95 protein-coding genes and 1 pseudogene are annotated in these 110,110 nt (G+C 55.1%); 43 read left to right on the top strand and 53 right to left on the bottom strand.

Annotated elements, in window-relative coordinates:
- On the top strand, nt 1–528 hold a 528-nt coding region (locus BSF79_RS19565), incomplete at its 5' end, for a hypothetical protein (RefSeq protein ID WP_217650086.1).
- 235 nt (nt 529–763) lie between these two features.
- Here BSF79_RS19565 and BSF79_RS19560 read toward each other — a convergent pair.
- Complete coding sequence (locus BSF79_RS19560) at nt 764–1,336, bottom strand: hypothetical protein (RefSeq protein ID WP_139246464.1); 573 nt, start codon at nt 1,334–1,336, stop codon at nt 764–766.
- Nucleotides 1,333–2,151 (bottom strand): HNH endonuclease, encoded by an 819-nt coding sequence (locus BSF79_RS15520; RefSeq protein WP_090270736.1) that lies wholly within the window; start codon nt 2,149–2,151, stop codon nt 1,333–1,335. Before BSF79_RS15520 ends, BSF79_RS19560 begins: the two co-directional genes overlap by 4 nt.
- Nucleotides 2,152–2,234: 83 nt before the next feature.
- On the opposite strand from BSF79_RS15520, the gene BSF79_RS19555 reads away from it, so the two are divergent.
- On the top strand, nt 2,235–3,047 hold the full coding sequence (locus BSF79_RS19555) for a hypothetical protein (RefSeq protein WP_139246463.1): 813 nt from the start codon (nt 2,235–2,237) through the stop codon (nt 3,045–3,047).
- A gap of 161 nt (nt 3,048–3,208) precedes the next feature.
- Here the strand turns inward: BSF79_RS19555 and BSF79_RS15510 are convergent, their stop codons facing one another.
- On the bottom strand, nt 3,209–3,739 hold the full coding sequence (locus tag BSF79_RS15510) for a hypothetical protein (RefSeq protein ID WP_090270734.1): 531 nt from the start codon (nt 3,737–3,739) through the stop codon (nt 3,209–3,211).
- Between the two features lie 120 nt (nt 3,740–3,859).
- On the opposite strand from BSF79_RS15510, the gene BSF79_RS15505 reads away from it, so the two are divergent.
- From BSF79_RS15505 to BSF79_RS15500, 3 genes are all read left to right on the top strand, one after another.
- Complete coding sequence (locus BSF79_RS15505; RefSeq protein ID WP_090270733.1) at nt 3,860–5,137, top strand: DUF4238 domain-containing protein; 1,278 nt, start codon at nt 3,860–3,862, stop codon at nt 5,135–5,137.
- Nucleotides 5,138–5,588: 451 nt separating this feature from the next.
- Nucleotides 5,589–6,131, top strand: a complete 543-nt coding sequence (locus tag BSF79_RS19550) for a hypothetical protein (protein WP_139246462.1) — start codon at nt 5,589–5,591, stop codon at nt 6,129–6,131.
- Between the two features lie 129 nt (nt 6,132–6,260).
- A complete protein-coding gene (locus tag BSF79_RS15500; protein WP_090270732.1) occupies nt 6,261–7,262 on the top strand; it encodes an IS30 family transposase in 1,002 nt (333 codons plus the stop codon).
- Nucleotides 7,263–7,385: 123 nt separating this feature from the next.
- Here BSF79_RS15500 and BSF79_RS15495 read toward each other — a convergent pair whose 3' ends face one another.
- The 3 genes from BSF79_RS15495 to BSF79_RS15485 are packed head-to-tail and all read right to left on the bottom strand — an operon-like array spanning nt 7,386 to nt 10,157.
- Nucleotides 7,386–8,588, bottom strand: coding sequence for an NAD(P)/FAD-dependent oxidoreductase (locus BSF79_RS15495; protein ID WP_090270731.1), 1,203 nt, complete (start codon nt 8,586–8,588; stop codon nt 7,386–7,388).
- A gap of 2 nt (nt 8,589–8,590) precedes the next feature.
- A complete protein-coding gene (locus BSF79_RS15490; RefSeq protein ID WP_090270730.1) occupies nt 8,591–8,914 on the bottom strand; it encodes a 2Fe-2S iron-sulfur cluster-binding protein in 324 nt (107 codons plus the stop codon).
- Nucleotides 8,915–8,939: 25 nt separating this feature from the next.
- Nucleotides 8,940–10,157 carry a cytochrome P450 gene (locus tag BSF79_RS15485; RefSeq protein WP_342741886.1) on the bottom strand — a complete coding sequence of 406 codons (1,218 nt, stop codon included), beginning with the start codon at nt 10,155–10,157 and terminating at the stop codon, nt 8,940–8,942.
- Between the two features lie 37 nt (nt 10,158–10,194).
- On the opposite strand from BSF79_RS15485, the gene BSF79_RS20330 reads away from it, so the two are divergent.
- Entirely contained in the window at nt 10,195–10,374 is a 180-nt protein-coding gene (locus BSF79_RS20330; protein WP_139246461.1) for a helix-turn-helix domain-containing protein, read from the top strand.
- A gap of 46 nt (nt 10,375–10,420) precedes the next feature.
- Here BSF79_RS20330 and BSF79_RS15480 read toward each other — a convergent pair whose 3' ends face one another.
- A complete protein-coding gene (locus BSF79_RS15480) occupies nt 10,421–13,309 on the bottom strand; it encodes a Tn3 family transposase (RefSeq protein ID WP_090270728.1) in 2,889 nt (962 codons plus the stop codon).
- 120 nt (nt 13,310–13,429) lie between these two features.
- On the opposite strand from BSF79_RS15480, the gene BSF79_RS15475 reads away from it, so the two are divergent.
- Both BSF79_RS15475 and BSF79_RS15470 read left to right on the top strand, forming a co-directional pair.
- A complete protein-coding gene (locus BSF79_RS15475; RefSeq protein ID WP_047998005.1) occupies nt 13,430–14,041 on the top strand; it encodes a recombinase family protein in 612 nt (203 codons plus the stop codon).
- Nucleotides 14,042–14,221: 180 nt separating this feature from the next.
- Nucleotides 14,222–14,845, top strand: coding sequence for a LysR substrate-binding domain-containing protein (locus BSF79_RS15470; protein WP_139246460.1), 624 nt, complete (start codon nt 14,222–14,224; stop codon nt 14,843–14,845).
- A 63-nt stretch (nt 14,846–14,908) separates the two neighbouring features.
- Here BSF79_RS15470 and BSF79_RS15465 read toward each other — a convergent pair whose 3' ends face one another.
- From BSF79_RS15465 to BSF79_RS15455, 3 genes are read right to left on the bottom strand one after another with little or no spacing between them, the layout of a single operon-like run.
- Complete coding sequence (locus BSF79_RS15465) at nt 14,909–15,685, bottom strand: coniferyl-alcohol dehydrogenase (RefSeq protein WP_090270726.1); 777 nt, start codon at nt 15,683–15,685, stop codon at nt 14,909–14,911.
- 13 nt (nt 15,686–15,698) lie between these two features.
- A complete protein-coding gene (locus BSF79_RS15460; RefSeq protein WP_139246459.1) occupies nt 15,699–16,904 on the bottom strand; it encodes an FAD-dependent monooxygenase in 1,206 nt (401 codons plus the stop codon).
- 28 nt (nt 16,905–16,932) lie between these two features.
- Nucleotides 16,933–18,378 carry an aldehyde dehydrogenase family protein gene (locus BSF79_RS15455; RefSeq protein WP_090270724.1) on the bottom strand — a complete coding sequence of 482 codons (1,446 nt, stop codon included), beginning with the start codon at nt 18,376–18,378 and terminating at the stop codon, nt 16,933–16,935.
- 163 nt (nt 18,379–18,541) lie between these two features.
- On the opposite strand from BSF79_RS15455, the gene BSF79_RS15450 reads away from it, so the two are divergent.
- Nucleotides 18,542–19,468, top strand: coding sequence for a LysR family transcriptional regulator (locus BSF79_RS15450; RefSeq protein ID WP_090270723.1), 927 nt, complete (start codon nt 18,542–18,544; stop codon nt 19,466–19,468).
- Between the two features lie 112 nt (nt 19,469–19,580).
- Here BSF79_RS15450 and BSF79_RS15445 read toward each other — a convergent pair whose 3' ends face one another.
- The 7 genes from BSF79_RS15445 to BSF79_RS15415 form a co-directional block, all read right to left on the bottom strand.
- Nucleotides 19,581–19,931 (bottom strand): VOC family protein, encoded by a 351-nt coding sequence (locus BSF79_RS15445; protein ID WP_139246458.1) that lies wholly within the window; start codon nt 19,929–19,931, stop codon nt 19,581–19,583.
- A 77-nt stretch (nt 19,932–20,008) separates the two neighbouring features.
- On the bottom strand, nt 20,009–21,046 hold the full coding sequence (gene dmpG / locus BSF79_RS15440; protein ID WP_090270721.1) for a 4-hydroxy-2-oxovalerate aldolase: 1,038 nt from the start codon (nt 21,044–21,046) through the stop codon (nt 20,009–20,011).
- The gene (locus tag BSF79_RS15435; protein ID WP_090270720.1) at nt 21,043–21,987 is read right to left on the bottom strand and encodes an acetaldehyde dehydrogenase (acetylating); all 945 of its coding nucleotides are present in this window, start codon (nt 21,985–21,987) and stop codon (nt 21,043–21,045) included. The genes dmpG and BSF79_RS15435 overlap by 4 nt, the downstream gene beginning before the upstream one ends.
- Entirely contained in the window at nt 21,984–22,772 is a 789-nt protein-coding gene (locus BSF79_RS15430; RefSeq protein ID WP_090270719.1) for a 2-keto-4-pentenoate hydratase, read from the bottom strand. Before BSF79_RS15430 ends, BSF79_RS15435 begins: the two co-directional genes overlap by 4 nt.
- A 133-nt stretch (nt 22,773–22,905) precedes the next feature.
- Nucleotides 22,906–24,672 carry an FAD-dependent oxidoreductase gene (locus tag BSF79_RS15425; protein WP_090270718.1) on the bottom strand — a complete coding sequence of 589 codons (1,767 nt, stop codon included), beginning with the start codon at nt 24,670–24,672 and terminating at the stop codon, nt 22,906–22,908.
- A 92-nt stretch (nt 24,673–24,764) separates the two neighbouring features.
- Nucleotides 24,765–25,622 (bottom strand): 2-hydroxy-6-oxo-6-phenylhexa-2,4-dienoate hydrolase, encoded by an 858-nt coding sequence (gene bphD / locus BSF79_RS15420; RefSeq protein ID WP_090270742.1) that lies wholly within the window; start codon nt 25,620–25,622, stop codon nt 24,765–24,767.
- A 111-nt stretch (nt 25,623–25,733) separates the two neighbouring features.
- Nucleotides 25,734–26,714 (bottom strand): VOC family protein, encoded by a 981-nt coding sequence (locus tag BSF79_RS15415; RefSeq protein WP_090270717.1) that lies wholly within the window; start codon nt 26,712–26,714, stop codon nt 25,734–25,736.
- Nucleotides 26,715–27,331: 617 nt separating this feature from the next.
- Between BSF79_RS15415 and BSF79_RS15410 the strand changes: the two genes are divergently transcribed.
- On the top strand, nt 27,332–28,075 hold the full coding sequence (locus BSF79_RS15410; RefSeq protein ID WP_090270716.1) for a GntR family transcriptional regulator: 744 nt from the start codon (nt 27,332–27,334) through the stop codon (nt 28,073–28,075).
- 27 nt (nt 28,076–28,102) lie between these two features.
- Here BSF79_RS15410 and BSF79_RS15405 read toward each other — a convergent pair whose 3' ends face one another.
- Together BSF79_RS15405 and BSF79_RS15400 are read right to left on the bottom strand one after the other, a co-directional pair.
- Nucleotides 28,103–28,891, bottom strand: a complete 789-nt coding sequence (locus BSF79_RS15405; RefSeq protein WP_090270715.1) for an IclR family transcriptional regulator — start codon at nt 28,889–28,891, stop codon at nt 28,103–28,105.
- The gene (locus tag BSF79_RS15400; RefSeq protein ID WP_175545349.1) at nt 28,884–29,291 is read right to left on the bottom strand and encodes an acyl-CoA thioesterase; all 408 of its coding nucleotides are present in this window, start codon (nt 29,289–29,291) and stop codon (nt 28,884–28,886) included. The genes BSF79_RS15405 and BSF79_RS15400 overlap by 8 nt, the downstream gene beginning before the upstream one ends.
- An 86-nt stretch (nt 29,292–29,377) precedes the next feature.
- On the opposite strand from BSF79_RS15400, the gene BSF79_RS20010 reads away from it, so the two are divergent.
- The 8 genes from BSF79_RS20010 (at nt 29,378) to BSF79_RS15365 (ending at nt 38,426) form a co-directional block, all read left to right on the top strand.
- Entirely contained in the window at nt 29,378–30,514 is a 1,137-nt protein-coding gene (locus BSF79_RS20010) for an FAD-dependent monooxygenase (protein WP_245776428.1), read from the top strand.
- A 93-nt stretch (nt 30,515–30,607) separates the two neighbouring features.
- Nucleotides 30,608–32,251, top strand: coding sequence for a benzoate-CoA ligase family protein (locus BSF79_RS20005; protein WP_217650084.1), 1,644 nt, complete (start codon nt 30,608–30,610; stop codon nt 32,249–32,251).
- A gap of 239 nt (nt 32,252–32,490) precedes the next feature.
- The gene (locus BSF79_RS15390) at nt 32,491–33,435 is read left to right on the top strand and encodes a TAXI family TRAP transporter solute-binding subunit (RefSeq protein WP_090270713.1); all 945 of its coding nucleotides are present in this window, start codon (nt 32,491–32,493) and stop codon (nt 33,433–33,435) included.
- A gap of 1 nt (nt 33,436) precedes the next feature.
- Nucleotides 33,437–35,356, top strand: coding sequence for a TRAP transporter permease (locus BSF79_RS15385; RefSeq protein WP_090270712.1), 1,920 nt, complete (start codon nt 33,437–33,439; stop codon nt 35,354–35,356).
- 8 nt (nt 35,357–35,364) lie between these two features.
- On the top strand, nt 35,365–36,063 hold the full coding sequence (locus BSF79_RS15380) for a fumarylacetoacetate hydrolase family protein (protein WP_090270741.1): 699 nt from the start codon (nt 35,365–35,367) through the stop codon (nt 36,061–36,063).
- 14 nt (nt 36,064–36,077) lie between these two features.
- A complete protein-coding gene (maiA, locus tag BSF79_RS15375) occupies nt 36,078–36,725 on the top strand; it encodes a maleylacetoacetate isomerase (protein ID WP_090270711.1) in 648 nt (215 codons plus the stop codon).
- Between the two features lie 34 nt (nt 36,726–36,759).
- Entirely contained in the window at nt 36,760–37,857 is a 1,098-nt protein-coding gene (locus tag BSF79_RS15370; RefSeq protein WP_090270710.1) for a cupin domain-containing protein, read from the top strand.
- A 5-nt stretch (nt 37,858–37,862) separates the two neighbouring features.
- Entirely contained in the window at nt 37,863–38,426 is a 564-nt protein-coding gene (locus BSF79_RS15365) for a maleylpyruvate isomerase N-terminal domain-containing protein (RefSeq protein WP_090270709.1), read from the top strand.
- A 396-nt stretch (nt 38,427–38,822) separates the two neighbouring features.
- Here the strand turns inward: BSF79_RS15365 and istB are convergent, their stop codons facing one another.
- Entirely contained in the window at nt 38,823–39,587 is a 765-nt protein-coding gene (gene istB, locus BSF79_RS15360) for an IS21-like element helper ATPase IstB (RefSeq protein ID WP_058317429.1), read from the bottom strand.
- Nucleotides 39,584–41,083, bottom strand: coding sequence for an IS21 family transposase (gene istA / locus BSF79_RS15355; RefSeq protein WP_139246466.1), 1,500 nt, complete (start codon nt 41,081–41,083; stop codon nt 39,584–39,586). The genes istB and istA overlap by 4 nt, the downstream gene beginning before the upstream one ends.
- Nucleotides 41,084–41,191: 108 nt before the next feature.
- Between istA and BSF79_RS15350 the strand changes: the two are divergent.
- The 11 genes and pseudogenes from BSF79_RS15350 to rpsU form a co-directional block, all read left to right on the top strand.
- A pseudogene (locus BSF79_RS15350) lies at nt 41,192–41,707 on the top strand (type IV secretion system protein); the annotation flags it as partial.
- Between the two features lie 10 nt (nt 41,708–41,717).
- Nucleotides 41,718–42,371: a VirB8 family type IV secretion system protein gene (locus BSF79_RS15345; RefSeq protein WP_090270707.1), complete on the top strand. Its 654-nt coding sequence runs from the start codon at nt 41,718–41,720 to the stop codon at nt 42,369–42,371.
- 28 nt (nt 42,372–42,399) lie between these two features.
- Nucleotides 42,400–43,068: a TrbG/VirB9 family P-type conjugative transfer protein gene (locus BSF79_RS15340; RefSeq protein WP_090270706.1), complete on the top strand. Its 669-nt coding sequence runs from the start codon at nt 42,400–42,402 to the stop codon at nt 43,066–43,068.
- Entirely contained in the window at nt 43,065–44,459 is a 1,395-nt protein-coding gene (locus tag BSF79_RS15335; RefSeq protein WP_090270705.1) for a TraB/TrbI/VirB10 family type IV secretion system protein, read from the top strand. The genes BSF79_RS15340 and BSF79_RS15335 overlap by 4 nt, the downstream gene beginning before the upstream one ends.
- Before the next feature lie 4 nt (nt 44,460–44,463).
- Complete coding sequence (locus BSF79_RS15330) at nt 44,464–45,450, top strand: ATPase, T2SS/T4P/T4SS family (protein WP_090270704.1); 987 nt, start codon at nt 44,464–44,466, stop codon at nt 45,448–45,450.
- Nucleotides 45,447–45,650: a hypothetical protein gene (locus tag BSF79_RS15325; RefSeq protein WP_090270703.1), complete on the top strand. Its 204-nt coding sequence runs from the start codon at nt 45,447–45,449 to the stop codon at nt 45,648–45,650. Before BSF79_RS15330 ends, BSF79_RS15325 begins: the two co-directional genes overlap by 4 nt.
- On the top strand, nt 45,647–46,060 hold the full coding sequence (locus BSF79_RS15320) for a hypothetical protein (protein ID WP_090270702.1): 414 nt from the start codon (nt 45,647–45,649) through the stop codon (nt 46,058–46,060). The genes BSF79_RS15325 and BSF79_RS15320 overlap by 4 nt, the downstream gene beginning before the upstream one ends.
- 12 nt (nt 46,061–46,072) lie before the next feature.
- Nucleotides 46,073–47,149, top strand: coding sequence for a TrbL/VirB6 family protein (locus BSF79_RS15315; protein WP_090270701.1), 1,077 nt, complete (start codon nt 46,073–46,075; stop codon nt 47,147–47,149).
- Nucleotides 47,150–47,151: 2 nt separating this feature from the next.
- Nucleotides 47,152–47,319 carry a hypothetical protein gene (locus BSF79_RS19820; protein WP_175545348.1) on the top strand — a complete coding sequence of 56 codons (168 nt, stop codon included), beginning with the start codon at nt 47,152–47,154 and terminating at the stop codon, nt 47,317–47,319.
- Between the two features lie 682 nt (nt 47,320–48,001).
- Nucleotides 48,002–49,255: an MFS transporter gene (locus BSF79_RS15310; RefSeq protein ID WP_090270700.1), complete on the top strand. Its 1,254-nt coding sequence runs from the start codon at nt 48,002–48,004 to the stop codon at nt 49,253–49,255.
- A 195-nt stretch (nt 49,256–49,450) separates the two neighbouring features.
- On the top strand, nt 49,451–49,651 hold the full coding sequence (rpsU, locus tag BSF79_RS15305; protein ID WP_090270699.1) for a 30S ribosomal protein S21: 201 nt from the start codon (nt 49,451–49,453) through the stop codon (nt 49,649–49,651).
- Between the two features lie 16 nt (nt 49,652–49,667).
- Here rpsU and BSF79_RS15300 read toward each other — a convergent pair whose 3' ends face one another.
- The gene (locus tag BSF79_RS15300; protein ID WP_090270698.1) at nt 49,668–50,216 is read right to left on the bottom strand and encodes a 2OG-Fe(II) oxygenase; all 549 of its coding nucleotides are present in this window, start codon (nt 50,214–50,216) and stop codon (nt 49,668–49,670) included.
- A gap of 352 nt (nt 50,217–50,568) precedes the next feature.
- On the opposite strand from BSF79_RS15300, the gene BSF79_RS15295 reads away from it, so the two are divergent.
- On the top strand, nt 50,569–50,856 hold the full coding sequence (locus BSF79_RS15295) for a co-chaperone GroES (protein ID WP_090270697.1): 288 nt from the start codon (nt 50,569–50,571) through the stop codon (nt 50,854–50,856).
- Nucleotides 50,857–50,900: 44 nt separating this feature from the next.
- A complete protein-coding gene (groL, locus tag BSF79_RS15290) occupies nt 50,901–52,544 on the top strand; it encodes a chaperonin GroEL (RefSeq protein ID WP_090270696.1) in 1,644 nt (547 codons plus the stop codon).
- Between the two features lie 73 nt (nt 52,545–52,617).
- Here the strand turns inward: groL and BSF79_RS15285 are convergent, their stop codons facing one another.
- The 5 genes from BSF79_RS15285 to BSF79_RS15270 form a co-directional block, all read right to left on the bottom strand.
- Entirely contained in the window at nt 52,618–52,893 is a 276-nt protein-coding gene (locus tag BSF79_RS15285; RefSeq protein WP_245776427.1) for a hypothetical protein, read from the bottom strand.
- Nucleotides 52,894–53,012: 119 nt separating this feature from the next.
- Nucleotides 53,013–53,150: a hypothetical protein gene (locus BSF79_RS19815; protein ID WP_175545347.1), complete on the bottom strand. Its 138-nt coding sequence runs from the start codon at nt 53,148–53,150 to the stop codon at nt 53,013–53,015.
- A gap of 100 nt (nt 53,151–53,250) precedes the next feature.
- Complete coding sequence (locus BSF79_RS15280) at nt 53,251–54,078, bottom strand: phosphocholine cytidylyltransferase family protein (RefSeq protein WP_090270694.1); 828 nt, start codon at nt 54,076–54,078, stop codon at nt 53,251–53,253.
- A gap of 36 nt (nt 54,079–54,114) precedes the next feature.
- A complete protein-coding gene (locus BSF79_RS15275; RefSeq protein ID WP_090270693.1) occupies nt 54,115–54,882 on the bottom strand; it encodes a CDP-alcohol phosphatidyltransferase family protein in 768 nt (255 codons plus the stop codon).
- Nucleotides 54,879–56,027, bottom strand: coding sequence for a pyridoxal-phosphate-dependent aminotransferase family protein (locus tag BSF79_RS15270; protein ID WP_245776426.1), 1,149 nt, complete (start codon nt 56,025–56,027; stop codon nt 54,879–54,881). The genes BSF79_RS15275 and BSF79_RS15270 overlap by 4 nt, the downstream gene beginning before the upstream one ends.
- Before the next feature lie 474 nt (nt 56,028–56,501).
- Here BSF79_RS15270 and BSF79_RS15265 point away from each other — a divergent pair, with 474 nt between their 5' ends.
- Together BSF79_RS15265 and BSF79_RS15255 are read left to right on the top strand one after the other, a co-directional pair.
- On the top strand, nt 56,502–57,368 hold the full coding sequence (locus BSF79_RS15265; RefSeq protein ID WP_090270692.1) for a TIGR01459 family HAD-type hydrolase: 867 nt from the start codon (nt 56,502–56,504) through the stop codon (nt 57,366–57,368).
- Nucleotides 57,369–57,741: 373 nt separating this feature from the next.
- Nucleotides 57,742–59,187 (top strand): IS1182 family transposase, encoded by a 1,446-nt coding sequence (locus BSF79_RS15255; protein WP_090270690.1) that lies wholly within the window; start codon nt 57,742–57,744, stop codon nt 59,185–59,187.
- Nucleotides 59,188–59,448: 261 nt separating this feature from the next.
- Here the strand turns inward: BSF79_RS15255 and BSF79_RS20325 are convergent, their stop codons facing one another.
- The 7 genes from BSF79_RS20325 to BSF79_RS15225 form a co-directional block, all read right to left on the bottom strand.
- Nucleotides 59,449–59,589 carry a hypothetical protein gene (locus BSF79_RS20325; RefSeq protein WP_245776425.1) on the bottom strand — a complete coding sequence of 47 codons (141 nt, stop codon included), beginning with the start codon at nt 59,587–59,589 and terminating at the stop codon, nt 59,449–59,451.
- Entirely contained in the window at nt 59,580–61,430 is a 1,851-nt protein-coding gene (locus BSF79_RS15250; protein WP_245776424.1) for a type IV secretory system conjugative DNA transfer family protein, read from the bottom strand. The genes BSF79_RS20325 and BSF79_RS15250 overlap by 10 nt, the downstream gene beginning before the upstream one ends.
- A gap of 8 nt (nt 61,431–61,438) precedes the next feature.
- Nucleotides 61,439–63,682 carry a relaxase/mobilization nuclease domain-containing protein gene (locus BSF79_RS15245; RefSeq protein WP_037941662.1) on the bottom strand — a complete coding sequence of 748 codons (2,244 nt, stop codon included), beginning with the start codon at nt 63,680–63,682 and terminating at the stop codon, nt 61,439–61,441.
- Nucleotides 63,669–64,250: a helix-turn-helix domain-containing protein gene (locus BSF79_RS15240; protein ID WP_037941661.1), complete on the bottom strand. Its 582-nt coding sequence runs from the start codon at nt 64,248–64,250 to the stop codon at nt 63,669–63,671. Before BSF79_RS15240 ends, BSF79_RS15245 begins: the two co-directional genes overlap by 14 nt.
- Before the next feature lie 574 nt (nt 64,251–64,824).
- Nucleotides 64,825–65,031, bottom strand: coding sequence for a hypothetical protein (locus BSF79_RS15235; protein ID WP_089423413.1), 207 nt, complete (start codon nt 65,029–65,031; stop codon nt 64,825–64,827).
- Nucleotides 65,032–65,391: 360 nt separating this feature from the next.
- Nucleotides 65,392–66,117: an SH3 domain-containing protein gene (locus BSF79_RS20320; protein ID WP_425443245.1), complete on the bottom strand. Its 726-nt coding sequence runs from the start codon at nt 66,115–66,117 to the stop codon at nt 65,392–65,394.
- Nucleotides 66,118–66,702: 585 nt separating this feature from the next.
- The gene (locus BSF79_RS15225) at nt 66,703–67,632 is read right to left on the bottom strand and encodes a DUF2493 domain-containing protein (RefSeq protein ID WP_090270688.1); all 930 of its coding nucleotides are present in this window, start codon (nt 67,630–67,632) and stop codon (nt 66,703–66,705) included.
- A 1,400-nt stretch (nt 67,633–69,032) separates the two neighbouring features.
- Between BSF79_RS15225 and BSF79_RS15220 the strand changes: the two genes are divergently transcribed.
- Complete coding sequence (locus BSF79_RS15220; RefSeq protein ID WP_090270687.1) at nt 69,033–70,952, top strand: toll/interleukin-1 receptor domain-containing protein; 1,920 nt, start codon at nt 69,033–69,035, stop codon at nt 70,950–70,952.
- A complete protein-coding gene (locus BSF79_RS15215; RefSeq protein WP_090270686.1) occupies nt 70,949–72,505 on the top strand; it encodes an argonaute/piwi family protein in 1,557 nt (518 codons plus the stop codon). Before BSF79_RS15220 ends, BSF79_RS15215 begins: the two co-directional genes overlap by 4 nt.
- Nucleotides 72,506–72,689: 184 nt before the next feature.
- Here the strand turns inward: BSF79_RS15215 and BSF79_RS19810 are convergent, their stop codons facing one another.
- From BSF79_RS19810 to repA, 14 genes are all read right to left on the bottom strand, one after another.
- Nucleotides 72,690–72,830: a hypothetical protein gene (locus BSF79_RS19810; RefSeq protein WP_175545345.1), complete on the bottom strand. Its 141-nt coding sequence runs from the start codon at nt 72,828–72,830 to the stop codon at nt 72,690–72,692.
- 471 nt (nt 72,831–73,301) lie between these two features.
- Complete coding sequence (locus tag BSF79_RS15210; protein WP_245776423.1) at nt 73,302–73,823, bottom strand: hypothetical protein; 522 nt, start codon at nt 73,821–73,823, stop codon at nt 73,302–73,304.
- A gap of 225 nt (nt 73,824–74,048) precedes the next feature.
- Complete coding sequence (locus BSF79_RS15205) at nt 74,049–74,777, bottom strand: DUF736 family protein (protein ID WP_090270685.1); 729 nt, start codon at nt 74,775–74,777, stop codon at nt 74,049–74,051.
- A gap of 210 nt (nt 74,778–74,987) precedes the next feature.
- Nucleotides 74,988–75,203 (bottom strand): hypothetical protein, encoded by a 216-nt coding sequence (locus tag BSF79_RS15200; protein ID WP_090270684.1) that lies wholly within the window; start codon nt 75,201–75,203, stop codon nt 74,988–74,990.
- A gap of 107 nt (nt 75,204–75,310) precedes the next feature.
- Nucleotides 75,311–79,567 (bottom strand): strawberry notch family protein, encoded by a 4,257-nt coding sequence (locus BSF79_RS15195; RefSeq protein ID WP_090270683.1) that lies wholly within the window; start codon nt 79,565–79,567, stop codon nt 75,311–75,313.
- A gap of 119 nt (nt 79,568–79,686) precedes the next feature.
- Nucleotides 79,687–80,343: a DUF6927 domain-containing protein gene (locus tag BSF79_RS15190; RefSeq protein WP_090270682.1), complete on the bottom strand. Its 657-nt coding sequence runs from the start codon at nt 80,341–80,343 to the stop codon at nt 79,687–79,689.
- Nucleotides 80,343–80,936 carry a regulator gene (locus tag BSF79_RS15185; protein ID WP_090270681.1) on the bottom strand — a complete coding sequence of 198 codons (594 nt, stop codon included), beginning with the start codon at nt 80,934–80,936 and terminating at the stop codon, nt 80,343–80,345. The genes BSF79_RS15190 and BSF79_RS15185 overlap by 1 nt, the downstream gene beginning before the upstream one ends.
- A gap of 82 nt (nt 80,937–81,018) precedes the next feature.
- Nucleotides 81,019–83,001 (bottom strand): ParB/RepB/Spo0J family partition protein, encoded by a 1,983-nt coding sequence (locus BSF79_RS15180; protein ID WP_090270680.1) that lies wholly within the window; start codon nt 82,999–83,001, stop codon nt 81,019–81,021.
- A 148-nt stretch (nt 83,002–83,149) separates the two neighbouring features.
- Nucleotides 83,150–83,539 carry a DUF3768 domain-containing protein gene (locus BSF79_RS15175; RefSeq protein ID WP_090270679.1) on the bottom strand — a complete coding sequence of 130 codons (390 nt, stop codon included), beginning with the start codon at nt 83,537–83,539 and terminating at the stop codon, nt 83,150–83,152.
- Nucleotides 83,540–83,629: 90 nt separating this feature from the next.
- Nucleotides 83,630–84,562: an ArdC family protein gene (locus BSF79_RS15170; RefSeq protein WP_090270678.1), complete on the bottom strand. Its 933-nt coding sequence runs from the start codon at nt 84,560–84,562 to the stop codon at nt 83,630–83,632.
- A gap of 41 nt (nt 84,563–84,603) precedes the next feature.
- The gene (locus BSF79_RS15165) at nt 84,604–85,074 is read right to left on the bottom strand and encodes a hypothetical protein (protein WP_090270677.1); all 471 of its coding nucleotides are present in this window, start codon (nt 85,072–85,074) and stop codon (nt 84,604–84,606) included.
- 148 nt (nt 85,075–85,222) lie between these two features.
- On the bottom strand, nt 85,223–86,284 hold the full coding sequence (locus BSF79_RS15160; RefSeq protein WP_245776422.1) for a helix-turn-helix domain-containing protein: 1,062 nt from the start codon (nt 86,282–86,284) through the stop codon (nt 85,223–85,225).
- Between the two features lie 142 nt (nt 86,285–86,426).
- A complete protein-coding gene (gene repB / locus BSF79_RS15155; protein ID WP_090270676.1) occupies nt 86,427–87,422 on the bottom strand; it encodes a plasmid partitioning protein RepB in 996 nt (331 codons plus the stop codon).
- Entirely contained in the window at nt 87,422–88,606 is a 1,185-nt protein-coding gene (gene repA / locus BSF79_RS15150; protein WP_090270675.1) for a plasmid partitioning protein RepA, read from the bottom strand. The genes repB and repA overlap by 1 nt, the downstream gene beginning before the upstream one ends.
- A 1,244-nt stretch (nt 88,607–89,850) precedes the next feature.
- Between repA and BSF79_RS15145 the strand changes: the two genes are divergently transcribed.
- From BSF79_RS15145 to BSF79_RS15130, 4 genes are all read left to right on the top strand, one after another.
- A complete protein-coding gene (locus BSF79_RS15145; RefSeq protein WP_217650083.1) occupies nt 89,851–91,686 on the top strand; it encodes a type II toxin-antitoxin system HipA family toxin in 1,836 nt (611 codons plus the stop codon).
- 134 nt (nt 91,687–91,820) lie between these two features.
- Nucleotides 91,821–94,352 carry a tellurite resistance TerB family protein gene (locus BSF79_RS15140; protein WP_090270673.1) on the top strand — a complete coding sequence of 844 codons (2,532 nt, stop codon included), beginning with the start codon at nt 91,821–91,823 and terminating at the stop codon, nt 94,350–94,352.
- Entirely contained in the window at nt 94,345–95,652 is a 1,308-nt protein-coding gene (locus tag BSF79_RS15135) for an ATP-binding protein (protein WP_090270672.1), read from the top strand. Before BSF79_RS15140 ends, BSF79_RS15135 begins: the two co-directional genes overlap by 8 nt.
- A 9-nt stretch (nt 95,653–95,661) precedes the next feature.
- The gene (locus BSF79_RS15130; protein ID WP_090270671.1) at nt 95,662–97,836 is read left to right on the top strand and encodes a DEAD/DEAH box helicase; all 2,175 of its coding nucleotides are present in this window, start codon (nt 95,662–95,664) and stop codon (nt 97,834–97,836) included.
- A gap of 438 nt (nt 97,837–98,274) precedes the next feature.
- On the opposite strand, the gene BSF79_RS15125 is transcribed toward BSF79_RS15130, so the two are convergent.
- Both BSF79_RS15125 and BSF79_RS15120 read right to left on the bottom strand, forming a co-directional pair.
- On the bottom strand, nt 98,275–101,355 hold the full coding sequence (locus tag BSF79_RS15125; RefSeq protein WP_090270670.1) for an AAA family ATPase: 3,081 nt from the start codon (nt 101,353–101,355) through the stop codon (nt 98,275–98,277).
- Nucleotides 101,352–102,488 carry an exonuclease SbcCD subunit D gene (locus BSF79_RS15120; RefSeq protein ID WP_090270669.1) on the bottom strand — a complete coding sequence of 379 codons (1,137 nt, stop codon included), beginning with the start codon at nt 102,486–102,488 and terminating at the stop codon, nt 101,352–101,354. Before BSF79_RS15120 ends, BSF79_RS15125 begins: the two co-directional genes overlap by 4 nt.
- A gap of 71 nt (nt 102,489–102,559) precedes the next feature.
- Between BSF79_RS15120 and BSF79_RS15115 the strand changes: the two genes are divergently transcribed.
- From BSF79_RS15115 to BSF79_RS15105, 3 genes are read left to right on the top strand one after another with little or no spacing between them, the layout of a single operon-like run.
- Nucleotides 102,560–103,378 (top strand): BrxR family helix-turn-helix transcriptional regulator, encoded by an 819-nt coding sequence (locus tag BSF79_RS15115; protein ID WP_090270668.1) that lies wholly within the window; start codon nt 102,560–102,562, stop codon nt 103,376–103,378.
- Nucleotides 103,368–103,613, top strand: a complete 246-nt coding sequence (locus BSF79_RS15110; protein WP_090270667.1) for a WGR domain-containing protein — start codon at nt 103,368–103,370, stop codon at nt 103,611–103,613. Before BSF79_RS15115 ends, BSF79_RS15110 begins: the two co-directional genes overlap by 11 nt.
- 9 nt (nt 103,614–103,622) lie before the next feature.
- Nucleotides 103,623–104,102 (top strand): hypothetical protein, encoded by a 480-nt coding sequence (locus BSF79_RS15105; protein ID WP_139246457.1) that lies wholly within the window; start codon nt 103,623–103,625, stop codon nt 104,100–104,102.
- A gap of 80 nt (nt 104,103–104,182) precedes the next feature.
- Here the strand turns inward: BSF79_RS15105 and BSF79_RS15100 are convergent, their stop codons facing one another.
- From BSF79_RS15100 to BSF79_RS15090, 3 genes are read right to left on the bottom strand one after another with little or no spacing between them, the layout of a single operon-like run.
- On the bottom strand, nt 104,183–106,171 hold the full coding sequence (locus BSF79_RS15100; protein ID WP_175545344.1) for a UvrD-helicase domain-containing protein: 1,989 nt from the start codon (nt 106,169–106,171) through the stop codon (nt 104,183–104,185).
- 23 nt (nt 106,172–106,194) lie between these two features.
- Nucleotides 106,195–108,243 (bottom strand): ATP-dependent nuclease, encoded by a 2,049-nt coding sequence (locus BSF79_RS15095; protein ID WP_090270664.1) that lies wholly within the window; start codon nt 108,241–108,243, stop codon nt 106,195–106,197.
- 8 nt (nt 108,244–108,251) lie between these two features.
- Nucleotides 108,252–109,757 carry a Fic family protein gene (locus tag BSF79_RS15090; protein WP_175545343.1) on the bottom strand — a complete coding sequence of 502 codons (1,506 nt, stop codon included), beginning with the start codon at nt 109,755–109,757 and terminating at the stop codon, nt 108,252–108,254.
- A 162-nt stretch (nt 109,758–109,919) separates the two neighbouring features.
- On the opposite strand from BSF79_RS15090, the gene BSF79_RS20000 reads away from it, so the two are divergent.
- Nucleotides 109,920–110,110 (top strand): hypothetical protein (locus BSF79_RS20000; protein ID WP_217650081.1); only part of this gene is annotated, 191 nt, incomplete at its 3' end.

Here is a 110,110-nt window from a genome sequence, read left to right as displayed (position 1 = left end):
GACCGGCTAGGCAGCCTCGTCAAATCTGATGTGGAGAGCGATCTAGCAGGGCCTCGATCCCGTGGCCGTTACTCACTTACATCTGTACCCAAAACCCCAGAACAGGCGTCGGGCTGTCACGCAGAGTACTTGTCAGGCACTGCATCTTGGGAGCAATGGAACCTTGAGCAACAAGTTAGGAATTCGCGCGAATTCAAAGAATTGGGAGTAGATAATTTTCGCACTAAAGCCGCACGCGCGTTGCGGGACGATGCTTTTGGTAGAAAGAGCATATGCTTCCTGCATGAAGCCTCCAGATATCGGGGCAAAGCAAACTATCGTGACGCAATCTACCTCGCTTATGGCAAGGCAGTTCCGAAACTTGCCGATGGTTTCATCGATGACCTAATTACCGTCTTAACTGGCTTTTCGGCTATGGCAGCAGGGTACTGCTCTGTCAGAATGGGACGCGAGCGGTGGCAGGCGTTCACGGAAGATCTGGAAGACGGAAAGGCTATTTCATTCTCACCATTAGCAGTGTGGTCATAGCAGGCCATTTGTAGTCACATCATCAAAGATTGCCTCATCAAGAATTACTGATTAGAAAGATGGATAGGATAAGAGAGCCTGCCTCCTCACCATTCTGAAGTTGCGATAAATTCTGGTTATCTGAGCGATACTGGTTCTTTGCCGGCTATGTTCACTTCTGGGGCTGATCGGACGAAGGTCCTGTATTCTTGAGCGACAAGCAAAAAGTGTCCAGGCTCCATCCTAAAGCCAGGCGCTACATTTTTTCGCTAAAGTAGTTCTTAGCTTCAGACTCAAGCCTGTGAAGTTCTCCAAGAATTGCGAGTTCCGGGGATTGATTGCCATATGGTCGTTGTCGGGTTGTCAGCATTTCAATGGTCTTAATACGTGATTGGAGATGTGTAGGGCTTACAGCGGCCCGCAATCTTGATAGCGATGCTTTGCTTCGATCCCCGCTGAATTCTTTCAAAGCTTCGAGAATGTCCTCTCCCCGGCTGCGGGGTCGGTCGCTGAAATCCGTTCCGCTTTCGCGTTCGAGCTGTGGATCGGCTTTAGCTTCGACCAGGCCTGACTTAAGTGCGCTTGTAACTTCCGAGATCAGCTCACGCCGATAGTCCTGTGAGCGATCAAAGTGGGCACTTCCCACGAAGAGATTGGGAAGTTGAAAATGGCGGGCCACCGCTTGGGGCAACATGTCTCGACAACTGATCACACCTGACAGAAACTGACCCGTACTTTCAGCGTCGCTATCTTCCCGCCAGGTACTAAAACCTTCTAGGTTTCTAAGAACGTGATCGACAACCCGATCACCTGTGTTCCAATCCATCATGTCTTCTGTGCTCCACATAGCCGGATACTGGACCGATCCGCTGACTCAGGCGGTAGGACCGTCCAATTGGTGATCTTACGTGTCTGAAGTTGGTGTATCATTTCTGCCAAACCCTTTTGGGCAGGATCGAGGTCTGCGGCGAGTGAAACACCAAAAATGGACATCTCTAAAATTGGATACTGATGGCCTGCTAAAGTAATTGGTGGGCAAAATGAATGACTTTGTTGATCGGCATTCCCCATGATCAAAAGCCTATGTTTTCCAATGCCCGCCTGAACAAAAGCACGCACACCGTCGTATTTGCTTGCTCTTGCTTCCTGCGGCCCGTCAAAAAATGCGAGTGTGTTGAACGCGACTTTGTAGACAGCCCGCACAAATTTTGGATCACGACCAAATTCTTGCTCGAATGATACCTTACTTTGCTCTCCGGGTATCCGAGGCTTCATTGATATATTGCTAATGCCGTTTTTGTTTGATCCTGCGGGTAGTTTTACTCCGAATGCCTCAGCGACCTTCGATCCTCCATTAAGATGAATTTCTGGGCCGCTGTCAGTGTAGCGTCCCTTTATGGGTGCCCAGTTATTTATCGACGGTTTTTTGCCGCGTTTGCGCCTGACGCCCTTCATAAATGCAATGATTTCAAATTGACCTAGCAATGCGTTGTCTATGTGTCCAAACCCATTGTTGCAGGCCATACATACGCAATCTTTGAGCACAAAGTCCGGCGGGCAACCAAGAGCGTCTGGCAAAATGTGCTCGATGTTCGCTCTACTTACAGGTTGGGCGCACCAAATGCAGCTTGAGGGGCTCGTCATCTTGAAGATTTCCTCACTAGTCGGGTATTCAAAAACCGAAGTAAATGGTAAGTGCTTGCCGATGACAAATACAGGATGAGGCCTTGATCTACTACGATAAATTCCAGACCTGGGACGTTTCTTTTAATGATCTCGTAGAGCCTTTGATTGGCCTGCAAAACTTAACTAAACTGACCACTTCTGGCTTCGAATTTATTGAGGATGCTGGCAGCTTTGTTTCGAGTTTGGCTGGCATCGAGCTAATTTCGTCAGAAATTCTTAGTTGGCTAACAAAAAATGAATTTTGTGTTTTCCATGGAACTAGACTGCTGCCCAAGGAGGTAGCATCCATAAGGGAATTGGGTCTACAACCTTTGACAGCCCTCAGTCGACAAGAGCGCCTGAGTGAAGTTTTTGGAAATCACGACGATTGGGAGGTCGTGAAGGAAAACCTCACTGAAGTCTTGGACGACGTTGGGCCGAAGGAGAAGCAAGGAAGAAGAGAAGGTCAAGTTCATTTTAGCCTCTCCAGATCGGGTCTTGTGAACGGGTTCGATCATTATCTGACCCATGGTTCCGAGTTTGATCAACACGTGGCTTCAAGGCTATTCCCCGATAATTCCGGCTTGCGGCTTCTGCAATCCAAGACTGTGCCCTATCTTGTTCATGTGAAAATGAGTGGCGAAGACCTCGTTAAAGGTGCTCATCCACACTTTAGCTACCAAGATGTCATTGAAATGGGAGAAGTTCCAGGATTAGGAGCGACGTTTCTAAATGCTTGGGCATTCAAGAAATCAAATCCCGACTTTGATATTAGGAAGCTGCACTCTGATTGTTGCGTGATGCAGAAAAAACCTACTTCGCGAGAGAAAATTATGGAAATCGAAGAGCTTAACGCACCGAATCCAATGTTATAGTTTTATTTGCCGGCAAGGACTTAGACGCAGCCAAAGTGAATGCTCAATTAGTCCGTTTGGCCGACCTTAGATCAGCTGTTTAACCTTTCATATGGCACACAGCTGACGTCCCGAAAACAAGGGTGTAGGTCAACGCTGGAGCACATAGTTCTTTGAAATTGCTATTTCGTCTGCTTCGCTGCATCACGTACGACCTTTGCAAACCACTGGTGCAAACCGATATCCAACGCAAGTTTGTAAAACTCTTCATCTTCACCCTGCAGTCCAAATTTGCGAACGATGCCGCGCGTACCTTTAGCAATTTCGTCAATATCTCCTGATGACACCCATTGCGAATCTCCAACGGTTTCCTCAAACGCGACAATTACATTTTCTGACAGGCTTGCACCAAATAGGAAATAACGCAGATACTTCAGGAAGTGGGGATGGATGATTATATCATCGCCTCTTGTGCCGTTTCGCTCAAAGAGCCCTTGATGCGACGTTTTCAGCCGCCCGAGTTGATAATCTGGGTCAGACCAGTACCGCAGTCTTACCTCTGGTATCGCCCCGCGATCCATCAATTTTTTAGTAAGCTGCTGGACCAGAGGAGATTGTCGCCTGTACTGCTCATGGTCCATTTTCAGCGCATCCAGCTCTATTCCAGCTAGAAGGTCTACTTCGTCTTCGTCAAGTTCAATTGCATATTTCATTTTGTATCCGAATGTTCAGTATTTGTTCTGCTGCAAGAGATTGCGTAAGAACCTCTGTATGAAGGATCTCGAGACAGCGGCGTAAGGGAGAGTGAGTAGTGTGGGGATTATTTTTGGTTCATGTCTAATGATGAGTATAAACATAACCATTATGTTCCGGAGTGGTATCAAAAGCGGTTTTTGCCTGAGGGGCAAAGCAAGCAATTCTATCTGGACCTTCGCCCAGAAACCATGACGCAGGGCGGTCACACCTATACCCGGCGCGATCTTTTGCATTGGGGTCCAAGGCAGTGTTTTGCCCAGGATGACCTCTACACCACAAAGTGGGGTGAATCTGAAAACCGGGATATCGAAAAATTCTTCTTTGGGCGTTTTGATACGGAGGGACCTTCCGCGGTTCAATTTTGGTCAGATTTTGAGTTCAACGGCACAGCTGATGACGCCTTTAGTACGCTTGTACCATATATGAGTGTGCAAAAACTCAGGACACCGAAGGGTTTGGGTTGGCTGCACACGTTGCAGGGAGGCTCCGACAAGAATGCAACCCTGCACCGCCTCCAAAAATTGCAGAACATTTTCTGCAACATTTGGGGGGAGGCCGTTTGGCAGATTGCGGACGCAAGAAATTCTCCAACAAAGTTCATCATTTCCGATCATCCCGTTGTTGCGTATAATCGGGAATGCTTCCCAGTTTCGAAATGGTGCAGAGGGTTCAACGACCCGGACATTCGTTTCGCCGCAACCCACACCTATTTCCCGCTCTCACCAGATAAAATTCTGATCCTAACGAATTTGTCGTGGGCACGCGACCCGTTCCAGAATCCGTTAAAGTTAAGGCCAAATCCTCAGTATTTTCGGCAAGCTGCAATGTTTAGCATGTTGGACATACAACATCACCGCTACCTCACCGAAGAGGAGGTGCTGGAGATCAATTATGTCACTAAGAAGAGTGCGTTCCGCTACATCGCTGCCCCTCGAAAAGAATGGCTTTATCCTGAAAGGCACCTGCGCTCGACCCACTGGCGAAAGTTGGGCGATGGCTACTTGCTAATGCCCGAGCCGCGGCACCTCTATGGCGGCGGTACAATGTATGCAGGATTCACGGGTGGCGGCAGTGAAAGCTGGAGTGAATACGGTCACAAGCCTTGGGACGAAGGCTACGAGGACAAGGAACGTGATGATCGGGAATGGGATGCAATGGACAGGTTCAAGGCCGAATGGTCGGCAACGTATGGGCCTGAATACCGAGGGGTTCTTATTGATCACGGGTTCCCGAAGCAAAAGATACGCTGGGGCACGGGAGATGAATATTATCAAAGTGACTGTGTGCGAGATCGCGAAACATTAAGGCGACCAGGAGAGAAAGCGCGGCGCAGGCGGCTGCAGAGGCGGCGTTGATCCGTTGCATTCATTTTGATGCCAGCCGCATGAGGCTTCGCTGAGTGTTAAGCCCTTTGTGACAGCCTTGATTCGTGTACGGCAGTTACGCGATACCGACAACAACGCTTTGGATTTAGTCAAGGGGTAGGCTGTCACGGTTACTGCCCGTTGCACATCCATACAAGAATTGCGGTTCACGTATCGCTCACACCAACACGGTTCTATTGAAGCGTCGAAGCCTAGTTCCGAGGCGGTAACGATACTTCCTAGTTATCGTTACTAAGCTGGGAGGGACGGCTGTCCAGATGTGCATTTTTGCAAAACTTGGTCGCTGTTCTGATGAAATCGATTTGAAAGGTGCGGCGAGTTTGCAGTATGTGACATGTAAAATTTTGAGTGGATAGTTTATTAGGAGAGCGGCATTTTGGGGAGGAGACAGGACAGCTATGCTTCGATCAACGCCAATGAGATGCGTGAATTTCAGGATAAAGTTGTGGCGCCTTCATTAGGTAGGCTCCAACCTATTCCCCGTGAGCTAATTGGCGGACAAAATAGTTACTTGGCCCAGATCGCGCGCGACAACAGTCACAATTCTCTTTGCTACGAAATTCGCCTGAGCTTTGCGTTGACCATCGGAGCGGCCTTCGAACGAAATCTACGGTTGTGGTTAGTATTGAGATCAGAGGTAGCCGCTGACAGAATAGAACGAGCTAACCGTCAAACCTTGTTTCAGTATGTGAGGGATCTAAGGGGCTCTCGAGCAGCAGTAATGCATGATGCAAGTCTTTTAGAACTATGGGAACTTGTCAGTGTTGCTCGGCATGGAGATGGAACAGCAGCAAAACGGCTCATGGCGCTGAACTCAGACTTATGGGCTCATCAAGATACTGAAATGCAGGCCGTATCTGAAAAAGTTGGGCTAAGAGCGTATAGCATGCGCGTTCAAGACGCCGATTTGGAAAGGTATTTTGCTTCTGTAGTGACTTTTTGGGAGACCGTCAGTAGCGAGTGATGTTAATCTAGGCAAGTCAAAATATTACATAATAAATATTATGCGTAAAATTCTTGTGTAGCGGCGCGCGCTACCCTCAACTGCGACTCTTGTTAGAAAACAGTAGTTTATCTGATGAGAGGAATCGGTATGGGAGCCGTTTACAAGCAACTGAGTATCACAGAACGACGCAAGATAGAACGCTGGAGACACGCAAAGGTCCCTGTCGATGAGATGGCGCGCGTTCTGAAGCGCTGCAGATCAACGATATTCCGCGAACTGAAGCGCAATCATTTCGCGGATGAAAGTATGCCTGGATGCGACGGCTATTACGGTGCCGCCGCCCACCTGATGCAAGCGGAACGTCGTGCTCGGGAGCGCAAACTGATCAAACATCATGAGCTTCGCAAGCGCGTGATCGAGCGCGTCAAGAATGGTTGGACACCAGAGCAGATCAGTAACCGCATGATCCATGAGCGTGCTCCACTCAGGGTCTGCCAGGAAACCATCTATCGCTACATCTATTCCAAGGAAGGTCAGCGCGAGGACCTGTGGTGGTATCTACCGACCCACCGTGTCGCCCGCCGTCCTCGGCGCACCAGAAGACGTCGAGAGCCGAAATTCCACCGCGATGTCAGTATCCTGTTCCGCCCTGATGATGTGGCTCATCGCCGCCAGTTTGGCCACTGGGAAGCTGATTTGATGCTGTTCAAACAAAAGCTTGGCCAGACCAATGTCACCTCACTGGTTGAGCGCGTGAGCCGCTTCACCGTGATCCTGAAGAACCCAAACAAACGCACCAAGCCGGTCATGGCCAAGATCATGAGTGCCATTAAAGATCTCCCCCTCGTCGCCCGTCGGTCCATCACCTTTGACCGCGGAACCGAGTTTGTCAGTTGGCCGCACCTCCAGGCCAAGATCGGAACCCAGACGTGGTTTTGCGACCCTTCCAGCCCTTGGCAGAAAGGCACAGTCGAGAACACAAACCGACGCCTTCGAAGGTGGCTGCCCCGCAAACGCGACATCCGGCAATGCACAGATCACGATATGAAGGTGATCTGTGATCGCCTCAACAACACGCCGCGCAAGTGTCTTGGATGGAAGACCCCAGCCGAGGTCTTCCGCGAAAAGATATTGGAGGAAATGCGATGACGCCCCTACCCTGAGTTCAACACGAGTCGCGGTTCAGGTATCGCTCACACTCACAGTTTATCTAATGGGAAAATCGGGAAAAAAATCGCCACAACGACCCTCACGTTACCGGAAAAGCGCCTGTTATAGAAGATCCCTCATAGCATATTGTACAGAACTAAGGGCTGATTTGGTCGTTCCCCTTGGTTTCGAAAGTAGCTTTCTGGCCGCCATGTGGTCACCTGGCGAGTTGATCGTTTCCACCGCGATAAGATTGTCACCGGCAAAACAAAAAATCGTTGTTCCACCAGTGTCTCGTTCAAGTACTTCGACGCTATCAGCTCCTGTGAACAGGCCTGCTATTTGAAGCTTCTGATCACCTTGATCGCTCCAGAACCACGGCAGTGCCTGATAAGGTTCAGGACGCCCGCAAAGTCGGCGCGCAATCGCCCGCGCCTGATCAGTTGCAGCTTGCACGGACTCCAGTCGAGTCCGTGAATTGCTAGTCGGTTCTGGAAAACAGCAGCAATCACCAAGCGCAGAAATGCTGGCATCTGAAGTGAGGAATTGCTCATCCACTTCGATCCCATTGGAGACATGTAGGCCCGCGTCCAAGGCGAGTTCGGAGTTGGGTTTCACACCTGCTGCCACGAGCACGAGGTCGCCGGCAATAACAGTACCGTCAGACAACGCGACGCCGCTCACACGGTCTTCGCCAAGAATTGCCGAGGCATAGCGGTCCGTCAGGATGCGCACACCGTTTTGTTGATGGGTTTGCGCAACGCGTTCTGAGGTTTCCTGCGTTACTGCGCGGGCCATGATCCGCGACATCGCTTCGACAATTGTCACACGGATACCCCTTTTCCGGGCCATCCCTGCAAATTCCAACCCGATGAAACCGCCGCCGATGACGATCGCGTTCTGAACGTGGTCGAGACGTTCGCGGATCTTAATTGCATCCTGAAGGGTTCTCAGGAACACAACCCCGTCCAGATCCAAGTTCTCTACCGGTGGTGCGGCATTACGTGATCCAGTTGCCAATACCAGATGATCGTATGGGAACTGTCGTCCATCCAGTGCCACTACGATTTGTTCGGTACGGTCAATGGACACGACTTTGGTATTCCGCAAGAATTCTATGTTGGATTTTGCGTAGAACCCTTCGGGCTTAAGAGAAATCTTGGCGGCGTTACCATCGGCGATGAAACCTTTAGACAACGGTGGACGCATATAAGGCAGGTCAAGTTCTTCGCCCAACAAGGCAATTGAGTCTTCAAATCCTTCTTGTCGCAGGGATTGCGCAACCTGCACCCCGGCCTGCCCCGCACCAATGATGACAACGCCCATTGCTAAACTTGGCTTTCAGGAAGGTGGACCACCATTCCGTCGAGTTCGGATGAGACCTTTACCTGACAGGACAACCGGCTGTTGTCGCGGACCTCACAGCTGGCGAATCCAAGCAAGTCTAATTCTTCTTCGGGTGCAGCGCCAACTTTGGCGAACCAGGCATCGTCGATATATACGTGACAGGTTGAACACATCATCGCGCCACCACATTCCGCGGTGATCTCTTCAATGCCGTGTTCCAGAGCAACCTGCATTAACGAGTCACCATCCTGAGCGGGCACTTCGGTCTTCGAACCGCCCGCTGTAACAAATGCTATTTTTGTCATTTTCTTTCTCTCAATTTCAAGTTCATTACTGCAAACGGACAGGCATGCTCAGTGGGCCGCGGAATCCAAAACCGGTCCACTTAACTGTATCGGGGTCGACCAATTGCATGTTTGGGAACCGTTCGAAAATCAGTGGCAGCATTGTTTTCCCAACGGTCATCCGGGCGAGGTGGGTGCCAAAGCAGTGATGCGGACCACTGCCAAAAGATTGGTGAGGATTTGGCCGGCGAAACGCATTGAATTTCTCAGGTTCGTCGAACAGTTCTTCATCGTGATTGGACGAGGCCTGAACCGTCATCACAACCTCGTCTTTTGGTATATCAATACCGCCAATCTCAGTATCTTCGGTGACGCGCCTTGAACTGACCTGAATGGGCGCAACCCAACGCACCGCTTCTTCAAACGCACCGCCCCAGCCATTTGTTCGTTTGACTTCTTCCAATTGGTCCGGGTTGGTCAGCAGGCCAAAAATGGTCGTCAGCATGGAATCGCGAGACTCGTTGACACCCCCTGAGATGGCCAGCTTGAGGTTGGCCTGAATTTGACTAAGCGGTATGGGGTTTTCAGCGTTGATCATCGTGGCCAGGGCGGACTGATCGTCCGCGCCCTGTAGCCGAACAATGCTCTGAGCAACCGCGGCGTCAACTTCGTCGTTCACTTTGTCCGCTTTGTCGAACAGGTCTTGAAACCACCCAAAATTTCCAGCGGCATCAATCAATGTCTGGCACCAGCGCTGCATGTCGTCATCTGAGACCTGCGTGAGGCCGCAAAAATCTGCTACCTTTCGCCCCGAAATTGGACCCGCCAACAGCGAGAACAGATCAACGACCTCGCCTCGCGGCAGCGCATCAAGGTATTTCTCGGTAAGGACCTCATAGCCCGGCACCCAGATCTGCTTTAGATTCTTGGGCGAAAGCGCGGGGGCCATGGCCATACGTTCACACATATGCTCCTCACCGTCCTTACGCATCATAGTGCGTGTGCGAAACGCCAATGTTTGTGGGGTGCCGGGATCATCTGAGCTAAACAACCCCGGATTATCCTTCACCGCACGGGTATGTGCCGCTTTGGTCAACATGGTTCGCCCAACCGCCTTGACATGCACAACTGGTGTTTCCTGCCGGAACCGGCGGTAAATCGGGTAGGGATCGTCGATTAGTTGATGAATGGTAACCGTATCGTTGATGGGTGCTTGAGGCATCTTGTTGGCCCTCCCCTGCCTTTGAATCAAGAATTCACGCAAGGCTACCCTTCCAAAACGACTCGAACAATCTGATGGAATGGATATAGTGCATCAAGAAATTAGATGCGTTTTTGCGACGGAAAGAAACTGGATGAAACCTGCAACCATGCTTAACGTTGACTTCAATTCTCTTAGGGTCTTGCGGTATGTGTATGAAAATCAATCATTTTCCATAGCAGCAGAGAAACTTGGCGTCAGCCAATCGGTGGTCAGTTAGGGGTCTGATACCGGAGAGTGCAGGATCGTACGTTAAGCCCCTTGGTTTACTGTTTTGGCCACCTGTATTCGCCTGTGAGGAGGATATGTGCCCATCCGAGGGGTGAGGTATGTGCCAGTAGCATTGGTGAGCAATCCAACCCGTCGCGTTTTCGTGCGGCGACAGCTTGACCAAGGTGTTTGCTGTTCCAGTGGATGACGATGGCGGCGAGGAGGTTGAGGCCTGCCATGCGGAAGTGCTGACCTTCGGCGGTGCGGTCGCGGATTTCACCTTGGCGACCGATGCGGAGGGCGTTTTTCAGGGCGTGGTGTGCTTCGCCTTTGTTTAGCCCGATCTGAGCGCGGCGCTGCATGTCGGCGTCAAGTAGCCAGTCGATGATGAACAGCGTCCGTTCAACGCGTCCGATTTCTTTGAGGGCTTCGGCCAGCTCATGCTGGCGGGGATAGGCTGAAAACTTTCGCAGCAGTTGACTGGGCGGCATGACGCCCGCGACCATGGTAGCGGCACTGCGCAGGATGTCGGGCCAGTTGGTGGTGATGATGCTTTGCCTGACCTTGCCACCAATCAGGCCTTTCAGTTCCTTCGGGACAGCACTTGGATCGAAGACATAGAGCCGCTTGGAGGGCAGATCACGGATGCGCGGAATGAACTGGAAGCCCAGAAGGGCTGTGACGGCGAAGACATGATCGGTGAAGCCGCCGGTGTCAGCATATTGTTCGCGGATATTTCTGCCGGTCTCATTCATCAGCAGGCCATCGAGGATGTAAGGGGCCTCGCTCACGGTCGCCGGGATGGTTTGAGTGGCAAAGGGGCCGAACTGATCGGAAACATGGGTATAGGCTTTCAGCCCCGGTTCATTGCCATATTTGGCGTTGATCAGGTTCATTGCCTCACCTTGACGTGTGGTTGGAAAGAACTGCCCGTCGCTGGAGGCGGTGGTGCCGCCACCCCAGAAACGGGCCATGGGCAGGGTGGATTGCGCCGCGATCACCATGGCCAAGGCGCGGTTCAGCGCGTCGCCTTCAACATGCCACCGTGAGATGCGCGAGAGCTGGGAATAATCATGGGTGCTGGTGGCTTCGGCCATCTTGCTGAGGCCGAGGTTCAGGCCTTCCGCCAGCAGCACGGTCAGCAGTCCGATCCTGTCAGTGCAAGGTGCTCCGGTGCGTATATGGGTGAAGGCTTCCGTGAAGCCTGTGGCATTGTCCACCTCCAGAAGCAGATCGGTGATCCGCACATCGGGCAACCTTTTGTATAAATCCAGAACAAGTTCATGGGCCTCGGCGGGCACTGCGGCGGTGAGCCTGTCGATCTTCAGCATTCCGTCCTCAATAGAGCCACCCGGAATTGCCCCGGCACGGGCAGCGCGTGCCAAGCGTTTCAGTCCCTCAATCATACGGGTTTTGCGATCTCCCAGCCAATCCGCCGGGTCGAAGGGCACTGCCAATCTGGGTGTGGCCCGCGCCTCTGCTATTGGCACCAGCGCCTGCTTCAGGTCGGCATAGCGCCGGGACTGCACCAACCAGATATCGCCGGAGCGAAAGGCATCGCGCAGATGGAACAACACGGCGACTTCCCAAAGCCGATGGTCATCGGGGGGCTGCGCATGAAGGTGCTGGTGCCATTTGGAACTGCGGCGCAGAAAGGTTGTTGGCCGAACGGTCTCTTGTCCGCCCTTTGCGACAAGCCGAGTAGCTTCGACCAAAGGTTCGGCGACCGATGCTGCCTGAATATCGAGCGCCCTCAACATGCGCGGCGCGTAGCGCCGGAACCGATGATAGCCTTGGGCGACATGGGCCAAGGGATTGGCAGCCATTGTACTGGTCAACTGCATCGCCGTGGCGACAAGTCCTTCCAGATCACGCCAACCGCAGGCGGTCGTAACCGCGCTCTCAAGGGGTGCGCCATCGCCATGCGCTTCCAGGAGAGCGGCCCCCAAGCCTGAGAAAGAACGAAGTGTGTCCTGCAATGCTGCTTTGGCGCCGGTAATCTGCACATCACATAACCTCTTGGCATCGCGCCAGGTTTTACCCACGATCCGATCATGGGTCTCAATCACTGCATCAGCTATCGCAGCCTGCCATTCCACAGCACAGACGGTCATGATCGCCCACCGCCGATCGCTGGAAATGTCGCGCAAATCATCCGAGAAATATCGTTCGCCTTGGCGACGAAGTCGGGTGATCCGGTGGGGTGGAACGCCATCAAGGGCAGCGGTCGCAAGCCCGAGACCTTGCAGAAACTCCAACCGGTCCAGCAGGCGGTTCGCGTCTGCCGAGTTCTTGCCAACCTCAAATTGGCGCAACCAGACAAAACGGCTGACCCGGTCATCGACGTCTTCCGAAAGCAGGGCATCCAGCCTGCCTCTCATGGGCGCGTCGAGACGGTCGGCGATGCGCGTTTCCATCCGACGTTCGGCGGCGACAAGCGCATCAGCGCAGAGCCGTTCGATCACCGACACCCCGGGCAGAATGGTCTGGCTCCGGCGGCATTCTGTCACGAACCGACGCGCCAGCTCCTCATTAGAGCGCGCAACCTCAGCCTCAGTTTCAAGCCAAACCTTCAGGTCGCGGGCACCACGTCCGGTAAACATCTTGTAGCCATAGATCGCTCTAAGCTCGATCAGATGATCCCGCCGAGTCTCTTCGCGGACGGCGTAGCCCTCCAACTCAACCGCTTGCATTCCCAGCTGAGCCGCGATGAACCTGATCGCTTTTTCTGGGATGACCTCTCCAGCCGTCAGGAGGCGGCCGGGGTGTCGAAACGCGCAAAGCTGAAGGGCAAACCCAAGCCGGTTTTGTGATCGTCTTCGCAGACGAACATGTTCGATGTCATCATCGGCCAACGTGTAATGGTGAAGTAGTGCCGCTTCACTGGTTGGCAGATCAAATAGTGTCGCGCGCTGGCGCTCGGTCAGAATGGTGCGATGCGCCATGCTTCTTTTGCTTTCATGGGAGGTATTGAGTATATTTATTTATGATATGAGATAAGGAATAAATCCGTTGCCCGAAAGCGACCGCCGAACCCAAGCATCACAAACCAACGTTTGTGACACATGCTGATTGGCTATGCGCGCGTCTCTAAAGCCGATGGCAGGCAGTCTCTTGACCTGCAACGGGATGCCTTGATCGCGGCGAGCGTTGGAGAGGAGCAGATTTACTCGGATCTGGCATCTGGCAAAAAGGATGACCGGCCAGGGTTGGAGGCCTGCCTCAAGGCATTGCGTGACGGCGATGTTCTGGTTGTGTGGAAGCTCGATCGTTTGGGGCGTAGCCTGCATCATCTGGTCAAGACCGTCAGTATGCTGTCTGAGCGCGGGGTTGGCCTTAAAGTGCTCACCGGGCAAGGTGCGCAGATCGACACAACAACTGCGGCAGGACGGCTTTCATTCGGCATCTTTGCCGCTCTCGCCGAATTTGAAAGCGAGTTGATCCGTGAACGCACAGTGGCCGGTCTTCAGGCAGCCCGGGCGCGGGGGAGGAAAGGCGGACGAAAATTCGCGCTGTCAAAATCACAGGTGCGCATGGCACAGGCCGCAATGGCAAACCGCGACACGTCTGTTTCAGAACTTTGCAAAGAATTAGGCGTGAGGCCCGTTACTCTCTATCGCTACGTCGACCCGAACGGCAATCTGCGAGACTACGGCAAGCGCGTCCTCGGAGCCTAACGTACTATTCTGCACCCAGCCGGAATCTACCCCAGTTACACTATCGACAAGTTGCGAACAGCCTTCTCGGACCCCTTGTTCGTTCGACAAGGGCGTCGAATTGTTCCAACCGACCGCTGCGTTATCGTGGTGGAAGCTGCTCGGCGCATCCGGGACGAGATCGAATTCCTTGCGGGTCCCATGGAATTTGACCCTGCAAAAGTCGAACACACGATCAAGATCGCATGTGCTTTTTACGAAAAGCGCATCGTGATCCCACCTCTGCTCAAGGAAATACGGAAGCAGGCCCCGAGGCTTTCGGTAGAAGTTATCAATTCAAACTTAAGCGGAGAGGAACTCCTCAAGCGTGCCGAGGCCGAGCTATATATCGGTTCCAAACGGCCCAAAGATGAGAGTTTTTTCTGCCGCCGTGTTTTTGAGGACAAATATGTCTGCATTATGGACCCGCGCAATCCACTCGCACAGAGCGCGCTGAATAAAGAATCTTACATCGAAGCAGTGCATGCCTCTGTGTTCCACAATCAGAGTTCTCAACCCGACTATCTGCGCCAATTGAACGACGACGGTATTGTACTGAACAGCGCAGCAAAGGTCAGTAGCTTTGCCGGTATCGAAGACCTTGTTTTGGGAACAGACCTGATTGCGACAGTACCCTACAGACTTGTCCAAGATTTCGCGGATTCCGTGTATGTAACGGCCCTACCCTTTTCATCTTCCATAGGGGTAGATCTGATCTGGGCCACGAGAACCCATCGCTCATTGCTACATATCTGGTTGCGCGACCTGATCGCCAAACTCGCGTAAGACAACGCAAAGAGTTGAGTGATGAGGGCCCGAGCCCGGCCTTATCCGATCGCCAGAAGTCATTCAGAAGCCGTGCTGCGCCGAAAGGAAATGCGCCGACATCCCCCCATCAACCGCAAGATTGGTTCCCCGGATCCATTTGGACTGATCTGAAAGCAGAAAACCGACGGCAGGCGCAATATCCTCGGCGGTGCCAGCGCGCTCCAGTTTTTGCATATTCTCCTCAAACCGTTTGCCCAAGGTAGCCGCGAAGTCGCCCAAGATAGGCGTATCAACTGGGCCCGGGCTGACCGCGTTTATGCGGATGCCTCTATCCCGCCATGTCCAGCGGTTCTGGAATGTCCAAACGAGCAAGGCTTCCTTACCCAAAAAATATGACCGTCCAGAACTGTCTAGGTCCTCGACCTCACAAAATTCCGAAATGTCGCTGTCAAAGTCGAGCGCCAACGCACGTTTTACCTGTGGCAGGCCTGTCTGCCATCCGTTCCCGGCCAATGAGGCCAAATTCACGATCGAAGCGCCGTCAGCGAGCTTATCGACAAGCCCCTCAGTCAAAGCACGCAGGCCAACCAAATTGACACGCAACACAACGTCCGCAGGTGCCGTTGGTGGCACACCGGCGATGTTCGCCAATCCATCCGTATCATTGGGTAAATCAGCAACCAGCTTCACAACCGCATCTTTGTCGGACAAGTCGACAAGATACATCTCGTCCACGTCCTCGGCCTCATGGCGGTCAATGCCAATGACCCGTGCGCCATCTGCACGAAGAACGCGGCATGTTTCGGCCCCGATACCCGAGGCCGCACCGGTGACGATATAGGTTTTTCCGTTATGCATTTGTTTTCGGCCTTTATCCGTCGGTTTGAACCGGTTTAGGGCGCAAAGGCACCGTCAACGGATCGTAGTTATACAGCCACTTTGCACGGTCAGCGGCGGGCTGCTTATCTGCAAAAGCATCACGGAATGCCTTATGGGTATCATGGTGATACAACTGCGCATGGGCCGTGCTTTCGTTCACGATGCGGGCCGTGCGGTCGATGCGGGCTTGCTCATAAAGCGTCAGCGCCTCAGCAAGATCACGGCCTTCGTCCAGCGCCCGCACCAGTACAGCACCGTCCTCGATTGCCATTACGGCGCCTTGCGCCATGTATGGGATCGTTGGATGGCATGAATCTCCAAGCAAAGTGACCCGCTCCGTACTCCAGAATGGCAGGCGCGGGCGGATATTCAACGCCCAGCAATAGCAGGAATCCCGATCCATCGCGTCAAGCATTGTCTGCACATCGGGATGGAAACCCTCGTAATCGGCTTTTAGGTCTTCCCACGGCGCCTTGATCGTCCAGCCAACTTCTGTCCAATCTGGCTTTTCCGTGCAGCCGACAAAGTTCAGGTAGTTGCCCTTGTTCACCCAATAGACAACCATATGACGCCGTGGCCCCATCCAGTTGATGAATACCGGCGGCATGAAGTCATCGGGAAGCTTTTCAGCGGGTATCATCCCGCGCCATGCGACCTGTCCGGTGAATTCCGCTTCCTGTGCGCCATGCATCTGTTCCCGGATCGCAGATTTGATCCCGTCTGCGCCAATCAGCAAGTCACCTGCGACAGTTTCGCCGCCCTTGAGGGTCATGACAACGCGGTCTGCTTGCTCTTCATACCCTTCCACAGTGGCATTCAGGCGAATGCAGCCTGGCTTGAGCGCCTCGACTCTTTCTCGCAGCATCCGCAAGATATCGGGACGGTAAACGTGGTAATATGGCGCGCCAAATTTTGCTTCGTGGTCGGGCCCCAGCGGGATTTCACTGATAACTTCGCCAGTGTCATGCAAGCGAAATTCAGTACGTTGTGGAAGCACAGAAACATCGTCCAGCGCTTTCTTTAATCCCAAATTGTATAACACGCGCGTTGCATTCGCGCTGACTTGGATACCTGCACCAACTTCAGTCAGTTCTGGGGCCTGTTCGAATACTTCCACATCATGCCCGGCCTGCAACAATCCCGCAGCGGCGGCCAAGCCGCCGATGCCTCCACCGGCAATCAGAATTTTCTTTCCCATATTGGTCTCCACATTCCAGTAATTGTGATCAGCCTTCGGCTTCAAAATAGATATGTTTGGTTTCGAGAAAATCGTTCAGGGCCTCAACACCGTGCATGCGACCCACCCCACTTTCGCGATATCCGCCGGTCTCGGCCTCGGCGAATAGCCGGTTGTGACAATTCAGCCAAACAGTGCCAAAGCGAATATTGCGCCCCATGCGCATCGCCCGGTTCAAGTCATTGGTATAGACGCTGGACGCGAGGCCAAAGCGTGTCGCATTAGCCCGCTGAATAGCATCTGCCTCATCAGTAAAGGTTTCGACCGACACGATCGGTCCAAAGTGTTCGTCCTGAATCAGATCGTGGCTGACATCTTGAAGCGAAAACAGCGTTGGCGTCACAAAGTAGCCATTGCGCAATTCCTCACCGCCATCGGTGCCCCGCAAAATCATGGTGGCCTCATTCCCGGCCCTCTCGATTACTGCCAGCAATCGTTGCTGTGTTGGCTTGTCGATTACCGGGCCAAGAAAGCTCGCGGGGTCTAGCCCCGGCCCTACTTTCGCCGCCTCAAATGCAGTCTTCAGGCGCTCGGTTGCTTCTTCGGCGATGCTTTCATGAAGCAGCACCCGGCTGATGGCCGTACACATTTGCCCGGACAGCACCAACGCTGAGCGGCTGATCTCAGCGATTGCCTTATCTAGGTCCGCATCATCAAATAGGATCGCCGGAGCCTTGCCGCCCAGTTCAAGCGACAGGTGTTTCATAGTCTCAGAGGCGCTGGCCATCACCAGTTTGCCGGTATTGGTCGCCCCGGTAAACGAGACCACATCAATATCGGGATGCTGCGACAGAACTTGCCCTACCTCAATCCCGTTTTCATTTACGGAATTCACTACGCCAATTGGCAGATCAGGGAGGTTTTCAAAACACGCAACGATACGGGCATTGATGAGCGGGGTCTGTGGCGCCGGCTTAATGACAATTGTGCAGCCCGCCGCCAGTGCCGGTGCAACCGAGCGCACAAGAAGCGTGACAGGCGCATTCCACGGCACGATGACAGCAGCGACGCCGGATGGCTCTTGCGTCAGCAATGACATCTTGCCTGGGCCGGTCTCAGTAGTTCTGCCGAAAATGTTACGCGCAAGGCCAGCGTAGTAGCGTGCCTCGTCGATGCCAAACGTGATTTCCATCTGCGCTTGCGCCAACACTTTGCCATTCTCAAGTGTCAATAGATGGGCAAGCGCGTCTTTGTTCGCTTCCATTTGGTCGGCCCAGTCGTTCAAAACTTTGGCACGCAATCGAGGATTGTTGCTCCAACCGGACGCGTCGAAGGCTTGGCGCGCGGCTCCAATCGCCTGTTCAGCGATGGCCCGGCTTCCAAGCGCGGCAGTGCCAACAACATCGCCGGTTGCCGGGTCAGTGACCTCAATGCTTTCCCCGTTCACCCCCGGAACCCACTGACCAGCGATATAGTGATTGGCAATTCTGCTCATAGTCGTTCCTTAGTCTGACTGCACTCTCAAACAAGAAGTAGCCTAATACAGCAGTGTAACTCCAAGATAATGCACTTCAGTCTGGATACGGAAAAACCTATCGCAACTTGCCTAGAGTGCATATTTATGCACAATGTCAATACGTTTCTCGTGGGAGTAGAATGTGGACCTTCGCCAACTGAGATATTTTTTGAAAGTTTCCGAGTTGTCTAGCTTTCGCGCAGCGGCGGAAGCATTGAACATCTCTCAACCGGCTCTCGGCGCGCAAGTGAAAAACCTGGAAGCGGAACTCGACGTTCTTCTATTCACCCGCCATTCCAGAGGCGCAGAAATTACAAATGCTGGGAAGCTGCTTACAGAGCATGCCCGTGTTATTTTGGAACGCACGGAACTGGCAAAACGAGATGTCCGCCGCTTTTCAGGTGCTCCCGGTGGTATCGTCAAAATCGGTGTGACCCCCTCCATCGGTCGGGTGCTTGCGCCAGAACTGTTGGAAGTCTGCGCGGACCGCCACCCGGATATCGAAGTCAATTTGATGCAAGCTTTTAGTCACGAACTTGATCGGGCGCTGATAGGCTCTCGTTTGGACATGGCGTTCTCGACCAGTGATCTTGATGACGAAAAATTCGAGTCCCTCCCCCTCTTGCTCCAAAAAACCTATGTGGTCGGGACCGCAGATGCGCTGAAGGGACTACAATCGCCAGTATCCATCAATGAATTGGAAAATCTGCCTTTGGCTATGGACGCTCGCAATGAGGAACGCGCGCACTATCTACAAGACATGGCGGCACGAAAGGGGATTAAGCTGCGAAATGTTCGTTCGCCGATTCACTCCATGAGCATTAGACGTGAAATAGTTCTTTCAGGAAACTGCAGCACTATCGTTCCTTACGCTCTTTTCGCACAGGAGATTTCGCAAGGGCTCTTTGAAGCGTTGGAAATTGACGAAGCAGATCTTAACAGAGTTCTGAACCTGAATACTCGTACCGTCGAAACCATGATGCCAGCTGAACACGTTATTAGACAGCTTGTTGTCGAGTTGATAGACAAGCATATCTCGCAAGGTGACTATGGATGGACATTTCCTTAGTCATCTCTAGTGCCGCTTTTATGATGTTTGCCTCGTGCCCTGAGAGAGCAGCGTAGGTTCTTCAAGTGTTGGTGCCTTGTAACCTCACTACTGCTTGACCCCTGCTTCTGAATTAGCTCAGCATCAGTTCACGAAAGATGATTTGATTTCCAGCGGGATCCGCAATCCTAAACGACCGTTCCTCAAAACTGCAAGAATCTGGTATGACGTAGCCTGCCTCGCCTAACTCCTTCAGAGCGGCTTCAAAGTTTGTCACATGGAACTCAATTCCAGTTCGCGACTTTTTCAGGTCACGATCAACAGCATACAATTGGAGGCCCGGCGTATTTGGAGAGGGTCCTGAGAATACTGCCTCATCTGGTGTGTTTGTAGTCAACTCGAACCCAAGCTCATCGCGATAGAATGCTATGACAGCATCCATGCAACTCCGAGGTGAAAAAAGTTTAAAACTTTGATCGGTCAACTTGCTCTCCTATCACGAACTGCGGTGTCTGGAGGCCCAACATATGCGCCACCAAAGAATGCAGGATAGCCCGGCTGCTAGGCACTTTGGTTTCGTGCCTTGGCCAGATCGAGTGCAACATCCACGATCATATCTTCCTGACCACCGACCATACGCCGCTTGCCCAATTCCATTAGGATAGCCCGTGTATCCAGACCGTGCTCGCCCGCTGCTTTTTCGGCATGGCGCAGGAAACTGGAATAGACACCGGCGTAGCCAAGACTCAACGTCTCGCGGTCAACACGCACGGGGCGATCTTGCAGCGGACGGACAAGATCTTCGGCTGCGTCCATGAGTTTGAACAAGTCTGTCCCGTGATCCCAACCATAGGTGTCTGCTACTGCGATAAAGACCTCAAGCGGGGCATTGCCAGCACCAGCACCCATTCCTGCCAGAGACGCATCAACGCGGATTGCGCCATTCTGAACCGCAGCGACAGAATTCGCGACGCCCAGACTGAGATTGTGGTGGGCATGAATGCCGCGCTGCGTTTCAGGCTGCAATACTTGGTCATAGGCCTGCAAGCGCGCGGTCACATCATCCATAACCATCGCGCCACCAGAGTCGGTCACATAGACACAATGTGCGCCATAGCTTTCCATCAGCTTGGCTTGTTCGGCCAGACCTTCAGGCGTGTTCATGTGGCTCATCATAAGGAAGCCGGACACATCCATGCCCAGTTCACGTGCGTAGGCGATATGTTGTTTCGAAACGTCGGCCTCAGTGCAATGGGTTGCCACGCGGACCGAGTGTACGCCAATTTCATAGGCGCGTTTCAGATCGTCGATTGTCCCGATCCCGGGCAGCAAAAGAGTTGTCAGTTTGGCGTGACTGACCACATCTGCAACCGCCTCGATCCACTGCCAATCGGTCGTCGCACCGAATCCATAGTTAAAGCTGGACCCAGCCAGCCCGTCACCATGCGCAACCTCGATCGCGTCAACCTTGGCGTCATCCAGCGCCTTGGCAATCGCACGCACCTGATCAAGGCTATAGCGATGGCGCACCGCATGCATGCCGTCGCGTAGCGTGACATCCTGAATATAGAGTTTGTCTTTCGACTGAAGAATACTCATATCGTCGCCTCCAGTTTGCGTGATTCCACAATGCGCTCCGCCGTCTTCAGTGCGGCGGATGTCATGATGTCCAGATTGCCAGCGTAGGCGGGCAGATAGTGCGCCGCACCTTCGACTTCCAGGAAGGTTGTAACTTTCAAACCGGTGTAGTTTTGATCCAAGTCTGGGATAAACAGTGGGTCGTTGTCGCCGATGGCCTCGAACTGCACCTCTTGTTTCAGCCGATAGCCGGGTACGTAGCTTTGCACCTCAGCGACCATGTCCTTGATCGAAGCGCGGATAGCATCCTTGTCTGCCGCGTCGCATAGGCAATAGACGGTATCGCGCATGATCATCGGTGGTTCTGCAGGGTTCAGGACAATGATCGCCTTGCCCTTCTCGGCCCCGCCGACAACCTCAATCGCGCGCGAAGTGGTTTCGGTGAATTCGTCGATATTCGCACGCGTGCCTGGGCCTGCAGATTTTGAAGCGATCGATGCCACGATCTCGGCATAGCGCACCGGGCTGACGCGATTGACCGCCGCCACAATCGGGATTGTCGCCTGCCCACCGCAGGTTACCATGTTGACATTTCCCGCCTCCAGATTCGCCTCCAGATTCACCGGCGGGATCGTGTACGGTCCGATCGCCGCAGGGGTAAGGTCGATAACAGTCTTGCCAAACGCACGCAGTTTTTCGTCATGCACTTTGTGTGCGCCCGCTGACGTTGCATCGAATACGATCTCGATCTCATCGAAATTTGGCAGTGCGATCAAACCGTCGATGCCGTCTGCCGTGATCTGCACGCCCATCCTCGTGGCGCGCTTAAGTCCATCTGATTCAGGGTCGATTCCTACAAATGCTCCCATTTCGAGCACCTTCGATTTTCTCGCAATCTTAATCATCAGATCCGAGCCGATATTACCCGACCCTATAATCGCGACCTTGGTTTTGCTCGTCATGCGTTTTCTCCATCGAATGTGAAATTGACCGTTCCGAGGCCTTCAACTGATGCTGTGACATCCGCGCCTGGTGTCAGCGCGACCATTGGACCAAGCGCGCCGGTCAGAATGAGATCACCAGCCCGGAGCGGCTCACCGCGAGCGGCAAGGGTCCGCGCCAACCAGGCCGCCGCGTTCAACGGATGACCAAGACAGGCAGCCCCGGTGCCGCTTGAGGCAAGTTCGCCATTTACCGTGAGCTGCATTTTGCAGTTCAGAAGATCCAACCCATCCAGCGGGTGCTCTTCTTTCCCCAGTACGAAGAAAGCAGAAGAGCCGTTGTCCGCCACCGTATCGGCAAAGGTGATCTTCCAGTCTTGGATACGACTGTCGACAATTTCGATTGCAACAAAGGCGCCTCGCGTAGCGGCGGCCACGTCTTCTGGCGTGGCCTCGATCTTATCCAGGTCCCCCGCAAGAAGCAGCGCCACTTCAGCCTCAGCCTTGGGCTGAATCACACGGTCACGCGCTAACAAACCCCCATCTGAAAGCTGCATGTCTTCAAACAGGACGCCAAAATCAGGACGGTCGACGCCGAGCTGTTTCTGAACGGCTGTTGATGTCAGGCCAACCTTACGGCCGACGATTCTCCGCCCACTTTCCTGCCAAAATCGCGTGTTGATCTCCTGAATCGCATAAGCGGCCTCAACATCCGTCGGCTGCAAAGTCTCGCGCAACGGGAGAATAGTGTCATTCGCGTAGGCCTCCCGCAGGCGGCGCGCCGCAGTATCAAACAAATCAGGCATCTGGAAGGCTCCGTGAAAAGGTAGAAATTTGTATTGCCCAAAACGTCTGCATTGATTGTGGACGTCGTTTGGACGAATTGGCGTGGGCGACGCAATGAATTTATGCGCCGCCCACGGTTCAGTTGCACCGCAGTTAGCCGTCGCGGCCCAAAATGGTTTTCAGGGCAGGGAGGAAGCCATCCAGTTGGGTCTGTGCGGCGTCATTTGAGCGCCATGCAACGAACATGTCTGGCCGAACCAGTATCGCGCCGTCCTCTTCGACCTCGCGCGCCTCCGCCCAGTCACCATAGGTGTCGACATAGGTTTGGCCGGGCCCGATGACCTGAACCTCGAGGTCGATGCCCAGTTTTTGTGCAGCGTCCTGTGCCACCTTAACCCAAGGTTCGCCAGCGATGCCGGTAAGAAGCGTGAATTTTCCCTTGCCGCACAGATCCAGAGTCGAGACGCGTCGCTGATTGCGCGTCAGCCAAACGTGCGGAACATGAGCGCCAGGCCGTGACGTGGCTTGATGGTGATAAACGCGGTCGCGGTCAAACCCAGGGTCTGCCGTACCGTCCGGGTAAACCGCCTGCGATTCATAGCGTTGGTTCAATTCCAGACCATGCGCGCCGCCAAACCCGGCCAGCGTCCCGTTCATCGCCGCGCGCATCTGTGCTCGGGCGGCCTCGCCTTCGGGTGTAGCGCTTTTGTAGCGCGCCATTGCGCTTTGTGCCATTTCGTCCGAATGCGCCGGTGGTAGGCCCATCGCCATAAACATCGGTGGCAGTTTGGACAGGCACATGTAAGCGTGGTTGACCACTTCTTCGCCGACCGGTGTCCGCTCCACGTCATAGGTTGCCAGCAGGCTCGGGCCCGCTTGCTCTTTGACGACCATGGCGAGCTTCCAGCACAGGTTGTAAGCGTCCTGTACCGAGGTGTTCAGGCCAAGTCCGCCCATGGGCGTATGACGATGCACAGCATCACCCATACAAAAAACCCGGCCATTCGTGTTGTTTTGTGCAAATTGCTGGTTAAATTCCCAGGTAGAAGTCGCATCGATTTGGATTGGGAACTGGTCACTCCCTATCACTTTTTGGACCACAGCGCGCGCTTCATCGTTACTTATGTTCAGTTCGCCTTTGGACAAATCATAGCCTGCGGTACAAACCCATTTGTTCCAAGGACGCACCATCCGCAAAACGCTGATACCCGTGCCGTTCAATCCAATGCCACCCGGTTGGATCATCCAGAACATGTCACCGCGGCGGTGGTCAGTCAAAGACGACAAATCAGCCGTAAATTCGATATTCAGCGCCGCTGCAGCGCCTTTTCCCAACTCTCCTTCAAACGGCAGACCCGCGTCTTCCGCCACTTGCGAACGCGCGCCATCCGCACCGATCAGATATTTTGCTCGCACGGTGAACTCAACACCTGTGACACGATCCAATAATTGAGCGCTTACACCATCTGCATCTTGGGTGTGCGAAAGGTATTCAGTCCGAAAACGCACATCACTCCCACGTATGCCTGCGGCATTGGTTACAAGTGGTTCGAAATAGAGCTGCGGTAAGTCGCAATACGAACAAGGGCTCGCCAGATCATGTTCAGCCTGTCGAACAATATCAGTGGACCAAGTGCGAATTCGCCCGAATTCTTCTCCCACAAGGCTGGTCGAAAAGGCGTGTTCGCCCATGTGGCTTTGCGGTGTCGCGAGATCTTTTGCGGCTTCTTCCAAGCCTAGATCGCGCAGAATTTCCATCGCGCGTTGGTTGGTAATATGGGCGCGAGGGCCAGGCGATGTCGACCGGTATTTGCTGATGGCAATATTCTTGATGCCCATGTCAGAAAGCAAAGTCGCGGCAACTATGCCAGCTGGACCCGCCCCAATGATTAGAACGTCGGTTTCTACTACTTCTGCCATTCAATTTCCTCCCCGGAATTTGTTCTAGATTTGAAGTTGGCTTGGCGCAGGTCCTCTCCAAACCTGCACCAAATTCAAGGTTACCGAAGACTTCAGCCTTCGAGGAATCCCAAGACCAGACGATTGAAGTCGTCGGCATGTTCCCATTGCGCCCAATGACCGCACTGCGAAAAGACATGCAGCTGAGCGTCGGGCATGCTGTTGATCAGCTTGAGCCCGTTATCCAACGGCACAAATCGGTCATCTCGCCCCCAAACTGCGAGAGTCTTATGAGGTATATCCTTGATCCGCGCCGAAACATCCCAGGTGTCAAATGAGACAAGTTTCGTGCTGGCAAGGAAGTTTTCTAGATGCGCCCGGCTGCGATCAATGTTGTCCCAACGCCCTTTGCGCAGCTCTTCAGAGATCAGCGTAGGATCATAGACAAACACGCCGAGCAATTCCAGAAGATGCTCGTAGCTGGGAGCGGCATAAAGCTGGACCATTTTCTTGATGCCTTCCTGCGGGTTTGGCTGCATCATGCTATGACCCATGCCTGCCGGCCCCATCAGGATCAGTCGATCGAGCTGATCTGGATACTCAAGTGCAAAGTTAAGCGCTGACACCCCGCCCAACGAATTGCCCACCAAATGCACCTTGTCGATACCCAAAGCGTCAATCAGCCCTTTGATCGCATGAGCATTCACTAGGCCCCGCGGGATATCAGGAATGATCTCACCGGATTTGTTAAAGCCTGGGCAGTCGACAAGGATAACGCGATAGCCGCGCTCGATAAAGAAATCGAAGTTTCTGTAATAGTTGCTCCAACCCGATGCGCCTGGCCCACCGCCGTGAAGCATTATGATGGTTTCACCGGTGCCTGCGTCATTGAAATGGATGTCGAAGTCATCCAATCCAGGCGCATTTATCTTCGCGAATTTGCTTGTCTCGGATTCCGTGTATTGGGTCACGTTTTTCACCTTCCGTTTCACTTAAAGTCCGGCATCGCCGTCACTAAATCTGTTGGTCGTGGCCATCGCCGCGCGCCCATTGCGGGCGGGCGGACGGCGATGGCCGGACTATCAGGCTTCCGTCGTAATATTCATGACGTGCTCATCGGTGTGCGGGATATAGTCGCTTGGCCCCCACATTGTCAGCGCCATCATGACATCCTTCATGGTCCACTCGACTGGCTCCCAATCTGGATCAAAGATCAGGTAGCCATTGCTAAAGATTTCCACGCGATGACCAGAGCCCGGATCGCGGACATAGAGGAACATCGCTTGGCTCACGCCATGTTTCCCTGGTCCCTGATCCGGCTTGATGCCAGCTTCGACCAGTATATCCGCCGCCCTCAAAACGTCCTGCGCATTATCCAACCAAAACGCGAGATGGTGCAGCCGGGCGGGTGTCGGATCTTCTGGGCCCGCATTCATGATTGCTACGTCGTGCACAAGTGGGGTCACACTCATCCAAGCGCCGATGAGGCCTGCCGGCGACATGGCATATTCGCGAACCTTGAAGTCAAGGTTATCTGATAGCCAGTCTCGGGTTACAGCAGGATCGCGCGTCGTGTGCAGGTTGACGTGGTCGATGCGCCGCACGCCGATCCCATGATGCCATGACCGATACGGCTGATTGAGAAGTACCGAACGGTCCTCCTCAGCCACGTCCGGCTTTTCGACGTCATAGTATAAACGAAAGTTGTGTCCGGACGGCGCCTGGAACCGAAGTGATTCACCAATACCGTCTTCTGCGTCGGGTGCCTGAACCGTGACATCTGTGCCATTGGCTGTCAGGATCTCGTTGAAGCCCTCAATATCTTCGGGTCTCCTAACACGCCATGACACGTGATCAAGGCGCGCACGGTCACCAGCCTCTAGAACCAGGCTATGATGCTCACGCTCCATCGCGGCACGTAGATACACCTTCGTGTCTGTCCGTGCAGTAATGTGCATGCCAAGAATGTCGTGGAAAAACCAAACCGACTTTTCTAGGTCCGGGGTGAAGAGATGCGCAGCGCCGAGCTTTGCGATCTCTGGGTGATAACGAAAATCTGTCATTTTTCCTCCTCCTCGTAAAAAAATTAGTGTCCTGTCAATGGACGATACTTTGCCATTCCGTCAGCGCTTGTTGGGCAGCATGGGGCACGACACGCAGTCGAGCGCGCTGACCGCAAGCAAAAGCCGAATTTTCAAAGCATCCTCCCTAAGATGGCGATCCCATCGTTGCCTCCGTCAGATCAGTATATCTCCCAATTACTTAACGTTTGTAGGACAATCTCACTTTCTCACAAGATATGCCAATAAGATACTGCCCCCTTACCTCACTAAGTCGCATAATAGCCTGATTCAAAAACGTTATTTCTCATACGACAGTGTTATAAATTGATGGATAATTCACGAACGTTGGTTGCAATTTGGATTTTTTTTGCTAGATATTATGCATTGTCCTGCAATTTTTCATAAGGCTGATCCCGGACTTTAGGTCATTAAGCGCGTACTACTTTCAACGCGTCTGGTGTTCCGGCCTTGCTTGGGAAACCAAGTAAACTTAAAAGAGTTGGCAACTGCGCAAGTCCCACAAACCGGGATTGAGGGTCGCCTCGAGCGGTACGTGAGGGCTTCAGGCTCCGTTCGATAGCTAAACGAACCAAAGAGAAACAAGTGGTGGAAAAAAGATGAGCAACGGTGCAACGACAGTTGAGCGCATTCGCCTCGAAATCGAAGCAGCCATCCAGAATGGCGAATTCGTTGCGGGTGAGCGACTTACCGAAACCGCCCTTACACACAAACTAAAGGTGAGCCGCGGACCATTGCGAGAAGCGCTGCTTCTTTTGGAAAACGATGGCATCGTTGAGCGCCAGAACAACAAGGGCGCAGTCGTTCGCAAACTTTCGCGCCAGCAGCTCTCTGAGTTTTTTCAAATGCGGGAAATGTTTGAACGTTTCGCCGCTGCCAGCTGCGCAAAGCGCATAAATGAGGCCGGGGTTAGGGATAGCTTTGTCGCGCTTTACCAAGAAGCCGAACACCTTCAAAATGGGCAGCAAGCGCGTCCATTCTCTGAGCATGACGAAGAGCTACACACAACTATTCTCAGCCTTGCCAATAATGACACGCTTGTACGATATTGGCGACGCTTGCGCATGCCGCTTATGCGGCTTCGATTCATCACGAACACCACAGTTTTTGATGTGGCCCGCTCCGCCACAGAACACATGAATATCCTTGGAGGAATCCTCGACGGTGACGAGCGCGGCGCAGCGGATGCAATCGGGGCTCATGTCGGCCGTATCAACGGGATCGTTCAGCGGATGGATCAGGGAGAGTTCGAGCGCGTTTTCTGGTTTGCAAAAGACATCACGGATTTACCCCAATCCATCGAAAAAGCCGCGCCCCAAATGCTTCAAGGCAAATTGCACTAAGGCCAACCAAAGGCGGGCGGGGCGCCGTCACGTCGACACCCCGCCCACAGACCTTTTGCTGCAATAGTCCAACAATTTCTGCACCTGCGAAGTGGTCGGGCCAATCGTATCTGGGTCTGTGCCGACAAGCGTAATTGCAGCTTGAACCTCACCTTGCCAGTCCAAAACCGGTGCCGCAGCCGCTACGAGGCCAGGAATAAACCGCCCTTCGACCGAAGCGAATTGTCGTTGGCGGGTCAGGCTGATTAGCTCAGAAACTCCTGACTGCGAGGGCTCGAAATCGAGCACTGGCCGGGGCTGTCTCGCTAAACGTTTCAACTGAGCATCACGCACCGGCGAGATAGCACGCTGTGGCCCCCACACCAGAAAAACGCGGCCGGTCGCTGATGTCAAAAGCGGCAATGTAGTACCAAGACCCATGGAGGTATCGGTGGGTGAGCTGCCGCGCTCCCATCGAACAACCGTCGCACCCTGGTTTGCCCAGACCGATAACAATACAGTCATTTCTGTTTCAGCCGAGAGATCCGCAAGGCCACGAGCAGCGTTGTTGACAAAATCGTGCTGGGCCAGGGCGGCAAGACCAAGTTCCAGCGCGGCGGGGCCAAGATTGTATTTGCGTGATGATCCACGTTGTTGAACCATCCCGGCAGCAACGAAAGACGCCAGATAGCGGTGCGCCTTGCTGGCAGACATTTCACACGCGCCCGCGATCTCGGACAGGGGTTGGGCACCGCCTTGGCGCGCCATATATGCAAGCACGCGTAATGCCGTGTCGAGCGAGGTCAATCCGCTGCTGGTTCCGCCGTCGTCAGTCATGTTGTTCTTTCACGAGTGCGCGCAGTGGCGCAGTTTCTCCAGCCACGATATCGTTATCTGCGCGAATGAAAAGACATCGCACCTCACGTCCGGCAAAAACGCGTTTCCCCTCCACCTCCCCTTGATATTCGAGCGTGAAAGATCGGCGTGACCATTCGGTCAGGCGAACGACGAGTTCGAGTTGATCGCCGTCGCGCATGGGATGATGGAATTTCGCCGAGGTGTCGACCACGCCCATCCCAACCGCGCCGAGCTGCCGGCAAAGCGCTGCGTGCCCGCCCGATTGTCGCAGCAGAGCGTGAAAACCCGCATCCATCCAACGAAAAGCGTTTGGATAGAACACGATACCTGCAGGATCACAATCACCAAAGCTGATGTTGATCGGAAAAATAATCTGCATGAGTATTTCCTTATATGGAATGCATTGCATATTTAAGAATCTTAGCCTAAGCCTGTCACCACGTCGAGAGCTATTAGGAGGATCCGATGACAAAACTATCCAGCATCGATATTTTGGGCGCCGGTCCGGCCGGCCTCTACACGGCCATTCTCATCCGCCGGTTGATGCCCGACGTGAAAGTTCAGATTACCGAGCAAAATCCAGAGGGAGCTACATTCGGGTTTGGCGTTGTTTTTTCCGATCAGGCGCTTGAGTTTCTGAAGGCTGACGACCCCGAGACACATGACCTTGTGACACCTCACATGGAGCGGTGGCAGAACATGGCGCTGAATCTGCCCGGTGGCTCGGTGACGCTCGATGGTGTTGGCTTCACCGCGATCGGCCGCCTTCAATTGATCGAAATTCTGACGGAACGTGCCCGCGCGCTCGATATATCCATCCGCTTCGGCACTCCAGTCACCGATATTGAAACGCTGACTGCCGATCTGGTGATTGGCGCTGACGGGCTAAACTCTCTGGTGCGGAACGCGTTCGCGGACCGTTTCAAGCCGAACGTCGAGTATTTCGATAATCATTTTGCCTGGTTCGGGGCGACGCTCCCTTTCGATGCGCTGACCCAGACCTTCATCGAAACTGAGCACGGGCCGATGAACGCGCATCACTACCGGTTCTCGCCGGACAGCAGCACATTTATCGTAGAATGCGACGGCGAAACATTCCGCAAGGCGGGTTTTGGGGAAATGACCGAGGCGGAAAGCGCGACATTCTGCAGCCGCCTGTTTTCCGATGCACTTAAGGGCACGCAACTTGTGACAAACAAATCCAATTGGCGTCAGTTCCCACGACTCTGGTGTGAGCACTGGTTCGCAGGGCGCTATGCACTGCTGGGTGATGCCGTGCACACCGCACATTTTTCAATTGGGTCGGGAACGCGGCTGGCAATGGAAGATGCCATCGCCCTGACACAAGCCCTCGCGCGCCACGAACACATCGAAGATGCACTTGCGGACTACCAACAAAAACGCCCGCCGATTGCTCGTAAAATAGTGGACGCCGCCAACACGTCGGCAACCTGGTACGAGACCTTTGGCGACAAGATGCGTCTAGATCCGATGGACTTCGCCCATGACTATCTGATGCGCTCCGGTCGCATGACAGAAGATCGCTTGCGAAAGCTAGCTCCAAGATTCGCAAGCGACTACCAAGCGTTCAAAGCCAAATAAGCGCTCACCCCCGTCATCATTTTACGTAACCGTTTTCAGGCGGACCATGCTTCGCATTGCAAAGGTCGCCCAAGACGAACTCAAGGAGACATCATGAAAAGCTCTATTGCGCCCTCGGCCGAAGCCAAATTCTCTGACCCAGTCGACGACAATTCAAGCGGCGCGCGGGAAATCGGCTTTTCAAAAGCGGCCCATCGGAATTGTTCGGACATCCTTTGGCAAAACCTCGAGAGGAACCCGGATAAGACCGCGCTCATCAGCCCGATGGGAAAGCTGACCTACCGCGCCCTGATTGCCGAGGCCGGGCGTTGGGGGAATGCCTTCATGCGGGCCGGGCTTGTCCAAGGCGACCGCATCGCCTTTTTCCTTGATGATACCCCCGTTTTCGCGGCCGCATTCTACGGCGCCGTCCGAGCGGGCTTCGTGCCGGTACTGCTGAACACCCAAACGAAAACTGACCTTTTGCGGTTTTTTATGAAAGATAGCGGCGCGCGTGTTGCCATGGTCGACGCTAGTTTTTCTGGCTCTTTCGGAGAGGAAACCACCAAAGGGACAGATCTTGAAAAATTGGTGGTCGTGAATGGTAAAAGCGACTTGCCCGGAATGTCAGCCGCAAGCGCTTTCCTTGCTGACAGCCCTAGCCAATTGGATGTTGCGGCCACCGAACCCGACGACATGGCATTTTGGATGTATTCATCCGGGACCACCGGGCGGCCCAAGGGCATCGTGCATCTGCACCACGATATTGCCTATATTCAGCAAAGCTATGGCGCCCACATCCTGAAACTACAGCCCAGCGATATTTGTTATTCAGTGCCGAAATCCTTCTTCGCCTACGGGTTCGGAAATTCTCTGGTTTTTCCTTTTGCGACCGGGGCGACGACTCTGCTGATGCCAGGGCAGCCCCGGCCTGACGTGGTGCTTGACGCCATCGAAACATTCCGCCCGAGCGTGTTTTTCGGCCTTCCCACACTCTACACTGCGCTTTCACGCACAAAAGACGTTGAAACCCGCGATCTGTCCTCACTGAGGCAATCCATGTCTGCGGCAGAAATTCTATCTGAAGATGTCTATTCCAGCTGGAAAACGCTGGTCGGCCATGGTCCTACCGAAGGTCTCGGCTCGACCGAGATGCTCCATATCTATCTTAGTAACCAACTGGATGATCACCGGTTAGGCGCTGCTGGCGCAAGGGTGCCGGGATACGAGGTACGTTTGGAAACAGCTGACGCGAAACCGGCGCCTCCGGGTGAAGAGGGTGTAATGCTGGTGCGGGGCCATTCATCCGCGCCGTGTTATTGGAAGCGACCGGACAAGACAGCAGACACTATGCGCCGAGGTTGGATCTACACCGGAGACCGCTTTGTTGAACGCGGTGGTTATTACTACTTTCAAGGTAGGGCAGACGATCTAGTGAAAGTGTCCGGCCAATGGGTTTGGCCTTTGGAGGTCGAACGATGCCTGAACGAGCACCCCGATGTGCATGAATGCGCGGTGTTGGCTGAAAAGCGCGACGACCAGCGGGTCGCCCTTCGTGCTGTTGTCAGCCTTGTTGGTGGTTCCGTCGGCAACGAACAATGGACCGAACGGTTACGCGACTACGTCAAGTCAAAGCTAACGCCTTATAAAGCGCCGAGAATTTTCGACTATGTGACAGAACTCCCCAAGACTGGAACAGGCAAGGTCGATAGGCAGGCGCTAATACGGAACCCTTCGCTTTCCGACAAAACTAGTTAGTCGCCTTTTGGAGAGCTGCCAAAAATATCCAACACATCAATAAACAGGAACTCACAAGGGCAAAACGCAAAGGCTATCGGTTGTGCTTAGCGACATTGAATAGAAGCAAGGCGTCAGCCGTAGCCGCTCACGGCCGCACAGCTCTCGCGATAGATTTTTCCTTATTCTCACTTAGTGAGATCAAGTTGGAGTTATCGCAGGATGTTCAGCTAAGTTCGTCAAAATGGGAGGAATAAACTATGAAAATTTTTGGACATATAACAGCTGTTGTTCTTACACTTGGATTGGCTGGGTCGGCTCAGGCGGACACAGTTGGACTTGGAACCATGCCGCAAGGTACCCTTGGATACTCGACCGGCTCAGCAATCGCTCGAGTGATGAACGAGCAGATGGATATCGGCGCGATCGTTCAGCCAAACTCTGGCGAAACGACGCTTATCCCTCTCGTAAACTCTGGCGAACTCGATTTTGGCGTCGTAAACGTGTTAGAGGCCGCCCAAGCCTATGGCGGTGAAGGGGTCTTTGAAGGGAATCCTCAAGAGAACCTGCGCGTCGCATCCGTCTTGTATCCATTGCGCGTTGGCTACTTTGTTCGTGCCGACAGTGATATTCATACGATGGCTGATCTGCGCGGCAAACGCGTAACCTACGGATATTCGGCGACGGGATCCACCTATGTCGTTCTGGATGCGCTACTCGCCAACGGTGGACTAAGCGCGGATGACATTCGCCCTGTACTTGTTCCCAACGTGGTAGCGGGCGCTGACCAGTTCCTAAATGGACGCGCCGATGCGTTCTTCTTCGCAATTGGCGCGGCTAAAACGGCGGAAGTCAACGCCTCGGTGCCGCTCCGTCTTATCCCACTTGATGATAGCTCCGAAGGCGAGGCCAATTCGCGGAACGTTTTCCCCGATGGCTACCTTATCACAGTGCCCGCGCTACCAAACTTTGCGGGTGTCGCCGAACCGATGCCTGCGTTGGCCTATGACAACTTGCTAATAACCAACGATGGCGTAGATGCCGAGTTGATCGCTAACGTTCTGACGGGACTTGCCGAGAACAAAGATGATTTGGCGGCAAGCTTCCCGCTGTTTCGCTCTCTAGACCCTGAGCTTCTCTACAAAGAAGGCTTGGCCGCGCCATTCCATCCGGCGACGGTAAACTGGGCAAGCGGAGGAAACTGAGTTGTCTTCAGTCAGCGTAAACATAGCGTCCAAAGTGCAACTCGTTCTTCGAGTTGCACTTATTTTGGTGATTTTCGGATGGATTCTGGATATCCCCGGATACTTTGGGAAATACTACTATACCGAACAACTCTTGGCACTTGTTGCTGGGCTCGCGGCAACAATCACCCTGACGGATCCGCGATGGGGCAGAACCCCAGCACGTGCGACAATCAGCCTTGTGCTTGGTTTGACGGTATTTATCGCATTCGGATATGTGAGTGTCCGCTATCCTTCGCTGCAACTGGAACTTGCCTCAGCCCCACCCGGTGCCGTCGCGCTTGGCTTATTGATGGTCCTTGGTATTCTTGAGGCCGCACGGCGCCAAACTGGGATATTTTTACCCCTTCTATTGTTGGCGCTGGTGCTGTTTTCCATGTTCATTGGCCCGAAACTACCCGATGGGTTCCAAACTCGCGAACTCAGCTTTTCACGGCTGTCTGTGTATCTGGCGCTCGATACGAATGCCCTTTTCAGCAAAATTCTTGATATTGCGGCGATCACTGTGGCCCCGTTTATCGTTTTCGGTTTTCTGCTGAATGCGTTTGGTGGCAGTGCGGTATTTTCTGATTTGGCCGCCAAGCTGGTTGGCAAATATACTGGTGGACCAGCTAAAGTATCCGTTGTGGGTTCCGCCGCCTTCGGCATGGTATCGGGCAGTGCTGTTGCCAACGTCGTGGCCGTTGGCTCAGTTTCCATTCCTATGATGGCTCGGGCGGGGTATGCGCGCCATGTTGCGGCCGCTATCGAAGCCGTCGCCAGCACCGGCGGACAGCTTGTGCCGCCGATCATGGGGGCCTCCGCGTTTCTGATGGCCGAACTCTTGGAAATGCCCTACCGCGATGTTGCCTTGGCGGCGATTTTGCCATCTCTGCTTTTCTATGCCGCGCTAATGCTGGCTGTGGATTTCGAAGCCAGAAGACTCAAAATTGGCGGTACATCTGATCGACTTGAACTTCCCGCCCAAAATTCAGACGCCCCCGATAAGCATAGATGGCGTTACCTTATTCCAGTTGGCATCTTGATTTATTTGCTGTTCTTTGCCAATCGCACCGCTGGCAGCGCAGGTCTGTGGTCTGCTATCAGCATCATCGCCGTCCATTTAATCGGACCGCCAGCCCAAATCTGGCACCGCCTACAGGACGTTTGGAAAGGTCTTCTCCAGTCCGCTGCGGCCATTAGCGACATAATCATACTGGCATCCGCCGCCGGATTGATCATCGGTGTGTTGAATCTCACCGGAATAGCGTTCCAAATTACACTACAGATGCTCGCTATCAGTGGCGGAGACGTCGGGATCATGCTTTTGCTGACTGCAGGCCTCAGCATTCTGCTGGGCTTGGGAATGCCGACGGTCGGGGTTTATGTCTTGCTGGCAACGCTGGCGGCACCTGCTTTGATCGAACTGGGTATTCAGCCGATCGCGGCGCATATGTATGTGCTCTATTTTGGCATGGTATCCATGATCACCCCGCCAATCGCGATTGCAAGTTTCGCCGCAGCAACCGTCGCAGCTGTTAGCCCTTGGCGCACTTCATTTGCATCGCTGAAAGTCGGCGCTGGTGTCTATCTCGTTCCGGTCGCCTTCGTCACTCAGCCCGAGCTTCTGCTGGACGGAACTCTTTTGGAGACTGCGACGGCTTTGACGCGCACGCTAATGGGCATTGGTTTGCTAACGCTTGCGGCGATCGGCCATATGTCCCGCCCTATACCGCTACCGGTGCGCATTATTGCCGGGCTTTTGGCGGTTGCAAACGTCCTGCCGGTTTCGGCTCTGCCCCAACTCGGCATGGCCGCGGTCGCGGCCTGTTCTCTTGCTATTCTGGCTTGGGCTGCTGTCCCGGCCCGAACCACCCCTTCTTTGAAACATGAAAACACTTAGGAATGACCATGAACTACGTTTTTCCCCCTGCCCCACAGGCTTCTGTCGCCGTCCACGGATCAGATGACCGGCTGCCCGTTCGACGCATATTTTGCGTCGGGCGCAACTATGCCGCACACGCCCGCGAAATGGGCAAGGACCCGGATCGGGATCCCCCGTTCTTCTTCACCAAACCAGCCGATGCGGTTGTTGAGAGCGGCGAGGCCGTTGCCTATCCGCCCGAGACCGAGAACTTCCACTACGAGGCCGAATTGATCGCTGTTATCGGAACTGGTGGGAAAAACATCTCCGAGGCTGATAGCCTAAGCCATGTCTGGGGCTATGCCATCGGCAACGACCTGACCCGCCGCGATTTGCAACTCAAAGCACGCGAACAAGGTCGCCCGTGGGACTTCGGCAAGGCTTTCGACCGTTCTGCCGTTATCGGACCGGTTTTCCCTATCTCTGAAATAGGCCACCCCGAAAAAGGATCGATCACGCTGACAGTGAACGATGACGTAAAGCAGGCCGCAGATCTTGCGGATCTTATTTGGTCAGTGCCTGAGATCATTTCCATCCTCTCCCATTCAATCACCTTGGCACCGGGCGATCTGATCATGACAGGCACTCCAGCCGGTGTTGGCCAGCTACAGGTTGGCGATGTCTGTATCGTGTCTATCGACGGGCTCGGCTCTATCGAGACCAAGATCACCCCGCGTGAATCCTAAACAAGGGAAAGTACATGAGCCTAAAGCTTCATAATTTCTTTCGGTCCTCAACTTCGACCCGATTGCGCACAGCACTGAATCTCAAAGGGCTAGACTATGAGTACGTGCCTTATGTCCTTCGTGACGGAGAAACCCGCACGGTACAATATCTTGCCAAGAACCCGCAAGGGTTAGTGCCTACGCTGGAAACCAGCGACGGCGCGTTTCTTACACAGTCTTTGGCAATCATCGAATGGCTCGACGAAAAACATCCTGAACCGGCACTTTTACCGGCCGACCCAGACGAACGGGCACGCGTCCGGGCACTGTCTTATATGATCGCCAGCGAAATTCACCCGCTCAACAACCTGCGCGTCTTGTTCCAACTGCGCGACCAGTTTGGCGCGGATGAAGCGGCTCAAAAAGAGTGGTTCACCCATTGGGTGGCCACGACCTTTGACCCGTTTGAAACAGCGCTGAACACAAGCGATCAAACAGGCAAATATTGCCACGGCGACACACCGACAATGGCTGATATCTGTCTGCATGCCCAGGTGTGGAACAACAAGCGGTTCGACATTCCGACCGAACAATGGCCGACGATTGCCCGCATTCAGAGCGAACTAGACCAAGTGCCTGCATTCGCAAAGGCAGTGCCTTCAAAACAACCTGATGCGGCATGACCCCATATCGATATCGCAAGAGGAGACGACCACAATGAGCGATCAACTAGACCATGGAAATGTCGATCATGCGATGCAGCCCGAAGACACGCCGGAACTGCGCGCACTCTATAAGGGTTTTGAGGACGAGAGCCTGATCCCTCTCTGGACCCAGCTCGGCGATCTGATGCCGATCCATCCAAAATCCAAAGCCGTGCCGCATCTCTGGAAATGGTCGAAGCTATTGCCCCTGGCGGAACAGTCAGGCAAGCTGGTTCCCGTTGGCCGTGGCGGCGAGCGCCGCGCCATTGGATTGGCCAATCCGGGCCTTGCGCCAAACGCCTACATCTCTCCCACCTTGTGGGCCGCTATCCAATATCTCGGCCCGCGGGAGACTGCGCCCGAACACCGCCATTCACAAAACGCATTCCGCTTTGTCGTTGAAGGCGAGGGCGTTTGGACCGTGGTCAATGGCGACCCCGTGCGCATGTCCCGTGGCGATCTTTTGCTGACGCCTGGCTGGAACTTTCACGGCCACCACAATGACACCGATAGCCCAATGGCTTGGATTGATGGGCTCGACATTCCCTTCAGCCAACAGATGGATGTCGGCTTTTTCGAATTTGGTTCTGATCGGGTCACAGATTACGCCACGCCGAATTTCTCTCGAGGCGAGCGGCTTTGGTGCCACCCAGGGGTCCGACCGCTTTCCCAACTAGAAAACACAGTGGCCTCGCCGATTGGGGCATATCGTTGGGAATTCACTGATCGCGCATTATCCGAGCAACTGCTGCTGGAGGACGAAGGCCAGCCTGCTACTGTCGCGCAAGGACACGCCGCTATCCGTTACATTAATCCCACGACAGGCGGCGATGTGATGCCTACAATTCGATGTGAATTCCACCGACTACGCGCAGGTGTTGAAACGGCCGTGCGCCAAGATGTTGGGTCAACTGTTTTCCAGGTATTCGAGGGGTCTGGTGCAGTTGTTCTGGACGGTGTGACGTACAAACTTGAAAAAGGCGACATGTTCGTCGCTCCGAGCTGGATCAAATGGTCCCTTCAAGCAGAAACCCAGTTCGATCTGTTCCGCTTTTCAGATGCGCCTATCATGGAGCGTCTGCACTTCATGCGCACGATGGTTGAGGGGTAAGTCAAATGCCGCCCGGTGCATCGAAACAAGCCGCGCTTGATTTACTGAAAGAGCGCCAGGGGAAGGGCGCGCGCTATGACGCACCAGATGCACCAGGCGCGGATCTTTTGCTCGCAAGGCGCGGCACTGCATTTTTTGCCCGCAAACTCAACGAGCTTTCGGATTCCGATTTGGATAAACCTAGCTTATGTGACGGCTGGTCGCGACGCCACGTCATCGCTGATATATGCTTTTCGGCACGTGCTCAGGCGATCGCTCTAAAAAAACTGCGCGAGCCACTTACTCTTGAGGAGGAAACCTGGACGCCTGATCTGGCGCTCGGAATTACGCTGCCTCCACATGCATTGCGCCATCTATTCGACCATACGGCTATTCATTTGAATGTCGAATACCGCGATCTGACAAACGATGATTGGCAACGGTCGTTAGCACTTGGGCCCGACTCAGCGCTACCCGTCCGAGAACTCCCAATCCGGAGAGCTCAGGAAATTTGGCTTGCAGCTTATCACCTTGCGGTTGACGTAAGACTGTTGGATCTTCCCGATTTTCAAAAGCGAACAAATTCTTAACCAGAACTCATGCTCTACCTCCTCCCTGTGGACGAAGCACTGGCGGCGTCGACCCAGCCGATGCCGCCTCTTTATGACCCGAGAAACAACCAGCGTATTTGCCGCGCAAAACAACAACTGACCGCGTCGGTCACAGAGAGGCCCGGGCAGCGGGTTTGGAGAACAGGAACCAGTGAACAGAAGTAAGAAGGAAGCGGCGCCGATTGCACGGCTGCTGGACGGCGAAGGCACGATGGTTGGTTGGGTCTACCGATGGAATGTCAACGGCGGAGTAAAATTCGGCCATTGTGGCGGAGCAAAAGTCGGCCAGTTTGGGGCGAGCGCCTTGGAGCGTGCGGCCCTCATATAGCAAGCCCGGTCCAAGGCGCATTGGCCGTCAGGCCAATTCTGTGAGGTTCATTTGTTAGCGGCGGCGAGGCGGGCGCGGCTTTGATTGAGGCGGTAGCTTTCGCCGTTCATCTCTAGGATGTTGACGTGGTGTGTCAGCCGGTCCAGCAGCGCGCCGGTCAGGCGTTCGGTGCCGAAGGTTTCGGTCCACTCCTCGAAGGGCAGGTTGCTTGTGATCAGGGTCGACCCTCGCTCGTAGCGCTGTGAGATCAGCTCGAACAGAAGCTCGGCGCCGGTTTTGCTCAAGGGGACGAATCCCAGCTCGTCGATGATCAGCAGTTTGACCTTGGCGAGTTTGCGCTGGAGTTGCAGGAGGCGTTTTTCGTCGCGGGCCTCCATCATCTCGTGCACGAGGGCTGCGGCGGTCACGAAGGCGACAGGCAATCCTTTCTGGCAGGCAGCCAGTCCCAGCCCGAGGGCGACATGGGTCTTGCCGGTGCCGGAGGGACCGAGCGCGATCACATTCTCCTTGCGTTCGATCCATTCGCAGCGCGCCAGCTCCAGGACCATCATCTTGTTGAGCGACGGGATCGCCTTGAAGTCGAAGCTGTCCAGGCTTTTGATGGTCGGGAACTTTGCGGCCTTGATCCGGCGTTCCACCATGCGCCGTTCCCGGTCGATCAGTTCCAGCTCGGTCAGCCGGGCCAGGTAACGCACGTGATCTACGCCTTCAGCGGCGCAGATACGGGCCTGCTTGTCATGTTCACGCAAGAACGTGGGCAGCCGAAGCGTTTTGAGATGGTGGGCCAGCAGCAGTTCGGGTGCATCCGTCATGCCCCACCTCCTGCCAGCAGGCTCATGTAGGATGCGGCGGAGGTGGTGGTGATGTTGGTTCTGGGCAGGAAGGGATAGACATCCAGATCCAGCCTCGGAGGCCTTTGCTCGACCCTGCACAAGATCAGGTGCTTGATTGCATCGAAGCTGACCGCTCCCATTCGCAGGGCATCTTTGACGGCAAGATGCAGCACGTCAATCTCGAAGCGCTCCAGAAGGCGCAGGACCTGCACATACTCGCGCTTGCCGGCCTTTCCCTGCCGGGCTTCCAGCAGTCGGCGCAGGGTTTTGAACGCTTCGGGCAACTCCCAGCCCTGCAGAGGCGCGGCCTGATCGAAGGACATGATCTTGCGTTCGATCAGCGCCAGGTAATGCAGTGGATCAAACACCATGTCGCCGGTGTCATAGGAGCGCGAATGCTCAGCGATCACCTCGGCGCCGCAGCCGATAACAACCCGGGTCACGAAGCCCTTGATCCAGACCGCACGGTGGCCGTAGGCAACCGGCACCGAGTAATCATTGCCGCGATAACGCACCACCGATGTCGATGTGACCTGGCCACTTTGCAACTCACAGGCCTCAAAGGGGGTGCCGGGCAAATCCCGCATCGCCGCGAGATCGGCCTTCAGCCGTTCCCCGATGCTGACCTTGTGGCCACGCAGAACATCACCCTGGCGCTTGCGGCACTGCTCTTCCAGGTGAGCGTTGAACGCGTGCCAGTCCGGAAAGGACGGGATCGGCACCATGAAGTTGCGACGTCCGTAGCCGACCAGCCCCTCCACGGCCCCTTTGTCATTGCCCTTGCCGGGACGGCCATAGCGGTCCCGGATCACGTAATGCGACAACATCGCGCTGAACCGCTGGGTTCTTTGCCGGGAGCCATCCGGCAGAATCCGGGCTACCAGGCAGCGGTCATTGTCATAAAGAACCGACTGGGGAACCGCGCCGAAGAACGCAAAGGCATGGACATGGCCGTCAAGCCACGCCTCGGTATTGGCCGCAGGATAGGCCCGGATGTAGCATGCGTCGCTGTGCGGCAGATCGAGGGCAAAGAAGTGTGCCTTCTGCTCGACGCCGCCGATCACGACAAGCGCTTCACCAAAATCGGCCTGTGCATGACCGGGCGGATGGCTCAGCGGCACGAACATCTCCTTGCCGGTCCGCTTACGGTCTCGAACGTAATCCTTGACGATGGTGTAGCTGCCATCAAAACCGCACTCGTCCCGCAACCGCTCGAAAATACGCTTGGCGGTGTGACGCTGCTTGCGAGGGCGGCTCCTGTCTTCAGCAAGCCATTGGTCCATCTGGCTGGTGAACGCATCCAGCTTCGGGCGCCTGATCGGCGCTGTCCGCCGATATCCCGGCGGTTCCGAATAGGCCAACATCTTCGCAACACTGTCCCGGCTGATCCCAAAATCCCGGGCAATCTGACGCCCGCTCAATCCATCTTGGAAATGAGCGTGACGCACCTTCAAATACAAGTCCACGGTGTATATCCCCAAGCCCTCCCGAAATCCGAAAGGGCAAAAGTGGACGACTTTTACGCCGCCCGCGACAACACTATGCCGTCGCTACCGTGGCCGAGTATTGCTCCGCCGTTCACAGAAGAAGAGTTGAACGGCCTTTTGGATCAGGAATTCGGAGACATCCTCGCGACCATCGAGGCGATCAAGACGGGGGATTTCTCCGGCCTCTCCGGCTCCGGCGCGGGCGAGATCGAAACTCAGATGGACCGTGTTCTGGCCGATCTCGGCTTTGATGACGATACGCTCTCGGAAATGGCCGCGAGCGGCAATCCAGGTGCCAATCGCATCGCGACCCAAGCCACGACTGGCGCGCTTGTCTCAGCCGCAGCGCAAAACAGCTATGGCGATGCGGGACAATCTCTCGAACGCGTGGACCGGCTCGTTGGCCTTATCGATGACATGGATGAGTTGAAGGAAAGCGTCGATCTCAACACGCGCGTGACGGCGGAACTTGCGATTGCACTAGTCGCCATGTGGCAGCTTGAAGCCATTCAAACCGTAGGTGACGGCACCGGTGGCGTGATCGATGCCGCGACCATCGCCGAAGAGCAGCGGTTCATGGATTTCACCTTGCCTGACCTCAATGCAGATTGAGGTGTGATGCGTGGCGAGTGAACAAGAAATCATTGAAGAAGAGCTGGTGTACGGCGCGCTGCGCCGCGAACGGCTCTGGCAGCGGCTTGGCTTGATTGGCCTCATCTTTGGTATTCTGGGGTGTCTGAGTGCTGCGGCTGTCTCGATCCTCGATATTGATCCGCCGCCCGTCGTTGTCCCTTACGATCCATCGACTGGCTTTGCACTGCCAGAAGCCTCAGTCGGAGCAACGACCGTCACAGAGAACCAAGCCATCATTGAGGCGGAAGTGTTCCGCTACATCAGTGATCGCGAGGTCTACAACCAACTCGACAACGATGTCCGGGTCCGTAGTGTGCTGCGTCGCTCGGACGGCGCAGCGGAAGCTTCACTGCGCCAAATCTGGAACAGTGCCAATGCGGACTATCCGCCCACGCTTTATGGCACGAGCGGCCGGTTGGATGTCGAAGTTCTCAGCATCAACCGGATCGGCATCAATCGCGCCACGGTCCGTCTGCGCAAGCGCCTCAACTCCATCAATGGCGTCCAGACCGGCCTGTTCACCGCCACGCTGCTCTTTGAGTTCCGCCCCGAGGCCAGCCGCTCCATCGATCAGGTTTGGTCCAACCCCTTTGGCTTCACCGTGTTGGAATATTCCATCCGCTCCGACAGATTGGAGAATTAGTTTGCTTACAAAGTTGCTCAGTATTCTCATGCTTGCCGTGGTGCCGAGTTTGGCCATTGCTGAAGCCATTCCGCGTGGCGGACCCAATGACAGTCGCGTTCGATTGGCCACATATCAAGAGGCACAGATCTATCGCCTCAACGTGTCCCTCACCCATGTGACCACTGTAGAATTTGGAGAAGGTGAAAGCATCCGCTCGATCATTGCAGGCGACACTGAGGGCTTTGAGATCGACGGTGTGCCGGGCGGGCAGGCCTTTGCGATAAAACCCGTCGCGCGCGGCGTTCATACCAATGTGACCGTCTATACCAACCGTCGCAGCTATTACTTCAACGTCCAAGAAACGCAGAGCCCCACCTTTTATGTGGTCCAGTTCCGCTATCCTGATGACGACGCGAGACCAACCCGTGCAATTGCGAGCCAAGCCCCCAACTATAATTACGGGGCCAGCACGCGGGTCCAGTTCACCCCGACGCGCGTATGGGATGACGGGACGTTCACGTATTTCGCGTTTGCCCGAAATGCGCCAGTGCCAGGCATCTTCAGATATTCCAGTGGCCGCGAGCGCACGGTCAACACGCAGGCGATCGAGGACGGTGTGATCCGCGTCTCAGGCGTAAACACGCGGTGGGTGCTGCGTCTCGGAGATGAGGTGGTTTGCATTCAAGCGACCCCACCAGCGGGCGCGTCATCATGAGCAATGCAGGGGACACAGAGCTCGAAAAACGCCTCGCCGCACTAGAACAGGGCGGACATCGCGGGGATTCACCTAAAGCCAGACGCTCGCCCCTTCTGGCCGTCATCGTCGTCGCACTCGTTGGTGCAGGTGGCGCCGTCCTCTACATGATCTCCGGATCAGACGAAGAAACGGCGTTGCCAACAGCCACACCTGATGTGTTTCAAAATGAGGGTGATGGTTTTGGGGCGATAGAAGCCATACCACCGCCCCCTGCCCCGGAAACGCAAATTGTCCTAGCCCCAACTGCGCCAAGTGAGCCCAACGCGGAGCTTCTCGCGCAACTGGCTGCCCTTCAAGCCCAGATCGAGGAATTGCGCAACGCTCCGGAACCGGTGGTAGAAGAAGACACGGCGGCTGCGGACGCCATTGATGGGCTAACCGCTCAAATCGCGGCCTTGCAAACTGCGTCCCAAGCCGCCCAACAGCTGTTTCAGGACGAACTGGCGGCGCGTGATCGCGAGTTGGAACAAATCCGTATGGACTTGGAGCTGGCCCAACTGGAGGCCAATCGGCCAGTGCCCGCGCCAGTTCCTATCGGACCATCCGAGGAAGACCTCCTTGCGCGAGAGGCAGAACGGTTGCGCCGCGAAGAGGAAGCCCGCCGCATGGCTGATCTTGAACGCCGTGCTGCAGAGGAGCGCGCATTTCAGGATCGCCGGGTTACCTCCCCAACAATTGCATTTGGCGGCACATCAGGCGCGAATGAAACCCCGCTTGCTGAGCGCACATTCGGCGAAGTCACAGACTTTGTCCTGAACGGCGCGTTGCCGACCTCCGTCACCCAAGCCGAAGTCATCGCCAACCCTTCCAACACCATCATTCAAGGCACGATGATACAGGCAGTCATGGAAACCGCACTCGACAGCTCCCTGCCCGGTCAGACCCGCGCCGTTGTCTCCGAAGATGTCTTCAGCTTTGACGGGTCGCGCCTTCTTGTCCCGCGTGGGTCACGCCTGATCGGGCGCTATCGCTCGGGGATCGATATTGCACAGCAGCGCGTCACCATCGCCTGGGACCGCATCATCCTGCCCGATAACCAGACCATCCAGATCAGTTCCTTTGGCGGCGATGAGTTGGGGCGTTCCGGCGTGACAGGGTTTGTCGACACCCGCTTCGCTGAACGCTTTGGCTCTGCAGCTCTGATTTCGCTCATCTCGGCGGCCCCAAGTGCGGCGGCAGCCTCTGTAGAAGACGAAGCCACAGCAGGTGTTCTTGAGGATGTTGGCGATGATCTGGCCGATGCGACTGACAGCGTGATCAGCGACTACCTCTCCATCGGTCCCGTTATCTATGTCGACCAAGGTGCGCGCGTCACCGTCATGGTTGACCGCGATCTGGAGATCTTTTGATCCCATGTCGCTCAGCTATCTTCAAACCTCACTTGATAAGCTGGACGCCGCGTCCCGCTACGATGTCATAGAGATTTGTATCAATCCGGACGGCACCTGCTGGGGTGAATTCCAGGGCGATCACTTCATGCGTCTTCTGGATCAATCGCTAACGGAAACTGAAGTTAAGGACTTGGGCAATCAGATTGCCTCCAGCGCAAACACCACCATGAGCAAGGACAGGCCCATTGTATCGGTCTCGATTGCCTACAAAGATCGCCCGATCCGCGCACAGGTCATCACGCCGCCTGCCGTCATGTCGGCTATGTCGATCAGTTTGCGGTTCTTCTCAAGCCTTTCCCTCGAAAACATCGAACTGTCGTTTCTATTCGGCAAAGAACGCAAGCTCGAAGAGGTGCGGCAGGAAAAGACTCAAGAGTTACGCACAGTCGTGGAAGCCGGCGTAATCGACGATGCGCTGGCCTTTTGCGTTGAGAATAGGCTCAACATGATCGTCTCGGGTGGTACGTCGACTGGCAAGACCGTGGCAGCCCGCAAGATTCTCTCCCATGTCGGCGCTGAGGAGCGGATCATCACGATTGAGGAGGCCGCCGAGCTTCTGCCCGCGCAACCAAACGTGGTGACTCTTATCGCCAACCGCGATGCAGCGTTGCAAACCGCAGACGTTCTTCTCACCGCGACGCTGCGCATGCGGCCGGATCGAATCATCCTCGGCGAGGTGCGCGGCAAAGAGGCCATGACCTTCCTGGAAGCCATCAATACGGGTCATGGTGGATCAATGACCACGCTACATGCCGAAACCCCGCAACTGGCGGTGCAGCGATTGGCGATCGCCGCCCTCAAGACGGAGGTTCCGATGACCTATGCGGACATGGTTCGATACATCGAGAATTCCATCGACGTGATTATCCAAACCGGGCGCCACAACGGCGCCCGCGGCATTACTGAATTCTACCTCCCCGGCATGGAACAGATTGGAGCACCCGCATGAAAACCTATGAATACGAGATCCTGTCGTTCCCGATGGATCGCAAAAACAGTCTGATTGAAATGCAGGCCGCGTTGAATGCAAAGGGCCAAATCGGGTGGGAGGTTGTCTCAATCAGCTCGTCAGAATTTGCCAATATTGGCCACACGGCTTTCCTGAAACGTGAAACCTCCAAAGCCGCAGATGTTGGAGGCCAAGGGTGAAGCATCGTATTGTCCGTCTCACTTGGCTGACGGTTGTTCTGGGCCTGATTGCACCACCCTTGCTGGCGGAACGCAATCTGATCCCCAGTCTTGAGGGCATTCCGGATGTCTGCTCTGAGCGCCCAAACGAGCCAGATTGGATGCAAAATATCGCGCTGCGAGACGCCTACCAGCGTGTCTTGGTCCAGGATATTTATAGAGCACAGAGCATCGAGCGGGTCGTTGAGACAGGGTCCTGCGACTGCGCCACGCGCTTCCCAACTTGGGATTCAGCCGAAGTCACCTTCCGAGAAAACCATGCCGATGCGGACCGTTCAGGAATGTTGCACGCTTCGGACACTTACAACCGCCGTGCGAATGAATTCCGATCTCAAGCCCAAGCAATCTGCGAAGCCGCAGGTAATTGGTAAGGACATCTTGAAATGAGCGTTGTCACCTACTTCGTTGAAACCTCCCAAGGCTATCTCGACACCGCCGCCGAAACTCAGTTCGGGTCTGTTGCTGCAACGGTGGGGACGTTGCTCGTCCTTGGAACTACGGTCGTCGTGATCTTCGTCTTTCTGAACATGATATATCAGTACAAAGCGATGGACGGGCAAACGGCGTTCTGGCTTGCGGTCAAGATCGGGCTCATCGGGATATTTGCAACCAATTGGGTTCAGTTCAACGCGCTATCATCCGCGATCCTCGCGGGGATCGACAGTATTGCCGGCGCGCTTGTCGCGTCTGTGGGCGGCGGCGTGCCCGGCCCGTCTGGCACATTCGCCGAAGAATTTGACCGGCTCATTGCCGAGCTTGGCGAGTATCTCAATGCTGCAGGGTCGGAGCTCAACTGGATGGCGGGCGCAATGCTCGACATCCTTGGTGTGCTAATGCTGTCGATCCTTGGTGGGTTGGCTGCCTTCATTCTGGTCGCGTCGCGCCTGATGATCGCTCTTCTTATTGGAATTGCGCCGGTGATGATTTTTCTGACGCTGTTTGATGTAACAAAAGACTACTTTGCGCGATGGCTATCGGCGCTGATCTCGTTCGCGATATATCCGATTGTGGTGGCTGGTGTGTTTGCCACAATCACTGGCGTGTCTTCCGCACTTATAGGTGAGCTTGGCGATCCAGAGGGTGCCACCAATATCGGCGCCCTAATTCCGTTCTTTATGATGGTGTTGATGGCCAAGGGGTTCATCGTCGCGACTCCGTTCATTGTACGGGCGATTTCCGGAAACATCATGATGCCAGCCTTGTCTGGCGGCTTGGGCGGAAGCTATGGATTTGCGCGTGCCGCCATGGGTAATCAGCAAGCCTACAATCGCTATCTCGTTGGGGGGGCAAGTGGAGCAGAATACGCCGCACTCAAAGCACGTCAGATATTTGGGGTGCAACAAATGCCTCAACGGCCGGGGATGGCAAATGTGACACCCACAGGTGGCAATCCATCGACGGGGACTGGATCGCAAATGCTGGCTCAGTTGGCGAGGCTTGGCAGATTGGGGAGAAGATGAGCATGTCCGACCCAGACGCGGAACTTCTTCTCAAAGAGCAGGCTGATCTTTGGGCCATGTCGTATGGATTTATTGATGCAGACGAAATGAAGCAGTGGGGCGAGCAAATGGAACGTGAGCGCCTTGCAAAATCAGAGTCCAAAAAGGTGACAGACAATGAACAATCGTAGAGTAATAGATCGTCTTGGTGGCTTTGTCATCGGAGTTCCAACAGTGGCAATACCAATATGGATTGCCGGGTGGTCTCAGTGGTTGGGCGTAGTTACGACGATCCTGTTTTTGGTGATAGCCGTGTCTTACGTTTGCGGCGTTACGCCTAAATGGTTTCAACATGGCACTGCGAAGTAAGCGCAGCTAGACAACACCTTCCGATGACGCGTTTAACTCAATGTGTTGCTTACATGGGGTTCGCTGGTAGGGGCACGACCATACATTAATGAAACCAGCCGTTCGTGCATAATGCAACGAAAGAGGAGAACGAGCCCGACTCGGCCATTGTGATTTTGTGCTGCGAGCGCGCGCAACATGGAAATTTCTGCAACAGCGTAAATGACTACGCTACCGTGCGGCGTAAAACCCAGCCGTTCGTAAAATTTGGGGTGAAGCAAAGTCTGCCAACAATCAAGCTGCGACCAACCCAACCTTCACTGAGGTCGCCTCAATGACCCCCTGCGGATACCTGTTTCGCGATTGAAGCTGCTTTTCAACGGCGTCAATTCCGATGGCTGAGACGACGATGAAATGTTCGTCAAACTCAAAAATGGGTCGTGAACCATCATAGTTGTCGCCTTTCGAACAGACACGCTAAGAGTGCTGCGCATGTTCGGGGCAATACTTTTAGGCCCATGAAAGATGTTTGAGCGTCGAATCCCCGAATGGCTACGACATGCACCCGCACCATCAGTGCGGGGTTTTGCGACCCTTGCCGCATTTGAGGCAGTTGCACGTGGCATCCTGATTTCCGTCTTTCCGGTTGCGATGTACGACGCGCTCCAGGACGCGGCCCTGATCAGTTCGATATATTTCGCGATCGGCATCATCTCATTGTTGATCGGGCTTCTCGTTCCATTTCTCAATCGCTGGATAGCGAGGCGATGGATGTATGGCATCGGGGCGATGGGGTTCGTCATTGGATCGGGCCTTGCAACATTGGGCTCACCAGAGATGATCGTTTTGGGGCTTGTCCTGAACTCGCTGGCCACGGTCGTGACCTTTGTCTGTTTCAACGCCTATGTGTTGGATTACATCGCGCGGATCGAATTGGGGAAATGCGAAACGCTGCGCATGTTCTACTCGGCCCTGGGATGGACCGTCGGTCCGATGCTGGGCGTCCTGTTGTGGGAATGGTGGAGGCCCGCCCCGTTCGTGATTTCGGGCGTGGCGGCGGCAGCCATGCTGGGAGCGTTTATCTTTCTGCGGCTGGGGAACGGCAAACAGATCACTCGGGCGCAGCGTGCACCTGTCAATCCGTTGGCATTTCTAGGGCGTTTCTTGCGCCAACCCCGCCTGATAGCTGGTTGGCTCTTTGCGGTTATCCGATCATGCGGGTGGTGGGCCTATGTTGTCTACCTACCCATTTTTGCTGTCGAAAATGGGCTTGGAGATACGCTGGGCGGGACGCTTTTGTCGGTCACGAATGCAGCGCTGTTTGGGTCGCCGTTGATGCTGAGATGGATGCAGAAACATTCTGTGCGCAGTTCGGTTCAAACCGGGTTCATGGCTTGCGCATGTCTATTCTGTACCGCCAGTTTGGTTTCATCAGCCCCGACTGCAACAGTCGGCTTGCTTTTTATCGGCAGTTTCTTTCTGATCCTATTGGATATCTGTGCCGGACTGCCGTTCCTGATGGCCGTCAAACCGTCGGAACGCACCGAAATGTCGGCCGTTTACTCGTCCTACCGGGACGTCTCCGGCATCCTGACACCAGGCGCGGCATGGCTGATCCTATTGTCCGCCCCGATATCAGGCATTTTTGCTACTGCAGGTGTGGCAAGCTTGCTAGCTTGGGGGATTGCCGGGCGGCTGCATCCGCGCCTGGGCGAAAACCGTATGAAGCCAGTGAAACCATTGCAAAAAGAGCAGCGGATCCTTTTTCATGAGACTTGAGGCCGGTCGCCGATTGTGCCCTTTTCCTGTTGCTAGCGGAATCGCTCCCTTCGACTTCCCTTGTCGCAGGCTCAAAAACGGCGAGGCTCGCGGAACGCCGATGCTGAAACGTGTGATAACGCCGAAATTATCTTGACAAGATGCGGGTTCTAGCAACTGTCATTCTGGTAAGTCCTCAAAAGAAGAGAAAACCAAATGCAGGTCAGTGTTCGCGACAACAACGTCGATCAAGCACTCAGGGTTTTGAAAAAGAAGCTTCAGAGCGAAGGTGTTTTCCAGCAAATGAAGCTGAAGCAACACTTCGAAAAACCTTCTGAAAAAAAGGCACGGGAGAAAGCTGAAGCAATCCGCCGTGCCCGCAAACTGGCGCGGAAAAAACTGGAACGCGAAACGTAACTCTACGTCCTTCTATCTACCGAAACTTGGGGCCGTGCGCCCAGACGGTTAAAGAATGTCGGGTCCCTCGTGACACAGGCGTCACTTGATGCAGATGAAAACTTGGGAAAATAGTGATGGAGCCCTGCGTCCGGTTTGCGGCGATGATATGCGCGCCCGGCATAACTTCCAGATCACCGCCATCATAGCTTCCGGGCTTGGAAAGCTGCGCGACCAACGTCAGTTTTCGTTTTTGTGCCATTGGGCCATCACCGATGTCGGAATGCCATGTAAAATGACCGCCATCCGTGGCATCGTAGCTGGCAACCTGTGGGCTCTCGGCAAATTCTCTGAGATCAAAGTCGAACCAGTTTCGGTTTGAGGCTCTCACAACGTCGATAAGTCGCTCCATGACCCACGCCATGCCGTCTATCTCATCCAGCCAAACGAGCTTAGCGCGGCGCAGATTATGATCCCGGTTCTGGCCGACTAGCAAAGCTTCTCTCGCTGGAGCTGATGCCACGGCGGTGATGATTGCGCTACATTCGGCATGCGTAAATCCATCGTCAATAGAATGTACGTTCAACTGCTAAGTCCCTTGTCCTGAATTGTACTCGACAATGCAGGTCATCTTGCACGCCATGCTTATCCATTTTCGACCAAAGCGCGGGAATACGACCTAAATCCAAAGCACCCTGCTCTTTGAGTGGGAAGAGATTGCTGGCGGCGGAAGAGGTGACGCCGGTTTGGAGCGGCTGCAGAGATCGATGGTCGGGCGCGCCCAATTATGTGCTAGGCCCTAAAATATTTACGATTAGTCTATTGTAGCCAACCTCAACGATAGCCATCTCAGTCGTATTGGCACTCTGGTGTGGCGAGTGCCAATGTGTTTCTAAGCACGCCATCCACCCCCGTAAATCTTGAAAGGCAGCATACCTATGTTGTTTACTCCGCTCCACGACCGCGTTCTGGTTCGTCGCATTGAAAGTGACGAAAAGACATCAGGCGGTCTGATTATTCCCGATACCGCCAAGGAAAAACCACAAGAAGGCGAAGTGGTATCTGTTGGCGCAGGTGCAAAGGACGATGCTGGCGCACGGATGGCCATGGACGTCAAAGCTGGCGACAAGATTTTGTTCGGCAAGTGGTCCGGTACAGAAATCAAAATCGACGGTGAAGAACTGATGATCATGAAGGAGAGCGACATTCTCGGCATTATGGCCTGAACGACGCTGCAACTTTCACATAATCTTCAATTAGGAATACCGATATGTCTGCAAAAGATGTAAAATTTGGCACGGACTCCCGTGACCGCATGCTCCGGGGCGTCAACACGCTCGCCAACGCTGTAAAAGTCACTCTTGGCCCCAAAGGGCGCAATGTAGTGATCGACAAATCCTTTGGTGCACCACGTATCACCAAAGACGGCGTCACAGTCGCTAAGGAAATCCAACTGTCCGACCCGTTTGAGAACATGGGCGCACAATTGGTCAAAGATGTTGCTTCCCGCACCAATGACGAAGCCGGTGACGGCACAACGACTGCAACCGTTCTTGCGCAGGCCATTGTCAAAGAAGGCATGAAGTCAGTAGCTGCGGGTATGAACCCGATGGACCTGAAGCGCGGCATCGACAAAGCGGTTACAGCCGTTGTTGCCGAAGTCAAAACCATGTCCCGCCCTGTCGGCGACACCGCCGAGATCGCCAAAGTCGGCACCATTTCCGCCAATGGCGAAGCGGCCATCGGTCAACAGATCGCGGACGCGATGGCAAAGGTCGGTAACGAAGGCGTCATTACCGTCGAAGAGAACAAGGGTCTCGACACTGAGACCGAAGTGGTCGAGGGCATGCAGTTTGATCGTGGCTACCTCAGCCCGTACTTCGTTACGGACCCAACCAAGATGACCGCAAACCTGGAAGATTGCGTCATTCTGCTTCATGAGAAAAAGCTGACATCATTGGCACCTATGGTGCCTTTGCTTGAGGCTGTTATGCAGGCAGATAAGCAGCTTTTGGTTATCGCTGAAGACATTGATGGCGAAGCACTCGCGACGCTTGTGGTGAACAAACTCCGGGGTGGCCTCAAAGTAGCCGGTGTCAAAGCGCCTGGGTTTGGGGATCGTCGCAAAGCAATGTTGGAAGATCTTGCAATCTTGACAGGTGGCCAAGTGATTTCTGAGGAATTGGGGATCAAGCTGGAGAGTGTCACGATGGACATGCTTGGCGACGCGAAGAAGATCACAATTACCAAAGACACAACAACTGTGATCGACGGGGCGGGTGACAAGGACGCAATTGCTGCGCGGGTTAATCAGATCCGTGCATTGATCGAAGATACGACCTCAGACTACGACAAAGAAAAACTGCAAGAACGGCTCGCAAAACTTGCCGGTGGCGTTGCTGTGATCAAAGTCGGTGGCGCAACTGAGATCGAAGTTAAGGAGCGTAAAGACCGTGTCGATGACGCTCTGAACGCAACACGTGCTGCTGTCGAAGAAGGTGTTGTACCGGGCGGCGGTGTCGCACTGGTGCATGCTGGTAAAGTCCTAGAAGGTCTCAAGGGAGACAACGCGGATCAGGCGGCTGGTATCGCGATCATTCGCAAGGCACTTCTAGCGCCTCTACGCCAGATTGCCGAGAATGCTGGTGTCGATGGATCGGTCGTTGCTGGCAAGATCGTCGAGAATTCCAGCAAGACGTTTGGCTACGACGCACAGTCAGAGCAATACGGCGACATGTTGAAGGCCGGTGTCATCGATCCGACTAAAGTCGTTCGGATAGCACTTGAGTATGCTGCATCTGTGGCAGGCTTGCTGATCACGACCGAAGCGATGGTTGCGGATAAACCTACCGCAGCAAACAGCAGTGGCATGCCTGATATGGGCGGTATGGGTGGTATGGGCGGCATGATGTAAATCACGACCTACCGGCCCGCAGGTAAACGCTTGCGGGCCAACCTATGTTTTCAAAGCACTGGCGATTTTGAAGTCAATCCTGCTCAGAGACAGACCCAAGTCTTACTAAAAATGTCGGGTCTCCGACTTCGCCGGAATCGCTATCTTCTATCACCATATAAGCGTCAGCACCGACGCAATTTTCCGCGCGAAATTCACGTTCTGCCCGCTCTTGAGCTTCATGGGGCGTAGAATATTGTAGTTGCTTGTCGATTTGAAGGTTGCCTTGCTGCCCGCGCGCAGCCGCCTTGGCAATGTATGTCTGGCAGACATAGTGAGCCTTTGTACCGGACTCTTCTACTTCACTCATAAGGTCTTCCAAATCTAAATCAAAGGCGTTTCGGGACATGTCTCGGACACCGCCCGCGCGAGGGTGCGCAACTCAGCTAAGCTGAATACCTCGGGCGGACGAAATCCGATACATTTTGGTTACTTCACTTTCTTGCCACCAATTTCCAGAGGAGGTTTTCCGGCCAGAGAATTGGATGTCGCAGACACTTTCGGCTTCTCTTGCTTGGGTTTTTTGGCTTCTTTGTTGCCACGCTTGCTGTTGTTGCCTTTGGCCATGAAAGGTCCTTTCAAATGCAGCGATCCTGTGCCGGGATGGCAAGGGCATCACTGCGCCGTACACCGCGCGCCGGATCTCTGGCGCAGGGCTGTAGATGTATCAGACGTGCGTATGTATGGCGGCTTCATCCGCAGCCTCGTCCAGCACCTTTTGCTGGCCACGTGATATGGTAGTAACAGGGCTGCTAAACATCGCATTTGCGGCAGCAAAATCTTTGGCTGTGTCGATCTCAGTCCAGTCAAGACCACTGATATCAAGAGCATGGAACTGCGTACCTTTATCGACCAATTGCGCGTAAGCTGCCTCGTAATACGCCTGGAGGTTTCCACGGCTCTCCATCATTTCTGAAAGCTCTACGAACAGCAGTGCGCCCGTTCCGGAGCTAATCTTTTCAACGCCGATAGATTCACCCAACGCGCGCTTCGGATCGACGGACTTGCCAACCTCAAGGACCTGCATTTGATCGTTTGCGATGACCTTAACTTCTTCGTCCTCAAGCGCAATATTGCGGTCAATGCACAAGACGTTTGCGTGGTCGCTGTCCAAAAGTTGGCGCAGAATTTTGACATCAAACACCACGTCTGCATCGAATTTAACAAATTCGGCTGTGCCAATCGCGTCGGAGGCCAGCATCAGGGAGTAACCTGTGTTCGTCTCGCGGTATCGTTCGTTGATCACATAGGTGACACGGATGCCGCGAAACGTCTTGTCTACAAACTTCTTTATCTCGTCTGCTCGGTGCCCCAGCACGAGAATAAATTGCGACATCCCGCAGCTCAGGCAATTGCGGATCATACGTTCGAGAATGACAGACCCGCCCACCGACAGAAGGCTTTTCGGGCAATTGTCGGTCAGGGGGCTGAGGCGCGATCCAATGCCCGCGGCCAGAATGACGGCAACCGGTGCACGGTGTTTTTCGTTTTTCATGATACTTGAATCCTAAATGAGCCATATTGAAGCAGGCTATTTTTGCGTTGGAACCTTCAGATTTTCGTCGATGTTTTTTCCGCGCAGCCACGATTTGTAGAGGCCCCAGAACACTTGGCTTGACGCAAATACCCAAAGCATAGGTATGAGTTGGTCAAAGATCAGTGCCGCAGAGAGCATGAAGATGAAGACGCCTTCATCAAAGGCGAGCACCTTGCTTTGTTCACGCCCAAACCACGCTAGATTTGCCTTCAGACCAAATCCTAGACCTGCGGTGGTCTGTACCTGTTTCATTTGCGCGATCTGAGCAGGGTAATCTGGGTTGCGTCCCGTTTCGATCTCTAACGCCACGTATTTCGCATAGCCGCGCAATCCATAGAACGCGATACCGAGTAGCGACAGAAAGACCGGCGTGACGCTGTTGGTCTGCGCAAATGCAGCGAAGCCTGCCGCCCCGAACCACAACGTGACCTGCACTTGATCGGTGATACGATCGTAATAGCTGCCAACGGGGGACGATACCTTTCTATAGCGCGCCATCTGACCGTCCATGCAATCCAGGACATGGCTGATATGGATCAGGATGGCCGCCGCGATGAAACACGCAGTGCCCCCGACCAGAATTGCAAACGTTGCCACGATAGCCACAAGGAACGAAGCCGCTGTGATCCGGTTAGGTGTAATCCAAGGGATGTCGACAGCGCCATAATTGGCAACGATAGCCAGCGGTGCCGTGACAAAGGACGACCACCACTCGTCATCGCTGGTCTTGGTCGCCCAGAGTCGTTTCAGCTTATCGTTCATGACACCACCCGCACATGTGCGGGCACAGGCACAGGCAACACGGCGGGGGGCGTTTGATTTGGCCTAACCGGAATAACAAGGTCTGCCGTATCTGCCTGAAGCGTCAGCAGCACGTCCTTGAGGGTGGACAGGAAATACCGGATGTCGTCATCCGAGAGCTCCCCGATATTACCAACCTGAAAAACCTTACCTGCAAAGCATCCCTTTCCTTCATAGATGATGATGGATTTTTCACGTAGACGCGCACGCAGATCATGCACTGATACAGAGGCCGGCACCCGGACCGTGGTCAGTACCGAACACATGTCGGCTTCATCAATTTCAAAGTCGAGGTTGAGCCTGCGCATGCCGTTCCGCAGCAGATCAGCCCGCGCCTTGATGCGCGCATAGCGCATCAGAACGCCCTCGTGCAGAATGTCCGTTAGCGCCTGATCCAGCGCGAAAAACAATGGAACAGCAGGCGTGTTGGGTGTCTGGCTGTGGGTCTTGAGGAAGGCATAGAATGTTGCGAGGTTCAAATAGGTGGTTTTAGCCGCGTGACGCTTGAGCCGCTTGAATTGTTTCTTGCGGCCCACGACAAACGACAAGCCCGGATATGATCCTAGTGCTTTGGAGCTGGAACTCGACACAAACGCGATGTTGCATGCCTCCATGTCGATCACTTCAGCTCCAACCGAACTTACACCATCAACCACGAAGAGCGCGCCACAGGCCTTGGCCAGGGCCCCAATCTGCGCCAGCGGGTTCAGCATGCCTGAACAAGTCTCATGGTGGACCATGGCCACCACATCAATCTTGTTTGCCAGCAGATAGGCCGCGATCTGCGCAACATCAAAGGGCACGCCCCACGGCATTTCGATCAGGTGGGTCTGTTTGTTGTGGATCAACGATGTTTTGTGCAACCGTCCGCCAAATTCACCATTGGACAGGATCAGAATGGCACCATTGCCCACGACGGATGACAAGATCGCCTCGTTGGCCGCCGTGCCGGAACCTGTGATCACTACTGCGCGATAGCGTTCCCGATTTCTGATCTGAAAAAGTGAGAGCAATTTGTGCTCGATGCCTGCAAGAAGGTCGTCAAAATCAGTTTCCCGATGGCAGATATCCTCTTTGCAAATCGCGGTACGCAGGGTCTCGGCCACATTCACAGGGCCGGGAGTGAAAAGTAGATGTTTGTCCAAATTCAGGTCATGCTCCAACGACGCAGCGACCTGATGTCACAACGCCGGTACGCCCATGATGCGTCCCTGAGCGCGAACCGCGCAGAGATATCGAGAGGGCACAAATCGAGTTCGAAAACACAGCCTGAGAAGATGCCGTGGGATTTGGCGTCCGGAAATTGAACGCGGGCAGAACTGAAAATGACTTTATTCCACACGTGTCGTGGATTGGGCCACCATTGCGCGCTTAAAACTAGCGCCCGATTGGTCCCCGAAAAAACGTTTTCGAATGTCGTGGTAGGCAGGCAAGGTACGCCGAAGCAGGTAACCTTGTCGCGCATTGATTGCGATCCTATCTGATCGCGAAGTTGTATCCCTACAGAGCTAAAGCGCAAATAGCAAGTGATCTATGCTGTGCTTGACTGGACGCGCCCCGGAACGTAGGCCACAGCTCTAATGGCCAAACTCATGCCACTCAGTGATCTTGCACCGCATTATGATGGTTTGCTATGCGACATCTGGGGTGTCCTGCACAACGGCATTACCGCCTTTCCAAACGCAGTAGATGCCCTTTGCAAATACCGGGCACGGGGCGGGATTGTTATTCTAATCACCAACGCTCCGCGATCAAACCAACTTATCTATCCGCAATTGGCTCAGCTGGGCGTCCCGCGCGAGGCATTTGATGCCGTGGTGACATCAGGTGATGTCGCCAAGTCGCTGTTAAAAGAGCGAAACAACACTCCCTTGTATCATTTCGGCCCGGAGCGGGACCAGTCGATCTTGGAAAGTCTAACGCACCCATTGGTTGGCAGTCAGGACGCGAAACTGTGCCTGCTGACTGGCCCCTTGGATGATGGGATTGAAAGCGCTAAAATCTATGAACCTCTGTTGCTGAAAATGCGGTGCCAAGCGGTCGAAATGATCTGCGCTAACCCTGACTTGGTCGTGAAAAGTGGTAACCGCATGGTGATCTGTGCCGGATCAATCGCGCAGCTGTACGAAAAACTTGGCGGCAAAGTCACCTATGCGGGCAAGCCAGAGGCACCAATCTATCAAGCGGCCATAACGCAGATGACCATCGCTGCGGGGCGGACGCTCTCAAAAAGTCGAATACTTGTTGTGGGTGATGGCTTACCGACAGATATCAAAGGTGCGGCCCAAAACGGCTTTGCCGCCTACTTTGTTGCGGGTGGCATTCATGCCATCGACATGGGCGATATGAACATCCCCGCAACATTAGCGCGTGCTTATGGCCTGATCAGACATCAGTTTACCGACCTCAAACTTGCCGGTATCTGCGACCATTTGCGCTGGGACTGAGCGAAGAAGATTGATGAGCGCCGGTTTTGCCAGCCGTCGTCGCTGGAGGTTTCCACTTGCTTACTTCGGTCGCAATGTGACGAAACCCAACATTGGTGCAACTGCGGCGAATTAACACGTCGCCCGCGACCCGTTTGTTGGATCAGCGCCTAGCGAAAGGTTGACGTAGATCTGGGACTTGATCTCGGATTTCAACGGCTGCTTCGGTGGCGTGTGCTGCATCGCGGGAAGAAATTTGCTGCGACTGCGAACAAATGCTGCGTCAGCAATAGCCGCGTGTGCACAAGTCCGGTTTGTCCGGAGGCTGTGTGAAAACTCCCCCATTTTGATCCAGATGATGCTATAATTTCTGTATTCGGTATGGAGGTTGTTCATGACGCATTTCATCGAAGGTTTGGATCGCCATCAGACGATGTTGTTGCCTGAACATCTCGACGATTATGTTGATGAGAATAGCCCTGTTCGTGTCATTGATGCCTTTGCCGACATTCTTGATCTCGCTGCGCTTGGTTTCGATACGGAGCCTGCCGCCACGGGTCGCCCTGGTTATCATCCGGCGCTGATGCTGCGGATTTATCTCTACGGCTATCTGAATCAAGTCCAATCATCGCGACGGTTGGAACGTGAGTGCGGCCGCAATCTGGAGCTCATATGGTTGACGGGTCGGTTGAAGCCAGACTTCAAAACGATTGCTGATTTCCGCAAAGATAACGGCCCTGCAATCCGCAAAGTGTGCCAGCAGTTTGTTGCCCTGTGCCGCAATATGGATCTGCTTGATGGTGACGTGGTCGCTATCGATGGCAGCCGGTTTAAAGCTCTGAACGCCAAGGCCAAGAATTACACCCGCGGTAAGCTGCGTCAGAAACTGGGTGAGATCGACAAAGCAATTGAGCGCTATTTGGGTGAGCTGGATCGCGCAGATGAAGTGTTCGAGCAGACCGGCACAGTGCTGCCAGAAGCGCGTATGGAGCGCACCTTGCGAAAGCTGGAGCACTTGCAAAAAGAGGCAGTGCGTTACCGATCAATTGAACAACGCATGGATGAGACCGGCGAAACGCAGGTCTCATTAACTGATCCTGATGCCAGATCCATGGCCACAACAGCACGGATGCCACGTATTGTCGGTTACAATGTGCAAACAGCTGTCGAAGCTGACAACCACCTGATCGTTGCGCACGAAGTCACTATGCTTGGGTTTGACCGCGATGCGCTGTCGATGATGGCTGCGGCCGCGAACGAGGTCATGACGACAGATCAGCTCACAGCAATCGCGGACAAAGGCTATTACAAAGGCGAGGAAATTGTTGCGAGCGAAGAGGCAGGCATCTCGGTTGTTGTCCCCAAACCCATGACATCAAACGCGGCTGCGCGCGGTCAGTTTGATAAGGCTGACTTCGCCTACGACGGTGACAAGGATGTGTACGTCTGCCCGGCAGGCGAGAACCTGACTTACAGATTTACCGGCCCACAAGACGGCAAAGCAATCAGAACATATTGGTCGGGGGCCTGCGCCGATTGCGCCATCAAAGACAAATGCACGACCAGCAAAGAACGGCGTGTGCGTCGTTGGGAGAAAGAAGATGTCCTCGATCAGGTGCAAGAACGCTTGGACAAAGATCCAGCCCAATTGGCGGTCCGCAGCATGACCGTCGAGCATCCCTACGGAACGATCAAATCATGGATGGGTGCGACACACTTCAAGATGAGACGGCTGAAAAACGTCGGAACCGAGATGGCGCTGCATGTGCTTGCCTACAATATGACTCGCGTCATGAACCTAATGGGTATTCCGGCAATGATCGCGGCCATGAAGGCGTAATTGGCCTCGTTTGCCCCGAAATAGGGGCCTGGAACGCTGGATCTGTCACAAATGGCTATCCTTGGCCCGACGGACCCTCGAAACAGCCAAAATGAAAATCCCACGCCAAAATGAACACAAACGGCAAAAGCTACAGCCGGACCCAGTATCAGCAGAGTTTCCACACAGCCTCTCCGCCTTGCCGTCCTTCAAATCTGGTGCGGCGAACGACTGGTTCAGTGATCTACGCGCGTTCAATGGTTGCGTTACGCCTTACCTATCTCAGCCAGACACCCCCTCCCCCTGCTTCAACCGGCGTTCCAGCCCGTCCAAATCATCCACCACTGTATCGAGTCGATCTCTATCGCCACCATCGATTTCCTCAATTTGCATCTCAACCTGGTCGGCAAAGCTCATTTCCATTTGCCGCTGCTCCTCTTCAACAACGGCTTGAACAGCTTTTGAGCGGGCACGACAGATTTTCCTGAGCTGATCTCCTGCGGGCCGCCCAGACGCTCATCATGCACCTGGGGCTCCGCACTCGTTCCAGCTTGGCTCGGGCCCCGCTTTGACCCGCAAGAATCTGGCCCGTGCGCCTTACCGCCACCTCCGCCCATCACTGGAAACGGCAATTCCCCCCTCTGCGCGCCATGGATCGCCGCAAACAGCCGATCATCAAAATACTGGATCCGTTTCGCCCGCACTGGCATCTGCGCATCCACTACCATGATAATTTCATCAAGCGGCAACCGGCGCGCTTCATCCTCAGGTAAAAGAGATGTTTCCTCCGTCCGCGTGGACTGACTGCGGCCCTCGAACGGGTTCTTTCCTATGGACCGCGACCGCGTGATGACCGTCTTCGTGGTCTTCCCCACCGCCTTGCTTAGCTCCTCAATGGTTTTTTCATCCGAGGGGGTGAGGTAGAGCTTTACGCCTGCGTTGCCTTGAAGCGCGCGGCGGGTGTTTTCACCATAGATTTCATCGAGGGCGGGGATGGTTTGGGTCACCACCGCCAGATGACCGCGATAGGTGCGCAGGGTTTCGATGCTCTCGATCACGATGGGCATTTTGCCAAGGCGGTTGAACTCATCGAGCATGATCATCACGGGCCAAGGCTCATCTTTGCCCGGTTCCTTCTCTTGCATCGCCGAGAGAAGGTCAGAGAAAAACAACCGGATCAGTGGCGCAAGCGGCTTTACCATCAAGGGCTGGACAACGAGATAGACCGTGAAGGGCTTCTTGCGGATCGTGCGGAAATCAAAGTCGGAAACCTGCGTCGCCTCGTCAATCGCAGGGTTCTGCCATTGATCCAGACCTGAGGTCATCAAGAGCGAGACATAGGAGGTCAGTGTGTCGTTGTTGGTGGACGCCAGTCGCGTAAAGATCAGCTTCGCGGCCTTGTTGTCGATCTCATGGCCCCTCGCCACATATTCTTTCTGCTTGTTGCCACCCGAGGCCGCAATCCGGTAGATCTCGCCTAGGTTCGGCTTCTTGCGCTGGAAGGCCAACAAGCCTGCAGCCACAAACAAATCAATGCCGCCCTTCAGAAGACCCTGCACGCGATCGTTGTCACTTTGCAGAAACAACGTTGCCAATAGCTGCAATTCCATCTGCTGACGCGCAGGGTCTTTCAATTCATAGATGCGCAAGAGCGGATTGTAGCGATGCGTCCGCTTGCCTTCCCAGTCCGTAGGGGCAAAGCGGTAGACCTTGTCGCCCTGAGCCGCACGGTGACGCGCTGTCGCCTCAAAACACTCGCCCTTTACATCCAACGTGACGGCAGACCCCTGCCATGTGAGCAGGTTCGGGATCACAAAGCCGCTGGTTTTACCGCGCCCCGTTGGTGCCACGATCAGCGCATGGGGAAAAACCTTAGAGGTGATGTAGCGGGCCCGCGACTTTGGGCTGCCCAATTTGCCCAGAATAAACCCGGTCCCTGGCTTGCCAAAGAACCCGTTGGTTTTCATCTCACCGCGCTTTTGCCAATGGGTCTGCCCGAAGCGCGTGAGGGCCGAGCCGGAAAGGGCAAGGCTCATCATTAGCCCCGCGACGGCGGCACCGCCAATGATCAGGTTGATCAGTTGGAAATCATCAGGCCGTCTATCTCTGATCCAGAGGTAATTTTGCGCGATATATCCAAAATCGATATCAGCGCTGAACCCAAGCGCCTTAAAGGTCAGCACAGCCGAGGCAATGGTGTAGCCCATCGCCCCTGCCACCAAGGTGACCAGAACCACCCCTATGGCAATCCAAGCCTTTCCCATGGATCCACTCAATGGACCTGGCCCCGCTCAATCTCGCCGTCCACGTCCGCCGCGCGGTGTCTCTCGACTTCTACGTCTGCCAACTCATCGACAACCTGTCGCAACGCCTCCGAGTTTGCCGTTGCCGCATCCGATTGTAGATAGACCTTTGCGACATAGAGCCGATCAAGGCGATCTTCGATCACATTTTCCAAAGCGTCACTGTCACCCTCCTTCAGGCGATCGAGCTGCGCCGCGTCCAAAACCCGCGCCACATCGCTGCGGAAGGCCTCACGTTCTTGGTTAGTCTCAAAGGGCGAAGACAACTCCCCTGCCCGTTCATGGGCGAGAACACGGGACAGTTCGGGCGTCTCATTCTGGACTGTCTCGCGCTCCGTCAGGTTTTCCTCCCGTTCAGCGCCGCGCGCTTCATAGACACGCGCGTAAGTGTCGCCGAGACCCTCCGCCAGCTGCTCGGGCATATCAGGATATCGCGTCTGTAGATCGCGCGCGACGGAAACGGAGATTGGCGTGCTGCTGTGCGCCCCCAAACGCGCCGCTTCGACCTCATTGATAACCCAGTCTGCTGCGGCCTGATCTACGATCACCGCCCTGCCCTCCTCATCCGTGCGGATCACATCGGTCGGGCGCGCAATCAGATCTGGATGGTCGCGCAGATAGTCCCGCTGTTCGTCCTCCAAACGCTCTACGGCAAGGCTTTCGATCACGGCCTCATCAAGGTCCTCACTCTGAGCTTCAATCTGAGTCTCGACGCGAACGGCATTGGCAGCGGTTTCGATCTGAGCTTGCGTGACATGCGCCTGCACCTCGCGGGCGTCTTCAATGACCCCGTCACGGCGCAGCACACCTTCCCGTTCCAGCATGGTCCCCAGTTGCACATGTACATCATTGAGGATATCCCGCGCCTGTTCCAAATCCGCGCGGCGCTCAAGGTTCAAATCCTTCGCCTCGGCCACCTTGGACAAATCATCCGCAATCCATTGATGTTCCAGAGCCGCGTTTTGCGCCCCCGTCTCCATCCGGGCCACAACCTCGGATGTGCTGATCCCCGTGCCGCGCAGTGCTGCATCGACGCGGGCGCGCACCCGTGGCTCAGACAGACGCTCCAACTGGCTTTGCTGAATATTGGCTTCAGAATAAACCCCGCCTTCTGATGGGACCTCCGAGAGGGAATTGGACCGTAGCCCAAGGGGCTGCATATGCTGCACCCGCGCTTGAATTGCGTTGAGAGACTTCTCCAGCGCGGGTCGCTCTGCATCCGGCTTTGCCGCGATCAAATCTGTGATGTTTGCGACCTTCTCCGCGTAGCGGCTGCGCAGATCCTCGAACGTTTCGTCTTCGGCCATGTAAATGCCTCCTGCGGTTTCAACGTGACCACCCTTCGCCAGAACCTCGCCCGCACGGAACAGAACCTCAGCAATGTCTTCGCGGTTCTCGGAGGACGCCTCGGCAGCCAGCGAGTGGAATATGATTTTGGTGTTTGCGATCTCGGCAAGCGTGCGGGTCAGGTCTTTACCCACCCGTTCGCGCTCCACTGGCGTCCTGCCCTCTTCTTTGGCGGCATAGACCTCGCGGGTCTTGGCCGGGTAATGCACCTCGCCGCGATCTATCCGCCGCGTTGCCTCCAACCGCACGCCGTAGGTCTCGGCCTCTTCGACCATCGCCAACCGGAAGTCGTCATAGTTGAACCGATGATTGCGCGCCAAATAGAAAAACTCGCCCTCTTGAGAGCGGCGATTCAATACGAGATGCGCATGCGGATGCTCGCGGTCCTCATGTACAGCAATGATATAATCAAAGTGGCCTTCATCTTTCTGGAAGAACCGCTCGGCCACGTCAGTCGCGATGTCGCGCACGTCCTCTCCGCGCGTTCCAATCGGGAAGGACATCAGCAGATGTGTGGTTTGCCCAAGTTTGGGTTTGAACCCCGCGTCCCACCGCTTGGCAAAGCGCTCGGTCAGGTCTTTGATCTCGCCGCGCTCAAGCTTGGATTTGCCATCCAGGAACCCGCTGCTGTCGACGATATGGGTGGACTTTGTCGTGAGGTATTCGAGCTGGTTGGACAGCTGGGATTTATTATGCGTGCCCCCGCCCCGGATCGCTTTGAACACAGCGGCCCGATGTCCCGCAGCGGCGCGCACCATCTGCTTTTGCTTGGAGGCATACAGACCCTGCATCGAGCCACGGATCCGGCTCCACCCATCCTCAAATATCTCTCCGGTGACGGCACCAACCGCATCATTCAGCCGCATGGGCGAACTCCTTCAAGGCAGCCGTTGCTTTCAGCTGCATCGCGTCACGCCGGCGGCGCACAAGCAGGTCAATCTCATCTGCACTATCGAGGATGAATCGCGCCAACCCGCGCATCTGTGCAAGCCGCAATTCTGAGAACTCAGCACCAGTTCCCTGTCCCTCCCTGTTGGCCTTCTGCATCTGCTTGGCAATCTGGGCGACACCGTTTCCAACATCATTTAATGAGGCGCGATAGCGCGCCATCTCTGCCGCCAACGATGTGTCCGCCACAAAGGTGCCACCTGCCGCTTGCATCAAGCGGCGCAGCCCTTCCGAGCGGGTCTCGATCCCCGCCGACGCCAGCACCGCATCGAATGCCGCCATCTCGTCAGGGGTCACTTTCACACTCACCGCCAAGACCGGCACGGCCGTATCGCGCTGGCGCTGATCGTCACTCTTCAAGGTGTATTGCACCGCCCGCGGTGTCACCCCGAACCGCTTCGCAAGCACGGACGTCGAGACTCCGTCCGCGGCTTCGCGCACGATCTCCATACGTTGCGCATCCGTGAGACGTTTCGAGCGAGACATGCGAAGAAAGACCCCCTATTTCCTGCCACCTTCATACAAGGCTGCACCTACCATACGAGACTATACTATTCTGTCAATAATATACTTACGGTGAATGAGGCCGCAGGCAGCCTTGTATTCCGTTTCACGGCCCAAGCACCGCAGGTGCGAGGTCGCGCCCGAGAGGGCGCCAACCAACACCTGCCGCATGCTCCAACATCGGCCGATCTCAACAGGGTCCGCGCCTGAGGTCTGTCAGAACATGCAATGTTCGGACAGAAGCGATGGGGCGGGACACACCTCAACCGACAGGGCCGACAGACAGGGTCAAGGGAGGCCAGAATTGCTTGCCAATTCTCTGCCGCAAAAACCGTGAAGGCTCTTGCCGAAAGGTTTTTGGGGATGGCCCCCTTGAGGCTGGCTGGCGGCTCAGTCACCGGGCTGGTTTAACCACACCAGGAACCCTCAGGACTGCTCTGCAGTCCTGTCATCCGGAACCGTGACCGCTGCCAAAGGCAGGGGTCTCAACGGGACCCGCAGCGATCACTGGGACAGAGATAGGGCCGCCTTACGGCGGCCCATCCTCGGGGAGGATTTACTCTTGGGGTTCCTTTGAGCTTGGTGGGAACATCACCAGCTCTTGGACACCGACGGGGAAGTCGAGCTTGAGGCTGAAAAACTCCGAGCCATCCCCGTTGCGGGTGTTGCGGAACATGGCCCCGACGCGTTGGAAGCGGGTGCGCTCCTGGCCTTCGCCATCGGTGTATTTGACGGGAACTGTTGCGACGTAGTGGTTGGTCATTTGGGTTTCTCCTTTTTGCGATGAGGATCAAAAGGCATGGGGGCATCAGGACAGGTCGCAAGCGCAAATGCGGAGGGTCCGCGCCAAAGGCGTGGAAGCCGTATTTGTGCTTGCCGGAGCGCAGCGCAGGGCACGGCCGGGCCGACCCCGTGCGATCCACATCAATGAGCAAAAAGAAGAGACCCAAATGTGTGCCCCCACATCGCAGTCGCCACGGGTCTCGTTGATCTCGATGCAGGTGAAGGTCAAGTTCGCTCTGAGGCGACGTGTTGGGGTTTGGTCTGTCGCGCAGAACGAAAAACAGGGAGGGTTTTCAGCTCGGGCGAAGATCAGTTTGCCGGTGTTGAGCTGGCTGCGACGTTATCGACACCAAGCTTGAGGCCGCGGAGGGCAGCTTGTCCGACCGCACCGGTATGGCACGGCCAATCCCTCTCCAATCAGTGTGCGTCCAACATCCTGACCGCCTACGAACAGCGAGCCACAAAGCCGGCCAAAATTACATTGATCTGTACCTTCGGTACCAGGCCTGCACGAACATGCCACGCGTTCAAATTCTATCGATGCCGCATTCCGCACCAGCTGGCTCAAACGCGCCGTTGCACGTTCCCCAACCTGACGCTCTGCGGTGCAAGACGGCCGCCAGGTCTCGGGAGCATTGAAACCGACAAGGCGAACGTTGGGAGTAATCCCACGCACGTTTATCGTATCACCATCAATGATCCTGACATCGCTGGCACGAAGGCCCCGATCCTGTGTTGTGGGTTGCGCCGTGATCGGCCTATTGAGAGATAGGAAGCTAGAGGACATCCAGCCGGTTCCCAAGTCAGACCTAATCTGCGCCCATTGTCCCTGGTCACGAAGCAGCTGGACACGGGTGCCTTCAACCAAAACGCCCATGACCCGATCAGACGTAGAAGGCCCGTCCCGTTGATTGACTCGTGTCCCCGTCACATAGACGTAAGCGGTGCTCGTTGTTTGTGGTGCGGACGTCGCTGGCGAGCCGTAAGATGTGGATTGCGATGATGTTGAATCGAAGAACGATCCAATCAACGCAACGAACGCGACGACAATAACAAGCGGCACCATGATCTGTCGCTGAGCCCTACGGACCGCCCGCCGAGGTGCAGTGATTGCACGGGTCACAGACATCGGTCGGGACTTTGGTTGGTAATACTCGGTGCGGCGCTTCCGAGTCGGACGCAGTGCGCTATCGTTAGCCTGTAATTTGGGCTGTGATGATGGCTCACGTTCCAGCTTCAGGACTTTGTGCAAGCTGGCATACTGGGCCTTACTCAGACGTGTGTCACCTCCATACTTCTGAAACCGCGCGGCCATGTTCGTGAGAAACGAAACCTCCCAATCGTTCGCCTGACCAGATTGCAAACGCGCATCAATACGCGATTGAATCTCTTTGGTGCGGTCTGGAGAAAAGGGCATCGACTGAAAAACCTGCGCGCGTGATATGCTGCCCAACAAAAGTCATTTGTGGCACGGACACAATAGACAGGGATTACATTGAGATAAGGTCAACCTAATCGCAAAGCGGGAAAATCGGACATCCACCGTCATGACTTAAATGAACCTTTACTGCAGATCAGCACCGCGCATCTGAATGTCTACCCACGATCTTGAGAACGAAGAAAGGGCCACCCGAAGGTGACCCTCTCTGACTTATGCCTCGCCTGCTGTCTTGGCCGGATCCGCGACCCGCATCACCGTCAGTCCTTTCGCTTCGGCTTTCTGGCCGAGGTTCAGCGCCACCCCGTTGCCGCCGAAGAGGATAACTCCTATCGCTGCGAACTTATCGTCCAGCATCTCATCGTTGCACTTGAACGGTGCTGCTCGTCCGTGTGCGGACCAACGCGGATCAAAGCGCGCTTGATTGATGCCCCGCGCACGCGCCCACCGCGCTGCGATCATTTCTGCCCCATGCTTGCCGCCTTTGTGGCAGAGGAAGATATCCTGATTGCGATTTTGCTTGATGCGATCCCGCACCTTGTCGAGGGTCCGGAAGATGACATCGATGTCGGACCAGTCGGTTGACCCCGACACGATCAGCGGTACGCCTTCGACTTTTGACTTGGCGGCGGTCTCACGATCATGCTGCTCCAGAAGCTGCTTGGCCTCGAAGACGGCTCCCGTCTCTTGCGCCCGAACGCTGGCGCGCGATCCCGCTGCCGGGATGAAGGCATTGCCGGTCTCGACCTCGTAGCATTCCGCTGCCGCCTCCCCCATCGTCTCGATGGCGTCCACGATCTCGCGCAACTGCACGAAGCGCGCCTGTGCCTCTTCCAATGCGGTCTCTGCGATTTCTGATCCATCGTGGCATTTGGCCAATGCGCCGATCTTATCGGCTGTGCGGTCAACTTCCTTACCGAGAGCAACCTTGCGGCGCTGCAGGATTGTTGCCAATCCGTGGGCGAGAGGCTCGATCTCTCCTTCAAGTCCGGTATTCCGCAATTGCCCGAGCAGGGTCTCGAAGGCTTCGCGGATGATGCTGTCCTTCAGGATATCGTCCTGCGGGATTGGCAGGTGTGCACCTTTTTCCGTCAGGCCGAAGAGTTCGATTGTCTCGTATGTTGTCGCTTGATCGTAGGCCATGTGTTCATCTCCAAATGTTTGAGTTTGAGGGCCACCACGTGATTGTGGGGGCATGGCCGATTTCTGGTTCACCGAATCTGTCCGGGTCAGGGACGGCGTAGCCGCCAGCTTGCTGGGCGTAAAAGTTTTCCAAGCGCCGTGCTCACGACACACACAACCTTACGCGCGCGATTGACCTCTCCACTCGCGCCACCTTCGCCGAAAAGTTTTGCGATCCTTGAGGCGGGCTGATTTGGGGGCCATCCGGAGGATATGCTTCCATACTCATGTGTGTGTGTTTTGACGCCAGGTTTGTCCGACGCGAGCAGGCAAGCGGTGGGGCCGGACACGCAGGCGGACGCAGCGCCGGGATCGTTTTGCCTCGGCAAAACAGACCAGAGCGAAGACCGCAGGCGTGGCCGAGACCCGCCGCGCTCGCGAGACGGGCAAACCGGGACCCATGAGCCGACACCGCGGTAAGGCCGCATGGCCGCATGCGCGACGGACCGCAGGGCCGTTCTCTCCTGCGACACGCGAAGCCGAGCAGGAGAGGCCGTTAGGTATTTCGTCAGAGGCTCAATTGGTTGGCAAACACGGCAGAGGGAACTTGTTGCCTTTCGCTGCAAGCGCGAGAACATCTTTTGGAAAACACGAAAGCGGACCTTAGCGCCAGCAGTTGCAGAATATGTGCATATAGGGGCTTACGCGCCTTTAGCATGGCTTATCCTTTCGGTGGGTAACTGCAGGATTTCCAGAGGGCTGGTATGATGCTCCAATTTAGAAGTGAACCCAAAAGTTCTTTTTCTACCATATCTTGAATGATGCCTTTTTTATCATAAATATAAGAGATCAGGGGCGGTGCAAACGCACCACATAAAAGACCCGCCTACGCTGTAGGAGCCGAACCCTCGAATAAAACTGGGGCCGCTGACTTCCAAACCATATGCTCCGGTATGTGGCGGGGGTCATGTGGCTGCGGCTTACACAAGATCTCAAACCTTCAAAGCCGCATCTCAAAGGAAACGAGATGTCAAAAATTGATCATGTTGCGCGGGCAAGGGCTGCCTGGAAACCCCTCTATAAGCTTGCTCGAAAAGGTGGGTGGATCTCATATGGAGATCTAACCAAACCTCTCGGACTTCACCACCGATCTGCACGCTGGTTTTTGGGGGTCATTCAAGAGGAGTGTCGACGTCAAAACTTACCACCGCTGCAGGCCATCGTCGTCAATAAGCAGACGGGTGCCCCCGGTGCGAGTTATGTCGCAACCGGTAGACAGGGTAAGACTTACCGCAAAGCTGTTCAGCGGGTTCACAAATACAGATGGCCGAAAAAGGCTCCCTTTTAATACCATGTTTTGTATTGCTACCCAAAAAAAACACAACTTGTAGGAATAGGAACATGTTGGCACTATCAGACTCATGTCTTTTAGTTTCCCTTCATTGTCCCCCTCTCAATTTGAAGCTATCTCGGCCGATCTGATCGGCCGAGATATCAGCGTGCGATTTGAGCAGTTTGGTGCCGGGCCCGATGGCGGCATGGATGGCCGACACGCAAAAGGGCCAGATCTGACGATTTTGCAAGCGAAGAACTACGAGGGCTCAGGCTTCTCGCAATTGACGCGCGTGCTCCGAAAGGAACGGGCGACCATCGATAAGCTCGTCCCAAACCGCTACATTCTGTCCACATCTGTATCAATGACTCCGACCAAAAAGACGCAGCTGATGGAGATCATCGGACCGTCCTTGTTGGAGCCAGGCGATATCTACGGAAAAGAAGATATCGAAGCCCTTCTTCGCAATCATCCCGATGTGTTAGAAGCTCATCCTGAGTTATGGCAAGCCAGCGCCACCGTGCTCGAGACTGTCTTGAACAGAACACTGGATAAACGCAGTAAAAGGGCGCAACCACCCACAATTCTGTCATCTCTCCTGCCCCGTGCCGGCTCGGATCCGGGCTCGACAAAAGAAGCAGCTCGAGACGTTCTTTTCATTCTTGGGACCCGGCCTGCAGATGATCAGTTTATTCTTTGGTTAGGTCCGAAACTGGAGGCGCTTGGATATCGAGTTTTCTCGGAGCTCATGACGCTCGAGCCCGGCGACCGGTGGCGGAAAGAGGTATACCGCGCGCTTGAGCATCGGGCAGTAAAAGTCCTCGTGCCCACCAGCCCCGCGACGCGACAGGACGATGGCCTGATGGATGTGATCGACAAAGCTGGTGAGGTCGCCAAGGTGCTTGAGGACCCGAGGTTCGTCATCCCTCTGCGAATGGAAGAAGGAAGCAGGATTGAAGGATTGAGGGACGCCGTCCCAGTCGATTTCTCGCGCGGCTGGGGCCGAGGGTTGGAACGGCTTGTTAGCGCGCTCCATCGCCAAAAGATTCCTTGTAAGATCGAGGATATCGTCGTTGCCTCGCAGTGGGATGAGTTCCGCACACAGCGAGCCATCCCCCTCGTGCGGGAACCAGAGCAGCTTACTTCAAACTGGCTTTCGATCGTTGAGATGCCGGATGAGATTCACTACTACGATGCGGTAGGATCTCTCCGCGAGGATGCGCTTAAGCGCCGTATTTCCCGCCTGTCTTATCCCGCCGTGCAACATGGCAGGAGCTTGATCGCCTTCGCAGACCCGAAGGATATTGAGGACAGCTTCGAGGGTGTCGCTAGTTTGCGGCTACGGGCATCTGTTTCGGTAACAAAATTCGTCGAGGAAGGTTTTCCGGACGTAGATCTACGAGCACGTGATGCGTCGAATATGATGACCCACCTGATCCGGGATTCCTGGGAGCGCCTTTGCCGGGACAGAGGAATGATCTCTTACGCATATTCTGGGGCGGAAGGGTTTCATATTTCCTCAGAACAGGCTGCCAACGGCCACAGGGTGCCATGGGGGAGGCAGGGTGGAGGACGACGGTCATCTATGCTGCGTAATGTCGCGCGCAAACATGTCTGGAAATACGGTGTCACCGCGCTTCCGAGGCTTTGGCCATTCTGGCATGTCCGATTGAAAGCCCGCGTGCTCTTTGCAGAGGATAATGGCACGCCTGAGGGTAAGAGTGTCGACGATCCGAAAAAGATGCACCGCCTCCGCCGATCCGGTTGTAAAGGCTGGCGCAACAAGCAGTGGCATGGTCGTTTGCTGGCCTTCCTGGAAATTATGTCGATGGATTCTGCTTACATTCGTGTCCCGCTTGCACCCGGTCAAAATATGCTTCTCTCCTCCGAACCGGTGCTTTTCACGTCACCAGTCAGCACCAGCATGCCAGACGTGTTGGACGCGGATGGGGAGGAGGATGACGAGAGCACGCTTGGGCGCCCCGAAGTAGAGGAGGAAGAAGCATGAGGTTTCGTGAACCCGGCCTCGCCGTTGAGCATCTTAATGAGCCCGAGCTTGAATTCAGGTTTGGACAACGGAGCCATCACCCGAAGGACGGCCTGTTTCTTTATGGACCTCATGCGGCTGGACGGAAAATTTCGGAGGTCCGAATTGGTGTCGTGGCCACGCAGAGCGGCATCAAACATTTCCGAGGTTGGAGTAAAAGGCTTCTACAGGGAATTTCTGTGCCACCTCCCGGCCCGACGGAGAAAAAGGACAGGCTGCACTTGGCTGATTTCGCGGGTCTGGAGGAGACTTTCGGCATCACGTTCGACCCTGACGGGTGCAGCGAGCTCATAGTTGATCTGAAGGATATCGACCGGGCGACTAAGATTGAAAATAAGCACGAGGCTGTAGATACTGTTGCTCGCATCTACACCGACCGGGTCAGGCGATATCTTCGCAACGAAGAGCGCGCGATCGATGTGTGGATCTTTGTCGTTCCGGAGATTGTCTATGATCGCTGTCGTCCTGAATCGAAGCGGACAGGCATCGAACTTACGTCAGGACGTGCGTCGAAGAAGCAAAAAGCACGTGCCAGCATGCCCCTGTTCGAAACTCTGGCTGACTTCGATACGAGTTCAGAAGATATCTTCGACGATGTTCCTGATTTCCGTCGACGGATAAAGGCCGAATTTCTGGCTATCGCACCCACGCAGGTTCTACGGGAAACGACCTTGGACCCAGACGCTTTTCTAAACAGTGCAGGTTATCCAACTCGGAAGACACAGGACGCGGCGACGGTAGCTTGGAACCTAGCGACGGGGCTCTACTACAAATCCCAACCGAAACCACCTTGGCGGTTGTCTGACATACGACCGGGGGTTTGCTACATTGGGATGGTTTATAAAAACCTTCCAAACAATCGCGACAACCATGTCTGCTGCGCCGCACAGATGTTTCTCAACGAAGGCGACGGGGTCGTATTCCGTGGTGCGAACGGGCCGTGGAAAACCGATGAATACGAATATCACCTGAGCCCTGCGGCTGCCGAAGATCTCCTTGCGACCGTCATCGATACTTACACTGAAATGCATGGTTCCCCACCAAAGGAACTTTTTATCCATGGCCAGGCATCGTTTAATGATGTGGAATGGAAAGCCTTTTGCCGTGCAGCGCCTCCGGGAACGAACGTCGTTGGAGTCCGGATTAAATCGACCGGTGGGGATGCGAAGCTTTTCCGTAACGGAGACTACCCGGTCATCCGGGGAACGGCGCTGCTCTTAGATGATCGAAACGCATATCTTTGGACAAGCGGATACGTCCCTCAACTGGATACATACATCGGACCGGAAACACCCAACCCCCTTTTCATCACAGTGCTACGGTCAAAATATTCTCGTCCTGATATTCAGTCCGTCCTAACTGACATTATGGGGCTGACGAAGATCAACTATAACTCATGCAATTTCAACGATGGCCTGCCGGTGACCGTCCGGTTCGCTAAGATGGTAGGGGATATTCTGGTGATGGGATCAGCGAAGGAGGGCGGGCCGCAGCCTTTCAAATATTACCTGTGAAACATCCAGATAAAAAATAGATTTCAGAGCACGTTTTCAACCGCCCGCATGCCGCTGCGTCCAGTCGCAGCTGAATGGCGGCGGGTAGCCGGAACAATCCGACCTTTCTGTCCCAAGACCAGTCATTCAACGTAGAAGTAATTGGTCTGCAGGGCTAAAAGAGCAAATTAGCGATAGCCCTCTTTCATTTCTTTTTTGGGGGCTTGCTAGATTTGCTAGGTTTCAGGGAAGGTGTATTCCCTGGCGTGGTTTTGTTATCACGACGGCGCTGATCTGGTTTCCCTGTTGATTTTGCTATCGGCTTTGGTCCTGGTTTAAGTGCCATGAATACTCTCCTTTTTTCGGTTTGAAATTAAGCCTGCGCGTTCTTTCTGACTGGGTGATACGGCACAGCGACACTGTGTAAAAGTCCACACGAGTTCTGGCTGAAGTCAAGGCCAAATGGATATTCATACACTTCCAACACCCCACGAAAATCGGAAGGCGGAGCCAGAAGCTCTTTGCCTCTCTGCACCTATGAACGGCAGTGCGGGCGATCCGGTTTTTACGTCTGGACGAAGATTCTGATCGCCTGCTGTCAGCCTGGATTGGCGTCAGCTTCGGGCCGATCGCAGCAAGCTGAATTTTCTGCTCAAGCTAAATGCTGCGGGACGGCATTTGGGAAAGAGGACTCTTTCGAGACTTTTGCTGCCCAAGCCGTCTATTTCTGGCTTGGGCCGCACCTAAATATCCCACCCAACAGCGGTGCCAGAGTGTCAGTGCCTGATAAGATCGGACAAAACACGGCGCCGCTTGCCTAGACAATATAGCCTCGCCGCAATGGAACGCGCTCACGCTCCGGACGCTTCAATGCTTCCGCATACTTTCTGGCATTGCCGTCGATCCCATCATGCCAAAGCTTCGATACAAATTCGCGGGCATCCTGCACCGTCATATCTTTGAGTATGGGAGAGAGGGCCATAAAGAGCTCGTCCTCGGTGAGGGATGCCGCGCGACACATCGCGTCCTGATAATACGATGGATCGTTCAGGACATATTCGCTTATTGGCATCAACGCGACATCCTCGTCCGGAATCGCCAAGAAAATCGTATCCTGTATGGTCGTTAGAAAGTCCCGGCGGGATGTGGAGACAGGCTTGCCCGAGATCTTCGCATCGGCGTAAGCCTCTTTCGTTTTACGCAACCGAGACGCCGCGTACGAAAATGCCAGATCGCGTTTTTGGTCCGGAAGCGTGAACTTGGTACATGTCTCGATACGGGTGATCAGCGCGGTGATTTCGGCTTCGAGGTCAAAGTTCTCGAACCAAACTCGGTCCATTTTCGGTTTTCTAGCCATCCGCCCTCTCAAGAACCGCACTACGTTAGTATATCATTGTAGCATAATGGGATGGTTCGACAAGGCCGCACATGCCAAGCGATGGTGTTGCAAGTGCCAATCAAAGCACCGGGCCAAGCACGGGTGTCTTTCAAGCACACTCACACAAAAAAGGGGAACCGCGTTGCCGCGGCTCCCCTGCTCTGTCAGTCGATGGTCTTGTTGCGATTAAGCAACCAGTGACAACCCACCGCTTGCGTCGGGCTGCTGATCATCGCTCTGCACAAACGGAATGATCGAGAACGTCTGGCCACCCCGTTGCTCTTCGTTCTGCACGGCATTGACCCGCAGATCACCGTCAGGCGTGTTGATCAGCAACGACAAGTATTCATTACCGGTCCGGGTGCTTTTCGCCATCCAGGCCGAACCCAAACGGATCGCTTGACCTTTTGGCGAGCTGACTTCGATCCGGTAGTCGGGATGGGTTTCCTCGGTCTTGTAATCGTTCTCGATGAGCATGAAATCCAGATCAAATATCATGTTGGCGATGTAGCCTGCGAAGGCGTTGTCAGCATCCATTGCGGTCAATTCGCCCGAGATTGAGCCGGATTTCATCGTGCCGTTTGAGACCAACGGGATGATCTCGAAGTCTTCGCTCTTGGCTTTGCGGGCTTCCTGCGTCTGCACGGCATTGACGCGGAATGGCCCAAGACCAACATCCAGCTGCATCGAAATGTAGGGGTTACCACTGGTGTTGCCGGTTTCATTCCACGCCGTGCCTATGCGGACCTTGCGGCCAGATTTGTTGACGGCGGTAACGTCGAAGTCCGGGCTGCGCTCGGACATCTTCGGGCGCGTCTCCAGCTGGATTGCGACGTCGAACTTGGTGTTGTGAATTGTGCCGGTGAAGACAGCGGCTGCGGTGTCGGCGGTTTTCGTGAGGGTTCCTGCGAACATGGGTCTTATCCTTCTTGGGTTATCGGGACCTGACATCTTGCCAGACCATCCGAGATTGCTTTGTTGACCCCTCATGGGATCACAGAACAGAAAGCCTGCTTTCAACTTTCTCCCTCGGTCTCCAAATCCGCTGTGCTACATTGTGAAGAGCCTGCGTCGCCGAACGCGCTCCCCCGTCCTTCCCAAAATTTCGACTGGCACATCCAGTTTTTATGACTGGTCATTGTTTGCACCTACAACGTAAAATTCCGCTTCATCCCCGTTCAAGCGGGTTCCCGACTGATCCGTCAGACCGATGGTGCTGCCACCATGGCGATAAGTAATCAGGTATTGGCCGAGGGAGTCTTTGTGCACGATGTAGCCCGTGTTCACCCAGTGGACGGTCTGACCCGCATCCACTGCGGCTTTGATAGCTTCGATGTTCATGTCAGTCTCCGGTATGTTTTTGTGGCGGAAAGAAGCCAAAGCCTTCGCACTGGAGCGGGCTTTGACATTCTGGAGTTGGTTGAGAAACGCGGCACCCGCCCCGCTGGTCAGGCGGCGTTTCGGGTGCTGCCGTCGTTATGACCAGTGATGCGGGAAAGAATGGCTATAGTATCGACATCCTCACCGTGTGGCACAAACACCCGCAGCTGGAAGGCAATAATCTCAGTAAAACACCCAAGGGCCTTGAGACCCTCAATCGTACCCTTATCCGCCCCACCAATCTCCAAGCGCACATCGCCCGCAACGCGACGGCGCGTGAGCGTCAGGCCTCGGCCTAAATCGACGGGTGTCGTCGTGCCAAGAGCAGCTGTCAGCATCTCACCCGGCGTTTCGGGAGTGCTTGTCATGAACCGCGCCCGAAGGGCTACGGCCCCGTCCTCGCTGAGTGTTCTGCCTATCATGCTGGCACGGCCTTCGGGCGTGACGCGATAGATACGCTCGTTGCTTGTCGGGATGGTTTTCCAGATCGGCAGCAACAGACCCGTGAGCAAGTAGAGCTTTGTCGTTGTGGTTTTGGGCAAGCTGTCGGCCTCTTCATCCCAAAGCCGGATGAACTCTGGCTGGTCAATCGCCTCCCAAGCCGAGGCTTCGAACTTGCCCTCCTCGAGATAGGACTTACCAGTTGGGCGCACGACCTTGCGCATGAGGGTGACGATGTCTTCATCATACATCTGCATCGGGCGTTTTGAGATCAGCCCAACCCGCCCCGATGCCCGATTGACCATCGGAATTTTGTCGACGTTGTTGCGAAGGGCAGCTTCCGCGCGCGCGATATGAACCGGGTCTGTCACCTCCAGCCCGATGATCCGCGTCACTGCCCCGGATTGCGGGCAGGTCCATAAATCCTCCGCCGAGACCTGTCTGATCGTCTCGCCTCGCAGCGTTTCCACCCCGAGATCAAGCGTACCTGCATCCCTTGCACGCTCGGTCTGATCCGCGATCCGCTGCATAAACTCTGCAAAGAGCGCGTTCTGCATATGGATCGGTAGTGCCAGCACCCGATTGAGGAACCGCTGGATGGGCGGCAGCTCTTCCAGCAGCACGCCGTCTTTGTCGATCAGCCGCAATGCCGTCCAATCGGTAAAGGTCTCATAGCCCATCGCCTCCGCACGCCCCGCGGCAAGATCGGCGTAATATCCCCGCAGCGCGGAGCGCGCGATGGGGCTTTCGAGATTGTCCTCCTCGCGAAACATGCCTTGCGAGCCTGTCTCGCGTTGGCCTTTGGTGAGCGCGCCAAGCTGATCGAGGCGCTTGCTGATAGTCGAGGTGAAGCGTTTCTCGCCGTGCACGTCCGAGGTGCAGACCCGGAAGAACGGCGCGCTGACCTGGGCGGAACGATGCGTCCGCCCAAGTCCCTGAATGGCTGCATCCGCGCGCCAGCCGGGCTCCAGCAAGTAATGGCGACGCCGCTTCTGGTTTTTCGCTGTTTGCGCCGCGTGATAGGATCGCCCCGTGCCACCCGCATCTGAGAAGATCAGGATGTTTTTCTCCCCATCCATAAACGCCTGCGTCTCGGAGGAATTGCTGCTCGCGGCGCGCTTTTCGATAAAGAGCGCGCCGTCGCTCGATTTGAGCGGGCGGATGGACCGGCCTGTGACTTCTGCCACAGCTTCATCCCCGAACGCCCAGAGGATTTGATCCAGTGCCGCGGGGATCGGGGCCAACGCCATCAAATCCGTCATCGCCTCGTCCCGCAGGGCCAACGCTTCGCGAGAGACGACCAAGGCCCCTGTTTCATCCCGCAGTGGCTCTGCGACGACATTGCCGTCAATCTCGACAAGCTTCTGGGTGTGGATCGGAAAGGCCTGTTCGAGGTAGCCGAGCACGTAGTCGCGCGGCGTCAGCGCGCCTTCGACCAGTTCGTCATCAGGGTCCATCACCTCTAAGCGCCGTTTCAAAAGGCTTTCACCCGTCGAGACCACTTGGATGACGCAAGCATAGCCATCGGATAGATCCTGCTGAATGGCGCTGATAATTGACGGGGCTTTCATGCCCATCAGCAGATGATTGAAGAAACGCTGCTTTGTGCTCTCGAACCGCGACTTGGCTGAGGCTTTTGCAGCAGAAGCATTCGTCTCACCCGAGGCATCATTGACGCCTGTCGCGGTCAGTGCGGCCTCTAAGTTATGGTGGATGGTGCGGAACGCGCCCGCATAAGCGTCATAGATCTCCGTTTGCGCAGGCGTCAGTGCATGCTCCAGCACGTCGTATTCGACCCCGTCAAAACTCAGCGCCCGCGCGGTGTAGAACCCGAGTGTTTTGAGATCGCGGGCCACGACCTCCATGGCCGCCACACCACCCGCCTCCATCGCCGAGACGAAGCTCTCGCGGCTCGGGAAGGGATATTCTGACCCCTGGCCCCAAAGCCCGAGCCGGGAGGCATAGGCGAGGTTATGAACCGATGTGGCCCCCGTCGCCGAGACATAGAAGACGCGAGCGCGCGGAGTGGCGAGTTGCAGGCGCAGACCCGCAAGGCCCTGCTGGGACGGTTTTGCCCCCCTGCCCTGCTCCGATCCAGCCGCATTTTGCATCGCGTGGGCCTCGTCGAAGGCCAACACGCCGTCAAAGTCGCCCTCCATCCAGTCGAGCAGTTGGTTCAAACGTGTTGTGCCGCATTTGCCCGCTGACCGCAGCGTGGCATACGTTACGAACATAATGCCGTCGCCCATCGTGACTTGCTGGTCGGGCTTCCATTTCGAGAGCGGCTGGATATCTGCAGGCGAGCCACCGAGATCGGTCCAATCGCGCACGGCGTCCTCAATCAAGGTTGCGGATTTTGACACCCAGACAGCTTTGCGCCGCCCGCAGAGCCAATTGACCAGAATAAGGCCTGCACACTCGCGGCCCTTGCCGCAACCGGTGCCGTCACCGAGGAAATATCCCAAGCGGTAGGCACGTGCCGCCGCCTCCTCATCACTGCGCAGCATCTTGGTCTGGTCGTCATCGATGGTGAACTTGCCAGGCAAATCCCGTCCGTGGGCATCGTTGGCCATGATGATGGTTTCAAGCTGGGCTTCCGAGAGATGACCCTCGGCAATCAAGCGGTTCGGCAGGCGCAGACCCTCCGCGGCCTGCAGCGAGGGCACGGGAGGTGCGACCGAAGCCATCGCAATGCTTTCGACCAGCGGCGTTGGGTGTTCCTGTGCGCCAGCGATATCGATCCGCTGCGGGCGATAGCGGGCATATATCTCGGAAATCGGGGTGTTTTCGCGCGGCGTCTCGAGCGTGGTGAACGACAGCGGTGTCGCTGCGTGTTTGGGAGTTTTGGTGGCAGATGCCTTTGATGCGGCAGGCTTGCGTCCCTTGTGGGACGCGGGTGGCATCAGAGGGCGCCCGACATTCAATGAGCGTGCCGCCATCACAGGCGGGCGCGTCGCGGCAATCTGGTCCACGATACTGACCGCCGCGTCGAGATCATCGACGGAGGTCCGGATCATCTCGACTCCCTCATCGACCTTATCAAAGACCATCAGTTGGGTATCAACGCTGGTGCCAAGTTTGCGATAGACATGGCCGGGGATGGTCAGGGCCAGGCGCGGAGTGAGAAGGCCCATTGCGCGGGCCCAATGTGCAGCATCCCGCTCGGGGCTGAAGCCCATCGGCATGATCGCAACAAGGCGCCCGCCGGGTGCCAATCGTTTCGCGGCCCCGATGAGATGCTTGGCAGCAATGTGCTTATCGCGGGAGCGATCGACCGAGGATGCAAACGGCGGGTTCATCACGATAACGCTCGGGGCAGTTCTTGACGTCAGCAGATCATCAATATGTTCCGCGTCATGTCCCGTCGCCTGCGCGTCGAACACCACATCGAGCAGCTGCCGGCGAAACGGATCGACTTCGTTGAGCATGAGAATGCCGCCTGCCCGCTTCATGAGCCCCGCCAATGAACCGGTTCCCGCAGATGGTTCCAGCGTAGTCTCACAGTTGCGGATTGCCGCCGCGCACACGGCGAGGGCTGCGTAAGGAAGCGGGGTAGAGAACTGTTGCAGGCGTATCTGTTGCTCGGACCGCCGCGTCTCGGTCAAAAGCCGCATCGCGAGGTTCTTGGCAGCACCAAGTGCGCCTGACCCACTCGCATCCAAGCTAAGTGTTTGAGCCGCAGCAGCCTGCATCATGTCGTAGGCCATGCGCCAACTCCATGCACCGCTGGCATCGCTACCGCCAAAGGTGTCGCGCATGATCTTTGAGAGAGAGGAGCTGCGCAGAGGTCCCCGCGCGATCTCGGCGGCAATCAGCGACAGAGCTGATTTAAGCTGAGCCTTAGATGGGCTTTGCTTGGTGTGCTTCGGGTTAGGATGGGCCATGTTTTCTGTCCTTTGTGATCCGGTTTGAGGTTCACAGGACAAGAAGCCTCCTCTACGCTTTGCAGCGCGGAGGAGGCCCCTAGGGCCAGAATACGGCGTGGAACGCGCTGTGGGGCCTCCTATGGCGTCTGCTGGCCAAAAAACTCCGCCAACACGGCACTGCCCTCAGCTATTTCGCGACTGATAAGCTCCGATCCCGCAAGCGACGCCTTTGAGAGCCGCACAAGGCTGCCAGTTTCCTCAACATGGTAGCAGCGCCGTTTTTGCCGTCCGCGCCTGTAATGGGTCGCTGTAACGACCTGACAGGTGCTGCCATCGCTGAGGGTCACAGGGGAGGCGAGTTTGATCTTGTCGCCCTCTGCGTAATCAGGGATCGCGGCCCAGTCCCGACACCGTTGGCGCCAGGCGTGGGCATAGCTGTCGGGGTCTTTCAACTCGGACAACAGATTGAGAATGCTCAGCGGCGCGCGGGATTCGCAAGGACCAGCGCTTTCCTCCATGTCCTTGTAGCCCCAGCACCCGTCGTCGTACCGCGTCAGAAACACAGCACCGAAGGTGAACGATCCATCTTCGTCGGTTATATAGGTCCGATCCTCCAACGGCGGCAAATCAAGGCTCTCAACCTTCGCTGCCGCATACCACGTCGAGCCGACTTTGCTGGCTTTAAGCAATGTCGTGCGGCGCGTATCTGTTTCAAAGGTGCAGAGACGCGTGATCTCTGCTTTCTCATCGGCGTATGTCTGAACTCGCCGATCCGTGTAAAACAACCAGCCCATTATGCTGCCCTCCGGTCTTCTAGCTCCATGAGTGCATCAAGCGGCACGCGATATGGCTGCATGGCATCGAAGTCTTCGCAATTCCCGCAGTTCTGAACGATTGCGCAGGTGTCGCAGGCGTCCTTCAGGATCACTCGGAATGTGCCACCCAAACCTGATGGCACCTCATAGGTGCCACCAATCAGGAAGTCTGAGGCGCGGCGCACGAAGACGCGGATAGAATGCCCATCGATTGCCAGCCGAATGGCCCCCTGCCCGCGATCGATAAGTGTCTGCACATCATCCAAAATGTCGGTGTAAAACTGTCCCGTCAGATCGCGAAACGCCATTTGGCGCTGCGCCATCCAATCGCCGTCCCGAAACGGATTAATGCCGTTCGCAAAGGCAAAGCTGGGATCGGACTGCTCGGTGGTGACGATGCGCGTGGTAGAGCCATCAATGCCGTTGGAGCGCAGATGCACGCCGTTCCCAACGATGAGGATCAGGGCGGGCTTGTCGATTGGCCCGTTCCAATTCGGCAGGAATGTTGCACACGAGCGCGCATGCGCGATTTGCGCCGCAACCGCAGACGCGGAGAACTTGAGAATAGCCATGGTAATGTCTTTCTTGGTGTTTCTAGGGAATGTCGGGATCTGACCCGCGCCTGATGTTTCCAAGCGCGGGTCATTGGGGTGATTAGGCGGCTTTTGCTTGAACAGTCTCGGTTTGAGCGGCGACTTCCTCCGCATCGACTATCAAGCCGGTGCCACCGGTCGTTTGCATCATCGGCGGGCACCACGCCGCAACGGCCGCGTGTTGACCCTCCGTGAGCGTCGCAAATGGCTCGGCAAAGAGCTTGTCGCAGAACGCGACGATCTCTTTCTTGCTCATGGAGGCCAGTGTTACCGCCTCCTGCGCAAGGCCGAGCTCTTCACCAAGGATTTTGAGCAGCCATGCCTTTTTGAACCGATTGAACAGTGCCGCGTTTGGCGTCCAATGCGCGCGAATGTCAGGCATGACCTCGATCTCGAAATCATGCATCAAACTGTCGCTCTGAGCGCTGCGGCCAAAACAGGATTGCGTCGTGCTCGCCGTGGCATAGGCGACCAGTTTGGCCTTTTCGCCCGCCGCCAGCGCGCGGAACGCCGCAAACTGATCCGCTGGAGACTTCGCTTCATCCGCCCAAGACAGATCAAGCGCGTCATGCGCTTCGGCGACCTGTTCCAGCGACGTGCCATCGATCTCATCCATCTTGGCATGGCTGCGATATTCCTTGCGGGCTTCGACCTTGACGGCGTGGGTCGCGCTCATTCCGCCAAGCACGTCCGTGACCAGCTTGAACAATGTCAGATCGAGCGTGGCTTCGGGATGCAATGTCATCGCCGCCCCGAGGGCCATTGCACGTTCAGTCTTGAGGTCTTGGGTCAGCGAGGCCGGGTAGACGATTGCATCTACGCCCTGCCCTCCTGCATCGCCAGACGTGCCGCTGGCGCTTGTTGTCTGCGCAGTCGCCTCAGGCTTGTCCTCTGGCCGCACCAAGCCAAGGTGCAGCGTAATCTTGCCATTTGACCAGGATGCGATAACACCACCCTGCGCAAGATCGTCTGCACTGTAGGCCTCCTGCAGATCCCGCGCCTCTTCTTCGAGCGCATCCACGCGATCGTAGAGGGCGTTGTAGGCATCGGTCTCGAGGCTTTCATCCTCCATCTCGCGTTGCAGTTTCTCGAGCTCCTCGGTGATCGCATCGACACGCTTTTGGCCTGCAGCATCAGGCTCGATCGGGCCGGGATAGACGCGACCATATTCTGCCATCGTTGCATAGTCATAGCGCACCAACGCCTCGGCCCACGCAAACCCCATCTGTGCCCGTGCCTCTTCGGCGGCGGCGGTGAGTTTTTCGACCATGATAGTCTCGACCAGTGCGATGTCTTCCAACACCGAATGCTCCTCGAGCAGGTCAGCCGCGATGGGACCGCCCCGCGCCTCATAGTCTTCGCGCACGAAGGCCCCGATATCGTCGCTGACCTGCACACCACGGGTTTTGAGCGCCTGACGCACCGTATAGGCCTGCACATAGCTGTCATCGCTTGTTAGAGCCTCGTACACCTCAAGCTGCACTGCCTGGCTTGGATGGTCCGCAAAGGCCTTCATCGTATCGAGGGTGATCGTCTTGGCGCGCGCGGCTGCGCGGATATCGGGATGGATGAGACCGTAGCGCAAGCGACCCTTCACGGCGGCGACTGTGGTGCCGAACGTCTTGGCAATCGTCTCAGGTGACTGCCCATCGACTTCCATCATACGCGCGAAGGCTTCGAACTCGTCGATGGCGTTCATCGGTGCCTGCGTGATGTTCTCGGCCAGCGACAGGGCCGTGGTCACATCGCAGTTGTCTGGCACCAAGCGGCATTCGATCTTGGTTTTGTTGGTGAAGCCCTTGGCGGTCTTGTCAGCGACCAGTTCGTTCAAAGCAGCGTGACGTCGACCACCTGCCAATACGCCGAACTTGCCATCGATCTTTTGAACCAGCAGCGGTTGGATGATGCCCAGAACGCCGATGCTGGCTGTGAGGTGGGCGATAGCCTCTGTCTCGTAGGTTTCAGGCGAGTTGCTGCGCACGTTGGCGGGGTGAGATGTGAGATCACCAATAGCAACCGAGATAGATTTGAGAGCATGTGTCATGTGATGTCCTTTTGAGATGTTGCGCCGCTCCAACGTGTGGAACGGCCTGACCAATCCCCGGGTTTGAGGATCACACGGGAAAAAGGCCTGCTTTCCCTTTGAAGAGAGGAAGCAGGCCTCGAATGTTCAGAACGTCGGATCCCCTGCCCTACCAGTCGGATGCCATCATAATGGTGAGCACGCGCATGGTGGTTGCAGGGTTGTCAGAGGCCTCAGCACCGTAGCGGAAATCGCCATCCGCCTCATAAAGATCGATTTTCCAAAAGACCTTTTGCCCCCTGATATCCACGGCTCCGAAGTCGTGGCACCCGTCTGGATCATTCTCTGGCTCAAAGACATCGAACTCACCCACAGCTTGCACGGCCTCAAGGGCTAAGCCATCTTCTGCCATGGCCAGAGAACTTGTGAGGTGCATTCGACCCTGAATGGGCTGCGAAGGGGTTTCACCAAGGCAGGCGAGTTTGCGGAAGGCATCATTCTGCGCCGCGATTGCTGCGATGTCGGGGCCTTCGGTTTGAGGGCGTGCGGAAGTGGTCATGGGTCTGTCCTTTCAAGGAAATTGAAAACACAAAACCCAAAGCTTGCTTTCACTCTTTGAGTGCCGCCGCCTGCGACAGCACCAGACCTCTCAAGCTGCCTGATCGGTGGCCCCTGCCCTGCCCGCCTCTGAGCGTGCGATCAGGTAATCGCAGGCCTTCTGGGCATCGGCCGCATGTTTGAAGATTGCCGTCTTGTACGAGCGCAGCACACGTAACCAGTGATACAAATACGACGCGTTCAGCTCTAGCGTATGCGCTGTGAACCCGAGCTCCTGCCCTAAAAAGCAGGATGTCAGTTCTGCGACGATCTCTTCGCGGGAATAGGCTGTGTTGCCAAATCGGCTGAGACCGTAATCGCGGTTTAACCGATGCGGTGCCTTGGTGGCATGCGCAAGCTCGTGCGCCCAAACCCCGTAAAAGTTAAGGGGGTCCTTGAAGCGCTCAATGCTTGGCATGAATACCTTGTCGACGGGCGGATTGTAGCGTGCCTCGGTCCCCCCAAAGACCGTCGTAATATCGATGGCATCAAAGAACGCCTGCATATGCGGGATTGGCGCGGATGGCATATGATCGGGGACTGGGCAAGCATCCGGGTGGAATGCATCCGGCAGGCCCTCGATTTGATCTGCATTGAACACACGATATGACTTCTGGAACCGAAACACGCGGGCTTCTTCGGCATTGCCATCGTTGGCATCCTGCTCATCATCGGACTGCGTTCGACTCTGGCCATAATAAACAACAACGGACGAGCGTTCGCCCTTCCGGATCTTGGCCCCGAGCGTGTTTGCCTGTGGCACCGTCATCCAGAACGGAGAGGTATATCCTGCCATCACCGTGCGCATTGTGAGCAGGAAGTTGTTCACGCCCTGATAGGGCTCACTATTGTGGCGCAACGGACGCGCGCTGCCGCCAGCGGTCCACGGTTTGCGCCAAGGGAGAACCCCGCGTTCGATGATGCGGATAAGTTCATTGGTAATAGCTTCGGATGCGTCGAATTTGGACGTGCGGGAACGGGCCATGGCTGGCCTCCTTTCGCTTGGGGTTGAATTGGAAAGTTGGGTTAGGTTGCGCGACCTGCGCGCGGATCGTTGACGATACGAGCGCCGAGGCGTTCGGCAGCGTCGATATATGTCAGGAGCGATACACGGCTTGAGGCCGTCCAAGGCTCTGGGTCGATCCCGCCATCCATTGTGACCTTGGGCAGGTTTGCGAAAGCGATGATGTCTCGGACGGGGCGGCAGTCGATCAGAGGCGCTCCAAGCCGGACGGCCAAGCTGGCGAGCGGGAAGCGTTCAACGGGGGCATAGAGCGAGACTGTTGTCAGCCCGAGGTGAAGAATGGTCCCTCCCCCACCGCAACTGACATAGGCATTGGGGTTGTTGATCGCAGTCCGAAGGTAGCCAAGGTCACGTAGGATCGTTTGGCGTTCCAGCCGACAAGCCTCATCAAGGTCACCAGTTCTTCTAAGCTCTCGATGCCGCCACCACGACTGAGCTTCAGTGCGCAGCACGCGCAATACTTCTGTTTGCATGGGAGGTTCCTTGTCAGGACAGACAGGCCGGAAACCGACCCGGACCCGTCAGGAACACCCCAGAAGGGTTCCTTCAGACAGTCCCAAAACAAGAAGGAAACTTTTACTTTTCGGCAGCACTACTAACCAAAACAGTGTCTAACGGACCCTACAGACTCTTTCTTCTTCTCATGGGCTGGAGCAACGTGTCCCAGGCCAAAGTCCCATTGGTAAGTCCTTGCAGTAAGTGGAATGCATAGCCACGAGGTTTCTTAATGCTTTCTATGCGCTCTAATAAGTAACCTAGGGTCATAAATGTTTTTGCTGGACCAAGTTTTTTAATATCGAACCAAAGGTTACCTAAGTCGAGATGGTTTGCGATATCGCTCATTCGACGTTCACAATCTGTTTGGCTACGTGCTGTTCTCAGTTCAGCGCAGAGTCTAGGGTAGGCGCGTTCCATCTCGTCTGGACCAACTTCAATCCTAAATGAATCTTCTTCTTTAACTGACTGATTCAAATGAGGTTCTTTGTGCCCCTCATTTTTTGGGGCTGTGTCCCTCAAATTGTCTGCCTGATCAGGAGCAACTTCTTCAAAGTGAGATGTAATATTCGTCAACAAGGCCGTTAGAGCTTCTTCGGGCGAACGCCTGCGCAGGAGGTTTCGAGCAGTGTTGAAGAAGGCTTCAAGATCTGGGCGGACCGGGAGATACCTCTTGAGGCTTGCGAGTGCGATTGCACACTTGTCTCGTAAGATCGATAGGCTAGCAGCGCGTTCTTTATGCGTTTGATTTATTTGAACAAATTCAGAGTATCGCGCTGATAGCGGCATCAAAGAAAGTCCTGTGGCGAGCACAATACGGCCACTTGTGTCCCGTCTAGCCCATCGTTTGCCGTTGGCGCTGGAGCGGCGCGACAGGAGGCCAAGAGAGACGAGTTTGGTGATGTGCCGTTCTACGGTTTGAACACTAACATGGGTCCGCTTTGCCAAAGCAACGTTGGATGCAAAGCAGATATGCCCGTCATCTTGTGCCGCAGTGATTTGATCGCCCTTGATGAAGGAGATCATGGCGCGCAGGAGGGAAATCGATGTCCCCTTGAGCCCCAAGGGCTCTCGGATGTCTTCTATGACCTGCAAGAGTGACCACTTTGTCGGGGCAATATCTCGCTGCCCCGCCGAATATACTGGCGAGTGGGCTCCATTTGGAGCCAGTCCTGTCATTGTTTTCATGATTTTGTCGGCAGACAAAAAATTCCCATGCGCTCGGAAGCGTTTTTTCTTGTTCGATGATTCGGGGACTGCTACCGTTTAGGTGTCTAGTCTAACGGCGCTTACGCGCTGCAGCCCTCGAAGCTCCGGCTTCGGGGGTTTTCTATTCGCCGTCCTCCTTTCTGCTTTGGCCTCGGGTGTCATCCTGCGAGTTTACAGCTGTAAACTCCTTATAGGATTTGGTGATGATGTCTTCGAGATGGCGGTCGAGCCATGCTCCGAAGGCGGCATCCTTGCCAGTCTTTTTAACGGCAAGGGTGACGGAAGAATTGCTAGATTTGATCGTAACGCCTGGTGCGGGCGTGACCGCCCTGCCCTCTTTTGGGCGTGCACCGCGTCGGGCGATCTCTGCCAAGAGCCGTTCCAGGCGATCATCTGATGAGAGATCAGGATCCAGTTTCGAGAGAATTGAAAATGCGGCGCTTGCGGTAACCTTCTTCGCGATGAAGGCGTCTGCAAGCGCCGTCCACTTCGGACGGCCTGACTTTTGGGCAGCGCCGATGGCGTCGCCGACATCGTCTGGAACATTCTCGGTGACTTTGGTGAGATGGGACAATCCGGGCGCTGACAAGCTCAAGACTTGCCGCACCGTCTTTGTGTTGTGCCCCGCAACCTGAATAACGGCTGCGAAGCGCGCTTTTTCATAAAACGACAGATTGCGGCGTGCAGCATTCTCGAGGCCTTTGGCAAGTAAGGCTGAAGCGTCATCAAGGTCTTCGACATTGGCGCGAACCTTCAGTCCCAACTCACGACAAGCCTTGAGGCGGCGGCGGCCATAAATGACCTCGTATCGTCCGTCGCTACTCGAGCGGCGCACAAGGATGGGCACCTGTTGGCCTCCCTCTTCGATGCTGGTCTTGAGGGCTTCGAACCCGTCACCCCCTTCATCCGAGTTTACAGCTGTAAACCCGTCAAGACGGTCTTTCGGACCCCATTCATCAATCAGCTTTGGATCAATCTCGCGGATGGCGGATAGAGAGCCTTGGAGAGCACCAAGTGCCGGAGCGCTGGTATTTGGTTTGCGCTCAGAGGTGCGTGGACCGGAATCTGCAATCGTCTTGGCGATGCCGGAGAGACCTTGAAGGGATTTACGGGCCATTAGCTACGCCCCCATGATTGGTGGATCATTGCTTCAACCTCTTTGCCGATCGCATCCATTGAGTTTTTCGCGCGATCATAGGTTGCGCGGGTCATTTCTGATTTCACGACCTCGTAGATCGATTGTTTGAGCATGGTAGCGTCGCTGATCGCAGTGCTTTTGAGGGCGGTCGCGCCCATGACGCGATCTTGAAAGAGCGCGCGCATAAAGGACGTGAGCTGTTGTGATGGGACGTCTGTCGGCTCATCGCGTGTGATCAGGAACTTAAAGTGATCGTATTGCAATTCCGCGCCTGCTTCTTCGATGACGCCCATATAAGCACCCGCCAGTTCCAAGAACTGTGCGGTTGAGGAGACGTCGAGCATGGATGGCGTGAGGGGTACAATCAAAGAGGTCGCTGCGGCCATGCCAGAAATCGTCAGGAAGCCAAGCTGAGGCGGGCTGTCCATTAAGACGACATCATACTGGTCTTCGACTTGAGCGAGCGCACTTCTTATTCGTGTGAAAAACGGCTGATCAGGGCTCGAGTTTACTGCTGATTCCGTTTCAAACTCTGACAGGAGCAGGCGGGAAGGGGCGAGAGACAGCCCTGGAAAATAGGTTTCGACGATTGTGTCGGCAAAGGGCACGGGATCGTCGTACCTAATGGCATCATAGACAGTTAGTCCGTCAAATTCGATCTCTGGGCTGATTCCGCACATGGATGTCAGTGAGCCTTGGGGGTCTAGATCAACAGCCAAGACCTTATAGCCTTGCAGTGCGAGAAAATGGGCCAAATGGATTGTCGTGGTACTCTTACTCGAGCCGCCCTTGAAGTTCATCAACTGCCAGACTTGTAGCTTATCTCCATCCCTCCGGCCGGGAAGATAACGACCCTTTTTGCGAGAGGTTTGTTCGAGGATCTGGCGGGCATTCCAGATGTCGCGTGCGGTATAGTAGCGACGTCCAGCGCGGATCTCTTGAGGCTCGGGCAGGGTGCCTTCACCGTGTACTTTGCGCATGAATTGACCCGATACACCCAAGAGTTCGGCGGCCTCAGGCGCGCTGAATAGGCGTAGGGATTTCGTGTTGTCGGGCGCGAAGGCCGACAACAAATGTTCGCGGATCGCCGTGGTGAGGCGCTCTGAAATATCGGTTGCCAGCTCCGACGGTCGGTTGGTAACGATTGGTGTCACGGGAATCATGTGGTTGCCCCAAATTGCTCAATATGGCTTTTTTCGCGCCACTTGGGGATAAAAGCTGCGATTCACAGCCTTAAGTCAATGCTTTTTTCCTATTTAGTGTCTAATGTGCCGTCATCCGCTATATGGTGCAGCGTAGTGGATCAGTTTACAGCTGTAAACTTTGAGCGTATTTGGCTGGTTTCTCCACTTTTCCGCGGGCGAATTTATCGTTGATTTGGGTTGCTGTTGTCCCCGGCTCGCGAAGCTGGGGTAAGTAACTCGTATGATTTAGATGGTCGTATCGGAATAGGGCAGGGGGGCTGCTTCGCATGCCGGTGTTCCGCGAGAGTGAATAGGTGATGGTCCAAATTGCTCCGTTGATGGATCATCTTTCTAATTGTGAGTTCCTTTAGGTAGCGCAAAGGATCGTATCCCGAATGGGCGGAGACGCTGATTTTGCGGCTTCGGGCGCAGCCAAGAGCCTGGTCAGCGCATAAGCGCTGATGTGCCAGTATCCTTGACCGAAGAGTCTGATCCAATCTCTTGCGGTAGCGGAATCATCAGAGACCTGTTCGCGTTTGGGGTGAAACCGGCTCGGATGAGGAGCCGTTGGGTCCGGAAGCAATCGCTCGGTCCGTGTAGATGCCTTCTCACAATCGGAGTGGTCGGCGCAGAAAAGCGTGATCAGTGGGGATAGCAGATTCGGAATTGGCCTTCCGGATGCCAGAGTTGCACAGGTGCGCACGGATTTTAGATTGAGCCTAATTCTGTTGAGAGTGCTTTTCTGGTCCGGCCCGCGCTCCATTCTATTGCGGCGGGGTAGGGGGCGACTGTGGAGATGTCGGTGGCAGTTGAGCTGATCGACCGGTGCTGCTCCCAGACACAAGCTCGACACGGCCCTTTGTTTCCGCTTATCGAGCGGTACGCCGTAGCTGATGGTTCGTGAGTTCTGGAAAGCTGCAAGAGACCCAATTTTAATGCAATCACGGCGTTCTCTGCCTCTTTGGTTTGGGACAGTTGGCCTTGATATCTTTTGCCAACTCATTTTTGACGAGCCTTCAGGAAGGTACGCGTACCAAAATTGAACGACCACAACATGGTCTTGGTTGTGGCTTTTGTGCGCGTGGCTACGTGTGAGGCCTCTTCGGAGTGGCGCTTTCAACCTAACTTTCGCGCATGTCATATGCGGGATAGTTGAAATTTCTTGACGGGTGCCATAGAAAAATCTAACTATCCCGTATCTCAAGTGCGCGAAAGTTAGAATATTGCTCTATCTCATTGGCGAAAACCTCGACAAGGACCGTGCTCACTACCAAGCTGAGACAGGAAAACTTGTTCAACTTATGCGAGGCATCTATGTCGACGCCGACGCAGACATAGATGCAATTGTTCTGCGGAATGCGGTGCGGATTGCGCATTATCTTTATCCAAAGGCCTATCTCTCGGCAGCCAGCGCCACTCTGCTCGCACCTACGCGAGATGGTCGCTTATTCATAAGCGGGAAACGAAATCAGCGTACTCGGATCAGGTCTCTGGAGATCATCCAGAACGTAGCGCCAGATCTGCCAGCGGTCGCGACTGCCATTGTCGATGATGGGGCAGGGGAGTTCAAAGTCGCCGTCTCGTCGATGCGGCAGCGATTTCTTGAAGCTTTTCGGCAACGCAGCGAGCACGCCAGCGCGATTGATGAAGGGATGCGGACCGAGATCGCCGCGCGTCTTATTGAAGAATACGGCAGCCCGTCTGCCGCGGCGGATGCGGTTTGGGCGCTAGCGCGCGAAAACAAATGGTATCGCGAGGGGGAGCATACAGAGCGATATTTGTTGCGTTCTGCTGTTGCGGTGGATGTTCGCAACGAAGCAGCACTAACGTTCTCGGTTGCTTGGCATGGGCAAATCGTCGGTCAGCTGGGTCATGACGGTTTTGAATGGCGATGGCAGCCGCAAGACAATTTCAACTTGCCGCTCGTGCAACAGCGGGTTCCTGGCAGGCTACCCCCCTTCATCCTCTCACTGTTGCCTGAGGGATGGCTCGAGAAGGTTCTCAAAGACAACGACGAGCGTGCGGTTCTGCGCTCGGGCAAACGATATATGTCCAACATAACGATCAGCGAAGACGCAACCGAGCTCGCATCGCTCCCCATAGACATGCTATCCGTGTCGTTGTCCCGATATGCCCGCGACGGTTTGTTTACTGGAAACTATGCCGGCCCCGGGCGCGGCAAGCTTGAAGCAGATTTCGAGGCCGGGCTGGCGCGCCTTTATGAGCGGGCGGACACACCGCGCCTGTCTGGCGTTCAGATCAAGGCGCCAATGTATTTAGCGCAGGATGGCCAATTGTCGCCGAGCGCGGGCTTGCCGTTCACTCACATTTTGAAGCCGGCGGGAACTAGCGGATTTCAGGCGCTTCCCGTGATCGAGTATCTTGCCATGACTCTTGGCCGTGCTTCAGGGTTGGCGTCACCCGACATTGCTTTGGTAGCAATGCCGGATGACATGCCCCCTGCTTTACTGGTCGAGCGCTTTGATATTCGCACATCGCCCGAGGATGAACGCCGCTTTGCTTTGGAGGATCTGTGTTCGGTCCTCGATCTGCCCCCCGATGCGAAGTATGCTGGAACAATCGAGAGGATAACGCGTGCTGTTCGACCGCTGTCGACATCTGCCGGGGAAGATCTTCAGTTGGTCATCAAGCGCGCCTTATTCGCTTGGTTGATCGGCGACGGCGATATGCACCTGAAGAATTTAGCGCTTCTAAAGATTGCCGACCCTGTTGCGGATCGCTTCAGCACAATTCGCCTCGCGCCGCTCTATGATGCGGTCACGACGCGGGTGTTCCCGAGTCTTGAACATGATCGCATGGCCCTGAAGCTGAACGGCAAAGATGATCGCTTGCGGCGTCGTGATTTTATGCAGGTGGCGGCGATCGCCGGCTTGGCTGCAATCGGTGTGGGCGAAGAGATTGATCATTTCTTGCAGGGCTTCGCCGAAGCCATAGACAAGATTTCTCTGCCTGATCTTCCCGGTATGGACCGTGATATCGAGGAGCGGGCAGAGGCTATGATTGCCCTTTGCAGGGAGCGGGTTGCGGCATTCACCTAAGTATAGCGGCTTTGTACTTCGGTAGAGCAAGGCGAGAGCGCTGAATTTAAAAAGGAAACTGTACTTCTACCTAAGCGATAGTGATTGCATCGCAAATCACGCAATCTAGTGTGTTCCGAAAGAGGGTTTCGGTAATGTCATCAATACTAAAGCTTTTTCGAGTTCTATTTTTTTACGCGCTCTATTTTTTGTTGTGCATGGTTGCCGTAGTGACCGTGTTGCAAGGTTGGCCTATTGGCGGTCAAATGCTCTTTGCCTTCGGCTTACCTATCGTTTTGGTCTGGTGGCAAGAAAAGAGACGATCCCGAAAAGTGGAAGCCAAAGTGCTTGCCGTGGAAAGCACAAACACAAGAGTAACTCAATCCGAGCCAGTGGCCCGCGTAAGTGCCCACGAAAAACGCACCGAGCGTGAGCGAGAGAGAACGCGCGAAGCGAATGCTCTTCAATCATCGTCGACAGCGCTGCCCAAACCACCAAAACAGGACTACTCGGAAATCGTGCGTGCCGGCCAGTCTGCGGCACCAGCACTTTCGGCAATCGCAAAGCAGTATGAGAACCCGCGGCCAACAGCACACAAGACGCAAACGAATTCACGTAAAAATGGCTGGATACCAGCGGCAGAGACCGTGACCGTTGCTGCGCGAGATATTGGCGGAATGGTCTATGTCGGCACGCCGCCATTGCTTAATCACCATGGCTATCGCGACAAATGCAGGGCCTACATCGACCCTTCTCTCTCCGTCGCGAGGACAGGGGACGATAGGGCAGGGGAGGGCATGTCATACTGGCCTGGGTATTCTGATATTTCAGCACGAAGCAGGGCGACCTATCTTGAATGGCTGGCAAGCGGCCGTTCTGACTCATCTTATGATCCGGGCTATATGTTCTTGTATTTTTACGGGTTGGAACGGAGATTTTTCGTCGATCAATCCAATGCTGATGCAAAGGATATCATCGCAGAAGTTCGGAGATTGATTTCCGTCTATCCCGAAAACCATTCGGTGAAGCGATACTTGGGGGAATTTCTTGATATCGCGACACTTGCCGAAACTGAGTTTGAGGCGCTGGAGCCGATCTTTGAACGCCAGGGTTGGGAGCTTCCTTTTTCGCTGAAGTATGCGATTGGCGCTCGTCTTGATAAGGGAGAAGCTCTGAGTGCAGACTGGGTTCTGAGCTGGTTGATGTGCCATCCAGAAAGCCATTTGCGCACGCCAGCAACGCGGTGCCGTGATGAATTCCTGGCTTTATTTAGAATCCGATTTGAGGATCGCTTTCCCAGTGGCCTAAAGGTCAGCAAGCCGCGCAAACACCTCAAAGCAACGTATCGCGCAGCCTCAAGCGAGTTTGAGGGAACTCTCAATCCGACAGCCGATGGCAAACCCGTTCCTGATATCTCCGGATTGCGAAAGCCGGTCGAGATTGCGCAGGAAGTTGCAGATGAAGTCATAAACGACCTTGATAAGCTGAGCCGCTATCTTGGTCGGAACCCCGAGGGCAGGGGAAGCATCGAAGCGCACGCTCTTTTGCCACTAGATCTGTGGACCTTGTTCCCATCGACAGAAATGGAAGAGCTGAAAGAGTGGTCGAGGGAGATCATGCAGAGCGGTGGGCTTATTCCGCTGGCCGACGTGATCGAAAAGCTCGAAGGACAGCGTAGAACGAAGATTGGGAAGCGACAGCTAACAGGGGCGGCAGATGCTTTGGCGCGTCTTGGATTTGGGCTAGCACCTGATCCGCGCTTTGCACTGCGTTCACCGAAACCGGAAGAGCCTGTGGTTTTGTTTGATCTTGGTGAGCAGGTCGAAAAGCTGGAAGATGTTTCGGCAAGCTATCAAACAGCGTTGATGGAGTTGGCTCTTGCCTCGTTTGTTGCCCATGCTGATGGGCGTATCGCCGATGCTGAACGCAAAGCGTTGGAGGCTCAAATCGCATCTGTTGTGGGGCTGCGTGAGCAAGAGCGGCACCGCCTTCAGGCAAATATGGTATGGTTCCTTGCTGTGCCGCCTGACATGACGCTGCTGCGCCGCAAACTCAAAGATGTTGGTGTAGAAGACCAAAAGGCGATGCGTGCGGCCTTGGTGGGTGCGGCACACGCCGATGGTGTCATCCAATCCGAAGAAGTCGCTAGCATCGAAAAAGTGTACAATGCACTGGGTCTTGATCCATCACTTGCCTATTCCGACCTTCACGCTGGAGAAATTGCAGACGTGCCACGCACTGTTCGTGCGGCCCAGCCGGGCAATTCTGGAGAGGCCATTCCTGAACTACAAAAGGCAACGGGGCCAGTGCTGGATGCATCTCGGATTGCGGCCATCAGATCAGATACGGCGCGGGTGTCTTCTGTCCTTGGGCAGATATTTGAAGCCGAGGAAGAAGCAGAAGAGGGCAGGGACTCCAAGGATGTAACTCTGTTTGCTGGGCTAGATGCAAAACATGGGGCACTGCTGTTGGATTTGGTGGGTCAAGAGAACTGGACCGAGGACGCATTCGAGCAGCTTTGCGGAAAGCATGGATTGATGCCGTCTGGTGCATTGGAGGCCGTCAACGAGTGGGCCTTTGAAACTCATGATGAAGCCTTGCTGGACGAGTATGATGGATATGACGTGTCTCCGGAAATTGCGGATGCGGTAAAACAAAAATTAGAAGGGGAGGGGCGTCATGTCTAAATTAAAGCCACGTGAGCGCGATGCAATTGTTCAGGCTTTGCGCGCGGGGGTCGTGCCAAAGCTGGGCCTGCGTCATATTCAGGTAGGGCGCGTTCGTGAGATCGAAGAACTTGTGAAGGACATGGAACGCATCGCGGACGGAGGCTCTGCCATCCGTTTCGTGATCGGGGAGTATGGGTCTGGCAAAACCTTCTTTATGAACTTGATCCGGTTGGTAGCTTTAGAAAAAGGGCTAGTGGTGATGTTCGCTGATCTTGCACCCGACCGGCGTATTCATGCGACTGGAGGTCAGGCACGTGGCCTTTATGCAGAGATGGCGCGCAACCTGTCGACACGCACAAAGCCGGATGGTGGAGCTTTGGCGAGTGTGGTTGAGCGGTTTGTTAGCCAAGCGCACCGAGATGCCGAGGAAAAAGACGTGCCTACGGGCACCATCATCCGCGAGCGTCTGAGCCATTTTGAAGAACTCACTGGCGGTTTTGAATTTGCAGAGGTCATTCGCCGGTATTGGGAAGGCCATGAGAACGGGGATGACGAACTTAAGTCTGCTGCTCTGCGTTGGCTGCGGGGAGAGTTCGCAACACGCACAGATGCGCGCAAAGCCCTTGGCGTGCGCACTATCGTTGATGATGCGAGCGTTTACGATCATCTCAAGCTGATGTCCGCTTTTGTGTGCGAGGCCGGTTACAAAGGGCTGCTTGTCGGCCTTGATGAAATGGTGAACCTGTTCAAGCTGACATCGTCCCAAGCGCGCAATGCGAACTACGAACAAATCCTGCGCATTTTGAACGATGTACTTCAGGGCAGTGCCGAGAACCTTGGCTTCTTAATGGGGGGCACGCCAGAGTTTTTGATGAACACGCGCCGTGGGCTTTATAGCTATGAAGCCTTGCAATCGCGGCTAGCGGAAAACACCTTCGCCCGCGATGGTTTGGTTGATTTGTCGGGGCCGGTTGTGCGGCTGGCCAGCCTGACGCCGGAAGATCTGTTTGTTCTGTTGGCCAATGTCAGACGCGTGATGCAGGACGATGAAACGGCTTTGCCTGATACAGCGCTTGAAGCCTTTATGAACCATTGCTCGGACCGGATTGGAGAGGCCTATTTCAGGACGCCGCGCAATACCGTCACTGCTTTTGTGAACTTGCTGTCAGTGCTGGAGCAAAACCCAGGTGTTGAATGGAGTGACCTAATCGAAAAGATCGACGTCTCAGAAGATCGAGGCGAAGACATGAGCGACGTGGAGGAAACGACTGGTGCTCGGCCAAGTGGTGACGACGATCTGATAAGCTTCAAACTCTGAGGCGCGAGGATGAGTAGCGCCTTTGACCAACTTGCCCGTCCTGTCCAGAAATGGATCAGACAGCAGGGGTGGCGTGAGCTGCGCGATATTCAGGCGCGCGCAATTCGGACCATTTATGAGAGTGAGAACGACCTCATCGTCGCGGCATCGACGGCCGGTGGTAAAACAGAGGCAGCTTTTTTCCCGTTGATCTCTCAGGTGCTGGATGCGCCAGCAGAGGGTGGCGGGTTCGACGTGCTCTACATCGGGCCACTCAAGGCGCTGATCACCGATCAAGCGGGGCGGCTGGAAGGCATCTGCCAAGAGGTGGAGCTTCCAGTGGTGCCGTGGCACGGCGATGTGTCGCAATCAGTCAAAACGCGCGCGATGAAGAATCCCAAAGGAATTTTGCTCATCACGCCAGAGTCGCTGGAGGCATTGTTCGTCCGTCGGGGCCTGGAAATCGCGCGCCTGTTCGGTGCAACCCGAGCTGTGGTGATTGATGAGTTGCACACTGTGCTCGATAGTGAGCGCGGGGTGCAATTGCGGTCTTTGCTGACACGTCTTGAGTTGGCAATCAAAAGGCCCATCCGCCGGATTGGACTATCTGCGACGCTTGGGGATATGGATCTCGCCCGCGCTTATCTGCGGCCTGACAATGCGGAACACGTCACATTGATCGAAGCAGACGGCGGAGAAGCGGAACTGAAACTTCAGCTGCGTGGATATCTTTCCGGTGGAGAAGACGACAACACCCCATCTGCCACAGACGCTGTCGCAGCGCACTTATTCGAGCATCTCCGGGGAAGTGACAATCTTGTTTTTGCCGGTGCCCGTCAACGTGTTGAAATTTACGCTGACCGACTGCGCAATCTGTGCGAGCAAGAGCATCTTCCCCAAGAGTTTTATCCGCACCATGCTAGCCTTTCACGCGATCACCGCGATTTTGTCGAACGGCGCCTGAAAGATAACGGCAAACCGACCACTGCTGTCTGCACGTCCACACTGGAGCTTGGCATCGACATCGGCGATGTGACCTGTGTCGCCCAAATCGGCGCACCTTTCACTGTCGCAGCCCTGCGGCAGAGATTGGGACGTTCAGGACGTAGGGAGGGCCAGCCAGCGATCCTGCGACAATACGCGGTAGAAACGAGGCTCTCTTCGGATAGCAGCTTTGTGGATCGTCTGAGATTAGGCTTGATCCGGTCTATTGCGATGATTGATCTGTTGCTGGAGGGCTGGTGCGAACCACCAAAGCCGCAAGCGCTGCATCTGTCGACACTTGTGCATCAGATCCTATCCGTAATCGCACAGCGGGGAGGGGCACCCGCAAATGTTCTTTACAGCGTGCTGTGTCGCGAAGGTCCGTTTCGGCAGATCAGCACAGCAATGTTTACGGATGTGCTGCGCGCGCTCGGTCATCCTGAAACTGGCTTGATAGAGCAAACGGACGGGGGTTTGTTGCTCTTGGGCCAAAACGGAGAGCGGCTAGTCGAGCATTATAGCTTCTATGCGGTGTTCAAGACGCCCGAAGAATACAGGCTGGTTTCAAACGGGCGGGAACTTGGGACATTGCCAATCGACAACATCCTCTCACCCGGGATGATGCTGATCTTTTCAGGGCGCCGCTGGTTGGTTCAGGAAATTCATGATCGTGAGAAAGTTATCATGGTCAAACCCGCCAAAGCAGGTGTGCCGCCTGTGTTCGGTGGTGACCCGGGCGAGATCCATGACAATGTCATCGCGCGCATGTTCGATGTGTTGAAAGCTGATACCAAGCCCCTCTACATGGACGCGAATGCGCTCGGAATGCTTGAGGAGGCGCGGCTGAACTATGCGCAGATAGGGTTTACTGACGCGTCCCTAGTCAATTTGGGCGAAGAAACCTCAATCATCGCAACACGAGTAGGGACAATGAAAACGACAACCTTGGCGCTTGCGCTGAGAGGGTTTGGGTTTTCTGTCGAACAGTATGATGGCTTCCTTCAGGTGGAAGCGGGTGACGAAACCCCGCTGCTAACCGAGGTTCTCACGAGGATTGGGGAAGGCGAAGTCGTTGATCTATTTGCAGGCGCTGGCAACCTGTTGACCGAAAAGTTTCATCCGTATCTGACGCGCGAATTGCTAGAAATAGATGCTGTTTCATCCCGACTGGAACCCCGGGTTCTAGCTACACTGGCGAGAGCCTTCGTTTCTCAATTATAGGCAATCGCTAAAAGGCCAGAACAGCTAGAGAGCGGAACTTCAGACTCGACCTGACGTACAACTAGATATTTTGCGATAGTAGTTCGGATGCCATGAAAAATAGTTTGGCTGTGCCATTTTACAGAGCTTCGAGAAACTATTGCAGCGCGCCAAAAAGATCTGGCGTGTCCTTGTCGCGTCGCCTACTCAAGCCCTCACCGAGATGCAGGCAAGGGTGTTTAATGCGCGTCAGGCCTTTACCGCCCTCGAAGTGAACCCAGCCCCCTTTAGGCATGCTAACGCTTACGATCAGCGCACCGCATATAGGACAAGTCCGCCTGAAGGATGCGCCCTTCCCACTTCCACGATTACCAAGAAGAGTCCAACCGCCGCGGACAAAGACTTTTCGTCCCGTTGATAGTCGGCGGGTGTGGGCTTTCCGATAATACCACCGGTCCGTCATCCCAGCCCTCTTCTTTCCTCAACTTTACTCCCGCTAGGGGTCGAACGTACGTAGAAGCCTTGTGGTATGGCCTCCTGCACTAACCCAACGTGCGAGATTAGGCCCACGGCTCGGCTGCCCTCTGTCAGTGCGGCCAGAACCTGGATCACCTGATCCAGCGTGCCCGCTCCATTCTCGGTGTCGAGGCTGCCAAAGCCCTCGTCGATAAAGATCGTGTCCATCCGGATCTTGCCAGATATGCTCTCCACCACATCGGCGAGCCCGAGAGCCAAGGCTAGTGCTGCGATGAATGTCTCACCGCCGGACAGGGTAGCCGTCGGACGCGCCTTGCCGGTGTTGATGTCGAATGCCTCGATTTCGAGCCCGCGTTTACCGCGCCCACCCGATGCCTCAAGCCCACGCATCAGCCGGTAGCGCCCGCGAGTCATCGGATCAAGCCTCATGTTCGCCGCCTCGAGCACTTGGTCGAACATGGCGCCTATCGCGAAGGTCTCGAGCGTCATTTTGAAATCGTTCTTGCCATTCGCCAGATCAGCTAGCCCACGCAGCGGTCCGGTTTCGGACTCAAGCCGCTCGGTTTCGGCCAAGGCTTCGGCTAGCGACTTCTTGAAGTTGGTCAGGGACGATACATCTGTCCTGGACGAAGAGAGCCCATCGTTGGCGGCGTTCAACTCCTGGGTAGCGTTGTCGAGTGCCAGCTGAAGCGGGGCGAGGTCCGGGCGCTCGCGATCCACGCAAGCAACCGTAGCGTTCTGCCATGTCGTGCGCGCCGCGATCAGGCCCTCACGATGATCGGAAACCGTCTTTCGGTCGCTTTCGAGGGTTGGGAAATGCGCTTTGCAAGCCTCATATCCTGCTTTGTCCAGCCCGACATCGGCCAGCCGAGCGCCAAAATCCCCTAGCGCCTTTTCCACGCGCTGCGCCTGCACGTCGCGCGCCCGCTTCGCTGCTTCAAGTTGCTCTTGCGCACGGGTAAGCGCTTCGCTGGCCGTTCGGTCCTTCTGCGTCGCCAGTTCCAGCGCCTCGGAGAGTTGCCTTTGCTCGCTTTGCAAAGCCTCCCGCCGTGCGACAACCGCCTCGGGCGTGCGCAGACCTTCCGGCAGGGCCTCGACCACTGTATCGCGCTTGGCGCGCGCGCCAGCAAGAGTGGTCTCGGCCTGTCCTAAAGCAGTGCGCGCCGTAGCCTCGGCAGCTTCGGCCTTGGTCACTTTCCGTTTGAGATCGGCCAAATGCTCCGACATCGCGTCAAGATCGACGGCTTCTCCAAGCGTGGCGATGGTGCCTTCCAACCGAGTGATTTCAGCGTCGAGTTCCGCCATCGTACGCTCAGTCTGTTCCTGTTCGTCCAGCGCCCGCTTCTTTTCATCTAGCCACGTTCGGCAATTGCCGAGTTCGGTTTCCGCCCGAACCCGGGCCTCGGCTGCAGTTCTCGCCTCAGCCTGCGCGTCGCGAAACGCTTCGGTCAAACCAGATTGTTCGGGCACGCCATGGGCCGGCGCAGGATGATCGTGGGAACCACAGACAGGGCAGGGCGCGCCTTCGGTCAACTTTTCGGCCAGAATGATCGCCTGCGTGCGCGAAAGCCGTGCTTCCGCATCAGTCAGGGTCGCCTCGGCAGCCTGTGCCGCATCGGTCTTACTCACCAGTTCGCTCGATGCCGCTTCGACCTTTCGTTCCGCATCCGCGACAGCCCCCTGCGCCTTTGCATGCACCGCTGCCTTGACCCTTTCGCGGTCGACCTCGGCCAGCTCACCGGTCAGCTTGCCCCGCACTGCTTCAGTCTTTCGCGCTTGTTCAAGCGCCAGATCGGTCGCATCACGCTGAGTTTGGAGCTTTTCGCGGGCCTCTAAGGCTTCGGTCATCGCCTTCTTGGTCGATGCTTCGTCGTTCAAAGCTTCATCAAACGTTTTCTGAAGTTCTGCTGCCTGTTTGACCTGATTCTCGATCGCCTCTAACCTTGTCAGGTCGGCCTGAACCCGTAGCCGTCGCTCCTCTCCAGACTGCGCTTCAACCAGTTTTTGCGCCGCTTCTTTCTTGGTCACAGTGGCCGTGTTGAGCTCCCCTTCGGCTTTGGTCACGGCATTCACTGCAACCTGGTCATCGCGCTCTGCATTGTGCCAAGCTGTCTCAAGGTCACAGGCCTGCAAGGCATTCTTGACTGTATCAACCCGCTTGGCCAGAGCATCGACTTCGCCCGTTTTCGCTTCGAGATCGTCAAGTACCTGCCGCGCTGTATCGACTGCAACAAAGGCCTTTTCGATTTGCTCGCCGTCGGTCAAAGCCTTACGCGCCGCTTCATTCGCCTTCTCCGTGCCCTGCTGGATACCCAGCTTTTCTTCAACGTTGGCTTCAGCCGCTGCAATCCCCAGTTCCAACGCGTCGGCGCTTTCAAAGCCGCGTTCCTCTAGCCGTGCTACATAGAGCAAGCGCTGCTCGCGCAGTGCTCTTTCTGCCTCTGAGGCTTCATCCTTTAACCGTGCAGCGAGATCGCGATAGATCTTCACGTCGAAGAGATCTCGCAATATCTCGACCCGCGCATCAGTTTTTGCGGCTAGGAACGTTTCGAACTTGCCTTGTGGCAAGAGCACGATCTGTCGAAATTGATCTGCTCCGTAGCCCAACAGCGCTTCGACCTGTTGCCCCACTACCGAGACCTTCTTTTCAGCAATGACACGGCCAGGCTGGCTCGGGCTAAGCGTGTCCACCGGGATCCCGGTGACGTCGAAAAGCGATGCTTCCGCCGCATCCTCGGTCATCCCTTCGCCGCGTGCTTTCGGACGTTCCTGCACCGGACGACGACGGATCAGATAGGTCTTGGGGCCCAGTTCAAAGACAAATTCAACTTCTGTAGGTAGATCTGGCGCGGAGTGATCCGAACGCAGCGAGCGTGGTTCCTGATCGGTCTTGGTTGGCGCCCCGAAGAGGGCAAAGGACATCGCCGAAAACAGCGTCGACTTTCCCGCGCCCGTTTGACCGTAAATTCCAAACAGTCCTGTTTCCAGCGCTGAGCGGAAATCCACCACCTCGGTTGTCGCGAACGGCCCGAAGGCCTGAAGCGATAGGCGAATGGGTCTCATGTCTGCTCCTCCCCGGAGGCCGCGTCATGGAGCTTGTCCGCTACGATCGCGGTTTCGTTAGCATCCGTTTCTCGGCCGCGCACAACCTTAATGAACTCGCCGACCATTTCGATTGGCGTAGTTGCAGTCCGCCCGGTGCCAAGAGCCTTGGTCTCCGGCGCGCGCTCCTGTCGGGCGTAGGCCAGATGACAGGCATTGGGATAGATCGCGCGCAATCGCTTCATCGGATCAATGAGAGGAACCTCATCCGTTAGGATGGCTTGGATGAAGTCTTCAGATGGCGTTCCTGCCAGAAGCTCTGCGAATGCACCAGTGAGCGAGTGCACTTGCCGGATTGGACGGAACGGAACGGTGTGGATATCGACACGGTCGGCTTTCAGATCGACGACAGTCATGGATTTCTCGCTTTCAGCCTCGTCGAATCCGAATGCAAGCGGGGCGCCGGAATATCGAATATGGCGTGCGCCTACTTCCTGCGGCTTGTGCAAGTGCCCAAGTGCAACATAATCCGCACCCTCGAAGACATCAGAGGGCACGGTTTCGATGCCGCCGACCCGCGTCAACGCACGTTCGGCCTCGCCGACCGCACCACCCGCCACGAAGGCATGAGCAACTACAACCCAACGCGCGCCTTCTGGAACTTGATCCTTCGCTGCAGAGATCTGAGCTGCGATAACATCTGCTGGCGCACTGATGCCCTCATCCCCGAACACCTCTCGAGCAGCATATTCATAGGAAAAGGGCAGCGCGGAAAAAGCGATCTCGCCATGTTCATCGCGCAGCACAAGTGGAGTTTCGACCGCGTCGGCAATCCCGCGAACAAGTACCCGTGATGCAGTGGAGAAGACCGACATTGCCTCGATTCGATCGCCGGAATCGTGGTTGCCAGAGATCATCACCACGGCGGCATCGGTCTCCTCAGATAAACGCTTGAGGAAGCGGTTGAACTGCCGGATTGATGAATTGGGCGGCGAGGCACGGTCAAAAACGTCTCCTGCGATCACAAGAACATCGGCCCGTTCGACCATAAGCGCCTCAAGGATCTGACCCAGGATGACCTCGTGATCCTCCTCTAGGCTCAACCCCATGAATTGCCGCCCCAAGTGCAGATCTGCCGTATGAAGGATTTTCATATTACACCATTAAATTTTATACGTGTAAAAAGTATATGGACAATTGGTGGGAGTCAAGCTAGCTTCCAACCATGACCTTCAAAGACCTCAAACACGCTCAGCGCGCACGCTTGGAATACCTAGACAGGTTGTTTTTCTGGGAGGGCGCGGCGACCCGTGCCTCATTGATTAAACAGTTTGGAATTTCGAATGCGCAAGCCGCGCTCGATTTTCGTACTTACCTCGCAGAAGCGCCAAAAGACGCACTGCACTATGATGCGTCGGCGCGCAGATACCTCGCGGACGCGAGCTTTGAACAGCTGACCGGTAAAGCCTCTTCGATCGAGTTGGAGCAGCTTCTTTCCAGCGCACCACTACCTGCATTCGATAGATTGCCCGATTTGCAACGCACTCAGAACCTGCGTGTCCTACGTCCGCTGTTCCGCGCATTCCGAGCAAATGAGGCAACGCAGATCGTTTACCAATCGATGCGAGACCCGGAGCCGATGACACGCTGGATTGCACCTGTTCGGTTCGCCTCTGATGGGGTTAGGCTTCACGTGCGAGCCTGGTGCTTTGAACGGGAGGGTTTCCGTGACTTCCATCCTGCTCGCATCGACCCTGATCATTCTTTCTCGAAAACCAAGCCAGCCGATGCGGTGCCCCGAGACTATGATTGGTTCACCTGGGCTATTCTGAAGCTTAAACCGCATTCAAGGTTGACCGAGGCGCAGCAACGTGTGGTGCGCATTGAATTTGGGTTCAACGGAGATATGCTTGAAGCCAGAACCCGTAAAGCGCTCGAATTCTACACTGAGCGTCGGTGGGGTCTTGAACAGAAAGAGCCTCGGCTCGAACGCGTCTCCGTCTCTTATGTCCCGATGAGCGAGGAGGAAATCAATGCAATTTGACATGCGACGCGTTGATCCATCAGTCAACATGTACCGCTTCTATTCCGTGGAACTGACCAAGGACCTTTTCGGACATATCGGTGTTCACCGTCAGTGGGGTCGCTTCGGCACTTGGGGGCGGCATCGGCATGACTGGTTCACGTCTAAAACCGAAGCAGAATATGCCAAATCCGATCTGGTCAAACAAAAACTAGCAAGAGGCTATCTGCTCAAGCTGACGTCCTCTGAGGTTTAGGAAAAACGCATGTCGTCATTAGGCAAATGGTCAAAGCAAGGTGTTCCCCAGAAAGGCTGGACCTGTATCGGGTTTGAAGATCTCGGCGAGCCCGCCGCGGAATGTGAAATGTGCGAAAATCAGGAGATCCGATATGTCCACCAAATGCAGCACCCCGACTATCCGAATATCCTGGATTGTGGCTGCGTCTGTGCTGGTAGGATGGAAGAAAACTACGCAGCTGCTTCAAAGAGGGAATCTGACAGCAAGAACTTGGCGCAACGACGGGCGCGGTGGCTGAAACGCAAATGGAAAGTGTCGACAAACGGAAACGACTATCTAAAGACGGATGGCTTCCATATTGTTGTATTCGCTAGATCCGGTGGGTGGAGCGGAACAATAACCAATCTGGCCAACGGAATCGCGACCCAGGCCCGCCGTGTCTACGAGACCCAAGATAAGGCAAAGCTTGGGGCATTTGATGGAATGATCTGGCTGAAAACACACTAGATCAAAATACAAGAATGGTTCTGTGAATTTGGCTCACGCGATGCGCAAAACGCATTGAACGATGGGACTGGAACAATACCTCAAGTGCAGAGGTCCCGGATCTCCCACCCTCGCGCTCGAAGCTGCTCTAGCGCCTTGGCTCTATCTGCCGCTATGGCTGAGTTCCGCAGAGCCATCGCAACAAGATGCGTCGGTCGTGTCATTGCGACATAGGATTGTTTCAATCGCGAGAGGTTGCGAACGACTTCGCCGTTTCCACCCGATTTTTCTCCCGTGAGCCAGCGAATGATTTTCTCTGATGAGTGGTCGTATAGATAAGTACTCAGCAGCAGAGTCGCAAAGTGTGTCTGTCCCTTAGCCTGATGGATCGAGCCGAGGCGGATAGACACTTCCCGGTCACCGGAACTCACTTTGACGATGTTGTCGATATTCGCTTGCGCACTTTCTAGTTCGGGCAGATCAGCTTGCGGGTCCTCCCAAGCCAAAAAACCGGCACCTGCGTCAAGATCGACGTCGCCCTGGCATAGCTGTCTGGCCAGCTCGCGAAATTGCTGTGCGTAGCCCTGCCATATTTCCTCAGTCACTGGCGTCATCGCAATGAGGAAAGTTTGGGCGAACTGATCATATCGCGCCAATGCGTCAGGGATAGGCGCAAGCACGCTTCGAATGGCCATGTGCTTACGCGTTCGTTCCAGCGTTCTCTCTGGCTTGCCGATTTGTCGAGTGAGCCTCTTGAGGCCTGTCGCGAAATGCGCGATCCCCCCGGCGGTATCTCCGGACATTCGTATCATGATCTGGGCATGATGAATGTAACCGACAAGCGTTTTGGGATGCAGGTCCGACTTTGATACCTCGGGGCTATACCCGCCCCAATAGTGTTCCACAGACCTTGGAAACTTCGCATGCCCGGCGGCGATCGCCTCCGGTGCTGGTCGATGAACCCCGCCAATCGCAACGCAATCACCAATCGCAATTGTTTCATCGTCAAAGGTTTCGAGGAGATGCGTTCCGAATACGTCTAGAACACCATCTGTATTGTTATCGGGGAAAATAATGATGAGGTTGCGATTGTGTTCAGAGAACTCCGCAGCGCGCTGCGGACCACCTCCCTGCAGTCCAACGCCGTCGATCGGGACAATGGCAAGTGGATTTGCGAGGTCGGCAACGGGGGCACCAAACCGCCGGCTACTTCCGACCGACATAGTGCGACCTTCGCCAACATCAGGAAATGGATCGGCAGTGTTCTGCTCCTGTCCGCTCTTGAATATCTCCTGATTTGGGTCTCCCACTCTTTGTACAAAACAGGGTCCGTTTGTGCGGTCGAAAATGGACCCAAGAAGAGCAGCCTGTCGTTGCGAAGTGTCCTGCATTTCGTCCATCAGAACCAACGGAAAACGGTGAGACAAGCTTGCCGCTATCTCGGGAAACTGCCCGAGAACACACTCTGCCCACACGAACATCTCTTCGTAACGGAAGTGACCCGCCGCAGCGGACTCTACAATAATGCGCTGAGCTTTTTTGTATGTTTCGGTATGAGCTCCGGTAGGAAAATCTCCAGAGGTCATTGCCACGGACAGATTGCTATCGCGAAAGGTAATTTCGTCGATGCTTTTATGTCGTCTCTTCAGCCAGCCCTCAAATCTCCAACGCTCTTGACCCTGCAACACATTCCAACGGAACGCTTTTGCCACGTCATCATCGACGAGCGGTGACGGGAAGCCGTTAGAACGAAGATACGGCAGAGCCAGAAAACGGTTGGCGAAAGTATGGATCGTATCGATGAAATGCGGATAGCGGAGCAGGCGGTGCCCCACGGGTGTGTGACCCAATCGGTTCTGAATTTCTTCACGTGCGACATTTGTGTGTGAAAGTACGCATATGCCCGACGTGGGGTGATGCCATTTCCTTGCTAAAATTGCGAGTTTCGCCACAACCAGCGTGGTTTTTCCGCTACCTGGGCAAGCCGACACATCGAACGTACCAGTTCTTTTCAGGAAGGCTCGCCGGTCCCCATCCAGGTCGTCCAGACCCATCGTGTCGGCAACCCAGGCAATGTCCTCGTCGGTCACTTCCGGTATGGTCGGATGACCTGTCATTGCTCAGCCGCAACCGCACCTGGCTGAGGTTCATCAGCAAGGATTGGCGCCGATCCTTTGCCACAGGCATGTTTGATCGCATCTACAAGATAGGTCGGAAGACATGCCTCAAATGCTGCAGAGTCAAATCCATCACTCGCCGCCTCAATGTCGATTGCGGCAGCCAAGTATTGTGCCGCGATTGCCTTGGATGCCTTTTTGGAAGTGAAGAGTTGATAAATGTTAATCGCCGTGAGCTCATCGTTCTCGCCACAGGCGTCGCGCAACTCCGCAAAGCTCGCCTTTGCCCCTTCAAGAACGTTGTCTTGAGTGGTTGTTCCATCGCATATTTTGTCGTGAGCGCCCGCTAACGCTGCAGCGTCATAAACCATCGCGGCGATTCCATTGCGGGCAAGATCATATTCCAAGGTCCAGTGACTGCTGACGAACGTTCGTACGTTTTGTGCGTCATCCTTGCAGAGATCTTCAAAACGTTCTTTCAAACCTGCTTCATTGGCAGAGGCATCTGCCCCAAAGTCTTTATTTGCTTTCCACCGCCGCTTCGGATTGCTCCACTTTTGATCATCATCGTTGTTGACCAGACCAAGGATCTCGGGTGCAGCATCCGGCATCACATCCATGTCTGCGATGCAAGCCACGGGGATTGATATCCAGGTCTTGGTCTCATCGGACTTTTGAAAAATCTTGCTGAAACGGCGAAGCCCCGTGCCTTTTACGTTGACGATCGATACACCATGCGCACTGAGATCAAGACCAATTGCTCGCGCGATTGCGGGCAAGACCAAGGCTTCACCATCACCCTCAACGATCAAAACCCCATTTGCAAAAAAGAGATTTGCTTTTGTTGCGTCAAGAAAACGCTCCAAAAAGGAATAGTCATTTGCGGAAAGACGGGTTTGGTCGTGCGAGAGAGGATGAGCGGTCTCTCCATCCAGAAGAATAGTGCTGGCGACAGGAAGACCCGAGGCCAAGTTAGGACTGTGCGTAGATAAGATGACCTGAACCTTACGACCCTCTTCATCCAGCACCTTTCCCTCAGCAGCGGTTTTGAGAAACTGCATAAGCCGAAGTTGCCGTTGAGGGTGGAGGTGCGCCTCAGGCTCTTCGACCAATAACAATGGCAATCCTTCTGGTTCACGTCCAAGAAGTAGCAATTCGCAAGCCATGTAGAGAATGTTGTTTGACCCAAGACCAAACTTTCCTCGTGGTTGGGCACCGCTACCATCCATGAGGCCGAGTTCCAAACGCTCAAGGATTTGCCGAAGCCGAGTGTCTTCGCTTCCACCTTCGGTCAAATCGATCTTGCCGGTCATTTGGTCATCGGCCAGAAGCAGCGACTTCAAATAGTCAGAATTGATGGCGCCTTGCGCATCCACAACACCCTTGTGAGATTTCACATTGTGGCCAAAGTATTCAGAAAGACCGAGCAAGCTTAGACCACTTGTTGCCGCCGGTGTTGCTGGCAGATTTTCGGGATCAAACGACGTACCCTCTTTGATTCCGTCGACGTGGTAGAGGATTTGCGACAGTCGGGATCCGCGACCGGACGAGAGTTCACGCTCGGCATCCCGCAATGGTTTCAGATATGCTGAGGCGAGCAATTCGCGAACGGTCATCTCAAGTGCAGGACCCGCACCATCCAATCCCGACCGGACATTAACCTCCACCCATCTGCGTGCAGAGCCCTCTGTGGCAAGACGTCTGGCATGAAGACTCACCAACAGCGAAACCTTCCCGTCCAAGTAAGTAAGATGTTCCGCAAACGTTGCCTGATCGCCGGTTCCGAGATCCGATAAAACGCACGTGATCCTGATATCGTCGACACTGCTGCCGGCCGCATCGACGTGAAAGTCTTCCGGTTGCACCTTGAAATACATTTGATCACGGCTCAGCAATGCATAGCGAACAGCATCAATGATCGCTGTTTTGCCGCTATCGTTCTTGCCGATCAGCGCTGTCACCCCCGGCTGGAAGGTCAATTCAGCAGCTGCGTCGCCTTGTCCAAATTGTCGGAATCCGCTGATGGTTAGTTTTGACAAATACATAGGTGACCTCAGGAAGCATTGAAATTACTATAAATGTTTTCGACCCGCTCGACTTCGTGATCTGTCAGGGCTGCAAATTCCTTGCCACGTGCTCTCGAAGAGAGCTGGCCGTCATTCTGCTGCAAAAAACGGAACAAAAGATCGACGGTGCGCCCGGGCATGTCGAACATGTCGTCTATTGCTGCGCGGAACTGGTCGTAGCGACGGAGAAATTCTGTTTCATAGGGGAGGTCAACTTCGATCGTTTTTTGGACGCAGCTGTAGAGAAACGCAGCATGTGGGGTGGCATCAAAAAAGCGGTAAAAATCACCTGTTTCATTTGTAACATCGACATTGAATTTTTCAGTTGGTGTCCATTCGATTAAAGGCAGAAGCCGTGCTGAGTAGGTTTCGAGGACAGCACGGTAGTCATCAATTCGTTCAAGGATTGCTGACGAGATCGGGAATACAACACCCGGCGGATTAAACCCCCGCTCGGCCAAAACATGATGGAAGATGTATCGGTGCAGACGCCCGTTCCCGTCTTCAAACGGATGAATGTAGACAAAACCAAACGCGAGCACAGCTGAGGCAATCACTGGATCTAGAGTTTGTGCGCTAGTGCGGTCAAACGCGACCATGCCGGCAATCAAGTTGTCCAGATCTTCATGCTTCGCGCTAATGTGATCAGGAAGGGGCATCTGGCTTTCGCGATCATGCGATCCGACAAAGCCGCCTTCCTGTCGGAAGCCCAATTTAATGAAGCGGTCATCCCCAATCACAATCTGTTGGAGACGGAGCAGTTCTTCTTGATCAAGTGGCTGTCGGCCTGCCTCGCCAATGGCGCGGCCCCAACGTTGAATGCGATCTTGGGGGGGGCGTTCGCCTTCAATGGCGTAACTGGATCGAGAGTCCTTCAGCAATAAAAATGCGGCTGTACGCGCTAAGAGATCGCGGGGCACTTCGTCGACAATCTGTTTGGCTCTGTACGCGAGGTCCATTGCGCAGAAAGATTCAAGCTCCGGCGTGCGAAACACCAGAGGACAGAAGTTTGGTGTCCCGGGCAGATTGTTCTTTACTCGATGCCGTGACGAGTTTGACTCGGCCGACCCATATTGAAGACGATCGTCCAGCACTTGGACGTAGCGTCCGCCACTTGCGTCTTCCAGCCCAATCTGCGTTTGGAGGAGCCATTCATAGAGGAACCAAGTCCTCCGCGCATAGCTACCATTGGGTTCATCTTTGACCCACGCGATGATTGGTTCATCGCCAATTGCCTCAAACAAACGTTTGAGGATAGCGAGATCGAGCCCTTCATATTTTAGGGCGAATGTCAGATGACCCCGTAGAGAAGTCTGCGGTTCATGGCGTGGCGTCATGATGCGCCATTCATCGGAAATGACAACGCGGTGCCGGTCTCCGATCACCGAGAGTTGGTGTGGGACAGGGACTGCGAGGGAATAAGCGTCAATGAGCGCACCATAGCCTGCGGGAATGGCGTTCTCTGGTAGTCTTCGTTGGTGAATTGTGTTCACGGGTCCTGAAAATTGAACTTCTGGCGGTTGAGCGCTGATTTTCGTTCCTCCTATGTGAATACCGTTACCAAAGACAATCTGCCCTGAAAAATGTTCCTATCACATGAAAAATGTTTCTAAAACAGGAATTTTGTGAAAAGAGTTACTCCGAAGGGAATGCCAATGACATCACTATACACCCGCATGCGCACCCACGGGACACTGACCGAGACACCGGACGAGATTCCAGACGCGGTTTTTGCACTCCCATCCACTCTAAACTGGATGCGGGCGGAAGCCATACTGGTCTCAGACTGCGCTTTGGATTTCAATGCGGCCCAAGCGTTCTATGGACGGGTTCAGCGTAAGGAGTT

The organism is Thalassovita taeanensis, assembly GCF_900110775.1.
Lineage (GTDB): Bacteria > Pseudomonadota > Alphaproteobacteria > Rhodobacterales > Rhodobacteraceae > Litorimicrobium > Litorimicrobium taeanense.
Note: the sequence above shows the minus strand (reverse complement) of the source record. Positions and strands in the feature narration are given on the sequence as shown.

Bases quoted from the DNA above. Each gene is read 5' to 3' on its own strand.
- BSF79_RS19560 (WP_139246464.1), bottom strand. From the start codon at position 1,336: ATGATGGATTGGAACACAGGTGATCGGGTTGTCGATCACGTTCTTAGA.
- BSF79_RS15520 (WP_090270736.1), bottom strand. From the start codon at position 2,151: ATGACGAGCCCCTCAAGCTGCATTTGGTGCGCCCAACCTGTAAGTAGA.
- BSF79_RS15510 (WP_090270734.1), bottom strand. From the start codon at position 3,739: ATGAAATATGCAATTGAACTTGACGAAGACGAAGTAGACCTTCTAGCT.
- BSF79_RS15505 (WP_090270733.1), top strand. From the start codon at position 3,860: ATGTCTAATGATGAGTATAAACATAACCATTATGTTCCGGAGTGGTAT.
- BSF79_RS19550 (WP_139246462.1), top strand. From the start codon at position 5,589: ATGCGTGAATTTCAGGATAAAGTTGTGGCGCCTTCATTAGGTAGGCTC.
- BSF79_RS15500 (WP_090270732.1), top strand. From the start codon at position 6,261: ATGGGAGCCGTTTACAAGCAACTGAGTATCACAGAACGACGCAAGATA.
- BSF79_RS15495 (WP_090270731.1), bottom strand. From the start codon at position 8,588: ATGGGCGTTGTCATCATTGGTGCGGGGCAGGCCGGGGTGCAGGTTGCG.
- BSF79_RS15490 (WP_090270730.1), bottom strand. From the start codon at position 8,914: ATGACAAAAATAGCATTTGTTACAGCGGGCGGTTCGAAGACCGAAGTG.
- BSF79_RS20330 (WP_139246461.1), top strand. From the start codon at position 10,195: ATGGATATAGTGCATCAAGAAATTAGATGCGTTTTTGCGACGGAAAGA.
- BSF79_RS15480 (WP_090270728.1), bottom strand. From the start codon at position 13,309: ATGGCGCATCGCACCATTCTGACCGAGCGCCAGCGCGCGACACTATTT.
- BSF79_RS15475 (WP_047998005.1), top strand. From the start codon at position 13,430: ATGCTGATTGGCTATGCGCGCGTCTCTAAAGCCGATGGCAGGCAGTCT.
- BSF79_RS15470 (WP_139246460.1), top strand. From the start codon at position 14,222: ATGGAATTTGACCCTGCAAAAGTCGAACACACGATCAAGATCGCATGT.
- BSF79_RS15465 (WP_090270726.1), bottom strand. From the start codon at position 15,685: ATGCATAACGGAAAAACCTATATCGTCACCGGTGCGGCCTCGGGTATC.
- BSF79_RS15460 (WP_139246459.1), bottom strand. From the start codon at position 16,904: ATGGGAAAGAAAATTCTGATTGCCGGTGGAGGCATCGGCGGCTTGGCC.
- BSF79_RS15455 (WP_090270724.1), bottom strand. From the start codon at position 18,378: ATGAGCAGAATTGCCAATCACTATATCGCTGGTCAGTGGGTTCCGGGG.
- dmpG (WP_090270721.1), bottom strand. From the start codon at position 21,046: ATGAGTATTCTTCAGTCGAAAGACAAACTCTATATTCAGGATGTCACG.
- BSF79_RS15435 (WP_090270720.1), bottom strand. From the start codon at position 21,987: ATGACGAGCAAAACCAAGGTCGCGATTATAGGGTCGGGTAATATCGGC.
- BSF79_RS15430 (WP_090270719.1), bottom strand. From the start codon at position 22,772: ATGCCTGATTTGTTTGATACTGCGGCGCGCCGCCTGCGGGAGGCCTAC.
- BSF79_RS15425 (WP_090270718.1), bottom strand. From the start codon at position 24,672: ATGGCAGAAGTAGTAGAAACCGACGTTCTAATCATTGGGGCGGGTCCA.
- BSF79_RS15415 (WP_090270717.1), bottom strand. From the start codon at position 26,714: ATGACAGATTTTCGTTATCACCCAGAGATCGCAAAGCTCGGCGCTGCG.
- BSF79_RS15410 (WP_090270716.1), top strand. From the start codon at position 27,332: ATGAGCAACGGTGCAACGACAGTTGAGCGCATTCGCCTCGAAATCGAA.
- BSF79_RS15405 (WP_090270715.1), bottom strand. From the start codon at position 28,891: ATGACTGACGACGGCGGAACCAGCAGCGGATTGACCTCGCTCGACACG.
- BSF79_RS15400 (WP_175545349.1), bottom strand. From the start codon at position 29,291: ATGCAGATTATTTTTCCGATCAACATCAGCTTTGGTGATTGTGATCCT.
- BSF79_RS20010 (WP_245776428.1), top strand. From the start codon at position 29,378: ATGACAAAACTATCCAGCATCGATATTTTGGGCGCCGGTCCGGCCGGC.
- BSF79_RS20005 (WP_217650084.1), top strand. From the start codon at position 30,608: ATGAAAAGCTCTATTGCGCCCTCGGCCGAAGCCAAATTCTCTGACCCA.
- BSF79_RS15390 (WP_090270713.1), top strand. From the start codon at position 32,491: ATGAAAATTTTTGGACATATAACAGCTGTTGTTCTTACACTTGGATTG.
- BSF79_RS15380 (WP_090270741.1), top strand. From the start codon at position 35,365: ATGAACTACGTTTTTCCCCCTGCCCCACAGGCTTCTGTCGCCGTCCAC.
- maiA (WP_090270711.1), top strand. From the start codon at position 36,078: ATGAGCCTAAAGCTTCATAATTTCTTTCGGTCCTCAACTTCGACCCGA.
- BSF79_RS15370 (WP_090270710.1), top strand. From the start codon at position 36,760: ATGAGCGATCAACTAGACCATGGAAATGTCGATCATGCGATGCAGCCC.
- BSF79_RS15365 (WP_090270709.1), top strand. From the start codon at position 37,863: ATGCCGCCCGGTGCATCGAAACAAGCCGCGCTTGATTTACTGAAAGAG.
- istB (WP_058317429.1), bottom strand. From the start codon at position 39,587: ATGACGGATGCACCCGAACTGCTGCTGGCCCACCATCTCAAAACGCTT.
- BSF79_RS15340 (WP_090270706.1), top strand. From the start codon at position 42,400: ATGCTTGCCGTGGTGCCGAGTTTGGCCATTGCTGAAGCCATTCCGCGT.
- BSF79_RS15335 (WP_090270705.1), top strand. From the start codon at position 43,065: ATGAGCAATGCAGGGGACACAGAGCTCGAAAAACGCCTCGCCGCACTA.
- BSF79_RS15330 (WP_090270704.1), top strand. From the start codon at position 44,464: ATGTCGCTCAGCTATCTTCAAACCTCACTTGATAAGCTGGACGCCGCG.
- BSF79_RS15325 (WP_090270703.1), top strand. From the start codon at position 45,447: ATGAAAACCTATGAATACGAGATCCTGTCGTTCCCGATGGATCGCAAA.
- BSF79_RS15315 (WP_090270701.1), top strand. From the start codon at position 46,073: ATGAGCGTTGTCACCTACTTCGTTGAAACCTCCCAAGGCTATCTCGAC.
- BSF79_RS19820 (WP_175545348.1), top strand. From the start codon at position 47,152: ATGTCCGACCCAGACGCGGAACTTCTTCTCAAAGAGCAGGCTGATCTT.
- BSF79_RS15310 (WP_090270700.1), top strand. From the start codon at position 48,002: ATGTTTGAGCGTCGAATCCCCGAATGGCTACGACATGCACCCGCACCA.
- rpsU (WP_090270699.1), top strand. From the start codon at position 49,451: ATGCAGGTCAGTGTTCGCGACAACAACGTCGATCAAGCACTCAGGGTT.
- BSF79_RS15295 (WP_090270697.1), top strand. From the start codon at position 50,569: ATGTTGTTTACTCCGCTCCACGACCGCGTTCTGGTTCGTCGCATTGAA.
- groL (WP_090270696.1), top strand. From the start codon at position 50,901: ATGTCTGCAAAAGATGTAAAATTTGGCACGGACTCCCGTGACCGCATG.
- BSF79_RS15285 (WP_245776427.1), bottom strand. From the start codon at position 52,893: ATGAGTGAAGTAGAAGAGTCCGGTACAAAGGCTCACTATGTCTGCCAG.
- BSF79_RS19815 (WP_175545347.1), bottom strand. From the start codon at position 53,150: ATGGCCAAAGGCAACAACAGCAAGCGTGGCAACAAAGAAGCCAAAAAA.
- BSF79_RS15280 (WP_090270694.1), bottom strand. From the start codon at position 54,078: ATGAAAAACGAAAAACACCGTGCACCGGTTGCCGTCATTCTGGCCGCG.
- BSF79_RS15275 (WP_090270693.1), bottom strand. From the start codon at position 54,882: ATGAACGATAAGCTGAAACGACTCTGGGCGACCAAGACCAGCGATGAC.
- BSF79_RS15265 (WP_090270692.1), top strand. From the start codon at position 56,502: ATGGCCAAACTCATGCCACTCAGTGATCTTGCACCGCATTATGATGGT.
- BSF79_RS15255 (WP_090270690.1), top strand. From the start codon at position 57,742: ATGACGCATTTCATCGAAGGTTTGGATCGCCATCAGACGATGTTGTTG.
- BSF79_RS20325 (WP_245776425.1), bottom strand. From the start codon at position 59,589: ATGGAAATGAGCTTTGCCGACCAGGTTGAGATGCAAATTGAGGAAATC.
- BSF79_RS15250 (WP_245776424.1), bottom strand. From the start codon at position 61,430: ATGGGAAAGGCTTGGATTGCCATAGGGGTGGTTCTGGTCACCTTGGTG.
- BSF79_RS15245 (WP_037941662.1), bottom strand. From the start codon at position 63,682: ATGCGGCTGAATGATGCGGTTGGTGCCGTCACCGGAGAGATATTTGAG.
- BSF79_RS15240 (WP_037941661.1), bottom strand. From the start codon at position 64,250: ATGTCTCGCTCGAAACGTCTCACGGATGCGCAACGTATGGAGATCGTG.
- BSF79_RS15235 (WP_089423413.1), bottom strand. From the start codon at position 65,031: ATGACCAACCACTACGTCGCAACAGTTCCCGTCAAATACACCGATGGC.
- BSF79_RS20320 (WP_425443245.1), bottom strand. From the start codon at position 66,117: ATGGTGCCGCTTGTTATTGTCGTCGCGTTCGTTGCGTTGATTGGATCG.
- BSF79_RS15225 (WP_090270688.1), bottom strand. From the start codon at position 67,632: ATGGCCTACGATCAAGCGACAACATACGAGACAATCGAACTCTTCGGC.
- BSF79_RS15220 (WP_090270687.1), top strand. From the start codon at position 69,033: ATGTCTTTTAGTTTCCCTTCATTGTCCCCCTCTCAATTTGAAGCTATC.
- BSF79_RS15215 (WP_090270686.1), top strand. From the start codon at position 70,949: ATGAGGTTTCGTGAACCCGGCCTCGCCGTTGAGCATCTTAATGAGCCC.
- BSF79_RS19810 (WP_175545345.1), bottom strand. From the start codon at position 72,830: ATGGCACTTAAACCAGGACCAAAGCCGATAGCAAAATCAACAGGGAAA.
- BSF79_RS15210 (WP_245776423.1), bottom strand. From the start codon at position 73,823: ATGGACCGAGTTTGGTTCGAGAACTTTGACCTCGAAGCCGAAATCACC.
- BSF79_RS15205 (WP_090270685.1), bottom strand. From the start codon at position 74,777: ATGTTCGCAGGAACCCTCACGAAAACCGCCGACACCGCAGCCGCTGTC.
- BSF79_RS15200 (WP_090270684.1), bottom strand. From the start codon at position 75,203: ATGAACATCGAAGCTATCAAAGCCGCAGTGGATGCGGGTCAGACCGTC.
- BSF79_RS15195 (WP_090270683.1), bottom strand. From the start codon at position 79,567: ATGGCCCATCCTAACCCGAAGCACACCAAGCAAAGCCCATCTAAGGCT.
- BSF79_RS15190 (WP_090270682.1), bottom strand. From the start codon at position 80,343: ATGGGCTGGTTGTTTTACACGGATCGGCGAGTTCAGACATACGCCGAT.
- BSF79_RS15185 (WP_090270681.1), bottom strand. From the start codon at position 80,936: ATGGCTATTCTCAAGTTCTCCGCGTCTGCGGTTGCGGCGCAAATCGCG.
- BSF79_RS15180 (WP_090270680.1), bottom strand. From the start codon at position 83,001: ATGACACATGCTCTCAAATCTATCTCGGTTGCTATTGGTGATCTCACA.
- BSF79_RS15175 (WP_090270679.1), bottom strand. From the start codon at position 83,539: ATGACCACTTCCGCACGCCCTCAAACCGAAGGCCCCGACATCGCAGCA.
- BSF79_RS15170 (WP_090270678.1), bottom strand. From the start codon at position 84,562: ATGGCCCGTTCCCGCACGTCCAAATTCGACGCATCCGAAGCTATTACC.
- BSF79_RS15165 (WP_090270677.1), bottom strand. From the start codon at position 85,074: ATGCAAACAGAAGTATTGCGCGTGCTGCGCACTGAAGCTCAGTCGTGG.
- BSF79_RS15160 (WP_245776422.1), bottom strand. From the start codon at position 86,284: ATGAAAACAATGACAGGACTGGCTCCAAATGGAGCCCACTCGCCAGTA.
- repB (WP_090270676.1), bottom strand. From the start codon at position 87,422: ATGGCCCGTAAATCCCTTCAAGGTCTCTCCGGCATCGCCAAGACGATT.
- repA (WP_090270675.1), bottom strand. From the start codon at position 88,606: ATGATTCCCGTGACACCAATCGTTACCAACCGACCGTCGGAGCTGGCA.
- BSF79_RS15140 (WP_090270673.1), top strand. From the start codon at position 91,821: ATGTCATCAATACTAAAGCTTTTTCGAGTTCTATTTTTTTACGCGCTC.
- BSF79_RS15135 (WP_090270672.1), top strand. From the start codon at position 94,345: ATGTCTAAATTAAAGCCACGTGAGCGCGATGCAATTGTTCAGGCTTTG.
- BSF79_RS15130 (WP_090270671.1), top strand. From the start codon at position 95,662: ATGAGTAGCGCCTTTGACCAACTTGCCCGTCCTGTCCAGAAATGGATC.
- BSF79_RS15125 (WP_090270670.1), bottom strand. From the start codon at position 101,355: ATGAGACCCATTCGCCTATCGCTTCAGGCCTTCGGGCCGTTCGCGACA.
- BSF79_RS15120 (WP_090270669.1), bottom strand. From the start codon at position 102,488: ATGAAAATCCTTCATACGGCAGATCTGCACTTGGGGCGGCAATTCATG.
- BSF79_RS15115 (WP_090270668.1), top strand. From the start codon at position 102,560: ATGACCTTCAAAGACCTCAAACACGCTCAGCGCGCACGCTTGGAATAC.
- BSF79_RS15110 (WP_090270667.1), top strand. From the start codon at position 103,368: ATGCAATTTGACATGCGACGCGTTGATCCATCAGTCAACATGTACCGC.
- BSF79_RS15105 (WP_139246457.1), top strand. From the start codon at position 103,623: ATGTCGTCATTAGGCAAATGGTCAAAGCAAGGTGTTCCCCAGAAAGGC.
- BSF79_RS15095 (WP_090270664.1), bottom strand. From the start codon at position 108,243: ATGTATTTGTCAAAACTAACCATCAGCGGATTCCGACAATTTGGACAA.